At 66.3% G+C, this 112,216-nt stretch carries 103 protein-coding genes, 1 tRNA gene and 1 pseudogene (2 of these 105 only partly in view); 48 read left to right on the top strand and 57 right to left on the bottom strand.

Features of this window, described 5'->3' with window-relative positions:
* From ACLB1G_RS10570 to ACLB1G_RS10695, 26 genes and pseudogenes are all read right to left on the bottom strand, one after another.
* Positions 1 to 143: the beginning of a phosphoribosyl-ATP diphosphatase gene (locus tag ACLB1G_RS10570; RefSeq protein WP_491627151.1), read on the bottom strand. Its footprint begins 232 nt before the window's first position; only the first 143 of its 375 coding nucleotides appear in the window; the start codon lies at positions 141 to 143; its stop codon lies beyond the left edge, outside the window.
* A 4-nt stretch (positions 144 to 147) separates the two neighbouring features.
* A complete protein-coding gene (hisI, locus tag ACLB1G_RS10575; RefSeq protein ID WP_491627152.1) occupies positions 148 to 606 on the bottom strand; it encodes a phosphoribosyl-AMP cyclohydrolase in 459 nt (152 codons plus the stop codon).
* 17 nt (positions 607 to 623) lie between these two features.
* Positions 624 to 1,385, bottom strand: a complete 762-nt coding sequence (hisF, locus tag ACLB1G_RS10580) for an imidazole glycerol phosphate synthase subunit HisF (RefSeq protein ID WP_491627153.1) — start codon at positions 1,383 to 1,385, stop codon at positions 624 to 626.
* Positions 1,386 to 1,427: 42 nt separating this feature from the next.
* Positions 1,428 to 2,219 carry a 1-(5-phosphoribosyl)-5-[(5-phosphoribosylamino)methylideneamino]imidazole-4-carboxamide isomerase gene (gene hisA / locus ACLB1G_RS10585; RefSeq protein WP_491627154.1) on the bottom strand — a complete coding sequence of 264 codons (792 nt, stop codon included), beginning with the start codon at positions 2,217 to 2,219 and terminating at the stop codon, positions 1,428 to 1,430.
* 34 nt (positions 2,220 to 2,253) lie between these two features.
* A complete protein-coding gene (gene hisH / locus ACLB1G_RS10590) occupies positions 2,254 to 2,892 on the bottom strand; it encodes an imidazole glycerol phosphate synthase subunit HisH (protein ID WP_491627155.1) in 639 nt (212 codons plus the stop codon).
* Positions 2,893 to 2,903: 11 nt separating this feature from the next.
* A complete protein-coding gene (gene hisB / locus ACLB1G_RS10595) occupies positions 2,904 to 3,494 on the bottom strand; it encodes an imidazoleglycerol-phosphate dehydratase HisB (protein WP_491627156.1) in 591 nt (196 codons plus the stop codon).
* A 22-nt stretch (positions 3,495 to 3,516) separates the two neighbouring features.
* A complete protein-coding gene (hisC, locus tag ACLB1G_RS10600) occupies positions 3,517 to 4,614 on the bottom strand; it encodes a histidinol-phosphate transaminase (protein ID WP_491627157.1) in 1,098 nt (365 codons plus the stop codon).
* A 313-nt stretch (positions 4,615 to 4,927) separates the two neighbouring features.
* Positions 4,928 to 5,692, bottom strand: a pseudogene (locus ACLB1G_RS10605) (DNA-methyltransferase); the annotation flags it as partial.
* Between the two features lie 4 nt (positions 5,693 to 5,696).
* Complete coding sequence (gene hisD, locus ACLB1G_RS10610; protein WP_491627158.1) at positions 5,697 to 7,016, bottom strand: histidinol dehydrogenase; 1,320 nt, start codon at positions 7,014 to 7,016, stop codon at positions 5,697 to 5,699.
* 11 nt (positions 7,017 to 7,027) lie between these two features.
* Positions 7,028 to 7,687: an ATP phosphoribosyltransferase gene (gene hisG / locus ACLB1G_RS10615; protein WP_491627159.1), complete on the bottom strand. Its 660-nt coding sequence runs from the start codon at positions 7,685 to 7,687 to the stop codon at positions 7,028 to 7,030.
* Between the two features lie 132 nt (positions 7,688 to 7,819).
* Complete coding sequence (gene murA / locus ACLB1G_RS10620; protein WP_491627160.1) at positions 7,820 to 9,070, bottom strand: UDP-N-acetylglucosamine 1-carboxyvinyltransferase; 1,251 nt, start codon at positions 9,068 to 9,070, stop codon at positions 7,820 to 7,822.
* Between the two features lie 2 nt (positions 9,071 to 9,072).
* Complete coding sequence (locus ACLB1G_RS10625) at positions 9,073 to 9,309, bottom strand: BolA family protein (protein ID WP_491627161.1); 237 nt, start codon at positions 9,307 to 9,309, stop codon at positions 9,073 to 9,075.
* Positions 9,310 to 9,326: 17 nt separating this feature from the next.
* Positions 9,327 to 10,094: an ABC transporter permease gene (locus tag ACLB1G_RS10630; protein WP_491627162.1), complete on the bottom strand. Its 768-nt coding sequence runs from the start codon at positions 10,092 to 10,094 to the stop codon at positions 9,327 to 9,329.
* The gene (locus tag ACLB1G_RS10635; protein WP_491627163.1) at positions 10,091 to 11,005 is read right to left on the bottom strand and encodes an ABC transporter ATP-binding protein; all 915 of its coding nucleotides are present in this window, start codon (positions 11,003 to 11,005) and stop codon (positions 10,091 to 10,093) included. Before ACLB1G_RS10635 ends, ACLB1G_RS10630 begins: the two co-directional genes overlap by 4 nt.
* Positions 11,006 to 11,170: 165 nt before the next feature.
* Positions 11,171 to 11,584 (bottom strand): STAS domain-containing protein, encoded by a 414-nt coding sequence (locus tag ACLB1G_RS10640; RefSeq protein WP_491627164.1) that lies wholly within the window; start codon positions 11,582 to 11,584, stop codon positions 11,171 to 11,173.
* Between the two features lie 22 nt (positions 11,585 to 11,606).
* Positions 11,607 to 12,254 (bottom strand): MlaC/ttg2D family ABC transporter substrate-binding protein, encoded by a 648-nt coding sequence (locus ACLB1G_RS10645; RefSeq protein ID WP_491627165.1) that lies wholly within the window; start codon positions 12,252 to 12,254, stop codon positions 11,607 to 11,609.
* 29 nt (positions 12,255 to 12,283) lie between these two features.
* Positions 12,284 to 13,126, bottom strand: a complete 843-nt coding sequence (locus ACLB1G_RS10650) for an MlaA family lipoprotein (protein ID WP_491627166.1) — start codon at positions 13,124 to 13,126, stop codon at positions 12,284 to 12,286.
* Positions 13,123 to 13,593: an outer membrane lipid asymmetry maintenance protein MlaD gene (mlaD, locus tag ACLB1G_RS10655; RefSeq protein ID WP_491627167.1), complete on the bottom strand. Its 471-nt coding sequence runs from the start codon at positions 13,591 to 13,593 to the stop codon at positions 13,123 to 13,125. Before mlaD ends, ACLB1G_RS10650 begins: the two co-directional genes overlap by 4 nt.
* Positions 13,594 to 13,621: 28 nt before the next feature.
* Complete coding sequence (mlaE, locus tag ACLB1G_RS10660) at positions 13,622 to 14,416, bottom strand: lipid asymmetry maintenance ABC transporter permease subunit MlaE (RefSeq protein ID WP_491627168.1); 795 nt, start codon at positions 14,414 to 14,416, stop codon at positions 13,622 to 13,624.
* Positions 14,413 to 15,216 carry an ABC transporter ATP-binding protein gene (locus ACLB1G_RS10665; RefSeq protein ID WP_491627169.1) on the bottom strand — a complete coding sequence of 268 codons (804 nt, stop codon included), beginning with the start codon at positions 15,214 to 15,216 and terminating at the stop codon, positions 14,413 to 14,415. Before ACLB1G_RS10665 ends, mlaE begins: the two co-directional genes overlap by 4 nt.
* A gap of 238 nt (positions 15,217 to 15,454) precedes the next feature.
* Entirely contained in the window at positions 15,455 to 16,918 is a 1,464-nt protein-coding gene (locus ACLB1G_RS10670) for a glutamate synthase subunit beta (RefSeq protein WP_491627170.1), read from the bottom strand.
* 134 nt (positions 16,919 to 17,052) lie between these two features.
* Positions 17,053 to 21,777, bottom strand: a complete 4,725-nt coding sequence (locus tag ACLB1G_RS10675; RefSeq protein WP_491627171.1) for a glutamate synthase-related protein — start codon at positions 21,775 to 21,777, stop codon at positions 17,053 to 17,055.
* A 148-nt stretch (positions 21,778 to 21,925) separates the two neighbouring features.
* Positions 21,926 to 22,627 carry an REP-associated tyrosine transposase gene (locus ACLB1G_RS10680; protein WP_491627172.1) on the bottom strand — a complete coding sequence of 234 codons (702 nt, stop codon included), beginning with the start codon at positions 22,625 to 22,627 and terminating at the stop codon, positions 21,926 to 21,928.
* An 83-nt stretch (positions 22,628 to 22,710) separates the two neighbouring features.
* Entirely contained in the window at positions 22,711 to 23,391 is a 681-nt protein-coding gene (locus tag ACLB1G_RS10685; RefSeq protein WP_491627173.1) for a response regulator transcription factor, read from the bottom strand.
* 51 nt (positions 23,392 to 23,442) lie between these two features.
* Entirely contained in the window at positions 23,443 to 24,582 is a 1,140-nt protein-coding gene (locus tag ACLB1G_RS10690) for a PAS domain-containing sensor histidine kinase (protein ID WP_491627174.1), read from the bottom strand.
* Between the two features lie 41 nt (positions 24,583 to 24,623).
* Positions 24,624 to 27,752 carry a DEAD/DEAH box helicase gene (locus tag ACLB1G_RS10695; protein ID WP_491627175.1) on the bottom strand — a complete coding sequence of 1,043 codons (3,129 nt, stop codon included), beginning with the start codon at positions 27,750 to 27,752 and terminating at the stop codon, positions 24,624 to 24,626.
* A gap of 202 nt (positions 27,753 to 27,954) precedes the next feature.
* Here ACLB1G_RS10695 and ACLB1G_RS10700 point away from each other — a divergent pair, with 202 nt between their 5' ends.
* From ACLB1G_RS10700 to ACLB1G_RS10710, 3 genes are all read left to right on the top strand, one after another.
* A complete protein-coding gene (locus ACLB1G_RS10700) occupies positions 27,955 to 30,303 on the top strand; it encodes a Tex family protein (RefSeq protein WP_491627176.1) in 2,349 nt (782 codons plus the stop codon).
* Between the two features lie 171 nt (positions 30,304 to 30,474).
* Complete coding sequence (gene grxD / locus ACLB1G_RS10705; RefSeq protein WP_491627177.1) at positions 30,475 to 30,789, top strand: Grx4 family monothiol glutaredoxin; 315 nt, start codon at positions 30,475 to 30,477, stop codon at positions 30,787 to 30,789.
* Positions 30,779 to 31,372, top strand: a complete 594-nt coding sequence (locus ACLB1G_RS10710; protein WP_491627178.1) for a UbiX family flavin prenyltransferase — start codon at positions 30,779 to 30,781, stop codon at positions 31,370 to 31,372. The genes grxD and ACLB1G_RS10710 overlap by 11 nt, the downstream gene beginning before the upstream one ends.
* On the opposite strand, the gene ACLB1G_RS10715 is transcribed toward ACLB1G_RS10710, so the two are convergent.
* Positions 31,369 to 31,539, bottom strand: coding sequence for a hypothetical protein (locus ACLB1G_RS10715; RefSeq protein WP_491627179.1), 171 nt, complete (start codon positions 31,537 to 31,539; stop codon positions 31,369 to 31,371). The genes ACLB1G_RS10710 and ACLB1G_RS10715 overlap by 4 nt on opposite strands.
* A 192-nt stretch (positions 31,540 to 31,731) precedes the next feature.
* Entirely contained in the window at positions 31,732 to 32,139 is a 408-nt protein-coding gene (locus ACLB1G_RS10720; protein ID WP_491627180.1) for a hypothetical protein, read from the bottom strand.
* A gap of 402 nt (positions 32,140 to 32,541) precedes the next feature.
* Here ACLB1G_RS10720 and ACLB1G_RS10725 point away from each other — a divergent pair, with 402 nt between their 5' ends.
* The 6 genes from ACLB1G_RS10725 (at position 32,542) to ACLB1G_RS10750 (ending at position 39,037) form a co-directional block, all read left to right on the top strand.
* Positions 32,542 to 32,931, top strand: a complete 390-nt coding sequence (locus ACLB1G_RS10725; protein ID WP_491627181.1) for a MerR family transcriptional regulator — start codon at positions 32,542 to 32,544, stop codon at positions 32,929 to 32,931.
* A gap of 86 nt (positions 32,932 to 33,017) precedes the next feature.
* Positions 33,018 to 34,202: an isovaleryl-CoA dehydrogenase gene (locus ACLB1G_RS10730; protein ID WP_491627182.1), complete on the top strand. Its 1,185-nt coding sequence runs from the start codon at positions 33,018 to 33,020 to the stop codon at positions 34,200 to 34,202.
* Positions 34,203 to 34,212: 10 nt separating this feature from the next.
* Positions 34,213 to 36,042, top strand: a complete 1,830-nt coding sequence (aceK, locus tag ACLB1G_RS10735) for a bifunctional isocitrate dehydrogenase kinase/phosphatase (RefSeq protein ID WP_491627183.1) — start codon at positions 34,213 to 34,215, stop codon at positions 36,040 to 36,042.
* A complete protein-coding gene (locus tag ACLB1G_RS10740; RefSeq protein WP_491627184.1) occupies positions 36,035 to 37,234 on the top strand; it encodes an acetyl-CoA C-acyltransferase in 1,200 nt (399 codons plus the stop codon). Before aceK ends, ACLB1G_RS10740 begins: the two co-directional genes overlap by 8 nt.
* On the top strand, positions 37,234 to 37,902 hold the full coding sequence (locus ACLB1G_RS10745) for an SDR family oxidoreductase (protein WP_491627185.1): 669 nt from the start codon (positions 37,234 to 37,236) through the stop codon (positions 37,900 to 37,902). The genes ACLB1G_RS10740 and ACLB1G_RS10745 overlap by 1 nt, the downstream gene beginning before the upstream one ends.
* 7 nt (positions 37,903 to 37,909) lie before the next feature.
* Positions 37,910 to 39,037: an acyl-CoA dehydrogenase family protein gene (locus ACLB1G_RS10750; RefSeq protein ID WP_491627186.1), complete on the top strand. Its 1,128-nt coding sequence runs from the start codon at positions 37,910 to 37,912 to the stop codon at positions 39,035 to 39,037.
* Positions 39,038 to 39,342: 305 nt separating this feature from the next.
* Here ACLB1G_RS10750 and ACLB1G_RS10755 read toward each other — a convergent pair whose 3' ends face one another.
* A complete protein-coding gene (locus ACLB1G_RS10755; RefSeq protein WP_491627187.1) occupies positions 39,343 to 40,263 on the bottom strand; it encodes a YihY/virulence factor BrkB family protein in 921 nt (306 codons plus the stop codon).
* A gap of 113 nt (positions 40,264 to 40,376) precedes the next feature.
* On the opposite strand from ACLB1G_RS10755, the gene ACLB1G_RS10760 reads away from it, so the two are divergent.
* Both ACLB1G_RS10760 and ACLB1G_RS10765 read left to right on the top strand, forming a co-directional pair.
* Positions 40,377 to 41,615 (top strand): nucleoside recognition domain-containing protein, encoded by a 1,239-nt coding sequence (locus ACLB1G_RS10760; protein WP_491627188.1) that lies wholly within the window; start codon positions 40,377 to 40,379, stop codon positions 41,613 to 41,615.
* Positions 41,616 to 41,626: 11 nt separating this feature from the next.
* A complete protein-coding gene (locus ACLB1G_RS10765; RefSeq protein WP_491627189.1) occupies positions 41,627 to 43,192 on the top strand; it encodes a D-alanyl-D-alanine carboxypeptidase/D-alanyl-D-alanine-endopeptidase in 1,566 nt (521 codons plus the stop codon).
* 105 nt (positions 43,193 to 43,297) lie between these two features.
* Here ACLB1G_RS10765 and ACLB1G_RS10770 read toward each other — a convergent pair whose 3' ends face one another.
* Genes ACLB1G_RS10770 through ACLB1G_RS10785 form a run of 4 tightly spaced genes read right to left on the bottom strand, consistent with a single transcriptional unit; the run spans position 43,298 to position 48,035 of the window.
* Positions 43,298 to 44,137: an N-acetylmuramoyl-L-alanine amidase gene (locus ACLB1G_RS10770; protein WP_491627190.1), complete on the bottom strand. Its 840-nt coding sequence runs from the start codon at positions 44,135 to 44,137 to the stop codon at positions 43,298 to 43,300.
* Positions 44,138 to 44,153: 16 nt separating this feature from the next.
* Positions 44,154 to 45,065, bottom strand: coding sequence for an N-acetylglucosamine kinase (locus ACLB1G_RS10775; RefSeq protein ID WP_491627191.1), 912 nt, complete (start codon positions 45,063 to 45,065; stop codon positions 44,154 to 44,156).
* The gene (locus tag ACLB1G_RS10780; protein ID WP_491627192.1) at positions 45,062 to 46,732 is read right to left on the bottom strand and encodes a glycoside hydrolase family 10-like protein; all 1,671 of its coding nucleotides are present in this window, start codon (positions 46,730 to 46,732) and stop codon (positions 45,062 to 45,064) included. Before ACLB1G_RS10780 ends, ACLB1G_RS10775 begins: the two co-directional genes overlap by 4 nt.
* 34 nt (positions 46,733 to 46,766) lie before the next feature.
* A complete protein-coding gene (locus tag ACLB1G_RS10785; protein WP_491627193.1) occupies positions 46,767 to 48,035 on the bottom strand; it encodes an MFS transporter in 1,269 nt (422 codons plus the stop codon).
* 115 nt (positions 48,036 to 48,150) lie between these two features.
* Here ACLB1G_RS10785 and ACLB1G_RS10790 point away from each other — a divergent pair, with 115 nt between their 5' ends.
* Together ACLB1G_RS10790 and ACLB1G_RS10795 are read left to right on the top strand one after the other, a co-directional pair.
* Positions 48,151 to 48,411: a hypothetical protein gene (locus ACLB1G_RS10790; RefSeq protein ID WP_491627194.1), complete on the top strand. Its 261-nt coding sequence runs from the start codon at positions 48,151 to 48,153 to the stop codon at positions 48,409 to 48,411.
* Positions 48,408 to 48,833 (top strand): PIN domain-containing protein, encoded by a 426-nt coding sequence (locus ACLB1G_RS10795; RefSeq protein WP_491627195.1) that lies wholly within the window; start codon positions 48,408 to 48,410, stop codon positions 48,831 to 48,833. The genes ACLB1G_RS10790 and ACLB1G_RS10795 overlap by 4 nt, the downstream gene beginning before the upstream one ends.
* On the opposite strand, the gene ACLB1G_RS10800 is transcribed toward ACLB1G_RS10795, so the two are convergent.
* Together ACLB1G_RS10800 and ACLB1G_RS10805 are read right to left on the bottom strand one after the other, a co-directional pair.
* A complete protein-coding gene (locus ACLB1G_RS10800; protein WP_491627196.1) occupies positions 48,830 to 49,717 on the bottom strand; it encodes an N-acetylmuramic acid 6-phosphate etherase in 888 nt (295 codons plus the stop codon). The genes ACLB1G_RS10795 and ACLB1G_RS10800 overlap by 4 nt on opposite strands.
* A gap of 124 nt (positions 49,718 to 49,841) precedes the next feature.
* Positions 49,842 to 50,582, bottom strand: a complete 741-nt coding sequence (locus tag ACLB1G_RS10805) for a GntR family transcriptional regulator (protein ID WP_491627197.1) — start codon at positions 50,580 to 50,582, stop codon at positions 49,842 to 49,844.
* A 143-nt stretch (positions 50,583 to 50,725) separates the two neighbouring features.
* On the opposite strand from ACLB1G_RS10805, the gene ACLB1G_RS10810 reads away from it, so the two are divergent.
* From ACLB1G_RS10810 to ACLB1G_RS10860, 11 genes are all read left to right on the top strand, one after another.
* Entirely contained in the window at positions 50,726 to 51,160 is a 435-nt protein-coding gene (locus ACLB1G_RS10810; RefSeq protein ID WP_491627198.1) for a YchJ family protein, read from the top strand.
* Between the two features lie 35 nt (positions 51,161 to 51,195).
* Positions 51,196 to 52,803, top strand: coding sequence for a carboxyl transferase domain-containing protein (locus tag ACLB1G_RS10815; protein WP_491627199.1), 1,608 nt, complete (start codon positions 51,196 to 51,198; stop codon positions 52,801 to 52,803).
* Positions 52,804 to 52,812: 9 nt separating this feature from the next.
* A complete protein-coding gene (locus tag ACLB1G_RS10820; protein WP_491627200.1) occupies positions 52,813 to 53,934 on the top strand; it encodes a dienelactone hydrolase family protein in 1,122 nt (373 codons plus the stop codon).
* A 2-nt stretch (positions 53,935 to 53,936) separates the two neighbouring features.
* The gene (locus tag ACLB1G_RS10825) at positions 53,937 to 54,728 is read left to right on the top strand and encodes an enoyl-CoA hydratase/isomerase family protein (RefSeq protein ID WP_491627201.1); all 792 of its coding nucleotides are present in this window, start codon (positions 53,937 to 53,939) and stop codon (positions 54,726 to 54,728) included.
* A 15-nt stretch (positions 54,729 to 54,743) separates the two neighbouring features.
* Positions 54,744 to 56,069 carry an adenosylmethionine--8-amino-7-oxononanoate transaminase gene (locus ACLB1G_RS10830; RefSeq protein ID WP_491627202.1) on the top strand — a complete coding sequence of 442 codons (1,326 nt, stop codon included), beginning with the start codon at positions 54,744 to 54,746 and terminating at the stop codon, positions 56,067 to 56,069.
* A 2-nt stretch (positions 56,070 to 56,071) separates the two neighbouring features.
* Entirely contained in the window at positions 56,072 to 57,262 is a 1,191-nt protein-coding gene (bioF, locus tag ACLB1G_RS10835; protein ID WP_491627203.1) for an 8-amino-7-oxononanoate synthase, read from the top strand.
* Positions 57,259 to 58,032: a dethiobiotin synthase gene (bioD, locus tag ACLB1G_RS10840; protein WP_491627204.1), complete on the top strand. Its 774-nt coding sequence runs from the start codon at positions 57,259 to 57,261 to the stop codon at positions 58,030 to 58,032. Before bioF ends, bioD begins: the two co-directional genes overlap by 4 nt.
* A 16-nt stretch (positions 58,033 to 58,048) precedes the next feature.
* A complete protein-coding gene (bioB, locus tag ACLB1G_RS10845; RefSeq protein WP_491627205.1) occupies positions 58,049 to 59,092 on the top strand; it encodes a biotin synthase BioB in 1,044 nt (347 codons plus the stop codon).
* A 137-nt stretch (positions 59,093 to 59,229) separates the two neighbouring features.
* Positions 59,230 to 61,212 carry an acetyl/propionyl/methylcrotonyl-CoA carboxylase subunit alpha gene (locus tag ACLB1G_RS10850; RefSeq protein ID WP_491627206.1) on the top strand — a complete coding sequence of 661 codons (1,983 nt, stop codon included), beginning with the start codon at positions 59,230 to 59,232 and terminating at the stop codon, positions 61,210 to 61,212.
* Between the two features lie 10 nt (positions 61,213 to 61,222).
* Entirely contained in the window at positions 61,223 to 62,155 is a 933-nt protein-coding gene (locus tag ACLB1G_RS10855) for a 2-hydroxyacid dehydrogenase (protein WP_491627207.1), read from the top strand.
* A gap of 1 nt (position 62,156) precedes the next feature.
* Positions 62,157 to 63,065, top strand: coding sequence for a hydroxymethylglutaryl-CoA lyase (locus ACLB1G_RS10860; protein ID WP_491627208.1), 909 nt, complete (start codon positions 62,157 to 62,159; stop codon positions 63,063 to 63,065).
* Between the two features lie 49 nt (positions 63,066 to 63,114).
* On the opposite strand, the gene ACLB1G_RS10865 is transcribed toward ACLB1G_RS10860, so the two are convergent.
* Both ACLB1G_RS10865 and rsmI read right to left on the bottom strand, forming a co-directional pair.
* Positions 63,115 to 63,191, bottom strand: a tRNA-Pro gene (locus ACLB1G_RS10865).
* Between the two features lie 42 nt (positions 63,192 to 63,233).
* The gene (gene rsmI, locus ACLB1G_RS10870; RefSeq protein WP_491627209.1) at positions 63,234 to 64,145 is read right to left on the bottom strand and encodes a 16S rRNA (cytidine(1402)-2'-O)-methyltransferase; all 912 of its coding nucleotides are present in this window, start codon (positions 64,143 to 64,145) and stop codon (positions 63,234 to 63,236) included.
* A gap of 11 nt (positions 64,146 to 64,156) precedes the next feature.
* Here rsmI and ACLB1G_RS10875 point away from each other — a divergent pair, with 11 nt between their 5' ends.
* Genes ACLB1G_RS10875 through ACLB1G_RS10895 form a run of 5 tightly spaced genes read left to right on the top strand, consistent with a single transcriptional unit; the run spans position 64,157 to position 67,754 of the window.
* Positions 64,157 to 65,533: a penicillin-binding protein activator gene (locus ACLB1G_RS10875; RefSeq protein ID WP_491627210.1), complete on the top strand. Its 1,377-nt coding sequence runs from the start codon at positions 64,157 to 64,159 to the stop codon at positions 65,531 to 65,533.
* Positions 65,534 to 65,542: 9 nt separating this feature from the next.
* On the top strand, positions 65,543 to 65,890 hold the full coding sequence (locus ACLB1G_RS10880; protein WP_491627211.1) for a YraN family protein: 348 nt from the start codon (positions 65,543 to 65,545) through the stop codon (positions 65,888 to 65,890).
* Positions 65,891 to 65,947: 57 nt separating this feature from the next.
* On the top strand, positions 65,948 to 66,544 hold the full coding sequence (locus tag ACLB1G_RS10885; RefSeq protein WP_491627212.1) for a phosphoheptose isomerase: 597 nt from the start codon (positions 65,948 to 65,950) through the stop codon (positions 66,542 to 66,544).
* Entirely contained in the window at positions 66,537 to 67,184 is a 648-nt protein-coding gene (locus ACLB1G_RS10890; protein ID WP_491627213.1) for a BON domain-containing protein, read from the top strand. The genes ACLB1G_RS10885 and ACLB1G_RS10890 overlap by 8 nt, the downstream gene beginning before the upstream one ends.
* Positions 67,185 to 67,244: 60 nt before the next feature.
* Positions 67,245 to 67,754 carry a TlpA disulfide reductase family protein gene (locus ACLB1G_RS10895; RefSeq protein WP_491627214.1) on the top strand — a complete coding sequence of 170 codons (510 nt, stop codon included), beginning with the start codon at positions 67,245 to 67,247 and terminating at the stop codon, positions 67,752 to 67,754.
* Between the two features lie 6 nt (positions 67,755 to 67,760).
* On the opposite strand, the gene ACLB1G_RS10900 is transcribed toward ACLB1G_RS10895, so the two are convergent.
* The 6 genes from ACLB1G_RS10900 to ACLB1G_RS10925 all read right to left on the bottom strand — a co-directional run bounded on the left by ACLB1G_RS10900 (position 67,761) and on the right by ACLB1G_RS10925 (position 73,125).
* The gene (locus tag ACLB1G_RS10900) at positions 67,761 to 68,639 is read right to left on the bottom strand and encodes a DUF3034 family protein (protein ID WP_491627215.1); all 879 of its coding nucleotides are present in this window, start codon (positions 68,637 to 68,639) and stop codon (positions 67,761 to 67,763) included.
* Positions 68,640 to 68,651: 12 nt separating this feature from the next.
* Entirely contained in the window at positions 68,652 to 69,137 is a 486-nt protein-coding gene (locus ACLB1G_RS10905; protein WP_491627216.1) for a group I truncated hemoglobin, read from the bottom strand.
* A 99-nt stretch (positions 69,138 to 69,236) separates the two neighbouring features.
* Positions 69,237 to 69,899 (bottom strand): uracil-DNA glycosylase, encoded by a 663-nt coding sequence (locus tag ACLB1G_RS10910; protein WP_491627217.1) that lies wholly within the window; start codon positions 69,897 to 69,899, stop codon positions 69,237 to 69,239.
* The gene (locus ACLB1G_RS10915; protein WP_491627218.1) at positions 69,896 to 71,158 is read right to left on the bottom strand and encodes an NUDIX hydrolase; all 1,263 of its coding nucleotides are present in this window, start codon (positions 71,156 to 71,158) and stop codon (positions 69,896 to 69,898) included. The genes ACLB1G_RS10910 and ACLB1G_RS10915 overlap by 4 nt, the downstream gene beginning before the upstream one ends.
* Before the next feature lie 63 nt (positions 71,159 to 71,221).
* On the bottom strand, positions 71,222 to 72,136 hold the full coding sequence (locus tag ACLB1G_RS10920) for an AEC family transporter (protein ID WP_491627219.1): 915 nt from the start codon (positions 72,134 to 72,136) through the stop codon (positions 71,222 to 71,224).
* Between the two features lie 2 nt (positions 72,137 to 72,138).
* Positions 72,139 to 73,125, bottom strand: coding sequence for a TauD/TfdA family dioxygenase (locus ACLB1G_RS10925; protein WP_491627220.1), 987 nt, complete (start codon positions 73,123 to 73,125; stop codon positions 72,139 to 72,141).
* Between the two features lie 240 nt (positions 73,126 to 73,365).
* On the opposite strand from ACLB1G_RS10925, the gene ACLB1G_RS10930 reads away from it, so the two are divergent.
* Positions 73,366 to 75,027: a methyl-accepting chemotaxis protein gene (locus tag ACLB1G_RS10930; RefSeq protein ID WP_491627221.1), complete on the top strand. Its 1,662-nt coding sequence runs from the start codon at positions 73,366 to 73,368 to the stop codon at positions 75,025 to 75,027.
* 134 nt (positions 75,028 to 75,161) lie between these two features.
* On the opposite strand, the gene lipA is transcribed toward ACLB1G_RS10930, so the two are convergent.
* The 4 genes from lipA to yfcF all read right to left on the bottom strand — a co-directional run bounded on the left by lipA (position 75,162) and on the right by yfcF (position 78,318).
* Positions 75,162 to 76,157, bottom strand: a complete 996-nt coding sequence (lipA, locus tag ACLB1G_RS10935) for a lipoyl synthase (protein ID WP_491627222.1) — start codon at positions 76,155 to 76,157, stop codon at positions 75,162 to 75,164.
* Between the two features lie 64 nt (positions 76,158 to 76,221).
* Positions 76,222 to 76,902: a lipoyl(octanoyl) transferase LipB gene (lipB, locus tag ACLB1G_RS10940; RefSeq protein ID WP_491627223.1), complete on the bottom strand. Its 681-nt coding sequence runs from the start codon at positions 76,900 to 76,902 to the stop codon at positions 76,222 to 76,224.
* A gap of 30 nt (positions 76,903 to 76,932) precedes the next feature.
* Positions 76,933 to 77,619 carry a hypothetical protein gene (locus ACLB1G_RS10945; protein ID WP_491627224.1) on the bottom strand — a complete coding sequence of 229 codons (687 nt, stop codon included), beginning with the start codon at positions 77,617 to 77,619 and terminating at the stop codon, positions 76,933 to 76,935.
* A 75-nt stretch (positions 77,620 to 77,694) separates the two neighbouring features.
* Positions 77,695 to 78,318 (bottom strand): glutathione transferase, encoded by a 624-nt coding sequence (yfcF, locus tag ACLB1G_RS10950; RefSeq protein WP_491627273.1) that lies wholly within the window; start codon positions 78,316 to 78,318, stop codon positions 77,695 to 77,697.
* 98 nt (positions 78,319 to 78,416) lie between these two features.
* On the opposite strand from yfcF, the gene gcvA reads away from it, so the two are divergent.
* The gene (gene gcvA / locus ACLB1G_RS10955) at positions 78,417 to 79,301 is read left to right on the top strand and encodes a transcriptional regulator GcvA (RefSeq protein ID WP_491627225.1); all 885 of its coding nucleotides are present in this window, start codon (positions 78,417 to 78,419) and stop codon (positions 79,299 to 79,301) included.
* On the opposite strand, the gene ACLB1G_RS10960 is transcribed toward gcvA, so the two are convergent.
* The 4 genes from ACLB1G_RS10960 to ACLB1G_RS10975 form a co-directional block, all read right to left on the bottom strand.
* Positions 79,285 to 79,560: an HP0495 family protein gene (locus tag ACLB1G_RS10960; protein WP_491627226.1), complete on the bottom strand. Its 276-nt coding sequence runs from the start codon at positions 79,558 to 79,560 to the stop codon at positions 79,285 to 79,287. The two genes, gcvA and ACLB1G_RS10960, sit on opposite strands and share 17 nt — an antisense overlap.
* A gap of 67 nt (positions 79,561 to 79,627) precedes the next feature.
* Positions 79,628 to 80,419, bottom strand: coding sequence for a hypothetical protein (locus ACLB1G_RS10965; RefSeq protein WP_491627227.1), 792 nt, complete (start codon positions 80,417 to 80,419; stop codon positions 79,628 to 79,630).
* A gap of 41 nt (positions 80,420 to 80,460) precedes the next feature.
* A complete protein-coding gene (locus ACLB1G_RS10970; RefSeq protein ID WP_491627228.1) occupies positions 80,461 to 81,246 on the bottom strand; it encodes a DUF2491 family protein in 786 nt (261 codons plus the stop codon).
* A gap of 1 nt (position 81,247) precedes the next feature.
* Complete coding sequence (locus ACLB1G_RS10975; protein ID WP_491627229.1) at positions 81,248 to 82,075, bottom strand: hypothetical protein; 828 nt, start codon at positions 82,073 to 82,075, stop codon at positions 81,248 to 81,250.
* 106 nt (positions 82,076 to 82,181) lie between these two features.
* Here ACLB1G_RS10975 and ACLB1G_RS10980 point away from each other — a divergent pair, with 106 nt between their 5' ends.
* Positions 82,182 to 82,646, top strand: a complete 465-nt coding sequence (locus tag ACLB1G_RS10980; protein WP_491627230.1) for a phage regulatory CII family protein — start codon at positions 82,182 to 82,184, stop codon at positions 82,644 to 82,646.
* A gap of 117 nt (positions 82,647 to 82,763) precedes the next feature.
* Here the strand turns inward: ACLB1G_RS10980 and ACLB1G_RS10985 are convergent, their stop codons facing one another.
* Complete coding sequence (locus tag ACLB1G_RS10985; RefSeq protein ID WP_491627231.1) at positions 82,764 to 84,881, bottom strand: DUF6600 domain-containing protein; 2,118 nt, start codon at positions 84,879 to 84,881, stop codon at positions 82,764 to 82,766.
* Positions 84,882 to 85,010: 129 nt separating this feature from the next.
* A complete protein-coding gene (locus ACLB1G_RS10990) occupies positions 85,011 to 85,655 on the bottom strand; it encodes a LysE family transporter (RefSeq protein WP_491627232.1) in 645 nt (214 codons plus the stop codon).
* 147 nt (positions 85,656 to 85,802) lie between these two features.
* Here ACLB1G_RS10990 and ACLB1G_RS10995 point away from each other — a divergent pair, with 147 nt between their 5' ends.
* The 12 genes from ACLB1G_RS10995 to ACLB1G_RS11050 all read left to right on the top strand — a co-directional run bounded on the left by ACLB1G_RS10995 (position 85,803) and on the right by ACLB1G_RS11050 (position 98,874).
* Positions 85,803 to 86,735, top strand: a complete 933-nt coding sequence (locus tag ACLB1G_RS10995) for a DUF808 domain-containing protein (RefSeq protein ID WP_491627233.1) — start codon at positions 85,803 to 85,805, stop codon at positions 86,733 to 86,735.
* 146 nt (positions 86,736 to 86,881) lie between these two features.
* Entirely contained in the window at positions 86,882 to 88,537 is a 1,656-nt protein-coding gene (locus tag ACLB1G_RS11000; protein ID WP_491627234.1) for a methyl-accepting chemotaxis protein, read from the top strand.
* A gap of 89 nt (positions 88,538 to 88,626) precedes the next feature.
* Positions 88,627 to 90,063 (top strand): oxygen-independent coproporphyrinogen III oxidase, encoded by a 1,437-nt coding sequence (hemN, locus tag ACLB1G_RS11005; RefSeq protein ID WP_491627235.1) that lies wholly within the window; start codon positions 88,627 to 88,629, stop codon positions 90,061 to 90,063.
* 4 nt (positions 90,064 to 90,067) lie between these two features.
* A complete protein-coding gene (locus ACLB1G_RS11010; RefSeq protein ID WP_491627236.1) occupies positions 90,068 to 90,823 on the top strand; it encodes a sulfite exporter TauE/SafE family protein in 756 nt (251 codons plus the stop codon).
* Between the two features lie 59 nt (positions 90,824 to 90,882).
* Positions 90,883 to 93,501, top strand: coding sequence for a heavy metal translocating P-type ATPase (locus tag ACLB1G_RS11015; RefSeq protein ID WP_491627274.1), 2,619 nt, complete (start codon positions 90,883 to 90,885; stop codon positions 93,499 to 93,501).
* Positions 93,502 to 93,510: 9 nt separating this feature from the next.
* The gene (gene ccoS, locus ACLB1G_RS11020; protein ID WP_491627237.1) at positions 93,511 to 93,657 is read left to right on the top strand and encodes a cbb3-type cytochrome oxidase assembly protein CcoS; all 147 of its coding nucleotides are present in this window, start codon (positions 93,511 to 93,513) and stop codon (positions 93,655 to 93,657) included.
* 107 nt (positions 93,658 to 93,764) lie between these two features.
* Complete coding sequence (gene ccoN, locus ACLB1G_RS11025) at positions 93,765 to 95,186, top strand: cytochrome-c oxidase, cbb3-type subunit I (RefSeq protein ID WP_491627238.1); 1,422 nt, start codon at positions 93,765 to 93,767, stop codon at positions 95,184 to 95,186.
* Positions 95,187 to 95,202: 16 nt separating this feature from the next.
* The gene (gene ccoO, locus ACLB1G_RS11030) at positions 95,203 to 95,817 is read left to right on the top strand and encodes a cytochrome-c oxidase, cbb3-type subunit II (protein WP_491627239.1); all 615 of its coding nucleotides are present in this window, start codon (positions 95,203 to 95,205) and stop codon (positions 95,815 to 95,817) included.
* A gap of 1 nt (position 95,818) precedes the next feature.
* Positions 95,819 to 95,983, top strand: a complete 165-nt coding sequence (locus tag ACLB1G_RS11035; RefSeq protein WP_491627240.1) for a cbb3-type cytochrome oxidase subunit 3 — start codon at positions 95,819 to 95,821, stop codon at positions 95,981 to 95,983.
* On the top strand, positions 95,976 to 96,938 hold the full coding sequence (gene ccoP / locus ACLB1G_RS11040; protein WP_491627241.1) for a cytochrome-c oxidase, cbb3-type subunit III: 963 nt from the start codon (positions 95,976 to 95,978) through the stop codon (positions 96,936 to 96,938). Before ACLB1G_RS11035 ends, ccoP begins: the two co-directional genes overlap by 8 nt.
* 18 nt (positions 96,939 to 96,956) lie before the next feature.
* Positions 96,957 to 98,342, top strand: a complete 1,386-nt coding sequence (gene ccoG, locus ACLB1G_RS11045; protein WP_491627242.1) for a cytochrome c oxidase accessory protein CcoG — start codon at positions 96,957 to 96,959, stop codon at positions 98,340 to 98,342.
* Positions 98,343 to 98,352: 10 nt separating this feature from the next.
* Entirely contained in the window at positions 98,353 to 98,874 is a 522-nt protein-coding gene (locus ACLB1G_RS11050; protein WP_491627275.1) for a FixH family protein, read from the top strand.
* 115 nt (positions 98,875 to 98,989) lie between these two features.
* Here the strand turns inward: ACLB1G_RS11050 and fnr are convergent, their stop codons facing one another.
* On the bottom strand, positions 98,990 to 99,748 hold the full coding sequence (gene fnr, locus ACLB1G_RS11055) for a fumarate/nitrate reduction transcriptional regulator Fnr (protein WP_491627243.1): 759 nt from the start codon (positions 99,746 to 99,748) through the stop codon (positions 98,990 to 98,992).
* Positions 99,749 to 99,933: 185 nt separating this feature from the next.
* Between fnr and ACLB1G_RS11060 the strand changes: the two genes are divergently transcribed.
* The 3 genes from ACLB1G_RS11060 (at position 99,934) to ACLB1G_RS11070 (ending at position 106,698) form a co-directional block, all read left to right on the top strand.
* On the top strand, positions 99,934 to 103,383 hold the full coding sequence (locus ACLB1G_RS11060; RefSeq protein WP_491627244.1) for a response regulator: 3,450 nt from the start codon (positions 99,934 to 99,936) through the stop codon (positions 103,381 to 103,383).
* Positions 103,384 to 103,571: 188 nt separating this feature from the next.
* Complete coding sequence (locus ACLB1G_RS11065) at positions 103,572 to 105,851, top strand: catecholate siderophore receptor Fiu (RefSeq protein ID WP_491627245.1); 2,280 nt, start codon at positions 103,572 to 103,574, stop codon at positions 105,849 to 105,851.
* A gap of 169 nt (positions 105,852 to 106,020) precedes the next feature.
* Positions 106,021 to 106,698, top strand: a complete 678-nt coding sequence (locus tag ACLB1G_RS11070; RefSeq protein ID WP_491627246.1) for a Fe2+-dependent dioxygenase — start codon at positions 106,021 to 106,023, stop codon at positions 106,696 to 106,698.
* A gap of 18 nt (positions 106,699 to 106,716) precedes the next feature.
* Here ACLB1G_RS11070 and ACLB1G_RS11075 read toward each other — a convergent pair whose 3' ends face one another.
* The 3 genes from ACLB1G_RS11075 to ACLB1G_RS11085 are packed head-to-tail and all read right to left on the bottom strand — an operon-like array spanning position 106,717 to position 111,136.
* The gene (locus ACLB1G_RS11075; RefSeq protein ID WP_491627247.1) at positions 106,717 to 108,585 is read right to left on the bottom strand and encodes a sensor histidine kinase, YfiR-like protein-associated; all 1,869 of its coding nucleotides are present in this window, start codon (positions 108,583 to 108,585) and stop codon (positions 106,717 to 106,719) included.
* Positions 108,585 to 109,223 carry a TOL_0243 family YfiR-like periplasmic protein gene (locus tag ACLB1G_RS11080; RefSeq protein WP_491627248.1) on the bottom strand — a complete coding sequence of 213 codons (639 nt, stop codon included), beginning with the start codon at positions 109,221 to 109,223 and terminating at the stop codon, positions 108,585 to 108,587. Before ACLB1G_RS11080 ends, ACLB1G_RS11075 begins: the two co-directional genes overlap by 1 nt.
* A gap of 2 nt (positions 109,224 to 109,225) precedes the next feature.
* Positions 109,226 to 111,136, bottom strand: a complete 1,911-nt coding sequence (locus tag ACLB1G_RS11085) for a TOL_0244 family TonB-dependent receptor (RefSeq protein ID WP_491627249.1) — start codon at positions 111,134 to 111,136, stop codon at positions 109,226 to 109,228.
* 168 nt (positions 111,137 to 111,304) lie between these two features.
* On the opposite strand from ACLB1G_RS11085, the gene ACLB1G_RS11090 reads away from it, so the two are divergent.
* A protein-coding gene (locus ACLB1G_RS11090; protein WP_491627250.1) for a 2-hydroxyacid dehydrogenase crosses the window boundary here: on the top strand, positions 111,305 to 112,216 show its 5' portion. Its footprint extends 42 nt past the window's final position; 912 of the gene's 954 nt are visible here — the first part of the coding sequence; the start codon lies at positions 111,305 to 111,307; the stop codon falls past the right edge of the window.

The following is a 112,216-nucleotide window of genomic DNA, read 5'->3' on the forward strand; positions in this document are numbered from 1 at the left end:
GTGGCTTCCTCGCCGACTTTTTTCAGGATGGCGTCGTCGCCCTTGGCAAACAGGCGCGCCACGTAGGAGGCGGCCGGGTCGCCGCCGTTGGCGGGCTTGCGCGATTCAATCAGTTCCGCCAGGCGGTCCAGTACAGTCGTCATGTGCTTACTTCTTGGGTGGGGTGGAGGGCGGCGGCTCGGCCGCGCCATTGTCGGCATAGATGGTGGTGGGGTCTTTCAGGACTGGATCGACGGCATGCCAGTCGCCGTCGGCGGCGCCGCCCTCGAACTTCTGGAAGAAGCAGGAGTGGCGCCCGGTGTGGCAGGCGATGCCGCCGGCCTGCTCGACCTTGAGCAGGACCACGTCCTCGTCGCAGTCGAGGCGGATTTCCAGCACCTTCTGGGTGTGGCCCGATTCCTCGCCCTTGTGCCACAGCTTCTTGCGCGAACGGCTCCAGTACACGGCCTCGCCCAGCTCGACCGTCTTGGCCAGGGCGTCGCGGTTCATCCAGGCGAACATCAGGATATCGTTGCTGCCGGCTTCCTGGGCGATCACCGGCACCAGGCCGTGCTCGTCCCACTGGATCTTCTTCAGCCATTTGGCCTTGCTTGCCGCAGTTTGCATAGTGTGTTCCTGCTGGGTTAGGACAGGCGCATGGGAATGCCCTGGCGCGCCATGAATTGCTTGGCCTCCTGCACCGTGTGCTGGCCGTAGTGGAAGATGCTGGCCGCCAGCACGGCGTCCGCCTTGCCCTGCTGTATGCCGTCGGCCAGGTCCTGCAGGCCGCCCACGCCGCCGGAAGCGATCACCGGGATGCTGACTGCATCCGACACGCCACGGGTCAGGCCCAGGTCGAAGCCGGACTTGGTGCCATCCTTGTCCATGCTGGTCAGCAGGATCTCGCCGGCGCCCAGCTGCTCCATTTTTTTCGCCCACGCTATGGCGTCGAGGCCGGTGGCCTTGCGGCCGCCGTGGGTGAATACTTCCCAGCGCCCGGGCGCGGTCTGCTTGGCGTCGATGGCCACCACGATGCACTGCGAACCGTGCTTCTGCGAGGCCTCGTACACCAGCTGCGGGTTGGACACGGCCGAGGAATTCATGCTGACCTTGTCGGCGCCGGCGTTCAGCAGGCGCCGCACGTCGGCCACCTCGCGCACGCCGCCGCCCACGGTCAGGGGGATGAACACCTGCGAGGCCACGGCTTCGATGATGTGCAGGATCAGGCCGCGGTTGTCGCTGGTGGCGGTGATGTCGAGGAAGGTCAGCTCGTCGGCGCCCTGCTCGTCGTAGCGGCGCGCGATCTCGACCGGATCGCCGGCGTCGCGCAGTTCAGTGAAATTGACGCCCTTGACGACGCGCCCGTCGGTCACGTCCAGGCAGGGGATGATACGTTTTGCAAGCATGGTGGATTCCATGGGCCCGCGCGGGGCCCGTTTTAAAAGGCCTTATTCGGCCTCGTCTTCGTCGATCAGGTCGCCGCTGAGCTCGTCCGCGCGCAGCTGGGCCGAGGCCAGGTCCAGCGTGCCCTCGTAGATGGAACGGCCGCAGATCACGCCTTCTATGCCCTCGTCCTGCACCGCGCACAGGGCTTCCACGTCGGCAATGTTGTGCAGGCCGCCCGAGGCGATCACGGGGATCTTGACGGCCTGCGCCAGCTTGACCGTGGCTTCGATGTTGACGCCGCCCATCATGCCGTCGCGGCCGATGTCGGTGTAGATGATGGATTCCACGCCGTAGGCTTCGAACTTCTGCGCCAGGTCGATCACCTCGTGGCCGGACATCTTGCTCCAGCCATCGGTGGCCACCTTGCCATCCTTGGCGTCCAGGCCGACGATGATGTGGCCGGGGAAGGCGCCGCAGGCGTCGTGCAGGAAGCCCGGCTCCTTGACGGCGGCGGTGCCGATGATGACGTAGCTGATGCCGGCGTCCAGGTAGCGTTCTATGGTGTCCAGGTCGCGGATGCCGCCGCCCAGCTGCACGGGGATTTCATCGAGGTCGTTGTCCTCGGCATAGTCCTGCACCACCTGCAGGATGGACTTGATGGCGGCCTCGTTCTTGGGCTTGCCGGCGAAGGCGCCATTCAGGTCCACCAGGTGCAGCCGGCGCGCGCCCTGCTTGAGCCAATGGAGCGCCATCTCGGCCGGATCTTCGGAAAATACGGTGGCGAGTTCCATATCGCCTTGTTTCAAGCGAACGCAGTGACCGTCTTTGAGGTCGATGGCAGGAATGAGCAGCATGATCTAGGTAATCGGTTAGGAGTGGAGTGGTGGTTCAGGGTTGCCAATGCACGAAATTCTTATACAACTGCAAGCCGGTGGCGGCGCTTTTTTCCGGGTGGAACTGCGTCGCGAATATATTGTCGCGCGCCACCGCGCAGGCGAAGGGCTGGCCGTACACGGTCTGGCCGACGGTATGGGCGGCGTCGGCCGGCTGCGCAAAGTAACTATGCACGAAATAGAAATAACTGTCGTCCGGTATGCCTGCCCACAAGGGATGGGACGCGCTTTGGCGCACTTGGTTCCAGCCCATTTGCGGCACCTTGAAGCGCGAGCCGTCCTCCTGCAGCTGGCCGTCCAGCTGGAAGCGCACCACCTTGCCGGGCAACAGGCCCAGGCCGGCGGCATTGCCTTCCTCGCTGACATCGAACAGCATTTGCTCGCCCACGCACACGCCCATCATGGGCTTGCTGCGCGACGCTTCCAGCAGGGCTTCCTGGACCCCGGACTCGCGCAGGCTGCGCATGCAGTCCGGCATGGCGCCCTGGCCGGGCAGGACGATGCGGTCGGCGCGGGCAATATCGGCCGCCTCGCCGGAAATGAGCACCTCGGCCTCGGGCGCGACGGCGCGCAGGGCTTGCGCGACCGAGCGCAGGTTGCCCATGCCGTAATCAACTACTACGATTTTTTTCATGATATGGAGGCTTACAGGCTGCCCTTGGTCGAGGGGATGGTGCCGGCCGCGCGCTCGTCGCGCTCGGCGGCCATGCGCAGGGCGCGGCCGAAGGCCTTGAACACGGTTTCGCACTGGTGGTGGGCGTTGGTGCCGCGCAGGTTGTCGATGTGCAGGGTCACCAGGGCGTGGTTGACGAAGCCGCGGAAGAATTCCAGGGTCAGGTCGACGTCGAAAGTGCCTATCATGGCGCGCGTGAACGGGATGTGGTACTCGATGCCGGGCCGGCCGGAGAAGTCCAGCACCACGCGCGACAGGGCCTCGTCCAGCGGCACGTAGGCGTGGCCGTAGCGCTTGATGCCTTTCCTGTCGCCGATGGCCTTGGCCACCGCCATGCCCAGGGTGATGCCCACATCCTCCACCGTGTGGTGGTTGTCGATGTGGATGTCGCCGGTGGCCTCGATGTCGAGGTCGATCAAGCCGTGGCGGGCGATCTGGTCCAGCATGTGATCGAGGAAGGGCACGCCGGTGTTCAGCTTTTGCTGGCCGGTGCCGTCCAGGTTGATCGCGACGCGGATTTGCGTCTCGTTGGTGTTGCGCGTGATTTCTGCGGTGCGGTTCATGAAAAGGGCTCTTGCTATGGTCTTAAGCTGCTGCCACCGATGCGGCCAGCGCATCGAGGAAGGCGGAATTCTCTTCCGGGGTGCTGACTGTGATGCGCAGACAATTGGCCAGCACAGTATGCATTTTACTCACATTTTTAATTAACACCTTGTGTGAGAGGAGTTTCGCATAGGTATCATCAGCATCGGCGACCCGGATCAGGATGAAATTGGCGGCCGAGGGGAACACTGCCACCCCGTGGATTTTGCCCAGCGCATCGGCCAGGATGGCGCGTGCGCCGCGCAGCGCCTCGGCCTGGCGGTCCAGCACGTCCAGGTGGTCGAGCGCGAATTCGGCCGCCGCCTGGGTCAGCACGTTGATGTTGTAAGGAGGCCGCACTTTGTCGAATTCAGCCAGCAAGGCCGGGGCCGCCGACATGTAGCCGAGGCGAATTCCGGCCAGGCCCAGCTTGGACACGGTGCGCATCACCACCAGGTTGGGAAACTCCGGCAGGCGGCCCATGAAGCTGTGCTGGGCAAACGGCTCATAGGCTTCGTCCACCACGCAGATGCCGGTCTGGCCCAGGGCGGCGATGATGGCCTCGACGTCGGCAGCCTCGAACAAATTGCCGGTGGGGTTGTTTGGATACGACAGATACACCAGCGTGGGCCGGTGTTCGGCAATGGCGGCCAGCATGGCCTCGCGGTCCAGGGTCAGGTCGGCGCGCAGCGGCACGCCCACGTAATCCATGCCGGCAAACTGGGCCGAGCGCTGGTACATGACGAAGGACGGGGTGGGCGCCAGCACCGTGGCGCGCCGCTCCTGCAGGGCGCAGGCCATGTCCAGGATGGAGATCAGCTCGTCCGAGCCATTGCCCAGGATGACGTCGTAGCCCGGCGGTACGCCCAGCCGTTCGCGGATGCGCTGCTTGAGCGGGCCGTAGCCAGCCGCCGGATAGCGGTTCAGGGCCACGGCCGCCAGGCGCCGGCCCAGCTCCTCCAGCAGGTGGTCCGGCAGCGGATAGGGGTTTTCCATCGCGTCCAGCTTGATGTAGCCGCCGGCGTCCGGCACCTGGTAGCCATGGATGGCGCGCACGTCGGACCGGATGGTGTTGGCGATGAGGGTGGCGAGGGCGGACATCTGGCTGGCTCCTGGGATGCTATGCGGTGGCGGCGGCCGGTTTTCGGGATGCCGTTTTCTTGGCGGCAGCGGGCTTGACGGCCGGTTTCTTGCCAGCCTGCTTGCTGGCGGCCTGCTTGACGTCGGCCTGCTTGGCTGGCTTGGCGGCTTGCTTGACTGCCGGCTGGCTGGTCGGCTTGCCGGGGCTGCCTGGCAGGTAGTCTGGCACATCGCCAGCGGCCACGGGGGGCGCTTCGGCCGCATCGCGCGCCGGCTTGCGGCGCGGCGCCGCTTTTTTCGCGGCCGGCGCCTGCCCCGCCCCGGCGGCCAGGCCGGCGGTCAGGCGCTGCTCGATGATGGCGCAGTAATCGGGATTGAGCTCGAAGCCGACGAAATGGCGGCCGCTGCGGCGCGCCGCGATGGCGGTGGTGCCGCTGCCCATGAACAGGTCCAGCACCACGCCGCCCGGCGGGCAGGAGGCTTTCACCATGCGTTCGATGATTTCCAGCGGCTTCTGGGTCGGGTGGTCGGCGCGCTCCGGGTGCTCGCGGTGCAGGCGCGACACGCTCCACAAATCCTTGGGGTTGTAGCCCACTTCCAGCCACTTGGCGCCGATGAAGATGGAGCGCGAACGGGCCTTCTTGGTCTCGGCGTCGTAGGGGATGCGCACCGCGTCCAGGTCGAAATAATAATCCTTGCGGCGCACGAAAAAGCCTATGGTGTCGTGCACCGAGGAAAAGCTGCGCACGCTGCCGCCCATGGACGGCACCCGGCGGTCCCAGATGATCTCGTTCATCATGGTCATGCGCTGTTTCAGCATGACGAAGATCTCGGGCGAATAGCGCCAGGTCAGGAAGATGTACAGGCTGCCGTTGGGCTTGAGCTTGGGCAGGGCGGCATCCACCCATTGCTCGGTCCAGCGCAGGTAGTCGTCCACGCTTTGCTGGTCCGAGCCGTTGCCGTAATCCTTGCCCAGGTTGTAGGGCGGATCGGTCAGGATCAGGTCGATGGAGCCATCCGGGATGCGCGCCAGTCCGGCCAGCGCATCCTCGCAATAGACCTGGTCCAGCCAGGCGGGCCGCTCCTCGCGCTGTTCCACAGTCTCAGGCCTTCAGGCGCAGTTCGGCGCTGCGGGCGTGCGCCTGCAGGCCTTCGCCGTAGGCCAGTTCGGCCGCCACCTTGCCCAGGGTCTGGGCCCCGGCCTCGCTGACCTGGATCACGGAGGAGCGCTTCTGGAAGTCGTACACGCCCAGCGGCGACGAGAAGCGCGCCGTGCGCGAAGTCGGCAGCACGTGGTTGGGACCGCAGCAATAGTCGCCCAGCGACTCGGACGAGAAACGGCCCAGGAACATGGCGCCCGCGTGGCGGATGCGCTCGGCCCAGTGCTGCGGGTTCTCGGCCGAGATCTCCAGGTGCTCGGCGGCAATGCTGTTGGCGATGGCGCAAGCTTCTTCCATGTGGCGCACCAGCACCAGCGCGCCGCGGTCGGCCAGCGAGGTGCGTATCACGTCCTGGCGCGGCATGGTGGGCAGCAGTTTTTCTATGCTGGCTTCGACCCTGGCGATGTAGTCCGCGTCCGGGCACAGCAGGATGGCCTGGGCCAGCTCGTCGTGCTCGGCCTGCGAGAACAGGTCCATGGCGACCCAGTCCGGATCGGTGGTCCCGTCGCACAGCACCAGGATTTCGGACGGGCCGGCAATCATGTCGATGCCGACGACGCCGAACACGCGGCGCTTGGCGGCGGCCACGAAGGCGTTGCCGGGGCCGACGATCTTGTCCACCGGCTCTATGCTCTCGGTGCCATAGGCCAGCGCGGCCACGGCCTGGGCTCCGCCTATGGTGATCACGCGCGTCACGCCGGCAATGGCGGCGGCGGCCAGCACCATCTGGTTCTTCACCCCATCCGGGGTCGGCACCACCATGGTGATGTGCTGCACCCCGGCCACGTGGGCCGGAATCGCGTTCATCAGCACCGAGGATGGGTAGGCGGCCTTGCCGCCCGGGACATAGATGCCCACGCGGTCCAGCGGCGTGACCTTCTGGCCCAGGATGGTGCCGTCGTTCTCGGTGTAGGTGAAGCCGTTCAGCTCTTGCTTCTGGCGCTCGTGGAACACGCGGATGCGCTGCGCCGCCGTTTCCAGCGCCGTCCTTTGCGCCGCCGGAATCGCCGCCAGCGCGGCCTGCAATTCCTCCTGGGCTATGTCAAAGGCGGCCATGCTGGCGGCGCCGCCGTTGGGGATGCGGTCAAAACGGTTGGTGTATTCCAGCACGGCGGCGTCGCCGCGTTTTTTTACGTCGGCCAGGATGGAGGTGACGGCGCTTTCGATGGCGTCGTCGGTGCTGGCCTCGAAGGCCAGCAGACTGTCCAGGGCTTGCTGGAAGTCGGGCTGGCGGGTATCGAGCTTGGTGATCCGGATGGTCATGATGGCGGCTATTACTGGCTATTGCTCTGTTTGCGGGAGGCGCGTTCGAAGGCGGCGATGATGGGCTGCAGGCGCTCGCGCTTGAGCTTGAGCGCGGCCTGGTTGACGATCAGGCGCGAGGAGATGTCCATGATGGCTTCCACTTCCACCAGGTTGTTGGCGCGCAGGGTGCCGCCGGTGCTGACCACGTCGACGATGGCGTCCGACAGGCCCACCAGCGGCGCCAGCTCCATCGAGCCGTACAGCTTGATCAGGTCCACGTGCACGCCCTTGGCGGCGAAGTGCTCGCGCGCGGTCTGCACGAACTTGGTGGCCACGCGCAGGCGCGCGCCCTGGCGCACGGCGGTCTCGTAATCGAAGCCGGCCTTCACCGCCACCGACATGCGGCATTCGGCGATGTGCAGGTCGACCGGCTGGTACAGGCCCTCGCCGCCGTGCTCCAGCAGCACGTCCTTGCCGGCCACGCCGAAGTCGGCGGCGCCATGCTGGACGTAGGTCGGCACGTCGGTGGCGCGCACGATCAGCACGCGCACATCGGGGTCGTTCGTGTCCAGGATCAGCTTGCGCGAGGTTTCCGGGTTCTCCGACACGGTGATGCCGGCCGCTTCCAGCAGCGGCAGGGTGTCGTCGAAGATGCGGCCCTTGGACAGCGCCAGGATCAGTTGCGTCATGTGAGTTCCAATTTACTGTTATCGCCAGCTCGGTCATTCCCGCGCACGCGGGAATCTATGCTGAGTGTGCCCTCACGCTCAGTATAGGCACCGCATGCGCGGCGGTCCGCCGCTGCGGTGCGACCGCGGCGCTTATTTAATCCGCTTGATGTCGGCGCCCACGGCCGACAGTTTCACTTCCATCTGGTCGTAGCCGCGGTCCAGGTGGTAGATGCGGTCGATCAGGGTCTCGCCGCGCGCGGCCAGGGCGGCGATCACCAGCGAGGCCGAGGCGCGCAGGTCGGTGGCCATCACGGGCGCGCCCACCAGCTGCTCGACGCCCTTGATGAAGGCGGTGTTGCCGTCGGTTTCAATGGCGGCGCCCAGGCGGTTCATCTCCTGCACGTGCATGAAGCGGTTCTCGAAGATGGTCTCGGTGACGCGGCTGGCGCCGTCGGCGATGGTGTTCACCGCCATGAACTGGGCCTGCATGTCGGTCGGGAAGCCCGGGTATTCGGTGGTGCGGAAGCTCACCGGCTTGGGACGCTGGTCCATCCGGGCGCGTATCCAGTCCTCACCCACGGTCAGCTGGACGCCGATCTCGCGCAGCTTGTCCAGCGCGGCGTCCATGATGTCTACCCGGGTATTGCGGATGGTGATGTCGCCACCGGCGGCGGCCACCGCGCACAGGAAGGTGGCGGCTTCGATGCGGTCCGAGATCACGGCGTGGCTGGCGCCATGCAGTTCCGGCACGCCCTGGATCACCAGGCGGCTGCTGCCTATGCCTTCGATCCTGGCGCCCATGGCCACCAGCAGGTGGGCCAGGTCGGTCACTTCCGGTTCGCTGGCGGCGTTTTCCAGGATGGTCTCGCCCTCGGCCAGGGTGGCGGCCATCAGCAGGTTCTCGGTGCCGGTCACGGTGATCATGTCGGTCACGATGCGCGCGCCTTTCAGCTTCGCGCACTTGGCGTGGATGTAGCCGGCCTCGATGGTGATCTCGGCGCCCATGGCCTGCAGGCCCTTGATGTGCTGGTCCACCGGGCGCGAACCGATGGCGCAGCCGCCCGGCAGCGACACCTTGGCCTGGCCGAAGCGCGCCAGCAGGGGACCCAGCACCAGGATGGAGGCGCGCATGGTCTTCACCAGCTCATACGGCGCCTCCAGGGTGGTGATGTCGGAACCGTTGAGCGTGACGCGGTCGCCGTCCTGCTGCACCTTGAGGCCGGTCTTGCCCAGCAATTTCAGCATGGTGGCCACGTCGTGCAGGTGCGGCACGTTGGACAGCTGCACGTCGCCGGCCGTCAGCAGGCCGGCGCACAGGATGGGCAGGGCCGCGTTCTTGGCGCCCGAGATGGCGATGTCGCCCTGCAGGCGGCGGCCGCCCTGGATGAGGAGCTTGTCCATGCTTATCCTTGGTATTCTTCGGGGGTCAGGGTTTTCATCGACAGCGCGTGGATTTCCTCGCGCATGCGGTCGCCCAGGGCCGCGTACACCAGCTGGTGGCGCTGGATGGGACGCTTGCCGGCAAAGGCCGGCGACACGATGACGGCGCTGAAGTGCTGGCCGTCGCCCTCCACTTCGAGGTGGGTGCATTCCAGGCCGGCCGAGATATAGCCGTGTATCAGTTCGGGGGTAGTGGTCACGATGGAGTCCTTACAAATTAATGGCGCAGGCGGTAGCCGCTGCGCAGCAGGCGGATGGCGAGCAGCGCCAGCACCACCAGGAAGGCCGACACGATCAGCAGGCTGGTCCACGGGTTCACATCGGACTGGCCGAAGAAGCCGTGGCGGAAGCCGTCTATCATGTAGAAGAAGGGGTTCAGGTGCGACACCGTGAGCCAGAACGGCGGCAGCGAATGGATGGAATAGAACACGCCGGAGAGGAAGGTCAGCGGCATGATCAGGAAGTTCTGGAACGCGGCCAGCTGGTCGAATTTTTCGGCCCAGATGCCGGCGATCAGGCCCATGGTGCCGAGGATGGCGGCGCCCAGCAGGGCGAACACCAGTATCCACAGCGGCAGGGCAAAGCTCAGGTGGGCGAACCAGGCCGTGATCACGAACACGCCCAAACCAACCACGATGCCGCGCACCATGGCCGCCAGCACGTAGGCGGAAAAGATTTCCCAGTGCGACAGGGGCGTGAGCAGCACGAACACCAGGTTGCCGGTGATCTTGGACTGTATCAGCGAGGACGAGGAATTGGCGAAGGCATTCTGCAGCACGCTCATCATCACCAGGCCGGGGATCAGGAAGGCGGTGTAGCTCACGCCCGGATACACCTGCACCCTGCCCTCCAGCACGTGGCCGAAGATCAGCAGGTACAGCATGGCGGTCAGCACCGGCGCGGCCACGGTCTGGGTGGCCACTTTCCAGAAGCGCAGGGTCTCCTTGTAGACCAGGGTGCGGAAACCGGTCGAGATGAAGTTCATACGGTCCCCTTGTCCATGATCTGGATGAAGATATCCTCCAGATCCGCTTGTTGCAATTGCATTTCGTCGAACACGGCGCCGGCCGCGCGCAAGCGCGCCAATATGCCTTCCACTTCCGCATAGTCGTTGATGCGCAGGCTGTATTTCCTGCCGTGCTCCGAGGTTTCGGGATGGGTGACCAGATGCTGCAAATCCGCCGGCAGCTCGCCCTGGGTCATGTTGACGATCAGCTGCGAGCCGGAGATGCGCCGTATCAGGGCCGCCATGGTGTCCAGCGCCACCACCTGGCCAGCCTTGAGCATGGCCACGCGCTTGCACATGGCCTGGGCTTCTTCCAGGTAGTGGGTGGTCAGCACCACGGTGTGGCCTTCGCGGTTCAGGCGCGAGATGAACTTCCACAGGGTCTGGCGCAGTTCCACGTCCACCCCGGCCGTGGGTTCATCGAGCACGATCACGGGCGGCTTGTGCACCAGGGCCTGGGCCACCAGCACGCGCCGCTTCATGCCGCCGGACAGGGCGCGCATATTGGTGTCGGCCTTGTTGGTCAGGTCGAGGTTGTGCATCACCTCGTCGATCCAGGCGTCGTTGTTGGACAGGCCGAAATAGCCCGATTGCAGGCGCAGGGTCTCGCGCACGGTGAAGAAGGGGTCGAACACCAGTTCCTGCGGCACCACGCCCAGCTTCTTGCGGGCGGCGCGGAAGTCGCTGACCACGTCGTGGCCATGGATGGAAATGCTGCCGGCGTCCGGCCGTATCAGGCCGGCGATGCAGGAAATCAGGGTGGTCTTGCCGGCGCCGTTGGGGCCCAGCAGGCCGAAAAACTCGCCTTCCTCGATGGAGAGCGACACGCCGCCCAGCGCCTGGAGCGACTTGTAGCGCTTTTGGACGTTGCTGATGTGGATTGCTGTCATGCTTGACTTATCGGTTGCGCGGCGGCCGGTGCCACCGCTGGGTGCTGCGTTGTGGGCTGATGCGCTGGCCGCGGCGCTGTGGCGGCGGCAACGTTCAATTATATTGGATTTTGGTCCGGGACTGCCGGACCGGGCCTTACTGCGGACGGGGAGCGGGGGCGGGGGTCAATGATGGTGGGAATGGCCGGCAGCGGCGGCGCTGTCCAGGCTGGCCTTGGCGGCCTTGCCGGGGTCGGCCACCGGGGCGAACTCGGCGTGCGCCGGGTTGGCCGCCAGCGAGGGCGTGGGGTCCAACTGCACCGAGGCCGGGAACACCAGCGAGCACACGCCATACAGCTTGGTCAGGCTTTGCAGGGCCGGCGGCAGGTTTTTCAGCTCCAGCTGGAAACCGGCTTCCTGGGCCGCGCGCTGCCACGACAGCATGACCGACACCGCCACCGAATCCACCGTCAGCACATGGCGCAGGTCGAACTCGCGCTGGCCGGCGCGGATGGCGGCCAGGCCGCGCTCCAGCGCCGCGGTGGCGTTGAGCACGGTCAGTGAGGTCAGGGACTGCATGTTGTCGGCGGCGTCGGACATGGCGGTGTTGTTTTCTTGATGGTTACTTGGAGACCGGAGGCGCTTTCAGCGGCTTGCTGGCCAGCTTCTTGTTCTTCTCGGTCAGGGCCTTGATCAAGCCATCGACGCCGCCCTTGCTGATTTCGGAGGCGAAGGTGCCCTTGTAGGTTTCCACCAGCCAGGCGCCCAGCACGTTGATGTCATAGATCTTCCAGCCGGCCGGGGTCTTTTCCACGCGGTAGTTCAGCGGGATCGGGTCGCCGCGGCTCATGTTGACCTGGGAACGCACTTCCACCTCGGTGTCGCCGGGGTCGGCGCGCAGCGGCTTGAATTCCACGGTCTCGTTCTTGATCTGCGACAGGGCGCCCGAGTAGGTGAAGATCAGCAGGGTGCGGAATTGCTCGGACAGGGCTTTCTGCTGCTCCGGGGTGGCGTCGCGCCAGAAGCGGCCGGCCGCCAGCGAGGTCATGCGCTGGAAGTCCACATAGGGCAGGATCTTGCTTTCCACCAGGTCCATGACCTTTTTCGTGTCGCCGGCCTGGATCGCCTTGTCGTTCTTGGCGGTGTCGATCACTTCCTGGCTGATGCGCTTGACCAGGGCGTCCGGCGCCTCGCTGGCCGGCGCGGCGGCGTAGGCGTTGAAAGCCAGGGACACGGTGGCCAGGGCCAGCAGTTTCTTCATCAGAGTCATAGTTATGCCTTAAAAAGTTGTATTTCGGATCACAGGCTGGCGTTCGCCGCAGCCGGTGCGCCCGAGTTTAACTCTTTTGGCGGCGTTTCGGATGACACGGGTGCGTAACTTTCCAGCGACGCAGTCGGCTTGGCGGCCGGCTTGGCGTCGTCCTCATCCTTGTCCTGCTTGGGCTTGCGGCTCTCGCCGCCGTCATCGATCTGGCTCTGGCGGCGCTGCAGGTAGCCGTCGCGCAGGAATTCGTAGCGGTCCAGGGCGGCGTCTTCCAGCAGGCTGGAAGCGTCCAGAAGCTGGGCGCGGGTATCGATCACGCGGATGCCGGTGCCGATGTTGCGCAGGTAGGTGGGCTCCTTGTAGCGCCAGATGTCGCCGGCGATGTCCACCGGCAGCGCCACCGTGTCGCGCACGGTGGACGGGCCCAGGATGGGCAGCACCAGGTAGGGACCGGAATCCACGCCCCAGTAGCCCAGGGTCTGGCCGAAGTCTTCCTTGTATTTCTTGATGCCGGCTTCCGAGGCAATGTCGATCAGGCCGGCAATGCCCAGGGTGGAGTTCAGCGAGAAGCGCATCAGGTCGCTCATGCCGGCCTCGCCCTTGCCTTGCAGCAGGGCGTTGATGGCGCTCCAGGCGTCGTTCAGGTTGCCGAAGAAGTTGCCCACGCCGGTCTGCACGAAGCCGGGCACGATGTCCTTGTAGGCCGTGGCCACCGGTTTCAGCGCGTATTCGTCGACCGTGTCGTTGAACTTGAAGGCGGCCCGGTTGTAGCTCTCGAACGGGTCGCGCGGGTTGGGACCGGCGCAGCCGCCCAGCAGCAGCGCCGCGCCCAGCGCGGCCGTCATGGCGGAAATACGGCTAGCTTTGTTACGGATCATTTATCGTCCTTTCCTTCGGCTGCCTTGCTGTAGATGAACTGGTTGATCAAGTCTTCCAGCACGGCGGCCGATTGCGTGCGGGCGATCTTGTCGCCGGCCGCCAGATTGTTGGTATCGCCACCGGCTTCGATGCCGATGTACTGTTCGCCCAGCAGGCCGGCCGTGAGGATCTTGGCCGAGCTATCCTTGGGAAATTTATAACCTTCTTCCATGTTCAAGGTTACCAGCGCCTGGTAGCTCTTGTCATCAAACTTGATCTCTCCCACACGGCCTACCACCACGCCGGCCGCCTTGACGGCGGCCTGGGGACGCAGGCTGCCGATATTGTCGAACTTGGCCGTGATGGCGTAGGTCTTGCCGAACGACAGCGAGCTGGTGTTGCCGGCCTTAAGGGCCAGGAAGAACAGGGCGGCCACGCCGACCACAATGAACAGGCCGACCCAGACATCGAGAGATTTACGTTGCATAGCGTATCCTTAAAATTCTTTTTCTTCGTTATTTACTGAACATGAGCGCGGTCAGCATGAAGTCCAGCCACCAGATCATCAGCGAGGAGATCACCACCGTGCGGGTGGTGGCGCGCGCCACGTCTTCCGGGGTGGGCTTGGCCTCGTAGCCCTGGTACAGGGCGATGAAGGTGATGGCAATGCCGAACACCACGCTTTTCACGAAGCCGTTGATGATGTCCTTGTACAGGTCGACGCCGCCCTGCATCTGCGACCAGAAGGCGCCGTCGTCGACGCCGATCAGCTGCACGCCCACCAGCCAGCCGCCCAGCACGCCGACGGCGCTGAACACGGAAGCGAGCAGCGGCACCGACACCACCCCGGCCCAGAAGCGGGGAGCCAGCACGCGCTGGATGGGGTTGACGGCCATCATTTCCATGGCGGACAGCTGCTCGCCGGCCTTCATCAGGCCGATTTCTGCGGTCAGCGAGGTGCCGGCGCGGCCGGCAAACAGCAGGGCCGTGATCACCGGGCCCAGCTCGCGGGTCAGGCCCAGGGCCACCAGCAGGCCCAGCGATTGCTCGGCGCCGTACTTGTTCAGAGTGTAATAGCCCTGCAGCCCCAGCACCATGCCGACAAACAGGCCGGACAGGGTAATGATCAGCATCGAATAATTGCCGATGAAGTGCAGCTGCTCGACGATCAGGCGCGGGCGCTTGAGCAGGCCCGGCGTCAGGCCCAGCAGGGTGACGAAGGTGCGCGCGCCATAGCCTATGCTTTCAACGAAGTCGCGCAGCGGCGCGCCCAGGCGCGACAGCAGGCCGGAGACGATGCCGGCGCTCATGGGTGGACTCCCAGGCCCAGGTCGTCGGCCAGCGACTTGCCCGGATAGTGGAAGGGCACCGGACCGTCGGCCTCGGCGTTGACGAACTGCTTCACATAGGGGTCGGTGGACACCATCATCTCGGCCGGCGTGCCGTGCGCGACGATCTTGCCTTGCGACAGGAAGTACACATAGTCGGCAATCGAGAAGCTTTCCTTGACGTCGTGCGAGACCAGCACCGTGGTCGAGCCCAGCGCCGTGTTCAGGTTGCGTATCAAATTGGCGGTCACGCCCATGGAAATCGGGTCCAGGCCGGCAAACGGTTCGTCGTACATGATCAGTTCCGGGTCCAGGGCGATGGAACGGGCCAGGGCCACGCGGCGCGCCATGCCGCCCGAGATCTCGCCGGGCTTGAGCTTGGCGGCGTTGCGCAGGCCGACCGCGTGCAGCTTCATCAGCACCAGGTTGCGTATCAATTCCTCGGGCAGGTCGGTGTGTTCGCGCAGCGGAAAGGCCACGTTTTCATAGACGGTCAGGTCGGTAAACAGGGCGCCATGCTGGAACAACATGCCCATTTTCCGGCGCAGCAGGTACAGGCCGGCGGTGTTCAGCTTGTGCACCACCTGGCCCTGCACCTTGACCTGGCCCTTTTGCGGGCGGATCTGGCCGCCGATCAGGCGCAACACCGTGGTTTTACCGCTGCCCGAGCCGCCCATGACCGCCACCACCTTCCCCTTGGGGAAGTCCATATGGAGACCGGACAAAATGGCCCGCTTTCCATAACTGAAGTGTAAATCGCGTATTTCGACTAGATTTGGCACGTCGGAGCTCATTGTTTTTAATGCCGTATTGTAGTGCAGAAAGGTCAATCTCTGCTGGAAGCCCCCGGTTTCTCTATTAAATGGAAACAGGTGGGTAGCAGATAGTACAACACTACTGAACCTCAAGTCAGCAATTTACATCAGGCATGTTTTGTTACATACGGCCGTGCCGGATGCAAAAAGGCCGGGGGCGGCGGAGCCTCGCTCCCCCGCCCCCGGCCCCGTGCCAGGCTGGAAATCAGCGCGGCAGGACGGAGGAACCCATCAGGAATTCATCGACGGCGCGCGCGCACTGGCGGCCTTCGCGGATGGCCCAGACCACCAGGGACTGGCCACGGCGCACGTCGCCGGCGGCAAACACCTTGGGCACATTGGTCTTGTAGCAACCATCGCCGTCGGTGGACGCCTTGGCGTTGCCGCGCGCATCTTTATCGATGCCAAAGGCGTCCAGCACATTGGCCACCGGCGACACGAATCCCATGGCCAGCAGCACCAGGTCGGCCTTCATCTCGAATTCCGAGTTCGGCACTTCAGTCATCTTGCCGTCCTTCCATTCGACGCGGCAGGCAACCAGCTTCTCGACCTTGCCGCCTTTGCCTTCCAGGCGCTTGGTGGCCACCGCCCAGTCGCGCTCGCAGCCCTCGTCGTGCGAGGACGAGGTACGCAGCTTGGTCGGCCAGTACGGCCACACCAGCGGCTTGTTTTCCTGCTCGGGCGGACGCGGCATCAGTTCGAACTGGGTCACCGAGGCGGCGCCGTGGCGGTTGGAGGTGCCGACGCAGTCGGAACCGGTGTCGCCGCCGCCGATCACCACCACGTGCTTGCCGGTGGCCTTGATCTGGTCCTTGACCTTGTCGCCGGCGTTGACCTTGTTCTGCTGCGGCAGGAAGTCCATGGCGAAGTGCACGCCCTTCAATTCACGGCCGGGCACCGGCAGGTCGCGCGGCTGTTCCGCGCCGCCGGCCAGGATCACGGCGTCGAATTCCTTTTCCAGGTCTTCCGGGAAGATGGTTTCCTTGGCCCAGTTGTTGACGTTGGCCGGGAAATCCTTGCCGATCAGCACGCTGGTGCGGAATACCACGCCTTCCGCTTCCATCTGCTTGATGCGGCGGTCGATGTGCGACTTTTCCATCTTGAAGTCGGGGATGCCGTAGCGCAGCAGGCCGCCCGGGCGGTCCGATTTTTCGAACACGGTCACGGCGTGGCCGGCGCGCGCCAGCTGCTGGGCGGCGGCCAGGCCGGCCGGGCCGGAACCGACCACGGCCACTTTCTTGCCGGTCTGGACGGCGGCCGGCCGCGGCACCACCCAGCCGTGCTCCCAGCCTTCATCGATGATCTTGTGCTCGATCGACTTGATGCCGACCGGATCTTCGCTGATGCCCAGGGTGCAGGCGGACTCGCACGGGGCCGGGCAGATGCGGCCGGTGAACTCGGGGAAGTTGTTGGTCGAGTGCAGGGTGTCCAGCGCTTCGCGGTAGTTGCCGCGATACACCAGGTCATTCCAGTCCGGGATGATGTTGTTGACCGGGCAGCCGTTGTTGCAGAACGGGATGCCGCAGTCCATGCAGCGCGCGCCCTGGATCTTGGCCTGGTTGTTGTCCAGCTTGATAACGAATTCCTGGTAGTTCTTCAGGCGCGCGGCGGGCTCCAGATAGCCCTCGTCCTGCCGCTGGAATTCCATGAAACCGGTGATTTTACCCACGATGTAATCCTCAATATTGTGTATACAGACCCGGGACCGTTGCGCCGTCAGGCCCGCGCACGCGGGCATCCATGCTGAGCTGAGCCGGGATGCTCAGCATGGGTTCCCGCCTGCGCGGGAACGACGCCTGGCGATCAGGCGGCGATCGGCTGCACGGCGGCCGCTTCGTTGGCCTTGTCTTCTGCCATGGCGGCCAGGGCGCGTTTGTATTCGTTCGGGAACACCTTGACGAACTTGCTACGCGCCTCGGCCCAGGTATCGAGCAGCAGGCGGGCGCGGGTCGAGCCGGTGTGCTTGAAGTGACGCTCGATCAGGCGCTTCAGGATGACCTCGTCGGCCTCGGTCTCGCCGCCGCGCGCCAGGCTGTGCCAGGTGGCGCGGTGGGCTTGCTGGTCGGCCGCGCTCAGCACCGGCTCCAGGCTCACCATGGACGTGTTGCACTTCGATTCGAAGTCGCCGTCCGGGTCGTACACATAGGCCACGCCGCCCGACATGCCGGCTGCGAAGTTGCGGCCGGTGGCGCCTAGCACCACCACGGTGCCGCCGGTCATGTATTCGCAGCCGTGGTCGCCGGTGCCCTCGACGATGGCGGTGGCGCCCGAGTTGCGCACGGCGAAGCGCTCGCCGGCCACGCCGTTGAAGAAGGCTTCGCCGCTGACGGCGCCGTACAGCACGGTGTTGCCGATGATGATGTTGTTGACAGCCCAGCCACGGAACTCGGTATTGGGGCGCACGATGATGCGGCCGCCCGACAAGCCCTTGCCCACGTAGTCGTTACCCTCGCCCACCAGGTCGATGGTGATGCCGTGCGCCAGGAAGGCGCAGGCCGACTGGCCGGCCGTGCCCTGCAGCTGGATGTGGATGGTGTCGTCCGGCAGGCCGGCGTGGCCGTAGCGCTTGGCCACTTCGCCCGACAGCATGGTGCCCACGGTGCGGTTCAGGTTTTTCACCGGCGAGATGAAGGATACGCGTTCACCTTTTTCCAGCGCCGCCTTGGCCTGTGCGATCAGCTTGTGGTCGAGCGCCTTGTCCAGGCCGTGGTCCTGGTCCATGGTGTGGTAGATCGGGTCGTTGTTCTGCACTTCCGGCTGATGGAAGATGTTGCTGAAGTCCAGGCCCTTGGCCTTCCAGTGCGAAATCGCCTTGGACTTGTCCAGCAGGTCGACCCGGCCGATCAGCTCGTCGTAGGTGCGGATGCCCAGTTGCGCCATCAGCTGGCGGGCTTCCTCGGCCACGAAGAAGAAGTAGTTGACCACGTATTCCGGCTTGCCCTGGAACTTGGCGCGCAGCACCGGATCCTGGGTGGCCACGCCCACCGGGCAGGTGTTCAGGTGGCATTTGCGCATCATGATGCAGCCTTCCACCACCAGCGGGGCGGTGGCGAAGCCGATTTCGTCGGCGCCCAGCATGGCGGCAATGACGACGTCGCGGCCGGTACGCATCTGGCCGTCGGCCTGCACGCGGATACGCGAACGCAGGCCGTTCAGCACCAGGGTCTGCTGGGTTTCCGCCAGGCCCAGCTCCCACGGGGTGCCGGCGTGCTTGACCGACGACAGCGGCGAGGCGCCGGTGCCGCCGTCATGGCCGGCCACCACCACGTGATCGGCCTTGGCCTTGGTGACGCCGGCCGCCACGGTGCCGATACCGACTTCGGACACCAGCTTGACCGAGATCGAGGCGCGCGGGTTGGCGTTCTTCAGGTCGTGGATCAGCTGGGCCAGGTCTTCGATGGAATAAATGTCGTGGTGCGGCGGCGGCGAAATCAGGCCCACGCCCGGCACCGAGAAGCGCAGGGTGGCGATGTATTCCGACACTTTATGGCCGGGCAGTTGGCCGCCCTCGCCGGGCTTGGCGCCCTGGGCCATCTTGATCTGGATCTGGTCGGCCGAGTTCAGGTAGGCGGCCGTCACACCGAAGCGGCCGGAAGCCACCTGCTTGATGCGCGAACGCAGCGAGTCGCCATCCTGCAGCGGGATGTCGACCACCATTTGCTCGGAGCCCATGACGGTGGCCATGGTGTCGCCCTGCTTGATCTTGATGCCCTTGAATTCCTGCATGTAGCGCGACGGGTCCTCGCCGCCTTCGCCCGTGTTGGACTTGCCGCCGATGCGGTTCATGGCCACCGCCAGGGTGGCGTGGGCTTCGGTCGAGATCGAACCCATGGACATGGCGCCGGTGGCAAAGCGCTTGACGATTTCCTTGGCCGGTTCGACTTGGTCCAGCGGGATCGCCTTGGAGGGATCGAGCTTGAACTCGAACAGGCCGCGCAGGGTCAGGTGGCGGCGGCTCTGGTCGTTGATGATCTGGGCGTACTCTTTATAGGTCGAGTAGTTGTTGGCGCGGGTCGAGTGCTGCAGCTTGGCGATCGCGTCCGGGGTCCACAGGTGGTCCTCGCCGCGCACGCGGAAGGCGTATTCGCCGCCGGCGTCCAGGTTGTCGGCCAGCACGGGGTCGTTGCCGAAGGCCAGGTTATGCAGGCGCAGCGCTTCCTCGGCCACTTCGAAGATGCCTATGCCTTCCACGTTGGAGGCGGTGCCGCGGAAGTATTTGTCCACCAGCGACTTGTTCAGGCCGATGGCCTCGAAGATCTGGGCGCCGCAGTAGGACATATAGGTCGAGATGCCCATCTTGGACATGACCTTCATCAGGCCCTTGCCGACCGCCTTGGTGAAGTTGTAGATGGCTTTTTCGCCGGACAGCTCGCCCGGCAGGCCGGCCGCCATCTCGACCAGGGTTTCCATGGCCAGGTAGGGGTGCACGGCTTCGGCGCCATAGCCGCCCAGCAGGGCGAAATGGTGGGTTTCGCGGGCCGAGCCGGTTTCCACCACCAGGCCGGTGGAGGCGCGCAGGCCCTTGCTGACCAGGTGCTGGTGGATGGTGGAGGTGGCCAGCAGGGCCGGAATGGCCACGCGGTCGGGGCCGACCGAGCGGTCCGACACGATCAGGATGTTGTGGCCGGATTTCACCGCGTCCACGGCTTCCGCGCACAGCGAGGCCAGGCAGGCTTCCACGCCCTCCTTGCCCCAGGCCAGCGGGTAGCAGATGCTCAGCTCATAGGACTTGAACTTGCCGCCGGTGTGCTGGCTGATGTTGCGCAGGCGCGCCATGTCGTCGAAGCCCAGCACCGGCTGCGATACTTCCAGGCGCATCGGCGGGTTGACGTTGTTGGTGTCCAGCAGGTTGGGCTTGGGACCGATGAAGGACACCAGCGACATCACCATGGCTTCGCGGATCGGGTCGATGGGCGGGTTGGTGACCTGGGCGAACAGCTGCTTGAAGTAGGAATACAGCGGCTTGAGCTTGTTGGACATGACGGCCAGCGGCGAGTCATTGCCCATGGAGCCGGTGGCTTCCTCGCCGGCCACGGCCATCGGGGCCATCAGGAATTTCAGGTCTTCCTGGGTGTAGCCGAAGGCTTGCTGGCGGTCCAGCAGGGACGGCACGGCTTTCTCGCCGGGGGCCGCTGTGTACTTGCTACGGTTGTGGGCCAGCTGGCTTTCGCTCAGCTTGATTTCGTTGAGCTTGATGCGCACCGCGTTGATCCAGGCCTTGTAGGGCTTGGCGTTGGCGTAGGTGTCTTTCAGCTCCTTGTCGTCAATGATGCGGCCGGCTTCCAGGTCGATCAGGAACATCTTGCCGGGCTGCAGACGCCATTTCTGGATGATTTTCGACTCGGGTATCGGCAGCACGCCCGATTCCGAGGCCATCACCACCAGGTCGTCGTCGGTCACGATGTAGCGGGCAGGCCGCAAGCCGTTCCTGTCCAGGGTGCCGCCGATGTAGCGGCCGTCGGTGAAGGCCATGGCGGCCGGGCCGTCCCACGGTTCCATCATGGCGGCGTGGTATTCATAGAAGGCGCGGCGGTTGTCGTCCATGGTGCTGTGGTTTTCCCAGGCTTCCGGGATCATCATCATCATGGCCTGGGCAATCGGGTAGCCCGCCATCAGCAGCAGTTCCAGCGCATTGTCGAAGCAGGCCGTGTCGGACTGGCCTTCGTAGATCAGGGGGAACAGTTTCTGCAGGTCGTCGCCCAGCACGGCCGACTTCATCACGCCTTCGCGCGCACGCATCCAGTTGAAATTGCCCTTGACGGTGTTGATCTCGCCGTTGTGGGCCAGCAGGCGGTAGGGGTGGGCCAGCGGCCACTCGGGGAAGGTATTGGTCGAGAAACGCTGGTGCACCAGGGCCAGGGCCGAGATGCAGCGCGGGTCCTGCAAGTCCTTGTAGTACACGCCCACCTGGTCGGCCAGCAGCAGGCCCTTGTAGACCACGGTGCGGGCCGACAGCGAGGCCACGAAGAATTCCTTGCCGTGGATCAGTTTCAGGGCCTGGATGGCGTGGCCCGACGACTTGCGTATCACGTACAGCTTGCGCTCCAGGGCGTCTGTCACCATGATGTCGGCGCCGCGGCCGATGAAGATCTGGCGTATCACAGGCTCCTTGGCGCGCACGGTGGGCGACATGGGCATGTCGACGTCCACCGGCACATTGCGCCAGCCCAGCACGACCTGGCCTTCGGCCCGCACGGCGCGTTCGATTTCCTGTTCGCAAGCGATGCGCGAGGCATTTTCCTTGGGCAGGAACACCATGCCGACGCCGTATTCCCCGGGCGGCGGCAGTTCCACGCCCTGCTTGGCCATTTCGTCACGGTAGTACTGGTCCGGAATCTGTATCAGGATGCCGGCGCCGTCGCCCATCAGCGGATCCGCGCCCACTGCGCCACGGTGATCCAGGTTCTTCAGGATCAACAGGCCTTGTTCCACGATGGCATGACTCTTGTTGCCCTTGATATGGGCGACAAAACCGACGCCGCAGGCGTCGTGTTCATTTGAGGGGTCGTACAGACCTTGGGCTTTCATGGCTTCTCCGCTGCATATAGAAAATCGAAAAAGTAGAGTAGTGCAACGCAGCAGAAAATTCAATAACAACAATTAGGGTCGGAGTCACATTAATTTTTCTCATAACCTCAGAAAAATTAAATAGGGACATAGTAAAAACAAAATAAGTTCATGCTTCAGGCGGCTTGGCCTTGAACGGCCGGCCGCGCTTGGCGGGCAGCACCTGGCGCTGCACCCGCGCCTGCAGCGCGGCCTTGAATTGCTCCGAACCGAGCGGCCAGCCCTTGAGCAGGGCCTTGCCGATCAGCTCCAGCTCGGACGCCGTCAGCGGTGGTTCGGCCAGGGCCATGTAGGCCGCTTCGCGCTGGAACGGGGTATTGCCCAAGGCCCAATATTGCGCGTGATCGGTCACCAGGGGGTCCTGGCTCAGGCCGGCATGGTGCGGATAGCTGGACCAGGGATAGTCGGCCGCGCGCGCCACCATGCCATTGCGCACCGGGTTGAGCTCGATGTAGCGGCAGCACTGCATGAAATACTGCTCGGCATCGATCAGCGAGGTTTTGTAGCGTCCATTCCACAAAGTCCCACTACGGGAATACTTTTGGTTAAACCAGGGAACGTAGTAGCGCCCTATCCATTGCATCATGCCGCCCAGGCCGGCCTCGTCCGAGGGCGTGACCAGCAGGTGCAGGTGGTCCGGCATCAGCACATAGGCGTGGATGGCCACCTTGTATTGTTTGGCGGCGGCGCGCAGCCAAACCAGGAAAGCCTGGTAGTCGTCGGTGTCGTGGAAAATGGGCTGGCCGTTGGCGCCGGTCTGGATGACGTGGTGCGGCTGGCCGGGAACGATGAGGCGGGGAAGGCGGGCCATGGTGCGGAATCGGAGTCAAAACCCGATTCTACCGGCCCGGCGTCAGCGCGGGAGCACTCTGTCCCTGATTATTTTTAGGCGGCTCAGGACAGGTTGAAGCTGGCCGACAGGCTGTAGCCTTCGCCATAGGCGCTGCGCAGCGGCAAGTCCTGGCCCAGGCCGGTGCGGGCCTTCTTGCGCAGGCGGTAGACCAGCATGTCCACCCGGCGCCCGGCGTCCGGATCGTCGCCGCCTATGCCGGCCACGATGACCTGGCGCGGCACCGGACGGGTATTGATCGTGAGCAAGTGCAGGAAATTGCACTCTTTTTCCGTCAGCGTGATGGACATGCCCTGCAGTTCCAGCTGGCGGGCCGCCACTTTCAGGGTCCACTTGCTGGGCACTGGTATCGTTTCCTGCGGGCCGACACGCCGGTCCAGGGCCTCGATGTGCGCCGCCAGCTCTGGGAACTTGATGGGCTTGGTGAGGTAGTGGTCGGCGCCCAGGCGCAGGCCGAGGATGCGGTTGTCGAACGCCACGCGGCCGGTCAACACCAGCAGGCCGATCTGCGGATACAGCTGGCGCATGCGCGGGATGACATTGAAGCCGTCTTCGTCGGGCAGGCCCAGGTCCAGCACCACCACCCCGACATTGCCCTGGCTAAGGGCGGTCCACATATCGCTGGCGTTGTTGGTGATGTGCACTTCGTGTTCAAGCTCAGTCAGGAATTCCGCCATTTCCTCGGCGTAGTCCAGATTGTCTTCCACGATCAGTATTTGCGTCATTGATGCGCCATTCGTTCAATTGTTGAGCCCTGAGCCCAAGACTTGGGACTATCAGCTTGCTTCCCGGGGATTATCACTGCTGCCAACAGAGGGCGCAAGAGCTTTCCCGGCGCCGGAGCCGATCGGCAGCCAAATCCGAAATTCCGTGCCGCTTTCGTGAACATTCCGGGCGCTGAGCGTGCCGCCGTGCACGTCGATCACGGAGCGCGCCATGTACAGGCCCAGGCCGCTGCCAGGCACCTCGCCGGCCGTGCTGCCCCGGTAACCGCGTTCGAACACCTTGGCCAGCTCGGCCTCGGGGATGGCGGGACCGTGGTCGCGCACCAGCAGCTCGACGCCGCCCTCGCTGGCTATTCTGCCTATCAATTCTATCGCTGTGTCGGGATTTGTGTATTTAATTGCATTGTCCAGCAGGATTTCCAGGCACAGCCGCATGCCGGCGGGGTCGCAGCGCATCCACACCGGCAGCCCGGCCGTGCGCACCAGCACCTCGCGGCCACGGGTCCGGCCCTGTGCGGCCACCTCCTCCAGCAGGGCGGCCGGCGCGATTTCGTTGGGCTGGCGCGCCCGCCCTATGCTTTCCATGCGCTCCGGCGACAGGTACTCGTCCAGCATGGCCAGCAGGCGGTCGACCGCGCTCTGGATCTTGGTGTAGCGCTTGCGGGTGGCCTCGTCGTGGTGGGCGCCCGTCATTTCCAGGCGCTGGATGGCGCCGTCTATGGTGGACAGCGGCGTGCGGAATTCATGCGACAGCATGGAGGCGAACTTCTTTTGCTGGTAGATGAATTCGCGCCGCTCGCTGATGTCGCGCACCACGCCCACCAGCTGCGCCGGCTGCCCGTCCTGGTCCGGGACCAGGGTGGAGCTGATTTCCACCGGCACCAGGCGCCCGTCGCGGTGCGGCAGGTCGGCTTCGCGCAGCACCCGCAGCCGGCCGTGGTCGCCGCCCGCGTAGCGCTTCAGGCGGGCCGGCAGATCGTGCGCCAGCACGGCCGCCAGGGCCGGCGTTTCGGGCATGTCCAGGGTGTAGCCGAACTGGCGCTCGGCGGCCGGACTCAGGTAGACCAGCCGGAGGCTGGCGCTATCGATGATCCAGCTGGCCTCCTCGCTGTGCTGCAGCAGCAGGCGGTAGCGGGCTAGTTCCTCGCTGGCGGCGGCCAGCGCGGCCTCGAGTTCGGCAACAGTTTGCATGGCAGGCATCTCTCACGGATGATCCCGCCAGTATAGCGGTCCTACTCGACCAGCGGCGCGAAGATCTGCTGCAAGTCTTCCTGGGTCAGTGTCATCTTCTGCGATTCGCCTTCGGCCAGCACGGATTGCGCCAGGTCGGCCTTTTTCTGCTGCAGCAGCTGGATTTTCTCTTCCAGCGTGCCCTTGGCGATCAGCTTGTAGACGAACACCGGCTTGTCCTGGCCGATGCGCCAGGCGCGGTCGGTGGCCTGGTTCTCGGCGGCCGGGTTCCACCACGGGTCGTAGTGGATCACGGTGTCGGCGGCGGTCAGGTTGAGGCCGACGCCGCCCGCCTTCAAGCTGATCAGGAATACCGGCACCGCGCCCTGCTGGAAGGCGGCCACCTGGGCGCTGCGGTCCTTGGTGTCGCCGGTCAGGATGGCGTAGGGAATGTCGCGCTCTTCCAGCTCCTGCTCGATCAGTTCCAGCATGCTGGTGAATTGCGAGAACACCAGGATCTTGCGTTTTTCCTCCAGCAAGTCCTCTATCATCTGCATCAGGTCGGACAGCTTGGCCGAACCGGCGGTCTGCTTCCTGGACGGCAGCGACTTCACCAGGCGCGGGTCGCAGCACACCTGGCGCAGCTTGAGCAGGGCTTCCAGGATCACGATCTGGCTGCGCGCCACGCCCTTGCGGTCGATTTCATCGCGCACCTTCTGGTCCATGGCCAGGCGCACGGTCTCGTACAGGTCGCGCTGGGCGCCGGTCAGCTCGACCTTGCGCACCACCTCGGTCTTGGGCGGCAGTTCCTTGGCCACGCTATCCTTGGTACGGCGCAGCAGGAAGGGCTTGATGCGGCGGTTCAGCAGGGTGCGCCGCAGCGGGTCGTCCTGCCGCTCGATGGGGTGGCGGAACACGCTGTTGAAGTTCTTTTCGTCGCCCAGCAGGCCGGGCAGCAGGAAGTTGAACTGCGACCACAGCTCGCCCAGGTGGTTTTCCAGCGGCGTGCCGGACAGGCACAAGCGGTGGCGGGCGCGCAGCAGGCTGGCGCTCTGGGCCGCCTTGGAGCGGGTATTCTTGATGTAGTGCGACTCGTCCAGGATGACCAGGTGGAAATCGTGCTCGCGCAGCTTTTCCTCGTCGCGCGGCAGCAGGGCGTAGGTGGTCAGCACCAGGTCGGCTGAGGCTATCTGGTCGAACTGGGCCATGCGGTCCTTGCCCTGCAGCAGCAGCACTTTCAGGCCGGGGGCGAAGTGGGCCGCTTCCTCCTGCCAGTTGCCCATCAGGCTGGTGGGGGCGATCACCAGGGCCGGCGCGGTCAGGCGGCCGGCTTCCTTCTCGACCAGGATGTGGGCCAGGGTTTGCACCGTCTTGCCCAGGCCCATGTCGTCGGCCAGTATGCCGGCCAGGCCGTATTCGCGCAGGAATTGCATCCATGACAAGCCGTCGGTCTGGTAGTCGCGCAGGGTGGCCTGCAGGCCGGCCGGGGTGGCGATGCGCTTGACCGAGCCGAACTGGTTGAGGCGGGCGCCCATGGCGCGCAATTCCTCGCCGCCAGTCCATTCCAGCTCCACATTGCGGGCCAGCTCGTCCAGGCGGGCCGCGTCCAGGCTGGCCATGCGCAGGGCCGGCTTGATCTTGTCGCTGAAATACAGCTCACCCAGGGTGGCCAGGATGGGCTTGACCCGGCCCCAGGGCAGGGCCACGCGGGCCCCGTCCGGCAGGCTGGCCAGCATCTGGTCCTCATCGCCATGGGCCGCGATCACTTTGGGGCTGAAATCATTGGGCGCATTACGGATCAGCTGCACCAGCACCGGCAGCAGCGGCACTTTTTCCTGGTTGACCACGATGCCCAGTTCCAGCTCGAACCAGGCATGGCCGTTGTCGGCCGTGTCTTCCTCGACTTCGGCATACCAGCCTTCGACCTCGGTGACGTCGTAGCGGTACTTGGGGCTCTTGTCGACGCGCCAGCCGGCCTGCTGCAAGGCCGGGATGCCGTCGCGCGCAAAGCGTATCCATTCGGCCTGGCTGGGCAGCAGCAGGCCGCCCTTGACGCTGCTCAGCGGCAGGGTGCTGGGGGCGCGGAAATGGCGTTCGTTCAGGACCGCCAGGGCGGCCGCCTCGGCTTCGGCGTCGCGCTGGATGATTTCCGTGACCTCGCCGCGCTGGCGCACCACGCGCTGGGACGGATCGAAGGACACCCGTTCGCCATCGTAGTCGAAGGACAGCACGGCAAAGTCGTGCCAGCGCTGCAGGCTGCCGTCAGCCAGCATGGCGGCGTCCAGCAGCAGCACGGGACGCGGCTTGACGTCCTCGCGCAGGCGCTGCGGCAGCGGCTGCGGCAGCGGCATCAGCTGCTGCAGGCCATGCGCCAGCAGCAGCTGGGACACCCGCATCTTGTCGCTGTTGGTCAGCAGCGGGGCCTGGGCCACCAGGGCTTGCAGGTCGGCCAGCGGGATCTGGGCGCCGCCCTGGTTGAGCTGCAGCACCCCGCAGGACAGGTTGTCGATATACCACGGCGGATCGGTGGGCAGCATGTAGTCGATCTGGTCGGCGCCATGGTGGCGTGCGCCGTCGGGCGGCTCGACCTGCCAGCCCAGGCGCAGGCCCTTGCCTTCCTCGCGCCAGGCCAGGTTGGCTTCGCGCAGCTTGCCGGCTTTCAAGGGATAGACCAGCCCATTGCCGACATCGGACCATGAATTAGCCCACAGCAACTTTTCCTGGTCGGACAGCATTTGCAGCAGGGCCGCGCCTATCTTGCCGCGCGGCTCGGTGGCGCTGCCGGTTTGCGAGGCGGCGCCGCTGCGCATGGCCACGAAGAAACGTATCAAGTCCTCGTCGCCGGGTAGCAGGAAGCTGGGCGGGGCCGACAGCAGCGAGAAGATTTCGCTGACCGGGCTGGCCGCCGCCACGTCGCCGCTGGGACGCAACCTGGCCTTGTACAGGCATAGCGCCACGTGGCGGCCGCCGCTGGTGGGCGCCATCACATAGATCAATTTGTATTGCGTCTGCTTGGGATCGGCGTCGGCCGGCTCTACGGTCAACTTCGCCTTGGGGTGCGCCGCGGCGTCCACGCGCTGTAGCCAGGTTGCCACAGCGTACGACAATTGATTTGCGGGCGGCGCGTGGCGCACAGGGGCAGCCGGGGCCGCTGCCGGGGTAGCGGGGGCGTCGTCGCGGGTAAAATCCATAGCTCGCATTAGTTTCAAATATGGTTCAAAAACGGCAACAGGCAATATTATCCGCGATCCACGTTTTCGTGTAGCCGGAATCTGCATGCGGCCGCCAACTATTTCTTGCTTTTTTTCACAGCATGGTGCGCCGTCACACAGTCCGTTTGCGCTGGCGCGCCACTTTTGCGTATGATCCCGGCCTTAACCCTGAGGATCCACCATGTTGCCTTCCATCGAACAACGTCTCGCCGTCGAGCTGGCCGCCAAGCCGGTCCAGGTCGCCGCCGCCATCGCCCTGCTGGACGAGGGCGCCACCGTGCCCTTCATCGCCCGCTACCGCAAGGAAGCCACCGGCGGGCTGGACGACACCCAGCTGCGCACCCTGGAAGACCGCCTGCGCTACCTGCGCGAGCTGGAAGAGCGCCGCGCCAGCATCATCGCCTCCATCACCGAGCAAGGGAAGATGACGCCAGCACTGCTAGATGCTGTCACGCACGCGGAAGACAAGACCCGGCTGGAAGACTTGTATCTCCCTTACAAGCAAAAACGCCGCACCAAGGCCCAGATCGCCATTGAAGCCGGCCTGGCGCCGCTGGCCGACAGCCTGCTGGCCGACCCCGCCCTCAACCCGGAACAGGAAGCCGCCAAGTTCCTGCGCGAGGCCTTCACCACGGCCGACGGCAACAACCCCGGCGTGGCCGACGCCAAGGCGGCCCTGGACGGCGCCCGCCAAATCCTCATGGAACGTTTTGCGGAGGACGCCACACTGCTGCAATCCTTGCGCGAATATGTACAAGATCATGGCGTGGTGGAATCGAAAATCATTGACGGAAAGCAAGAAGAAGGCGAGAAATTCGCCGATTACTTCGATTATTCCGAGCCGCTGGCCAACGTGCCCTCGCACCGCGCCCTGGCCCTGATGCGCGGGCGCCGCGAGGGCATCCTGGAAGTGTCGCTGCGGCTGGACAGCGAACCGGAAAAACCCAAGTGGGATGCGCCCCACAACCCCTGCGAAAACCGGATCGCGGCCCGCTTCGGCATCAAGCCGTCCGGCCGCCCGGCCGACAAGTGGCTGGCCGACACGGTGCGCTGGACCTGGCGCGTGAAAAGCTTCATGCACCTGGAAACCGAGCTGATGGGCGCCTTGCGCGAACGGGCCGACCTCGACGCCATCGGCGTGTTCGCCACCAACCTGAAAGCCCTGCTGCTGGCGGCCCCGGCCGGCCAGCGCGCCACCATGGGCCTGGATCCCGGCCTGCGCACCGGCGTGAAGGTGGCCGTGGTGGACGCCACCGGCAAGGTGGTCGATACCGCCACCGTCTACCCGCACCAGCCGCGCAACGACTGGGAAGGCAGCCTGCACACCCTGGGCAAGCTGGCCGCCAAGCATAACGTGTCGCTGATCTCGATCGGCAACGGCACCGCCTCGCGTGAGACCGACAAGCTGGCGCAGGACTTGCTCAAGCGCCATCCCGAGCTGAAGATGACCAAGATCGTCGTGTCGGAGGCGGGCGCCTCGGTGTACTCGGCCTCGGAATTCGCCTCGCGCGAGCTGCCGGAGCTGGACGTGTCGCTGCGCGGCGCCGTCTCCATCGCGCGCCGCCTGCAGGATCCGCTGGCCGAGCTGGTGAAAATCGATCCCAAGTCCATCGGCGTCGGCCAGTACCAGCACGATGTGTCGCAGACGCAGCTGGCGCGCAGCCTGGACGCCGTGGTCGAGGATTGCGTCAACGCCGTGGGGGTGGATGTCAACACGGCTTCGGCGCCGCTGCTGGCGCGCGTGTCCGGGCTGTCGGCGTCGGTGGCCCAGGCCATCGTCAGCTACCGCGACGTCAAGGGCGCCTTCACTTCGCGCGCCGGCCTGAAAGCCGTGCCGCGCCTGGGCGACAAGACCTTCGAGCAGGCTGCCGGCTTCCTGCGCATCACCAATGGCGAGAACCCGCTGGACGCTTCTGCCGTGCACCCGGAATCGTATCCGGTGGTGGAAAAAATCCTGGCCGACATCCAGAAGGATATCAAGGGCGTGATAGGCGACGCGGCCCTGCTCAAGCGCCTCAACCCGGCCAAGTATGCGGACGAGAAATTCGGCGTGCCCACCGTGAGCGACATCCTCAAGGAACTGGAAAAGCCGGGCCGCGATCCGCGTCCGGAGTTCACCACCGCCACCTTCAAGGAAGGCGTGGAGGAGATCCGCGACCTGCGCCCGGACATGATACTGGAAGGCGTGGTGACCAACGTGGCCGCGTTTGGCGCCTTTGTCGACATCGGCGTGCACCAGGACGGCCTGGTGCACATTTCCGCCCTGTCGAACACCTTCGTCAAGGATCCGCACACGGTGGTCAAGGCCGGGCAGGTGGTCAAGGTCAAGGTGCTGGAAGTGGACGAGAAGCGCAAGCGCATCGCCCTGACCATGCGCCTGTCCGACAGCGCGCCGCAGGCCGGCGCCCAGCCCCAGCAGCGCGCCGACCGCAACGACCGCCGCAGCCTGGGCCAGCAGCAAAAGAACAACAGCCGCGCCGAACCGCTGGGCGGCAGCATGGCGGCAGCCTTCGCCAAGCTGCGCAGCTGAGCCGGTTAAACATGGCCATGGCGTCGTTGCCGCTCCTCGCCGTGCAGTCGCACTGTCTTCGTCACGGCGCCTAGCCCTGTCCATGTTGAACCGGCTCTTAGTCCTGGCAGCACCCCCACCGGCATTTTCTTATAAAATGCCGGTATCTAACCCATTCCATCAGAGGCAGCCATGAGCGACGTACAAACCTGGATCAAAGAAACCGTGACCAACACCCCGGTGGTGCTGTTCATGAAGGGCACCGCCCAGTTCCCGCAATGCGGCTTTTCCGGCCGCGCCATCCAGATCCTGAAAGCCTGCGGCGTGCAGAACATCGCCACCGTGAACGTGCTGGACGATGCGGAAGTGCGCCAGGGCATCAAGGAATACTCGAACTGGCCGACCATTCCCCAGCTGTACGTGAAGGGCGAGTTCATCGGCGGTTCCGACATCATGAGCGAGATGTACGAGTCGGGCGAGCTCAAGGCCCTGCTGGATGCCGCCTGACCGTCCGACACGGCTGATCATCGCCATCACCGGCGCCACCGGCGCCGTGTATGGCGTGCGGTTGCTGCAAGTCCTGCAGCATCAGCCAAGTGTGGAAACCCACCTGGTCATTTCGGATGCCGCCGTCCTCACCCTGCACCAGGAAACCGGGCTGCAGCGGCGCGAGGTGGAAGCCCTGGCCCACGTGGTGCACAAGGTGCGCGACGTCGGCGCCTCCATCGCCAGCGGCTCCTTCCTCAGCGACGGCATGGTGATCGCCCCCTGTTCCATGAAGACCCTGGCCTCGGTGGCCCATGGCCTGTCCGACAACCTGATCGCGCGCGCGGCCGACGTGGTGCTCAAGGAAAGGCGCCGCCTGGTGCTGATGGTGCGGGAAACCCCGTTCAACCTGGCGCACCTGCGCAATATGACGGCCGTGACGGAAATGGGCGGCATCGTGTTCCCGCCCCTGCCCAGCTTCTACCACAATCCCCGCACCATAGACGAGATGGTGGACCAGACCGTGGCGCGCGTGCTGGACCTGTTTGGCCTGCCCAACACCCTGGCGCCGCGCTGGGGCGGCATGAAGGCCGACGCGCCCTAGCGCAGATCGTAAGCCTGGGCGCTGGCCCGTTTCAACTCCTTGGCTTCCTCCACCATGCGCCGCTGGGCATTGCGTTTGCGCATGACCTCGGCGTGCTGGGCCGCCGTCATGGGCGGCGCGGTCATCAGTTCTTTGAGCTGGGCTGCGTTGCTGTAGTTGCTTCTCATCGGCTGGCTCAAGGGCGATACTCCATCGTCAGTGCTGCGCTGCAGCGGGCTATCCCATTGTGCCTCAAATCCGTGTCTGTGCCATGACATATCTGTCATGCTTGCGTATGTTGCCGAACTTTATAGACAACTGCAGCGACGCGCCAGGCCCAGCCGAATACCGCCTCTCACCAGCTAAGCCGTGAAGCAATGTTACTTCTGGTAATTAACGCGCACTAGCATGCGGATGAACTCGCGCGCAATTTGCTTGTGATGCTCATCCAGACGTTGCAAATCAGCAATAAGCTTGACGTCGGCCGATTCGAAACGCGACAGCCCGTTGCCACCTTCGGCAGCCGGCGCGCCCTCCTCAGGACCGCCAAAGCGCAGCCATTCGGCGGGCACGCCCAGCCACTGGGCGATCATGCGCAGCTTTTCCTGGGTCGGTATGGCCTCGCCCACCAGCCATTTGCGCGCAGCGTGCACGGTGATCGGGCGGCCTTCGAAACGAATGTTAAATTCGCGCGCCAGGCGGGTCGGACTATCGGGTGAGTAATGGGCATTCTTGAGCGCTTGTTGCAGGCGCTGGCTGAAGCTTTCGCGTTCATTGGAAGAATTCATATTGGCACTATTTCACGTTGCGTCATGAAAGTCAGTCTCTTGCTATCCGCGAGCAATTGTGACGATTCGTGATTTTAAATTTAACATTCTATCCTCTGGATAAGCGCATTACAGCCTACTGTGGCGCAGAATTTTATTTGGAAAGCACCACAAAGCAGAGTTGTCCAGGACACGCAAGGCATACAACTGGAGTAAGGTTATTAGAATAACATTCTAATCGTCTTGTGAGGGAAATTCCCGCATGCTGCGTGGTTGCGACATAGATGAAATTTGTCAAATCCAGCGCTTGCCCATGATGACGCCGCCCCCCGTTTGGCGTCGCACGATACCTCCAGGCTATGGCGTAACTGCTACAATGTTTTTTGACGTTGACGTAAACGGAATCAGCGCTAGCACATCATCATGTCCACTACCTATACCATCACCGAACTGGCGCGCGAATTCGACATCACGCCGCGCGCCATCCGCTTCTACGAAGACCAGGGCCTGATCAGCCCTTCGCGCGAGGGCGCCGGCGGCCGCAACCGGGTGTACGCTCCGCGTGACCGCACCCGCCTCAAGCTGACCCTGCGCGGCAAGCGCCTGGGCCTGTCGCTGGCCGAGATCAAGAGCCTGGTCGACATGTATGAAAGTCCCAAGGACACGCAAGCCCAGATGCACCGATTCCTGGCCGTGCTGGCCCAGCACCGGGAAACGCTGGAGCAGCAGCGCGAAGACATAGAGATGTCGCTGGCCGAACTGGCCGCCCACGAGGAAGAATGCAAGCGCTTGCTGGCGGCCAGCGCGGCGTGACAGGCGCCGGCCTGAGGCTCACTTTACGTTTACGTTAACGTCATATCCGCGTATCATGGCGGCATACCTACCACAGCGAGGATGACATGTTCCACCTGCCCGGCCTGACCTTTGACCACGGAGAGGATATCGCCGCCCTGCGCGCCGCCGTCCAGCAATTCGCCGCCGCCGAGATCGCCCCGCGCGCGGCCGACATAGACCGCAGCGACCAGTTCCCCATGGACTTGTGGCGCAAGCTGGGCGACCTGGGCGTGCTGGGCATCACGGTGGGCGAGGAATACGGCGGCGCCGGCATGGGCTACCTGGCCCACATCGTCGCCATGGAAGAGATTTCGCGGGCCTCGGCCTCGGTGGGGCTGTCGTATGGCGCCCATTCCAACCTGTGCGTGAACCAGATCAAGCGCAACGGCAACGAGCAGCAAAAGCAGAAATACCTGCCCAAGCTGATTTCCGGCAAGTACATCGGCGCGCTGGCCATGTCCGAGCCCAACGCCGGTTCCGACGTGGTCAGCATGAAGCTGCGCGCCGACCTCAAGGGCGACCGCTACGTGCTGAACGGCACCAAGATGTGGATCACCAACGGTCCGGACGCCGACGTGCTGGTGGTGTACGCCAAGACCGACCTGGAAGCCGGCCCGCGCGGCATGACGGCCTTCCTGATCGAGAAAAACTTCCCCGGCTTCTCGGTGGCGCAAAAGCTGGACAAGCTGGGCATGCGCGGCTCGCACACGGGCGAACTGGTGTTCGACAACTGCGAGGTGCCGCTGGAGAACGTGCTGGGCGGCGTGGGCAAGGGCGTCAACGTGCTGATGTCGGGCCTGGACTTCGAGCGCGCCGTGCTGTCAGGCGGCCCGCTGGGCATCATGCAGGCCTGCATGGACGTGGTGGTGCCCTATGTGCACGACCGCAGGCAGTTTGGCCAGGCCATAGGCGAATTCCAGCTCATGCAGGGCAAGCTGGCCGATATGTACTCGACCATGATGGCCTGCAAGGCCTATGTCTACGCCGTGGGCCAGGCCTGCGACCGCGCCGCCGCCCCGGAAGCGGTGCGCCAGCTGCGCAAGGATGCCGCCGGCGCCATCCTGTACAGCGCCGAGAAAGCCACCTGGATGGCCGGCGAGGCGATCCAGGCCCTGGGCGGCAATGGCTACATCAACGAGTATCCGGTAGGCCGTTTGTGGCGCGACGCCAAGCTGTACGAGATCGGCGCCGGCACCAGCGAAATCCGCCGCATGCTGATCGGCCGCGAACTGTTTGCCGAAACCGCATAGCGCCATCCCCATGGCCAGGGTACCCGCCGCCTATCCCAAGCTGCTGCGTTCGCAGATTGCTTTCGATATCGCGCGCGCCATCCTGGATGGCTTCGACAAGCACTACCGTCTGTTCCGCCAGGCCAGCCAGCAGGCGCGCCAGTATTTCGAGCGCGGCGCCTGGCAGGAGCAGCAGCGCGCCGCGCGCGAACGCATCGATTACTACGACCAGCGCGTCCAGGAATGTGTGCAGCTGCTCGAGGATGAATACGAGCCGGAGGAACTGAGCGACGAAGTGTGGCGCGAGCTCAAGCTGCACTACATCGGCATGCTGTCCGGCCACAAGCAGCCGGAGCTGGCCGAAACCTTCTTCAACTCCGTGTGCTGCAACATCCTGCACCGGCGCTACTTCAACAACGAGTTCATTTTCGTGCGGCCCATGGTGTCCACCGACTACCTGGAGGGCGAGGAAGCGGCGCCCACCTACCGCGTCTACTATCCCGGCGCCGATGGCCTGCAGGCCACGCTCAAGCGCATCATCACCGGCTTCGGGCTGCAGGGACGCTACGCCAACCTGGACCAGGACGTGGAGCAGGTGCGCAAGCGCATGGACCAGCTGATGGAGGGACAGAAGGCGGAACCCAACCAGCAGATACAGGTGCTGTCCAGCCTATTCTTCCGCAACAAGGGCGCCTACGTGGTGGGCAAGGGCGTCAACGGCAACCGCGTGTACCCCTTCGTGGTGCCCATCCTGCACAACAACCAGGGCGAACTGATACTGGACACCGTGCTGTTCGACCAGGAGCAGATCGCGCTGCTGTTCTCCTTCACGCGCGCCTATTTTTTGGTGGACATGGAAGTGCCGTCGGCCTATGTGCAGTTCCTGCGCAGCCTGATGCCGCGCAAGCCGCGCAGCGAGATCTACACCCTCCTCGGCCTGCAAAAGCAGGGCAAGACCCTGTTCTACCGCGACTACCTGCAGCACCTGCGGCACTCGTCCGACCAGTTCCAGATTGCGCCCGGCATCCGCGGCCTGGTGATGCTGGTGTTCACGCTGCCGTCCTTCCCCTATGTGTTCAAGGTGATCAAGGATTTCTATCCGCCGCCCAAGGAGACCACGCCGGAACTGGTGCGCGAGAAGTACCTGCTGGTCAAGCACCACGACCGCGTGGGCCGCATGGCCGACACGCTGGAATACTCCAACGTGGCCTTCCCGCGCAGCCGCTTCAGCGACGAGCTGCTGGCCGAGCTGCAGCGCCATGCACCCTCGCTGCTGGAACAGGACGGCGAGCAGCTCATCATCCGCCACCTGTACATCGAGCGCCGCATGGTGCCGCTCAATCTATGGCTGGACCAGGCCGAAAAGGATGGCGACGCGCTGGCGCTGGAGCATGGCGTGGTCGAATACGGCAACGCCATCAAGGAACTGGTGGCGGCCAACATCTTCCCCGGCGATATGCTGTACAAGAACTTCGGCGTCACCCGCCACCAGCGCGTGGTGTTCTACGACTACGACGAAATCGAATACATCAGCGACTGCAACTTCCGCGCCATCCCCCCGCCGCGCAACGAGGAAGACGAGATGGCGGCCGAGCCCTGGTACCACGTGGGCAGGCACGACGTCTTCCCCGAGCAGTTCGGCGCCTTCCTGCTGGGGAACCCGAAGATACGCCACTACTTCATGCAGCACCACGCCGACCTGCTCACGCCCGAGTACTGGCAGGCGCGCAAACAGCACATCCTGGATGGCTATGTGGAGGACGTATTCCCCTATCCGCAGCACATCCGCTTTTATCACCAGCACCTGGCCCCGCCCCTGGTGGCGGCGCCGCCGTTTATGGAGACTCTAGAAAATGAATGATCCCATTGTCATCGTGGGCGCCGCGCGCACCCCCATGGGCGCCTTCCAGGGCGATTTCGCCGCATTGAGCGCGCACGACCTGGGCGCGGTGGCCATACGCGCCGCCGTGGAACGGGCCGGCATGGGGCCCGACGCCGTCGAGCACGTCTACTTCGGCAACTGCCTGATGGCCGGCCAGGGCCAGGCCCCGGCGCGCCAGGCCCTGCTGAAAGCCGGCCTGTCCGCCTCCACCGCCGCCGTCACCCTGTCCAAGATGTGCGGCTCGGCCATGCAGGCCGCCATTTACGCGCACGACGCCCTGGTAGCCGGCAGCGCCGACGTGATCGTGGCGGGCGGCATGGAATCCATGACCAACGCGCCCTACCTGGTGCCCAAGGCGCGCGGCGGCTATCGCATCGGCCACGGCATGCTGTTCGACCACATGATGTATGACGGCCTGGAGGACGCCTATTCGCGCAACGAGAAAACCGGCGAGGGCCGCTCCATGGGCACCTTTGCCGAGGAATGCGCGGCCAAATACGCGTTCACGCGCGAGGCGCAGGACGCCTACGCCATCGCCTCGGTCGAGCGCGCCCAGGCCGCCACCCGCGAAGGCTGGTTCGGCTGGGAGATCGCGCCCGTCACCGTGAGCGGCCGCGCGGGCGACACCGTCATCGCCCAGGATGAAGGCCCGCTCAAGGCCAAACCGGAGAAAATCCCGGCCCTGCGCGCCGCCTTCAAGAAGGATGGCACCATCACGGCCGCCTCGTCGTCGTCCATCAACGATGGCGCCGCCGCGCTGGTGATGATGCGCGAGTCCACTGCCGCCAAACTGGGCCTGGCGCCCATCGCCCGCATCCACGGCCATGCCACCCATGCGCGCGAGCCGGACTGGTTCACCACCGCGCCCATAGGCGCCATGCAGAAGCTGTTCGCCAAAACCGGCTGGACGGCGGCCGAGGTCGACCTGTTCGAAATCAACGAAGCCTTCGCGGCGGTGCCGATGGCGGCCATGCGCGAGCTCGACATCCCGCACAGCAAGGTCAACATCCACGGCGGCGCCTGCGCGCTGGGGCATCCCATAGGCGCGTCCGGCGCGCGCATCATCGTCACGCTGCTGGGCGCCCTGAAGCGCACCGGCGGCAAACGCGGCGTGGCCTCGCTGTGCATAGGCGGCGGCGAAGCGACCGCCATGGCCGTGGAGCTCATCTGATGGCGGCGGCACTGATCATAGGCGCCTCGCGCGGCATCGGCCACGAACTGGCGCGGCAATACCTGGCGGCCGGCTGGCGCGTGATCGCCACCGCGCGCAAGCAGGAGGATTGCGAGATGCTGGCGGCGCTGGGCGCGGAGGCGCACCAGCTGGACGTCACCAACGTGGAGGCGGTGGCCGGCATGGGCTGGAAGCTCGATGGCGAGGAGCTCGACGTCGCCATCCTGAATGCGGGCGTGTACGGTCCGCACCACGACGGCTTTCCGCTGCAGGCCGACTTCGACAGCGTGATGCACACCAACGTGCTGGCCGCCATGCGGCTGCTGCCCATCCTGGCGCCGCTGGTGGCCGAGGCAGGCGGCAGGCTGGCCGTGCTGTCCTCCCGGATGGGTTCACTGGGCGAGCGCGCCAGCCCGTCGGGATCGCTGTACCGCGCCAGCAAGGCGGCCCTGAATTCGGTGCTGATCGACACCGCGCTGCTGTGGGGCCCCAAGGGCGTCACTTGCGTGGCCCTGCATCCGGGCTGGGTGCAGACCGACATGGGCGGCGCCGGTGCCGACATCACGGTGGAGCAAAGCGCCTCCGGCATCCGCGCCACCCTGGCCGCGCTGCCAGCGTCCGAGCGCGCGGTCTACCGCAACTACGACGGCACGCCCATCGCCTGGTGAGGACCCCATGATACTGAGCGAACAGCACGAGATGATACGCGACGCCCTGCGCAGCTTTGCGCGGGAAAAGCTGGCGCCCAACGCGGCGCGCTGGGACCGCGACCACCACTTCCCGCGCGAGGAATTGAAGGAGCTGGCGGCGCTGGGCGCCTTCGGCGTGGCGGTGCCGGAACAATGGGGCGGCGCCGGCATGGATTATTTATCGTTGGCCTTGGTGCTGGAGGAAATCGCGGCCGGCGACGGCGGCACCTCGACCATCATCTCGGTCAACAACTGCCCGGTGTGCAGCATCGCCATGGCCTATGCCAGTGACCGGCAGAAGGAGCAGTGGCTGCGGCCACTGGCGCAGGGCGCGATGCTGGGCGCCTTCTGCCTGACCGAGCCGCACACGGGCAGCGACGCCGCCGCCCTGCGCACCACCGCCACCCTCGATGGCGACAGCTATGTGCTCAACGGCGCCAAGCAGTTCATCACCAGCGGCAAGCATGCCGATGTGGCCATCGTGCTGGCGGTGACGGACAAGGCGGCCGGCAAGAAAGGCATTAGCGCGTTCTGGGTGCCGACTTCCACGCCAGGCTACGTGGTGGCGGGGCTGGAGCAGAAGATGGGCCAGCACTCGTCGGACACGGCGCAAATCGTGTTCGAGAACTGCCGCATCCCGGCCGCCAACCTGATCGGCGTCGAAGGCCAGGGCTACAAGATCGCCCTGTCCGGCCTGGAGGGCGGGCGGATAGGCATCGCGGCGCAGGCGGTCGGCATGGCGCGCGCCGCGTACGAGGCGGCGCTGGCGTATGCGAAGGAGCGCGAGAGCTTCGGCCAGCCCATCTTCGGGCACCAGGCAGTGCAGTTCCGGCTGGCGGACATGGCGACCCGGATCGAGGCGGCGCGGCAGCTGATCTGGCATGCGGCATCCATGAAGGATGCGGGCCAGCCCTGCCTGAAAGAAGCCGCCATGGCCAAGCTGTTTGCCTCCGAAATGGCGGAACGGGTCTGCTCGGACGCGATCCAGGTGCACGGCGGCTACGGCTACGTGTCCGACTTCCCGGTCGAACGCATCTACCGCGACGTGCGCGTGTGCCAGATCTACGAGGGCACCAGCGACATCCAGAAGCTGCTGATCGCACGGGGGCTGTAAGCGAAAAAAAAGCCTGCATCGCTGCAGGCTTCGTTCCAATGTATTACCTATGCTTTAATCGCTGCCGGGATGTCCAGGGCTATCTGCCAAGTGACTCCGGAGTCTCGACGCCCATGCTATCTGCGTGGTGCCTCGACGTGTAAATCGACCAACGTATTCGGAATTACAAACTCCGGCTGTCTGCGTCGGCTGCGCTCCGGTCTTACACATATCGGAACGCGGCGCATTTGCCGGATGTGGGACTGTCCGCAAGCGGACCTCAACCACAGAACGCAGTATAACACGGCTTTTGTGCGCCGCACAAATTATTTTTCCACCGGTACCGGATCGGTGCGCAGGCCGGGATGCGACTCGCTGGCCGGATTGCGGCCCACCCGCTCGAATTCGGAAATCACCTGGGCCCCGAACAGCAGCAGGGTGGCGCCTATCTCCAGGCTGAACATCACCACGATGGCCGTGGTCAGCGAGCCATACACCACGTTCACGTGCGACAGGGTGCTGAAGTACCACACCAGCACCCGGCGCGCGATTTCCCACAGCAGCGCGGCCGTCACGCCGCCGATCAGCGCATGCGATACCGACAGCCGCCCCACCGGCATCACCAGGTAGATGGAACTGAGCACCAGCACCTCGCCGGCAAAGCCCAGCAAATACAGCAGCACGCCCGAAACCCCGTCCAGCGACCAGGTATGGCCGAGGAACTGTATGCTCTCCTCGCCCAGCACCTGCAAGCCGCCCGCCACCAGGGTCACCAGCAGCATGCCCACGCCCAGCGACAGGATGTAGCAGTAGGGCAGGATGGCCGAGGTCAGGTAATGGCGGCGCTGTATCGCCACCCGGTGCATGAAGATCACGCACATGGCGTTTTCCAGCACGCCAAAGGCCAGGGAGCTGAAGAACAGCATGGTCAGCACCATCATGCCGCCCACCAGGTCGCGGTGCGCCAGGAAGTGGCCGACCTCGGTGACGATGGCGCCCGACTGTCCCGGCACCAGCCACTCCAGGTAGCGCCCCAGGGTATCGAGCAGCTCCTGCTGGTCGATCACGTGCGACAGCGCCACCACCACCAGCATCACCAGCGGCACGATGGACAGCAGCGAGTAATAGGCCACCGCGCCGGCCAGCAGCAAGCCCTGGTTGGCGCGAAATCCCTTGATGGTCTGCAGCAGGAAGCCCAGCGGGTGCGACGCCACGTGGGACAGCGCCCTGCGGGTGAACAGCTTCATTGCCGGCTCCGTCGTATGAGTATGCTGGCATTCTACGCAAGGCGCCGAAATCGCGGCGTACCGGTCGGTGTGCGGCACGTTATACTCTGCCATCCTCCTTCTTTGTCCGTGATATGTCGCTCAATTACATCTGGTCCGGCTTCTTCCTGGTGGGCTTCGGCGCCGCCCTGGCCCAATTCCTGTTTTTAGGCGACACCGAGATCTTCAAGCGCATCATCGACGGCACCTTCGATTCCGCCAAGGCGGCGGTGATGGACATCGCCCTGCCGCTGGCCGGCGTGATGACGCTGTGGCTGGGCATCATGAACATCGGCGAGAAAGCCGGCGCGGTGGATCTGCTGGCGCGCGTGATCTCGCCCTTCTTCTCGCGCATCTTCCCCGACGTGCCGAAAAACCACCCGGCCACCGGCCACATGGTGATGAACTTCTCGGCCAACCTGCTGGGCCTGGACAACGCCGCCACCCCGTTCGGCCTGAAGGCCATGGAGAGCCTGCAAACCCTGAACCCCAACAAGGACGAGGCCAGCAACGCGCAGATCATGTTCCTGGTGCTGCACACCTCGGGCCTGACCCTGATCCCGGTGGCCATCATGGCACAGCGCGCCATCCTGGGCGCGGCCGATCCGTCCGACATCTTCATCCCCTGCATGATCGCGACCTATGTGGCGACGGTGGCCGGCATCATCGCGGTTTCCATCCGCCAGCGCATCAACCTGCTCAACGGCGTGGTGCTGGGATGGCTGGGCGGCATGACGGCCGCCATCGCGGCGCTGATCTGGACCTTCACGCAATACCTGGACAAGGCGCAGATCGAAGTGGTGTCCAAGGTCGCCAGCAATGTGCTGCTGATGGCGGTGATCGGCGGCTTCATCATCGGCGCCCTGCGCAAGAAAGTGAATGTGTACGAGGCCTTCATCGAGGGCGCCAAGGGGGGCATCCAGACTTCGCTGACCGTGATTCCCTACCTGGTCGGCATGCTGGTGGCCATCGGCGTGTTCCGCAACGCGGGCGTGTTCACCTTCGTGGTGGATGGCTTCAGCTGGCTGTTCGGCGCCCTCGGCTTCAACACCGATTTCGTGCCAGCCCTGCCGACCGCGCTGATGAAGCCACTGAGCGGCAGCGGCGCCAAGGCCATGATGATAGACACCATGCGCACCTACGGCCCGGATTCCTTCGTCGGACGCCTGGCCTGCATCTTCCAGGGTTCGGCCGACACCACTTTCTACATCGTGGCGCTGTATTTCGGTTCGGTGGGCATACGCAGGACGCGCTACGCGATCTCCTGCGGCCTGCTGGCCGACCTGGCCGGCGTGATTGCCGCCATCTGCGTTGCCTACGTGTTCTTCCATTGACAGGATCTTCCATGCTACGCCGCCTCATCCTTGCCGCGCTGTTCGCTTGCGGCGCCGCCCATGCCGAACTGCCGGAACCGGTCGCGGCCCTGCTGCAAAAGGCGCACATTCCGCAGGACGCCATCGGCCTGGTGGTGCTGCGCGGCGATGCGCCGCTGGTGTCGCACAATGCGCAGCAAAGCATGCAACCAGCGTCCACCATGAAGCTGTTCACCACCCTGGTGGCGCTGGAGCAGCTGGGCCCCGTGTTCCGCGGCCGCACCGAGCTGCGTTCCAGCGCGCCCGTGGTGAACGGCGTGCTGCAGGGCGACCTGTATCTGCGCGGCGGCGCCGACGCGGATTTCAACGAGGATGCGCTATTCCATATGCTGCAGGCGCTGCGCAGCCAGGGCATACAGCACATCGCGGGCGACGTGGTGCTGGACCGGCTGCTGTTCCAGCCGGCGCGGCTGGATGTGGGCGTGGCGCCCTTCGATGAATATCCCTGGGCCTACTACAACGTGATTCCGGATGCGCTGCTGCTCAACACCAACCTGCTCAAGCTGGAACTGCGCGCAAGCGCCAGCGGGCTGTCGGTGGCGATGCTGCCCGAGATGGACAAGGTCAGCGTGCAGGCCGACCTGAAGCTGACCGACGCGCCTTGCGCCAAGTGGGAAGAGGGCTGGAAGACGCCGGACACCACGCGCGACGGCGAACAGATCAAGGTGGTCTTGCATGGCAGCTTTCCGAAGAATTGCGTGCGCTCGACCAGCGTGAATGTGCTGGACCGGCACGACTACCTGGCGCGCCTGCTGCGCGCGCAATGGAGCCGTTTGGGCGGCAGCCTGGCGGGTACGGTGCGCGAGGCCGTGCCGGCGGCATCGGACCTGGCGCCAGCGGCGGCGTCGCAAGCCTCGGCTGCTGGCGCGCCAGCACCGTCCGGCGCGGCGCCTGCGCTGGCGGGCCAGCCCGATCCGGCCGCGCGCGACATGGCGCCGGGCGCGGCGCGCCTGCTGGCCGAACACGTTTCGCGCGCGCTGCCGGAAGTCCTGCGCGACACCAATAAACTGTCCGACAACACGCTGGCGCGCACCATTTTCCTCAGCCTGGGCAGCCTGGAAGCCGACCCCGTGCTGGGCAGCCGTCCCATCGTGGCCGATCCCGCGATGAGCACCACGGCGCGCGCCGACCTGGCCCTCCGCGCCTGGCTGCTGCGCCACCAGATCGACGACCGTGGCCTGGTACTGGACAATGGCTCGGGCCTGTCGCGCAGCGAACGCGCCACGGCGGCCCAATTGGCAGGCGTGCTGCAGGCTGGCCAGCAAAGCGCATGGATGCCGGAATTCCTCTCCAGCCTGCCGATCGCAGCGCTGGACGGCACCATGAAGCGCCGCCTGAAAGACAGCCCGGCCGCCGCCCGCGCCCGCCTCAAGACGGGCAGCCTGAACGGCGTGATCGCCATCGCCGGCTACGTGCCGGACGACGGCGGCCACCCATGCATCGTGGTGGCCATCATCAACCACCCCAACACCGCCAACGGCGCAGGCCGCACGGTCCTGGACGGCATCGTGGACTGGGTTGCACAGGGCGCACGCTAGCCGAGAAGCCGCTTCAGGATGTCCAGAGCACCGCTGCGGCGCCTTGTCGGGCGGACCTGCCGTCTTGGCTGCCGCGCCTGGCCACGCGTATTTGGAAACCGGCTCTTATTGCGGCTCCGCCGGCGGAGGAGCCGATGGCGCGGCGGGCGCCGGCGTGGTCAGCACGTCCAGGATGGCTGCCGTTTCCGGGTCGAGGGCGCCGTCGAATTTGGTTGGGCGGAACTTGGATTGGAAGGCCGACAGCACGTTGCGCGAGGCTTCGTCCCAGACGCCGGTCTGCGGCACCGTATAGCCATGCTGCGCCAGCTTTTTCTGGAACCAGAAATTGTCCGGTAACTGCGCCTGGTAGAGCGCCAGCTGCGCCGCCACCCGGCCCTGGTCGGGCCAGGCCACCAGGCCGGCATCGGCCAGCTGCTTCCAGGGGAACATCGGTCCCGGATCCTGCTTGCGCTGCGGCGCGATCTCGTTGTGGCCCAGGATGTTCTCCGGCTTGATGCGGTAGCGCGCCGCGATGTCCTTCACCAGCAGTATCACCTGGTCGATCTGGTTCTGCTTGAACGGCGTCCAGACCCGGCCCTGCGGCGTGTCGCGGAAGCCGGGGTTGACGATCTCGATGCCGATCGACGCCGAATTGAGCTGGTTGTAGATGCGCCAGTTGCTGTAGCCCGCGTGGTTGGACTGGCGCGCCTCGTCCACCAGTCCATAGATCACCGGCGGATCGCCGTCCGTCACCAGGTAATGCGCGCTGACGTCGGTGGTGGTCAGGGTGCGGATGGAGCGCGGCGTGTCGCTCACCGTGTAGTGCAGGATGATGTACTTGATGCGCTCACTCTGGCCGCGCGCGGACAGGCTGCGGTCGATCACCGGGCCGGATGGCGGCACGGTGGCGCAGCCGGCCAGCAGAGCCAGCGCGGCGGAAAGGACGGTCAGCTTGACGGTGTTCATGGGTAGTCCGAAAAAATCAATTTCCGCAGTGTAGTGCAAGACGGGCCGCCGCATGGTGCGGCCTCACGCTTATTTCGCGCAGTTCCAGCCCGGGCGGCAGCGCGGCGCGCATCGATGAGGCGATCAAGGGATGCAGGGTGGCGGCGCGTCCGGCCAGCGCCACCGGCCTGGCGCCGTAACGGGACACCAGCGCCAGCGCGATGCGCGCCAGTTCGCGGCCGGCCTGTTCCAGGATGGCGACGGCGGCCGTATCGTCGTCCGCGCTGGCGGCGACGGCCAGCGCCAGCTTGCCCATGTCGCCGCGCGCGGCGCCGTACACGAATTCGCGCGAGCGGGCCCAGTCACTGCCGCCCACCATGTCGAACAGGGCGCGCGCCATGGCCGATTGCCGCCAGGCGCCCGGCTGTTCATCTTCCAGGCGCCACACGTGGCGCAGGGCCTCGCGCCCGATCCAGTAGCCGCCGCCGCCATCGTCCAGCGCGACGCCACGGCCACCGGCGCGGTGCAGCTGCCCGTCGGCGTCGATGAAGGCGGCGATGGAGCCGGTCCCGGCGTACACCAGGTAGCCCTCGCCCGGCCCGTGGCAAGCCAGGCAGGCGATTTCGATATCGCTGCGCAGGCCTATGCGTTCGGTCGGCAGCGCCAGGTCCGCCGCCAGCCAGGCCGACAGCTGCGCGCCATTGCTGTCATTACCGCCAAAGCCGGTCAAGCCGGCGCAAACAGCCAGCGGCCGGCCGCGGGCCAGCACCTGGCGCGCCAGGTCGCCCAGCGTGGCGCGCAGGGCTGCCCGCCCCTCCTCGCTGGCCATCTGGTTGACCGACAGGCCGGCGGCCTCGCCCTCGGCCACGATGGCGCCATCGGCGCCGGCCAGCGCCCAGCGGGTGGCGCTGCCGCCCGCGTCCAGACCAAGCGCCAGCGCCAGGGTCATCGCAGCACGGTGACGCGTTCGCTCTCGTTGCCGAGGCGGTCGACCGCGCTCACCACCACTGCGTTGGCGGCGCCGCCCGAGGCATCATCCTGCAGCAGCAGCACCGGCCGCGCTGCTGGGGCGACGGCAAAGCGCCACTCGCTGCCGTAGCGGGTCCAGATGGCGTACTGCGCCACCGGCTTGCCGCCACCCGGATTGAGCTCCACCGCCAGCCCGCCCTGGGCGCGCTTGCAGGAAGCCTTGGGCGCGCCCGGCGCCTCGCTGCCCAGCCAGGGCGTGGGCGGCACCAGGGCCGCGCTCTGGTAGGCGCGCGCACGCAGCTGGTCGCTGATGCCCTTGCGGTTTTCCATCAGCGGGGCGATGGAGAAGTGCAGGTGGCCGGCGCCACGTCCGCGGCTGCGGGTGACGGCTATCTGCTTGACGATTTCCTCCGGCGCGTAGGCCTTGGTGGCGGCGTCGATGCGGCTGGTGTACAGGCCCGGCCACACGTGGCGCGCATGGCTGTTCTGCGCCAGCCAGTAGTCGAGCAGCACATCAAAGGCTTGCGGCGTCTGCGACACCGGCCAGTACAGCTGCGGCGCCAGGTAATCGAGCCAGCCTTTGGACAACCACAGCTCCGCATCCGCATACAGCTTGTCGTACTGGCTGAAGCCGACGATGCCGGGTGGGCGCTTGTCCGGCCGTCCGATGCCGAACGGGCTGACCCCGAAGCGCACCCAGCTCTTTTCCTTGCGGATGCCCAGGTACAGCTGTTCTATCATGTTGTTGACGTTCTGGCGCCGCCACGAGGCGCGGTCCAGTTGTCCTCCGCCCAGCAGGTAGCGCTGCCAGGACGGCTGGTCGGGGAATTCCAGCTCCGGCTTCTGGGCGCCGGACACGCCGCCATCCAGCGCCACGCCTTCCGGCCCGGCCGCGTTGGGCGCGTCGATCGGATAGGGATAGAAGTAATCGTCGATGTGGACGCCGTCGATATCGTAGCGCCGCACCACGTCCAGCACTACGTCCAGCGTGTGCTGCGAGGCGGCCGGTTCGCCCGGGTCCATCCACAGGTAGCGGCCATAGGTCTTGACCGTCTCCGGTTTGGTCTTGGCGATATGGCCGGGCGCCAGCGGGGTCCTGGCGGTGGCGTGGCGCGCGCGGTAGGGATTGAACCAGGCGTGCAGCTCCAGCCCGCGCAAATGGGCCTGCTCGATCCAGAACTGCAGCGGGTCCCAGGCCGTCTTGGGCGGCCGGCCCTGGGCGCCGGTGAGGAATTCCGACCACGGTTCCAATTGCGAGGGATAGATGGCGTCGGCGCTGGGCCGCACCTGCAGCACGATGGCGTTCAGGTTCAGCAAACGGGCCCGTTCCAGGATGGCCAGGGCCTCGGCCTGCTGCTTTTCCATGCTCAGGTTGTTGCGGCTGGGCCAGTCGATATTGGCCACTGTGGACACCCAGGCGGCGCGGAATTCGCGCGGCGCCGGCGGCGGCATGAAACCGTCGGCCGGGCTGCTTGCCGGTGCGGGCGTGGGCGCTGCCCCGGGCAGGCCAGCCGGCGGCGGCATGGCGCCGGCAACCGGCGCCGGGACCGTGGGCGTACTGGAACAACCATCCAGCAGCATGGCCAGCGCACCGCTGCCAGCGGCGGCCAGCGTCATCCGCCTTTTCGCATTAAAAACCAAAACCATTCCCCGTATCAGTTGAAGCAGCGTATTGTAATGCTCAGCCGTTTTTTTTCAGGCCGAATCCGGCAACGATCTCCACCCTGGCAACAGCAATGAAGGCAGGCAAGGTGCACAAACAGCTCCACAGGAAAAAATTGCGGTAGCCCAGCAAGGATTGCAGCTCGCCGCTGAGCATGCCTGGCAGCATCATCCCGAGCGCCATGAAGCCGGTGCAGATGGCGTAATGGGCGGTCTTGTGCTCGCCATCGGCCACCATGATCATGTACAGCATGAAGGCGGCAAAGCCGAAGCCGTAGCCGAATTGCTCAACCGCAATGCAAAGCGTCACCAGGGGCAGGCTGGAGGGCTGCATGGCGGCCAGGTAGACAAACACCAGGTCCGGCAGGTGCATGACCAGCACCATGGGCCACAGTGCCCGCTTCAGCCCGAAGCGGGCAATGGCCACGCCGCCCGCCAGCCCGCCCAGCACCAGCGCGATCACGCCTATGGTGCCGTACACCACGCCATACTGGGCGGTGCTGAGGCCCAGGCCGCCTTTTTCCAGCGGATCGAGCATGAAGGGACCCGCCATCTTCAAGAGCTGGGCCTCGCCCAGACGGTACAGCAGCAAAAAACACAGGATGCGGGCGATGCCGGGCTTGGCAAAAAAGCTGCGGAAAGTGGCCACAAAGTCGCGCCACAGGCCGCCCGAAGCATGCGCCCGGTCCTGGGCGGGACGCGGCAGGACCAGCTGGTGGTAAACGCCCAGGGCCAGGAACAGCACGGCCACCAGGCCGAACACAGCCGACCAGCCCAGCGCCGGATCGCCGCTGCGCTCGCTGAGGGCGCCGGCCAGGTAGACCAGTCCGCCCTGTCCCGCCACCATGCCGAATTTATAAAAGGTGCTGCGCACGCCGACAAAGGCGGCCTGATGGTGCTGGGGCAGGGCCAGCATGTAGTAGCCGTCGCCGGCAATATCGTGGGTGGCCGAGCTGAACGCCATCAGCCACAGCAGGGCCAGGCTGAGCTGGAAGAATTGCGGCAGGTGCAGGGTCAGCGGCACCAGCGCCAGCGCGGCGCCGATCAGCAGCTGCAGCGCGACGATCCAGCGGCGCTTGGTGCCCAGCATCTCCACCAGCGGCGACCACAGCGGCTTGATCACCCACGGCAGGTACAGCCAGCCCGTGTACAGCGCCAGCTCGGCGTTGGACACGCCCAGGTTCTTGTACATCACGGTGGACAGCATCATCACCGTCACATAGGGTATGGCCTGCCCGAAGCACAGCGAGGGGATCCAGGACCAGGGGCTGGGTGGTGCTGCGGCCATACGTCCTTGAGCTGTCTGTCAAATCAGCAAGGATACAGGACATTGGTGCAGCACAAGCGTCCTCACGCCGCCATGGACTACACTGGGATGTCATTCGTCCTTGCAGGAGAAGCCCATGCCAGATTACAAATGGTCAAATGCCCATGTCGTCCGGATGATGGCGGGCGCGAATCGGGCCATTGAACGGGTACCTGGTGTGCCTGCAGTCGTGCAGCCGGAGGTGATCGCCGCACTGTCAAAGGTGGAGGCCGCGTACCAGGAAGAAGCCCGGCGAAGGCGCAGGCAGGCAGCGATGCTTACCTTCGGCGCCTGGAAAGGCAGAACCGACATTCCCCTGGATGGGGTGGAGTATCAAGAACTCATGCGCTCGGAATGATAAGCGTACTCTTTGATACCAATATTCTGATCGACCACTACGCTGGCCACGCGGCAGCGACGGACGAGATAGCCTACTATTCCGACGCTGCCATCAGTGCTATCTCATGGTTGGAAGTGGCTTGCCGCATGTCCCGCTCAGAAGAGATACGTTTTCAGCAATGGCTGAACCAGCTCGAAATCCGTGTGATACAAACCACCGTCTCCATCATACGCACAGCGGCAACGATACGGGGCGCCAGCTTCGTGTTGCCACCGAAAATAAAGCTTGCCGACGCCATCATAGGCGGCACCGCCTGGGCCAGCGGGCGCCTGCTGATCACCCGCAATCCGCGCGACTTCGGGGGAGAAAGCGCCAAGGTGCGGGTGCCTTACGACATCGTGAACGGCGTAGCCGTCAACATCAGGCCGCCAGCCGGTTAATTGTCGGCTGCCAGCGCGCCACGGATGCTGCCTTCGGTACGGGCCAGGCGGGCCTGGGCGGTGGCGGCGTCTTCCTGGCGCAGCAGGGCCACGATGGCGACCTTGACCTGGTAGCCGCACTGTTCCAGCATGATGCGCGCCGTGGCCTCGTCCACCTGGGCCGCCGCCATGGTCAGGCGCACGGCGCGCCGCACCAGCTTGGCATTGGTGGCTTTCAGGTCCACCATCAGATTGCCGTACACCTTGTTCAGCTTGACCATCAGCGCGCTCGACAGCGTGTTGAGCACGATTTTCTGCGCCGTTCCCGCCTTCAGCCTGGTGCTGCCGGAAATGATTTCCGGGCCGGTAGCGACAGTGATGCCGATCTCGGCGCCACGCGCCAGCGGTGCGTCCGGATTGTTGGCAATGCCCACCGTCAGCGCCCGGGCCGCCCGCGCGGCCTGCAAGGCGCCCAGCACATAGGGCGTGGCTCCGGAGGCGGCCAGCAGCAGCACCACGTCGTTCGGCTGCGGCGCCAGCGCGGCGAGGTCGGCCGCGCCCTGCGCCTCGTCATCCTCGGCGCCCTCCACTGCTTCGAACATGGCGCCGCGCCCGCCGGCCAGCACGGCCACGGCCCGTTCGCGCGGCCAGGAGAAAGTGGGATGAAGTTCGACGCTGTCCAGCACGCCGAGGCGGCCCGAGGTGCCGGCGCCGACATAGATCAGCCGTCCACCGGCCGCGATGCGCGGCGCCATGGCCTCGACGGCGGCGGCAATGCTGGAGGCCGCCGCCTGCACCGCCAGCGCGGCCTGGGACTGGTCCGCCAGCAGGGCGTCCACCAGCGTCCCGGCCGGATATTGATCCAGCTGGGAATGTTCCGGGTGAGGCGTTTCTGTGTTCAGCATCGCATCCCCCCGCACTCCTCTCCAGAGGTTGGTTCAAAATGAGCGTGGCTAGGCGCCGCGCCGAAGGCAGTGCGCCTGCACGGCGAGGCGCTGCAACAACGCCACGGTCATTTTGAGCCGGCCTCTAAGTGGCGCGCCGCATTTCCGCCACAAAATCGTAATGCTCGCTGTGGCAATAGGAATGGGTCAGCTCCATCGCCTCGCCCGATTCCAGGTAGGCGACACGGGTAATGTACAGCAAAGCCTGCCCTTCCGGCACACCCAACTGCCGCGCCAGCTCGGGCGAGGCGTTCATGGCGCGGATGTGCTGCAGGGCGCGCGCCGGCGCCTTGCCTATGGCTTCCAGGTACTGGTACAGCGAATTGCCGACCTCGTTGGGATCGTTCAGGATGGTCTGCGGCAGCACGCTGACCTCGTAGGCCATCACCACGTCGTCGGCCAGGCGCAAGCGCTCCAGGCGCGCCACCTTGGAATAGGGCGACAGGCCCAGGCTGAGCTGCTCGTCCGGCGTGGGCGCCACGATGGCGCGCTTGAGCCAGCGCGAGGCCGGCACATGGCCGCGCTGCTGCAATTGTTCCGAAAAACTGGTCAGGTTGGACAGCGGCTGCTCGATGCGCGGGGCGATGTAGTTGCCCGAACCACGGCGGCGCACCACCAGGCCCTGGTCCACCAGCTGGTCGATGGCCTTGCGCGCCGTCACCCGCGACACGTTGAGCAATTCCGACAGGGCGCGCTCGGACGGCAGCGCCTGGTCCACCTGGTAGCGGCCGTTATGGACGTCGTCGCTCAGCTTGCGCGCGATTTGCATATATAAGGGCGAGCTATCGTTAGCGTCGGCCTTGAATTCGAAACTGGTCTGGCTCATTTCTTTCTCCTAATGGCCATAGTGTAATAGCGATGGTCGAATCTTGTGCGGCCAAGGCAACGTAAATACAAATTTTTATACATGTAACCGCGATCCGGGAATTGTCGGATAATGCGGCATTGCTCAGTTGCCTACCGTATTCCATGTCCAAGAAGTCCACCGCCCCAGCGGCCTGCCCCTGCGGCGGTCCCAGCCTGGCATCCTGTTGCGGCCCCTACCTGGCCGGCCAAGCGATCCCGCCCAGCGCCGAAACGCTGATGCGCTCCCGCTACACGGCCTACACCCTGGGCGACGAACCCTATTTGCTGGCGACCTGGCACGCCAGCACCCGCCCGCATGATCAAATCATCCACCCCGGGGAAAAACTGCAATGGCTGGGACTTGAGGTAAAATCTGCTTTACGTTTACGTCAACGTAAAGCAGAACTGGACGATCCCGACCGCGACACGGTGGAATTCGTGGCCCGCTTCCGCAGCCAGGGCCGGGCCCACCGGCTGCACGAGATCAGCAATTTCGTGCGCGAAGCGGCCGAGGGCGGCCCGCGCTGGTTTTACGTGGACGGTAGCTTCCCTGAATAAAGCGTTGGAGACACGCTAAGCAAAAGGAAATCGCCATGCCGCACATCGACAGCAAACTCAATCCCCGCAGCCAGGACAGCCAGGCCAACGCCGCCGCCATGCAGGCGCTGGTGGACGACCTACACGCCAAGGTGGCGGCCATCGCGGCCGGCGGCGGCGCGGCGGCCGCCGCCAAACACGTGGCGCGCGGCAAGCTGCTGCCGCGCGACCGGGTCCAGATGCTGCTCGATCCCGGCACGCCCTTCCTGGAATTGTCGCAGATGGCGGCCTACGGCATGTACGAGGACGCGGCCCCGGCGGCCGGCATCATCACCGGCATCGGCCGCGTGGCGGGCCAGGAATGCGTGATCGTCTGTAACGACGCCACCGTCAAGGGCGGCACCTATTACCCGGTCACGGTGAAAAAGCATTTGCGCGCGCAGGAAATCGCCGGCCAGAACAAGCTGCCCTGCATCTACCTGGTCGATTCCGGCGGCGCCAACCTGCCCAACCAGGACGAGGTCTTCCCCGACCGCGATCACTTCGGCCGCATCTTCTACAACCAGGCGAACCTGTCGGCCCAGGGCATCCCGCAGATCGCGGTGGTGATGGGTTCCTGCACGGCCGGCGGCGCCTATGTGCCGGCCATGAGCGACGAATCCATCATCGTCAAGGAGCAGGGCACCATCTTCCTGGGCGGCCCGCCGCTGGTGAAGGCGGCCACCGGCGAAGTGGTGACGGCCGAGGACCTGGGCGGCGGCGACGTCCACACCCGCCTGTCCGGCGTGGCCGACCACCTGGCGCAGAACGACATCCACGCGCTGTCGCTGGCGCGCACCATCGTCTCCAACCTGAACCGCGTCAAGCCGCAGCAGGGCGCGCGGCGCCCGGTGCAGGAACCGCGCTACGACGCGCGCGAACTGTACAGCGTGATCCCAACCGACACCCGCAAGCCCTTCGATGTGCGCGAGGTGATCGCCCGCATCGTGGACGGCAGCGAGTTCGATGAATTCAAGGCGCGCTACGGCGCCACCCTGGTGTGCGGCTTTGCCCACATCCACGGCATGCAAGTGGGCATCGTGGCCAACAACGGCATCCTGTTTTCCGAGTCCGCGCTCAAGGGTGCGCACTTCATCGAACTGTGCGCGCAGCGCAAGGTGCCGCTGGTGTTCCTGCAAAATATCACCGGCTTCATGGTGGGCCGCAAATACGAGAACGAAGGCATCGCCCGCAACGGCGCCAAGATGGTGACGGCGGTGGCCACCGCCGCCGTGCCCAAGTTCACCGTCATCATCGGCGGCAGCTTTGGCGCCGGCAACTACGGCATGTGCGGCCGCGCCTTCTCGCCGCGCTTCCTGTGGATGTGGCCCAATGCGCGCATCTCGGTGATGGGCGGCGACCAGGCCGCCTCGGTGCTGGCCACCGTCAAGCGCGACGGCATCGAAGGCAAGGGCGGGCAGTGGAGCGCCGACGAGGAAGCCGATTTCCGCCAGCCCATCAAGGAACAGTACGAGCAGCAGGGCCATCCCTACTACGCCACCGCGCGCCTGTGGGACGATGGCGTGATCGATCCGGCCGACACCCGCACGGTGCTGGCCCTGGGCTTGTCCGCAGCCATGAATGCGGAGATAGAGGACACCCGTTTTGGCGTGTTCCGCATGTAAGGAATGACCATGAGCGTGAGACTGAAGGCGGCGCTGCTGTGCGCCCTGGCCTGGAGCGGCGCCGCGCTGGCCGATGCGCTGCCCGGCGTGGACACCAAAATGAACGAACAGGTGATCACCATTCCGGCCACCATAGACGGCAGCGCAGTCGGCCTGCAGACCACCATCTTCAAGCCGCCCGGCGATGGCCCCTTCCCCGTGCTGTTCATGAACCACGGTAAATCGCCGGGCAACGCCCATGAGCAGAACCGCGCCCGCTACCTCTACATCAGCCGCGAGTTCGTCAAGCGCGGCTACGCCGTGGTGATCCCCATGCGCATGGGCTTTGCCGAATCCGGCGGCGACTACGTTGACCGCGAATGCAACCTGGAACACAACGGGGAGGCCCAGGTGCGCTCGCTGGCGGCCGCCATGATGTATGTGCTCAAGCAACCGTGGGCAGACCAGGCCCATATGCTGATTGGCGGCCAGTCGCACGGCGGGCTGACCGCGATCGCGGCCGGCAGCCACGACATCCCCGGCGTGCGCGGCGTGATCAATTTCGCCGGCGGCCTGCGCAAGGACAATCCGCGCTGCGACTGGCAAAGCTCGCTGGTCGACGCCTTTGCCGACTTCGGCCGCCACAGCCACATCCCCAGCATCTGGTTCTATGGCGAGAACGACCAACTGTTCGGTCCCAAGCTGGCGGCCGATATGTACCAGGCCTACACCAAGGCCGGCGGCCAGGCGCGCCTGGTGGCTTACGGCCCGTTCAAGAACAATGCGCACGGCATGAGCGCCAGCCGCGACGGCGTGGCGATCTGGCTGCCGGAAGTTGAACAGTTCCTTAAATCCATCGACATGCCCACCGAGGTCAAATACACGGTGGCCTCGGTGGAAACGGCGCCGCGCACCGACTGGGCGCCGCTCAACCGCCAGCCGCCCTACCTGAAGGAAAAGGGCCTGGATGGTTATGTCACCTTCCTCAACAAACCGATACCGCGGGCCTTCGCCATATCGCCCAGCGGTTCCTGGGGCTGGGCCGAGGATGGCGACGATCCCACCGCGCGCGCCGTGGCCAACTGCCAGAAGAACAGCCGCACCCAATGCAAGCTGTACGCCATCGACGACTACGTGGTGTGGAAGGAATGAGCATGACTTTGACCCCGGCCCTGGCGATCAGCCGCGACGGCGCGGTCGCCACCGTGACCCTGAACCGCCCGCAAGTGCGCAACGCCTTCAACGAAGAGGCCATTGCCGAACTGGCGCAGGCCTTCGATGAACTGGGCCGTGACGACAGCCTGCGCGCCATCATCCTGGCCGCCAACGGCGCCGCCTTCTGCGCCGGCGGGGACCTGAACTGGATGAAGAAAATGGCGGCCTACACGGACGCCGAGAACCAGGCCGACGCCATGCAGCTGGCCGCCATGCTGCGCACCATCTACCTCTGTCCCAAGCCGGTGGTGGCGCGCGTGCACGGCGATTGCTACGCCGGCGGCATGGGCCTGGTGGCCGCATGCGATATCATCCTGGCCGCCGAGGGCGCGCACTTCTGCCTGAGCGAGGTGAAACTGGGCCTGATCCCGGCCACCATCGCCCCCTATGTGATCAAGGCCATGGGCGAGCAGGCCGCGCGCCGCTACTTCCTGACCGCCGAGCGTTTCACGGCGCAGGAAGCGCATCGCATCGGCTTCGTGCACGAGGTGGCCGGCGCCGAGGCGCTGGACACCAGGGTGGCGGAGGTCGTGCAGGCGCTGGCCGCCAACAGCCCGCACGCCGTGCGCCAGGCCAAGGTGCTGGTGCGCGACATGGCGGGCAAGACCATCGACGATGCGCTGGTGGCGGACACCGCCGCGCGCATCGCGCAAATCCGCGCTTCGGAACAGGGCCGCGAAGGCGTGCGCTCCTTCCTGGAGAAGCGCAAGCCGGACTGGCTAAGCAAGTAATAGTGAGAGTACACGTTGGAACATAAACACAATCCCTGGGTGGAGCGCAGCCTGCGCAGCGTATGGCATCCCTGCACCCAGATGCAGCATCACGAAACCGTGCCCCTGATTCCGGTCCAGCGCGGCCAGGGCGCCTGGCTGTACGGCCACGATGGGCGCCGCTACCTGGACGCCATCAGCTCCTGGTGGGTCAACCTGTTCGGCCACGCCAACCCGCGCATCAACGCCGCGCTCAAGGACCAGCTGGACACGCTGGAACACGCCATGCTGGCCGGCTTCACGCATGAACCTGTCATCGAACTGTCGGAACAGCTGTCGGCCCTGACCGGCCACCAGCTGGGCCACGCGTTCTACGCCAGCGATGGCGCCTCGGCGGTGGAAATCGCCCTGAAGATGAGCTTCCACGCCTGGCGCAACAGCGGCCAGGCCGGCAAGCAGGAATTCGTCTGCCTGGAAGGCAGCTACCACGGCGAGACCATAGGCGCGCTGGCCGTCACCGACGTGGCCCTGTTCAAGGATGCCTACGGCCCGCTGCTGCGCGCCGCCCGCACCGTGGCCTCGCCCGACGCCCGCCAGGCGCGCGACGGCGAATCGGCCCAGGACGTGGCGCGCCGCGCCGCCGCCGACGTCCAGCGCCTGTTCGAGGAACGCGCCGACCGCATTGCCGCCATCATCATCGAGCCGCTGGTGCAGTGCGCCACCGGCATGGCCATGCACGATCCGCTCTACCTCAAGCTGGTGCGCGAGCTGTGCGACCGCCACCAGGTGCACCTGGTACTGGACGAGATCGCGGTCGGCTGCGGCCGCACCGGCACCTTCTTCGCCTGCGAGCAGGCCGGCGTGTGGCCGGATTTCCTGTGCCTGTCCAAGGGTATCAGCGGCGGCTACCTGCCGCTGTCGCTGGTGCTGACCCGCGACGATATCTATCAAGCCTTCTACAGCAGCGACGTGAAGCGCGGCTTCCTGCACTCGCACTCCTACACCGGCAATCCGCTGGCCTGCCGCGCCGCCCTGGCCACGCTGGAGATCTTCGAGCAGGACGATGTGCTGAACGGCAACCGCGCCCTGGCCGAACGGCTGACGGCCGCGCTGGCGCCGCTGGCAGAGCATGAGCGCGTGCGCCACTTCCGCCAGCGCGGCATGATCTGGGCCTTCGACGCCGTGGACGCGGCGCCGGACTTCTCGCGCCGCTTCTTCGCCGCCGCCACCGAACACGAACTGCTGATGCGCCCCATCGGCGCCACCGTCTACCTGATGCCACCCTACATCCTCAGCGAGGAAGAGGTACGGCACCTGGCCGGCAACACGCTGGCCGTGTTCAACCAGGTAGTGGCGGGCTGACCATGGAACTGTTGAACCGCCTGCAAGCCCGGCTGGACACGCTGGAAGCGGACAGCCTGCTGCGCCGACGCCGCACGGTGGATACGCCCTGCGGCCCGCGCGTGACGGTGGAGGGCCGCGAACTGCTGGCTTTCTGCAGCAACGACTACCTGGGCCTGGCCAACCATCCCCGCATCACGGCCGCGCTGCAGGAAGGCGCCCGGCTGTATGGCGCCGGCAGCGGCGCCTCGCACATGATCAGCGGCCATGGCCGCGCCCACGTGGAGCTGGAGCAGCGCCTGGCCGGCTTCGTGGCGGACCACCTGGAAGCGCCGCGCGCCCTGTACTTCTGCACCGGCTACATGGCCAACCTGGCCGCCATCACCGGCCTGGCGGCGGGCGACAAGGATGCCGACATCTTTTCGGAGGAACTGAACCACGCCTCGCTGATCGACGGCGCCCGCCTGTCGCGCAGCAAGGTCCACGTCTATCCGCATGCCGGCCTGGAGGCCCTGGAGCGCCTGCTGGCCGCCAGCCGCGCCGCCACCAAGCTGGTGGTGACGGACAGCGTGTTCAGCATGGACGGCGACCTGGCGCCGCTGCCGGAACTACTCGCGCTGTGCGAACGCCACGGCGCCTGGCTGGTGGTGGACGACGCCCACGGCTTCGGCACGCTGGGTGCGCGCGGCCACGGCGCGCTCGAGCATTTCCAGCTGCGCTCGCCATGCCTGGTCTACATCGGCACCCTGGGCAAGGCGGCCGGCGTGGGCGGCGCCTTTGTCGCGGCCCATGACACCGTGATCGAAACGCTGATACAAAAAGCGCGCCCCTACATCTACACCACGGCGGCCCCGCCGGCCCTGGCGCACGCCCTGCTGGCAAGCCTGGACTTGATCGAAGGCGAAGAGGGCGCCCAGCGCCGCGCACAGCTGGCGGCATTGGTGGCACAATTGGAGGCTGGCCTGCGCCTGACGCGCTGGCAGCGTCTTCCTTCCTCCACTGCAATCCAGCCCATTTTGATCGGCGACAATGCCGACACCATGCGGGCCGGCGCCGCCCTGTACCAGCGCGGCCTGTGGGTGGGAGCGATACGGCCGCCCACCGTGGCGCCCGGCACCGCGCGCCTGCGCGTGACGCTGTCCGCCGGCCACACGGGCGAGGACGTGGCGCAGCTGGTCTCCGCCCTCAACGCATTGGAAAAGGACGTGACATGAGCCTGGACGAACCCCTGATTGCCGCTGAAGCGGTACCACAAACCCGGCCGGCCGCCGCCGCCAGCGGCCTGCCCTCGCGCTTCGCCTGCTTCGTGACCGGCACCGACACCGAAATCGGCAAGACCCTGGTATCCTCGGCCCTGCTGCACGCGCTGGTGCAGCGCGGCGTGCGCGCCTGCGGCATGAAGCCGGTGGCGGCCGGCGCCGAACTGCGCGACGGCGAATGGCGCAATGAAGACTGCGAGCAGCTGCGCGCCGCCGGCAACGTCAGCCTGCCGCAAAACATCACCACCCCCTTCCTGCTGCGCGAACCGGCCGCGCCGCACGTGGCGGCCGCGCTGGAAGGCGTGACCATTTCGCCGGTGCCCATCCTGGCCGCCTACATCGAAGTGGGCGCCGCCTCGGATGCGGTGGTGGTGGAAGGCGTGGGCGGCTTCCGCGTGCCGCTCAACGACGATTACGACACCGCCGACCTGGCCGAGGAACTGGACTTGCCGGTGGTACTGGTGGTCGGCCTGCGGCTGGGCTGCATCAGCCATGCGCTGCTGACGGTGGAAGCCATCGCCGCGCGCAACCTGGTGCTGGCCGGCTGGGTCGCCAACGAAACCCTGGACGACATGCCCTTCGCCGATGAAAACGTGGCCGCGCTGGAGCAGCGCATCCCGGCGCCGCTGCTGGGCCGCATCCCGCGCCTGAGCGAGCCTACGGCCGCCGCCGCCGCCAGCTATCTCGATTTCTCCGTGCTGCCCTCATGGCCGGCACACCCCTGACACATAAGGAAACCCGATGTCCCTGACCCAAGAATCCAAGACCGTCGCGCTGCACCGTCCCGTCCCCGCCATCGGCCTGCCGCCGGCCGCCACCTGGCCGCGCGAGGAAGTGTTGGCGCTGTTCGAGCTGCCCTTTAACGACCTGCTGTTCAAGGCCCAGCAAGTGCACCGCACGCACTTCCCGGACGGCGACGTGGAACTGGCCACCCTGCTGTCGATCAAGACCGGCGGCTGCGAGGAAGACTGCGGCTACTGCCCGCAGGCCGCGCGCTACGACACCGGCGTCGAAGCCAAGAAAATCCTCGACATAGACACCGTGCTGGACGCGGCCCGCGCCGCCAAGGACAACGGCGCCACCCGCTTCTGCATGGGCGCCGCCTGGCGCAGCCCCAAGGAGCGCGACATGGACAAGGTCGAGCAGATGGTAAGGGAGGTAAAAGCTTTAGGCTTGGAAACCTGCGCCACCCTGGGCATGCTGGAAGAGCACCAGGCCCAGCGCCTCAAGGACGCCGGCCTCGATTACTACAACCACAACCTGGACACCGCGCCCGAGTTCTACGACAACGTGATCTCCACCCGCGAATACCAGGACCGCCTGGACACCCTGGGCCATGTGCGCGAAGCGGGCCTCAAGGTCTGCTGCGGCGGCATCGTCGGCATGGGCGAGACGCGCGAGCAGCGCGCCGGCCTGATCGCCCAGCTGGCCAACCTGAATCCGTATCCGGAATCGGTGCCGGTCAACCATCTGGTGCAGGTGGAAGGCACGCCGCTGTACGGCCTCGATCCGCTCGATCCGTTCGAATTCGTGCGCACCATCGCCGTGGCGCGCATCACCATGCCCAAGGCGCGCGTGCGCCTGTCGGCCGGCCGCCGCCAGCTGGGCGAGGCGGTGCAAGCCATGTGCTTCCTGGCCGGCGCCAACTCCATCTTCTACGGCGACAAGCTGCTGACCACCGAGAACCCGGAAGCCGAGGACGACCGCATGCTGCTGGCCAAGCTGGGCCTGCGCACCCGCGGCGCGGTGCTGGAATCGGCGCCCAAGGAGAAGTGCGGCTGCTGACCAAGGTCACCCCCGCGAAGGCGGGGGTCCATGCCGAAGACGAGCCGCCGATGACATACACTCAGCATGCATTCCCGCTTTCGCGGGTATGACGGCAAGAAAAAAACTTCCAGCCACGAGCTGCCAAGAGAGAGACAATGTTCACCAAAATATTGATCGCCAACCGGGGCGAAATCGCCTGCCGTGTGGCCGCCACCGCGCGCCGCATGGGCATCCGGACCGTCGCCGTGTATTCCGAAGCCGACGCCCATGCCGCCCACGTCGCCGCCTGCGACGAGGCGCTGGCCATCGGCCCGGCCGCCGCCAAGGACAGCTACCTGCGCGGCGACAAGATCATCGCCGCCGCATTGGCCACTGGCGCGCAGGCCATCCATCCCGGCTACGGGTTTTTGTCCGAAAACGCCGACTTCGCCGACGCCTGCGCGGCGGCCGGCCTGGTGTTCATCGGCCCGCCGGCATCCGCCATGCGCGCCATGGGGTCCAAGTCGGCCGCCAAGCAGCTGATGGAACAGGCCGGCGTGCCGCTGGTGCCCGGCTACCACGGCGATAACCAGGACCCGGACTACCTGCACCGGCAGGCCGACCGCATCGGCTATCCGGTGCTGCTCAAGGCCTCGGCCGGCGGCGGCGGCAAGGGCATGCGCGTGGTGGCGAGTTCGGACGAGTTCCCGGCCGCGCTGGCGTCCTGCCAGCGCGAGGCCATCAATTCCTTTGGCGACGACAAGGTGCTGGCCGAGAAATACCTGCAGCGCCCGCGCCACATCGAAATCCAGGTGTTTGCCGACACCCTGGGCAATTATGTCTACCTGCACGAGCGCGATTGCTCGGTGCAGCGGCGCCACCAGAAAGTGCTGGAGGAAGCGCCCGCGCCGGGCATGACGCCGGAGCGCCGCGCCGCCATGGGCGAGGCCGCCGTGGCGGCCGCGCGCGCGGTCGGCTACGTGGGCGCCGGCACGGTGGAATTCATCGCCAACCAGGATGGCAGCTTTTATTTCATGGAGATGAATACCCGGCTGCAGGTCGAGCACCCGGTGACGGAACTCATCACCGGCACTGACCTGGTGGAGTGGCAGCTGCGCGTGGCGGCCGGGCAGCCGCTGCCGAAACAGCAGCATGAACTAGAGATAGACGGCCACGCCATCGAGGCCCGCATCTATGCCGAGAATCCGGAAAAAGGTTTCCTGCCCTCGATAGGCACGCTGCGCCACCTGCGCACGCCGGCCGCCGTGGGCTTCCAGCGCGGCGAGGTGCGCATCGATTCCGGGGTGCGCGAGGGCGACGCCATCTCACCCCATTACGATCCCATGATCGCCAAGCTGATCGTGCACGGCGCCGACCGCAAGCAAGCCCTGGCCCGCATGGCGCAGGCGCTGGAGCAGTACCGCGTGGTGGGCCTGGCGACCAACATCGCCTTCCTGCGCCGCCTGGTGCACAGCCGCGCCTTTGCCGGGGCGGAGCTGGACACCGGCCTGATCGAACGCAACCAGGAAGAACTGTTCCCGGCGGCGCATCCGGCGCCGGACGCCGCGCTGGCCCTGGCCGCGGTGGCGCTGCTGGCCTCCGAACGCCAGGATGACAGCGACCCGTGGGCGCAGACCAGCGGCTGGCGCATGAACCAGGCCTATGTGCGCACGCTGTCGTTCGCGGACGAAGCGCAGGACTACCGGGTCGCCATCACCTACGGCGGCAAGGACTGGCGCTGCAGCGTGGACGGCGGCGAGCAGCGTACCCTCAGCCTGGCGGCGCGCGACGGCGACAACTACGGCATCCAACTGGGCGGCCACGCCGTGCACGGCGCCGTGCTGCGCGATCTGGACACCTTCCACGTCTGGAGCAACGGTGTCCACCACGCGCTGGCCTACAATGATCCCATGGCCCATGCAGGCGTAGCGGAAGCGGAAGGCGGCCGCCTGACCGCGCCCATGCCGGGCAAGGTGGTGGCGGTCCTGGCCAGCAAGGGCCAGCAGGTGGGCAAGGGCACGCCGCTGGTCATCATGGAAGCCATGAAAATGGAACACACCATCGCCGCCCCGCACGACGGGCTGGTGGAGGACATACTGTACAGCGTCGGCGACCAGGTGGCCGACGGCGCACCGCTGCTGGCGTTCAAGGCGGCGTAAGGAGAACGAGATGCGTATTCTGCTGCACCGCGCGGACGGCAAGACCGAGCCATGGATCAAGGACTTCGCCAAGTTCCTGCCCGAGGCCGAGGTCGAGCTGTGGCACGCCGGCGAGAAAACCCCGCCGTGCGACTACGCCGTGGTGTGGTCGCCGCCCGAGACCATGGTGCCGGAACTGGCCCAGGTCAAGGCCATTTTCAACACAGGCGCCGGGGTGGACGCCCTGCTCAGGTTTGGCGCCGCCATTCCGCACGACGTGCCCATCATCCGCCTGGAAGATGCCGGCATGGGGGTGCAAATGGCCGAATACGTCACCCATGCGGTGCTGCGCTACTTCCGCCGCTTCGACGAGTACGAGGCCCAGGCCAGGGCCGGTACCTGGGCCCCGCTGCCCCAGCATGCGCGCGAGGATTTCGCCATCGGCATCCTGGGGCTGGGGGTGCTGGGCAGCCGCGTGCTGGAGGCGCTCTCGCCGTTCGGCTTCCCGCTGCGGGCCTGGAGCCGCACGCCCAAGTCCGTGCCCGGGGTGCAGTGCTTCCACGGCGCCGACGGCCTGGACACCTTCCTGCGCGGCAGCCGGGTGCTGGTCTGCATGCTGCCGCTGACGCCCGAGACCGCCAACCTGATCGACCGCAGCAACATGAACAAGCTGCCGGCCGGCGCCTACATCATCAACGTGGCGCGCGGGGCCCTGCTGGCCGAGCCGGATTTGCTCAACCTGGTCAAGTCCGGCCACATCGCGGCCGCCACCCTGGACGTGTTCCGCAACGAGCCGCTGCCGGCCCAGCATCCGTTCTGGCAGGAGCCGCGCATCACCATCACGCCGCACATCTCGGCGCTCACGCTGCGGCGCGACAGCGTGCAGCAGATCACCGACAAGATCCGCCTGCTGGAAAGCGGCCAGCCGGTGGGCGGCATCATAGACCGCAACTTAGGATACTGACATGAGCATGCCTTCCAGGGTGAAGATCGTCGAAGTGGGGCCGCGCGACGGCCTGCAGAATGAAAAGGAAAGCGTCCCGGCCGAGGTCAAGATCGAACTGGTCGACCGCCTGTCCAGCGCCGGTTTCGCCAACATCGAGGCGGCCGCCTTTGTCTCGCCCAAGTGGGTGCCGCAGATGGCCACCAGCAAGGAGGTCATGGCCGGCATCACGCGCCGCCCCGGCATCCTCTACTCGGCGCTGACGCCCAACCAGCAAGGCTTCGAGGCCGCGCTGGCGGCCGGCGCGGACGAAGTGGTGATCTTCGGTTCGGCCTCCGAAGCCTTCTCGCAAAAAAACATCAACTGTTCGATCGCCGAGTCGATTGCCCGCTTCGAGAGCGTGGCGCGGGCCGCGCGCGAGCACCGGGTGCGCCTGCGCGGCAGCATCAGCTGCGCCTTCGGCTGCCCCTACCAGGGCGAGGTGCCGCTGGACGCGGTGGAAGACGTGGTGGCCCGCATGCGCGACCTGGGCTGCGACGAGATCGACATTGCCGACACCATAGGCGTGGCCACGCCGCGCAAGACCCAGGCCGTGATGGAGCGCGCCATGCGCGCCTTCCGGGTGGATGGGCTGTCCGGTCACTTCCATGACACCTACGGCCAGGCCCTGGCCAACATCTACGCCAGCCTGGAGCTGGGCATCGCCATCTACCACTCGTCGGTGGCGGGCCTGGGCGGCTGTCCCTATGCCAAGGGCGCCACCGGCAACGTCGCCACCGAGGACGTGCTGTATCTGATGCAGGGGCTGGGCATAGACACCGGAGTGGACCTGGACATCGTGGTCGATGCCGGCCAGTTCATCTCGCAATTCCTGGGCCGCAAGAGCGCCAGCCGGGCCGGCAACGCCATTGCCGCCAAGCGCGCCGGCTGAAAAGCAAAAACCCCGTCCGGCATCGCTGCTGAACGGGGTTTTACTATTCTGGTCGGAGTACAAGGATTCGAACCTTGGACCCCCTGGTCCCAAACCAGGTGCGCTACCGGGCTGCGCTACACTCCGAGGCCGAGCATTATACCTGCATGCCGCCCGCGCCGTCAAAATTTAATTGTTTGTCACATCCTTCAGCTTCAGGGCCAGGTCGTACAGGGCGTTTTTCTTCTGTCCCGTGATCTGGGCCGCCAGCCCGGCGGCCTGCTTGAGCGGCAATTCGGCCAGGAGGACTTTCAGGATACGCTCGGCCTCCAGGTCCTGGCCTTCGGCGGCCTCGGGCGCGCCTTCCAGCAGCACCACGAATTCGCCTTTCTCGCGGTGGGCGTCGGCCTTGATCCAGGCCACGGCCTCGGACAGCGGACAGCGGTGGATTTCCTCGAACAGCTTGGTCAGCTCGCGCGCGAACACCACTTGCCGCTGCGGCTCGAACACCTCGGCCAGCGCGCTGGCGCAATCGAGGATGCGGTGCGGCGCCTCGTAGAACACCAGGGTGGCGGTCACCGGCAGCAGGCTGCGCAGCACGGATTCGCGCTGCCTGGCCTTGGCCGGCAGGAAGCCGACGAAATAGAACTGGTCGTTCACCAGCCCGCTGGCCGACAGCGCCGTCACCGCCGCCGAGGCGCCCGGCAGCGGCAGCACGCGCAGCCCGGCGGCGCGCACCGCATCGACGATGCGCGCGCCCGGATCGGACACGGCCGGCGTGCCGGCATCCGACACCAGCGCGATGCGCTCGCCAGCCTGCAAACGCGCGATCAGGGTCTCGGCCACTTCGCGCTCGTTGTGCTGGTGGGCCGCGATCAGGGGCTGGTGCAGGCCGAAGCGGTGCATCAATTGGGCCGTGTTGCGGGTGTCCTCGCAAGCCACGGCATTGACCAGGCTCAAAACGTGCAGCGCGCGCAGGCTGATATCGGTGATGTTGCCGATAGGCGTCGCCACCACGTACAAGGTTGCGCTAGGATAGATCTGGTGCGCCGTTTCGCCCAGCACGGGCAGGGCGGCGATGGTGGAGTCTGCTACTGTCATCGGGGATGGGTATGCTAGCTAAGAGTATGGGATGGTTGCTGTCCGGCCTGGCCGCCGCGTCGCTGGCGGCCTGCAGCACGCCGTGCGGGACGCCGGGCGCGGCCTGTGCGCCGGTATCGTCCGCTTCATTTTCTTCCATTATAAGCGCGCCGCTTCCACCGCCGCCGCCGCCCCTGCCACCGCGCGCGCCGGAACCCGAGATCGTCCCGGCCGAGACCTTTGCCGTCTCGATGCCCGGCAGCGCGGCAGCCCAAGCGGCACGGGAGGCCCCGCCGGATCCGGCCATGAGTCCGCAGGAAGCGGCCATGATGCCGGAACCGGATGCGCGCCCGTCCAACCAGGTGGTCCGCATCGCCCTGCTGCTGCCGCTGCGTTCCGAGACCCTGGGCCCGGCTGCGGCCTCGCTGCGCGACGGCTTCATGGCGGCCTGGGAGCGCGACAAGTCGAATATCGAGGTGGACGTGATAGAGACCGGCGATCCTGCGCGCGAAGCCCTGGACGCCTACGCCAGGGCCAGCGAACGCGACATCGTGGTCGGGCCGCTGGCGCGCGGCGCCGTGATGGCGGTGGCCGGCAGCAAGCTGGTGCGCAAGCCCACCATCGCCCTCAACATGCCGGAGCCGGGCGGGCCGCGTTTGCCACCCCAGATGCTGGCCATGGGCTTGTCCATCGAGGAGGAAGCGCGCCAGGTGGCGCAGTGGGCCGCCGCCGAACAGCCCGGCGCCAGCGCGCTGGTGGTCACCACGGCCACGCCCTGGCAACGGCGGGTGGCGGCCGCTTTCTCGGCCCAGTGGCAGCGCCTCAGCCTGAAGTCGCAGACGCTGGAGCTGGGCGCGCCCAACGGCTATCTGAGCGACCCGGAACTGACCGCCCTGCGCGCGCGCCTGCACAGCCAGCCGCCCGGCCTGCTGTTCCTGGCCCTGGGCGCGGACCAGGCGCGCCAGCTGCGCGCCGCCCTCAGCAACGCACCGCTGGAAGGCTACGCGCCGCCGCCCGGCGCCGACACGGCGGCCATCCCGGCGCTGCCGCTGTACGGCACCTCGTCCCTCAACGCCGGCGCCGGCAGCAACTTCGCCACCCAGGACCTGGACGGCGTGCGCCTGCTGGACCTGCCCTGGCAAGTGCAGCGCGACCATCCGGCCGTGATGGTCTATCCGCGGCCGCTCTCCAGCGCCAGCGGCGGCGCCGACATGGACCGCCTGTACGCCCTGGGCATAGACGCCTTTCGCGTGGCGAGGGAGGTGGCGCGCCAGCCCGGCGGGCGCTTCCACCTGGACGGGGTGACCGGCAAGATCACAGTGGACTTCGGCGCCGACGGCGCCAGCTTCGAGCGCATCGAGCAGGCCGCCGTGTACCGCAACGGCAACCCGGTGCCAGTCCAGCCGTGAGCCGGGGCCATGGCGCGCACCGCGCAGCAGGAACTGGGCCGGGCCGCCGAGGACGCGGCCCTGGCGCACTTGTGCGCCCACGGCCTGGTGCTGGTGGAGCGTAACTTCCTGTGCCGGGGCGGCGAGATCGACCTCATCATGCGGGATGGCCAGCAGCTAGTGTTTGTCGAGGTGCGGCGGCGCGCCAGCCGCGCCTTTGGCGGGGCGGCCGCCAGCGTCACCCCGGCCAAGCAGCGCCGCCTTTTGCTGGCGGCCCAGGTTTATCTGTTACGCTACAGCACCTTGCCGCCGTGCCGCTTCGACCTGGTCGCCTTTGATGCCCAGCAACTGACGTGGCTGCGGAACCTGGACATGTAAGCATTTTTTACAGCGCTGGACTGAGGCAGGGGGGCGCTGCACTATAATCTGCACACTATGACCAATCAACGCATCCTGGCGCACTTCCACGAAAGTGCCGAACTCAAAATCCAGTCGGCCACCGTCCTCGCCCCGCACATCGCGCAGTCGATCGAGCTGATGTTTTCCGCATTGTCGAACGGCAATAAGATTCTCGTGTGCGGCAACGGCGGTTCGGCTGCCGACGCCCAGCACTTCGCGGCCGAGCTGGTCGGACGCTTCGAGCGCGAGCGCTTCCCGCTGCCCGCCATCGCCCTGACCACGGACACCTCCATCCTGACCGCCGTCGCCAACGACTACAGCTACCGCGAGATCTTCTCCAAGCAGGTGCAGGCCTTCGGCCAGGCCGGCGACATCCTGCTGGCGTTCTCGACCTCGGGCAACTCGGCCAACGTCATGGCCGCCATCGAAGCGGCCCTGGAGCGCGAAATGCGCGTGGTGGCCCTGACCGGCAAGGGCGGCGGCGCCATCGGCAAGATGCTGACCGACGCCGATGTCCACATCTGCGTGCCGCATGACCGTACCGCCCGTATCCAGGAAGTCCACCTGGTTTGCATCCACAGCATTTGCGACGGCATCGACGTCGCCCTATTCGGAGGAGATGTGCATGAATAAAACCGGCCCAGCCCTGACCTGGAAACGTCTGCAGCGCCCGCTGGCCCTCGGCCTGATCAGCGCCGCACTGGTGGGTTCATTGTCGGGCTGTGTCGCGCTGGTGGCGGGCACCGCCGTCACCGGCACCCTGGCCGCCACCGACCGCCGCACATTCGGCGCCCAGACCGAGGACACGGCCATCGAAGTCAAGTCGCGCGCCCGCATCAACAACGTGGGCGGCAGCGCGGCCAACGTGGGCGTGACCAGCTTCAACCGCCGCGTGCTGCTCACCGGCCAGGTGCGCGATGAAGCCATGCGCGCCGCCATCGAGCGCGAAGTCAAGGGCGTGGAAGGCGTGGTCTCGGTCACCAACGAGACCGAAGTGTCCGGCCTGGCCAGCTACACCTCGCGCTCCAACGACGCCCTGATCACCACCAAGGTCAAGGCCAGCCTGGTGGACCGCAAGGATATCTCGGCCAATACCTACAAGGTGGTGACCGAGCAGGGCGTGGTCTACCTGATGGGCCGCGTCACCCCGCGCGAAGGCGACATCGGGGCCGAGGTTGCACGCGGCGTGAGCGGCGTGACCAAGGTGGTCAAGGTGTTCGAGTACATCACCGACGAGGAATGGAAGTCCTTCCAGCCGCGCCCGGCGCAGTAATCCACGTCCACTGCGGTATCGTTCTATAATGGACCGGACCAACGTTTCCACGAGACCGACATGAGTTCCTCCCCCGCCTGGATCAAGCCGGCCATCGCCGCCGTGGCGCTGGCCGCCGCCGGCCTGGCTGCCTATGCCTACCTGAACCAGCGCCCGGCGGCCCCGCCGGTCACCTTCGTCAGCATACAGGGCGAGAAAATCGCGCCCCGCGACCTGCAGGGCAAGGTGGTGATGGTCAATTTCTGGGCCACGTCCTGCGCCACCTGCGTGGCCGAGATGCCGCGCATGGTAGAGACCTACAACAAGTTCAAGTCGCAAGGCCTGGAATTCGTGGCCGTGGCCATGAGCTACGACCCGCCCAACTACGTGCTCAACTATGCCCAGACCCGCGCCCTGCCGTTCAAGGTGGCGCTGGATACCTCCGGCGAGGCCGCCAGGGCCTACGGCAACGTGGCCATGACCCCGACCACCTTCGTGATCGGCAAGGATGGCAAGATCCTCAAGCGCTACGTGGGCGAGCCGGAATTCCCGGCCCTGCACAAGCTGCTGGAAGAAGCGCTGCACGGCTGAGGCTGATCAGAAGCCGGTCTGCAGCGACAGGTACAGCCCATGCTGTCTTTTCTTGTTGAAGATGGTGATGTCGCCCAGCGCGGCATAGGCCGCCGTCACTGACAGGTTTTTGCTGGGGAACCAGGCAACAAAGGCGTCGTAGTAATCCTTTTCCTCGTCCACGCCCAGGTTGTGCGGCTTCCTGCGGTATTCCAGCCCCGCCACCAGCTTGCGGTTGAGCAGATAGGCCACGGACGCTTCCGGCATCAGCCGGGTGCTGTCGTTCCTGTCGCCGCCAAAGCCCAGGATGCCCATCTGGTTGGCGCGGGTGGCGCGCAAGGTGCCGTTCAGCAGCAGACTGTATTCCAGCAGCACCTTGGTGGCCGACACATAGTAGTCGTAGCCGCTGTCATCTTTCGCGCCCAGCTGCTTCACATTGGTCACGCCCAGCGCGCCCAGCCCGCCTATGCCCTGGTTTTTCTTGTACATCAGGCCAATGGCGACCTGCGGCACCCAGCTATCCTGCTCGTAGACCGCATCGCCCAGCACTTTCAGCTTGAGGCCGACGATGTCCTGCTGGATGCGCAGCTGGTCCAGCGGCGCCAGGCTGCCCTGGAAATCCTGGCGCGCCAGCGACACTTCCAGGCGGTCGGCCATGCCCACCGCCACCCCATACGTGCCCAGCTGGTAATCCTGGGTGGCCACGCGGGTGACATGGGCGTTGGCGCCCCAGCTGTCGCGGGTGCCGTAGCCGGTGATCAGGGCCCAGGGCGTCAGGCCGCCGCCGCCCGCACCCTCCAGCTGGCTGACGCCGCCGGTGGCCAGCAGCTTGCCCATGTCCGGCGCGGCCTGGGCCTGGGCGGCGCACAGCAGCGCCAGCGCGCTCATGGCGAGGTAGCGATTCATCCTTTGCTCCGCTTATTGAGTCACTATCTGGCGCTGCATGGGAGCCAGCTTGGCCACCAGCTTGTTCGATACGCTGCTGGGGATGTTGTGCTGCTCCATGGCGATCTGCAAGTCCTCGGTCAGCGCGTTGAACATGGCGTTGGTGATTTTCAGGTCCTGGTGCACGGTCGCCATGTCGCGCACGGTGCCGACCCCGTCCATGGTCTTGTCCCGGTATTTGCCGGTGTACCTGCAGGGCCCGCCCGCGTACTCGCAAAACTGCTCCTGCAGGCGCTCGTTGAGCTGCTGCATGTCGAAGTCGGCGAAGCTGTCCTTGATGCGCGGGTCGGCCAGCACCAGCACCAGGAAGCTGTCGACGATCTTCCTGATGCCTTCCTTGCCGCCCAGGCCGCGATAGGTGGAATCCTCCGTGTATGGCGTTTGCGCCACCGCAAGCGGAGACGCCAGCGCGCAAGCCAAAAGCCAGCCTGTGGCGGCCAGCCGTCGTAATGTCTTCATGGTGCTCCCGCGAATAGCGATGCCTTACGTCAATCTATCAGAAGCAGGCGGGAGACAACAGCAGCTTGTGCCGGACAACAACGCCAGCGGCAGCGGGTCTCAGCCCCAGATCACAGGGAGCTGGCCGCGCGCCGCCAGGTAATCGTTGGCGCGCGAGAAGGGTTTGCTGCCAAAGAAACCCTTGTGCGCAGAGAAGGGCGAGGGGTGGGGCGAGGTGATGACCAGGTGCTTGCGGCTGTCGATCAGCGCGCGCTTGGCGATGGCGTAGCTGCCCCACAGCATGAATACCAGGTTGTCGCGCTGCTGCGACAGCTGGCGGATGGCGCTGTCCGTGAAGCGCTCCCAGCCCTTGCCGGCGTGCGAACCGGCTTCGCGGGCGCGCACCGTCAGCACGCTGTTGAGCAGGAACACGCCCTGGGCGGCCCAGTCCGACAAATCGGTCTGGCTGCGCTGTATGCCGAGGTCGTCGTACAGTTCCTGGAAGATGTTCTGCAGGCTGGGCTGCGGCCGGTTGCCATCCGGGACCGAGAAACAGAAGCCCATGGCGGCGCCCGGCGTGTGGTAGGGGTCCTGGCCCAGTATCACCACCTTCACATCATTGAACGGGGTCAGGTCGAAGGCGCGGAAGATGTGCTTGCCGGCCGGGAAGCAGGGGCCGGCCGCGTACTCGGCCCGCACGAAGGACGTCAGTTGCTCCCAGTAGGGCTGCTCGAATTCGGCTTGCAGCTGCTGTTTCCAGGATGCCTCGATGCGTACCGTCATGGCGCCACCATCGCGCACAGGGCGGCCAGGTTGGGCGGGAAGACCAACTCCGTGGTGTCGCGCAGCTCGTCCATGGACCACCAGCGATGCTCGGTCATGATCTGCTTTTCCAGATCGGTCCAGTGCTCGGTGGACAATACCTGGCTGTCCACGCGCACGGCGAAAAAGCGTTCCTGGGCCAATACCATCTCGCCGTCCAGCATTTGCATCACGAATTCCCGCTCGATGCCGGCCAGCTCGGTGATGGGCGCGACGATGCCGGTTTCCTCGTACAGCTCGCGCCTGGCGGCGTCGGCAAAGGTTTCCCCCTCATCCAGCCCGCCGCCGGGGGTGGCCCAGTAGTCGGAGGTGGCCGGTATGCCGCCGGGATGGGCAAAGCGGAACAGCAGCACACGCCCGGCCGGGTCCAGCACCAGCAGGCGCGCCGCTGGCCGGCGGCGCAGCGCCAGCTGTTGCTCAATGTCATACAAATAAGCGAGGGCAGCCTGCTCGGCCTGCGGCGTGCCGTAGGCCGGGCCGCGCAAGGCGGCGCGCAACGCGCGGTACAAGGCAGCGGCCGCGCGCAGGCCGCGTATGCAGTCGGGCGCATCGCAGCTCACCACGGTCGATTTCAGCTGCTCCAGCCACGAGGGCGGCAGCACGGTTTCGACCCGCCGCACGCCATGGGGCGGCGCGCCGTGCAGGCTCAGGGCCAGCGGTCCCAGCACCGTGGTGCGCAGGAAGGACAGGAAATCCAGCGTTTCGAACAACTCACCGCGGCCTATCCTGGCGGCGCCATAGTGTACCCAGGTCCAGAAACGCGCCTCTATCCAGTCCAGGTCGGGCCCGGCAACGGCGGACGGGGCCTGGCCCGGCAGCGGCGCCGCAGCGCCCTCGCGCCACCACAGCACGGCGGCGCCGCCCTGCGCAACCTCGTCCGGCGTGACGAACTTCAGGTCCACATGCAGCAGCGGCTGCTGGTACAGACAAATCAGCAGGCGCGGCTCGCCCACATGTTCCCCGCTGAAGGCGCCCAGCAGCGCACCGGCCGACGCGGCGATCGCGCGCCGGTCCCCGGCGCTCAGGACAGCCGACGGCGCAATGGCCAGCACCAGGTCCAAGTCGCTGTAGCCATCCATGCGGTCCGACAGGAAGGACCCGGCCGCCGCCACGCCGACGATGCGCTCATCGGCAGCCAGGCACTGCAGCAGGTGCAGGAGAAATTGCCGGTGGCCGTCGGGCAGCGACACCGGCCAAGCGCGGGAACAAGCGTCGGCCATACACGTTCTTTCTTGTTTGAAAAGAAAGTATAGCCGATTGCGGGCGAATGGCGCTTTCCCGCGTCAGGACATCCACGCCAGGAACTGGCTGCTCAGCGGCAGCGTCAGGGCCGCCAGCAGGGTTTGCACCGTGATGAGGGCCGCCATCAACCGGGTGTCGCCGCCCATCTGCCTGGCCATGATGTAGGCGTTGGGCGCGGTCGGCAAGGCGCAATAAAAACAGGCCGCCAGCGCCACCGGCGCCGACACCCCGCACATCAGGCTGACCTTGGCGGCCAGCAAGGGCAGCAGCAGCAGCTTGAGCGCCGAGGTCAGGCTCAGCGCCAGCGGCCGCAGGCCCTGCAGCGAGAACACCAGCCCACTGCCGACGCAGATCAGCCCCAGGCACAGCGCCGCCCGGCCCAGTATGTCCAGCGTGTTGAACAAGGGCGCCGGTAGCGGCAGGCCGGCCACGCTCCACACCACGCCGGCCAGCGTGGACAGGATGATGGGATTGCTGGCCAGGTTGCGGACTATGCGGCCGGGATGGACCGGCTGGCCGCTCCACCACGACAGCGCCAGCACCGAAATCACATTCACCGCCGGCAGGCACAGCGCCAGCGACAGCATGACCAGCGCCGCCGTCTGCGGCGGGAACAGCAGGGCCGACACGGCAATGCCGAAATAGGTGTTGGGCCGCACGGCGCCCTGCACCACCGACGAGCGCGCGGCATCCGGCAAGGCGCGCGCCGGCAGCAGCATGAGCAACGCCGCCAGCGTCACCAGCAGGGTCGGCACCAGTGTCGCCAGGGCCAGTTCGCCCACCTCCGCCGAGGCAAAGCTCAACCTGGCCGTGCCGCTGAACAGCAGCGCCGGAAAGCAGATCCGGTAAGAGAACTTTTCAACCGACGGAAAAAACGCCTCGGGCAGCCAGCGGTAATGGCTGATCGCCACCCCCAGCAGGATGGTCAGCAGGACGGGCACGATCGCATTCAACATGCTCAATCCTGTACCACGCCGGAAGGGCCGATGCGCTCGGCGTTGGGCGTGTCGGCGATACGGATGCGTATCAGGTGGCGCTCTGGATCGATGTAGGTGTCGCGGCCATGCAGGGTGCGGCGGTTGTCCGCCCACAGCAGCGTATCGTCCGCCAACTGCTGGTGGAAGCGCGGCACATGCTGCTCGATCACCTCATTGAGCAGCTCCAGCGCGGCGCGCAGGGCAGGCGTATCGAGCGCCGGCCGCGCCGCCAGTCCCTTGAGGATGGCGTCGTAACGCCAGCGCATCGCCAGTGTCTGGCCCAGCCGCTCGAACACCGGCGCCAGCTCCACCTCGACCTGCTCTTCGCTGGCAGCATACACCGATGGCACCCGGAACGGCACCGGCGCCTCGCTCAGCAGGGCAAAAGCGGCGCGGCCGGCCCCGGTGCGCTGCAATTCGGCATGGATATCGTCGACATCGATCAGCAGGGACGCGCCGCCGCCGCATCGGGCGGCGCGCACCACGTACAGCAGGAACTGCTCCTCCGGCATCGGATAAAACGACGAGTCGGTATGCATGTCGGCATTGCCGACCCGTTCGGAAAACGTCACAAAGCGGTGTTGCCCGGCGCTGCCGGGGCGGGCGCGGATGTCCCACGCCACGCGCCGGGTACGCTGGTCGGTCGAGGTCGGAAAACCCAGGCTCAGCGCGATCGCATACAGCACCGCATTGCGCCGCGCCTCGGGCTGGCCGGCCAGGCCCAGGCCGGTGATGGCCAGGCCACGGGCGCCGGTATAACGCAGATGGCGCTGAAGATGCTGCAATGCGGGAACCGTACGTAGCTCGCGCTGCAACAACACCTCGTCGGGGTGTGGATAAAACCCATTGCCATTGTAGTCGGCGAAATAGCGGCTGACGATGGCGACGATAGCGTTCTGGTCACTTCCCCAGTCAAAGTCGCGTTCCGCGACAAAAATCTGCGCCGATTGCTTGAGTGATGCACCCATTTTCAACCTCCCAAAAAAAAATTCCATGTGGAAATATTCGTTGGATAGTAAGCCACGTCCTGTTGCGTTGCAACATGCGGAAACTACGTAGTCCCTGCTGTGCCGCAGAAGTGATGCAAATCAATTCTCTGTGGTACTATTAGTTTCATGGGAGAAATATCACACTTTCTCACAATCTTTCCACACCACGGGGGCGCCGCCGAGAATCCGCGTCGCCCCGCGCATCTGAAGGAGCGCCTTATGACTTTTTTACGTGATCTCAAGCTGGCGACCAAGCTGGGGCTGGCGTTTGCGCTGGTCCTGGCATTGTCAGCTGCGGTAGATGTGTTTGCCATCATCAAGCTAGCCCAAATCAACGAGGCGTCCACTGAACTGTCCGAGCGCTGGATGCCGGCCATGCGTGTGGTGCAAGACCTGAAAGCGCAGATCGCCCGCGTGCGCACCCGCGAGTTCCAGTACATCATCTCCACCGATCCCAAGCAGATGGATCAGTACGACAAAGTCATCGCCAACGACCTGGTCGATCTGGGCCAGATGCAGGACACCTACGTGAAGCTGATCGCCACGCCCGAGGAACGGACGCTGTACAACGACTTTGTGGCCATGTGGGCGCGCTATATGGCCGAAGACGCGAAGATCCGCGCCGCCGTGCGCCAGGGCGACGATACTGCCGCGCGGGAGCTGATCCGCGGCGAATCGAACAAACTGATCGTGTCGCTGCGCGGCCAGATCGACAAGCTGGTCAAGCTGTATGGCGACGGCGGTGACGCCGCGTCCGAGCGCGGCGACAAGCTGTATGCGTCGGCGCGCTTGTGGATCATCACCCTGCTGGTCGGCTCGATCGTGCTGGGCGCACTGTGCGCCTCGCTGATCACCCGCTGGCTGGTGCGGCGCCTTGGCGGCGAACCCGACTATGCGGTGGCGATTGCCGGCAGGATCGCGGCCGGCGACCTGACGGTGGACATCGCCACCCGCGCCGGCGATGACAACAGCCTGCTGTTCGCGATGAAATCCATGCGCGACAGCCTGGCCGGCCTGGTCGAGCGCGTGCGGGCCGGCACCGACACCATCGCCAGCGCCTCGCAGCAAATTGCTGCCGGCAACGTGGACCTGTCGGCCCGCACCGAACAGCAGGCGGCGTCGCTGGAGGAAACCGCCGCCTCGATGGAAGAACTGACCAGCACCGTGAAGCAGAATTCGGCCAGCGCCAGTGAGGCCAACCAGCTGGCGCTGAACGCGTCGTCCGTGGCCCAGCAAGGCGGGGCGGTGGTGTCGCAAGTGGTGCAGACCATGGGTTCGATCAACCAGTCCTCGCGCAAGATTGTGGACATCATCGGCGTGATCGACGGCATCGCCTTCCAGACCAACATCCTGGCGCTGAACGCAGCAGTGGAAGCGGCGCGCGCCGGCGAACAGGGACGTGGCTTCGCGGTGGTGGCCACCGAGGTGCGCAACCTGGCGCAGCGCTCGGCGGCGGCGGCCAAGGAGATCAAGGAATTGATCAGCGACTCGGTGCAACAGGTGGAAAACGGCAGCAAGCTGGTCGAACAGGCCGGCGCTACCATGGAAGACGTGGTGGCCAGCGTGCGCCGCGTGACCGACATCATGAGTGAAATCAGCGCCGCCGGCGAGGAGCAGCGCGCCGGCATCGAGCAGGTGAACACCGCCATCGCCGGCATGGACACCGTGACCCAGCAAAACGCCGCGCTGGTCGAAGAAGCCACCGCCGCCTCGCACAGCCTGCAGGAGCAGGCCAGCGCGCTGAGCGAACTGGTGGCCGTGTTCCAACTGGCGCAAGCGCCGGCGGCTCGCGCCGCCAGCCGCCACGAACTGCAGCTGGTCAAGGCGCCAGCACGCCGCCCGGCGCCGGTAGCGATGCTGGCGGAACGCCGCCGCGCCTGAGGCTTACGGCCGGGCCGGCCGGGCCGGACAGCCATGTGTTGCGCCGGCCCTGACAGCAGCGCGCCAGGCCAGGCAGGCCATGTTCCCTGCGATTGGAAACGGCCGCGCCCTCGCGGGCGCAGCCGCGCTAACTGTTAGACCCCGACAGCCTCGGCCAGCACGTTATGGGCCTGCACGTCCGCATGGTATGACGAACGCACCATGGCGCCCACGGCGGCGTGCTTGAAGCCCATCTTGTAGGCTTCTTCCTCGAACATCTTGAACACGTCCGGGTGCACGTAGCGGCGCACCGGCAGGTGGCTGTTGGACGGCGCCAAGTACTGGCCTATGGTCAGCATGTCGATATCGTGCTCACGCATGTCGCGCATCACCTGCAGGATTTCCTCGTCGGTCTCGCCCAGGCCGACCATCAGGCCGGACTTGGTCTTGACGTCCGGGTACATGGCCTTGAAGTCCTTGAGCAGCTTGAGCGAGTGCAGGTAGTCGGAGCCGGGACGGGCTTCCTTGTACAGGCGCGGCACGGTTTCCAGGTTGTGGTTCATCACGTCCGGCAAGCCGCCGGCAAAGATGTCCAGCGCCTTTTGCAGGCGGCCGCGGAAGTCCGGCACCAGCACCTCGATCTGGGTGTTGGGCGACAGTTCCTTGGTCTTCTGGATGCACTCGACAAAGTGGCCGGCGCCGCCGTCGCGCAGGTCGTCGCGGTCCACCGAGGTGATCACCACGTAGCTCAGGCGCAGCTTGGCAATGGTTTTCGACAGGTTGGCCGGCTCGTCCTGGTCCAGCGGATCGGGACGGCCGTGGCCGACGTCGCAGAAGGGGCAGCGGCGCGTGCACTTGTCGCCCATGATCATGAAGGTGGCCGTGCCCTTGCCGAAGCACTCGCCGATGTTGGGGCAGCTGGCTTCCTCGCACACGGTGACCAGCTTGTTCTCGCGCAGGATGTCCTTGATTTCGTAGAAGCGGCTGGAGGCCGAGGCGCCCTTGACGCGTATCCAGTCCGGCTTCTTGAGGCGCTCCACCTGCTCGATCGGCGTGATCTTGATCGGGATGCGCGCCGTCTTACTGGCGCCTTTTTGCTTCTCGCTCGGGTTGTAGGCGGGGGCGGTGCTGGAGGTGGTCTCGGAAGTCATAGGCTGCGTGCCCTCAGGGCGAAGTTAGTTTGTTGTTGCTGCTGATCCTGTTGCTGATCCGGCATCATTGCGCGGCGGCCGGCGCCTCGTCCAGCACCCGCACCAGTTCCTCGGCCAGCGCGCGCTGCACGTCGGCCAGCCGGGCCGAGGCGGCGCCCACACTGCGCATGTCCACCGTTTCCAGGCCCGCGTAGCCGCAAGGGTTAATCCAGGAAAACGGCGCCAGGTCCATCGCCACGTTCAGCGACAGGCCGTGGTAGGTGCAGCCGCTGCCGCGCACTTTCAGTCCCAGCGCGGCGATCTTGGCGCCCTTCTTGGGGCCATCCGCCATGTAGATGCCGGGCGCGCCTTCGACGCGCTCACCGGCAAGATTATACGCCGCCAGCACGTTGATGATCGCTTGTTCAATTTTATGCACGAATTGACGGGCATAGAGCTTGCCGCCCGGCTTGTTGCGGCGCAGATCCATCAAGAGGTAAATCACAACCTGGCCGGGGCCATGGTAGGTGACTTCACCGCCCCGGTCGGTCTGTACTATGGGTATGGAATCGGCGCCGGCCAGCAGGTGGCCACGGTCGGCGCCCAGGCCCAGGGTGAATACCGGCGGGTGCTCGACTATCCACAGCTCGTCGCGTGTTTCCGGCGTGCGGGCGTCGGTGAAGGCGCGCATGGCGGCAAAGGTGGTCTCGTAGTCGGCGTTGCCGAGATGGCGTATCAGCGCCGGTTCGGCGCGGCTGTTGGACATGGTCGGTCGGGGAATGGGGATACCCCGGCATTATAAGGCAGGTGGCGGGCGCGGCGCTGAGGGCGGTGCGGGGCCAGGACCTGGGCGCACGGCTTCGGCCCTGGGTGGCGTGGCCGGGGTCGCTGGGGTGCGCGGCAGGGCGTTGTTGATGAGGAAGGCCATCATGGTGATGGTGAGTGTCATGAACGCGAGGAAGATGCCTATCATCCACTTCAGCATGGTTTCCGTTTGCTGCCGTATTTCAAGCCGAAACTCCGCGCCCTGCTGCCTGATCAAGGCGTTGGTTTCCGCAAAGCGGACGGACATTTCTTCATGCATGGCGGCGAAGCGCTGATCCACAGCGGCGAAGCGGCCATGCATCTCTTCGCGCAAGTCGGCAAAGCGCTCGATCATTTCCTCGCGCAAGGCGGCAAAGCGCTGGATCATTTCCTCGCGCAGGGCGGCAAAGCGCTCTATCATTTCCTCGCGCAGGGCGGCAAAGCGCTCTATCATTTCCTCGCGCAGGGCGGCAAGGCGCTCATCCACAACCGCAAAGCGCTTGTTCATTTCCTCGTGCAAGGCGTCAAAGCGCCTGTTCATCTCCATCTGCAACGCGCTGAACCGGGTAGTGATGTCTTCGCGGAGTATGGCGAACTGCGTGTCCGAGCGCGCATCCGACGCCTCAATGCGGGCGTCCACGTAGTCCTTCAAGTAGTTTTTGTCTTCGGGGCTGTTCATGGAGCCATGATCTGCCCCTGTGTCGCGGTCTGTCAAACTGAGCCGTCGAGTTATTTTCGACGGTTCTGATCCATATCAAGCCGGCTGGTGGAAGGCCAGCCAGCGCTGTACCGGGGGGCGCGACCATTGGCCGGCGGCGTAGTCCCGCAGGCGCTGCGGGACGGCGTCGCCATTCAGGATCAGGCGGTTCAGCATGATGGCCAGGTCGAGGTCGGCGATGCTCCAGGCGCCGAACAGGTGATCCCCTTCCAGCAAGCGTTCGGCCGCCTGCAGCAGGCGCGCGGCCGCCGCCTGGCCTGCTTCCGTCAGCGGCTGGCAGGGCTTGCCGAAGAAGACGGTCTCGGTATCGCGCTCGGCCCGCAGCGCGGCCAGGTCGCTGCGCAGCCAGGATTGCATCTGGCGCGCGCGGGCGCGGCTGCGGCGGTCGGCGGGATACAGCAATGGATAGTCGAGGGCCGGGAATTGCTCGTCCAGGTATTCGCAGATGGCGGTGGACTCGGTCAGCACGAAATCGCCATGCACCAGGGCCGGCACCCGCATGGTCAGCGCCAGGTCGCGGTAGGCCGGCAGCAGGTTGGCGCCGCTTTCCAGGTCCACCGTGTGCAGGGTGAAAGGCAGGCCTTTCTCGTTGAGGGCGACAAATACCGACATGGCCCAGGGACTGGCATACAGGCTGTCTACATAGAGGGCAAGACTCATCATGGCTCCTTGTTTAAATTGATTCACATGGTAATTCTTGCGTACACAGCCTCATAACGATATATTTTTGCGATTCCTGTTAATTTTATTCACAGATCATGCGACCACCCAACTTCGCCGCCCTGCGCGCCTTCGAGGCGGCGGCCCGCCACGAGAATTTCTCGCGCGCGGCCGAGGAATTGCACCTGACCCACGGCGCCATCAGCCACCAGGTACGCGCGCTGGAGGAAGACCTGGGCCGGCCGCTGTTCACACGCCAGGGCCGTAACGTGAAAGTGACGCCGGACGCGCTCAAGTTCGCCCAATTCCTGGGCAAGGCCTTTGCCGAGATCGGCCTGGCGGCCGACGCCCTGCGCCCTGACCGCTCAGCGCGGCGATTGACCGTCACCTCCATCCCCTCGTTCGCGGCGCGCTGGCTGGCGCCCCGCCTGGGCGGCTTCATCGAGCGGCATCCCGATATCGAAGTGGTGCTGCAATCGAGCGGCGCCCTGCAGGACCTGGCGCGCGAGGGCGTGGACGTCGGCCTGCGCTTCGGCCGCGGCCACTATCCGGGCATGGCGGTGCAGCGTCTGATGGGCGATGTCTATTATCCGGTGGTGAGTCCTCACTATCGCGGCGGACGGCTGCCAGCCACCCCGGAGGACTTGAAATCGGCCACCCTGCTGCGCTCGATAGAGCCGTGGTCGCCATGGTTGCACGCGGCTGGCGTGGACCTGGCCGAACCCACGGGCGGGGTGATGTTCGAGGATTTGTCGATGCTGATACGCTCGGCCGTGGACGGCAACGGCGTGGCCCTGGTGCGCCATGTGGTGGCGCTGCAGGAAATCGCGTCCGGCCAGCTGGTGCGGCTGTTCGATATTGCCGCGCCCTGTCCGGACGAGTACTACCTGGTCAGCCCGCCCGGCGCGGCGGGCAAGCCACAAGTGCTGGCCTTCCGCGACTGGCTGCTGGAGGAAATCGCGCGCTTTACAGCACGATCTTGACCATGGGATGGCCGGACAGCTCGGTGTACAGGGCGTCCAGCTGCTCGCGGCTGGTAGCGCGCACGGTCACGGTCAGGCTGATGTAATTGCCCTTGCCGGACGGGCGCACTTCCATGCGGCCTTCGTGGAATTCCGGATCATGCTTGAGCACCACCTGGTGGATGGTGCCGGCGAATTCCTCATGGGTGGCTCCCATCACCTTGATCGGGAAATCGCTCGGATACTCGATGAGGGACTCTGCGGGTGGGGTAGCGGCCATAATCATTCCAATCAAAAAGAAACCGGCGGCGCCAACGCAGCGCCGCCAGGTTCTATTGTAGCGGAGGTCAGGACTTGCTATACGAAAGGGCAGCCGTGTCCGGCGCCGGCTGGCAGGACAGGCGCTGCAGGCGCGCCAGGGCCGACTCGCCGCCGGTACCGCTCTGTACCGAGCGGCGGATGGCGTCTATCTCGGCCGCCTGGTCCTGCGGACGCTGGCCGATGTCGGCGACAATGCGCAGGCCGGCGGCGTCGTTGCTGATGGCCTGGGCGCGGCGCGTCAGCGCATTCAGGGCGCTGGAATTGCCGCGCAGCCCGGACAAGCCCGACAGCTCGGCCTGGCGCTCCACCCGCAGCCGCTGCAAGTCCTGCTGGGCCTTGGCGCTGGCCAGGGCTTGCATGGCCTTTTTGGCGGCGGCGTCGAACTCGCTCAGCTGTTTGGACAGGGTATCGACGATGGATTGCAGCTCGTCCATATACTGTTTGGCGTCGGCCTGCTCCTGTTCCTCCTGCGGCATGCGCGCCTTGTTGGCTTCCAGCTCGTCGCAGAACAGGGTCACGGTCGCTTCCGAGATCTTGCCGGCCGCCAGGCGCTCGGCCAGGGTGCCGGCAGCCTGCTCGTCGGTGGCGATCAGCTGGCGCAGCTTGACCACGTCGTCCTGCTCCTTGGCGAAGGAAGCGCGGGCGGCGGCCAGCTTTTGCGCGGCCTGGCGCAGGTTATCGGCCAGGCGGTCGCGGTCGGCCTCGGTGGCCGTTTCCGGATCGAAGTTGGCGATCGCTTCGGACACCTTGTCCCCCAGCGCGCCAAAGTGTTTCGAGATCAGGCGCGCGGTCAAACCCCAGCCATTCGTGTTGCTCATGTCAGCTTCCTTTCGGTTAAAAGTTGAACTACCCGGACCACTTACTGAACAGTGATCCGTTCCTGCTCTATTGGTATCCCAATCACGAAGTCCACATGGATACCGCGTTTCGATGTATCGCCGTTCACGCTGTTCAATATCTCGGTCGTGATCAGCAGATATTCCTTGCCGCCGCCCCGCAGTTCGCGGGCATAGGGCGTGAAAAACATTTCCTGGCGCAAGCCGTTGCGGCCGTCGGCGTCGTCCAGCCGGGTTTCGCTGCCGGTGTAGGGCGGCACGAACACGGCCTGCGGGTCGCCGGCGTCGCGCCAGTATTCCAGGCCTTCTTCGGCGCCGAACACCAGGTCCAGGCCGGCTTCATCCAGGCCATAGTCGCCCAGCTGGTTGCGCCACAGGGTGTAGCTGCGGTCACCCAGGCCGTAGCCGGCTTCGCCCGTGTAGGCTTCCTGGTCCTCGCGGGTTTCCGGTATCACCCGGGCCAGCTGGGTGCAGTACAGGATCTCGGCCACCTCGCCCTGCGGGCTCTGGTACACCTGCAGGAAGCGTTCGCGGGCGTCGGCGTCGCCAGTGGCCAGGTAGTAGCGGTACAAGCCGCCCGCCTGGCGCAGCTTGAGCTGGGACACGGCCAGGATGCGGCCATCCGGGGCTTCCGGCAGGCGCAGCAGCGAACCGGCGCCGGCCGCCCGTATCAGCGGCGACTGCTGCACCGTGACCACGCTGCCGATGCGCGCGCCCAGCGGCAGGCCGGCGTCGGCAGGGCCTTGCTCCACCAGTCCACGCCTGGCGGTGCCGGCGCGCAAGTAATTGATTGCATCGGTCCAGGCCATCTCAATTCCTTTCGAAAGAATAATTCCGCCCACTTGCCGCAAGCCCGCCCCTGAGACGGCGGTATTTGCGCACGCTGTAGTACAGCAGCCAAGCGACCAGGCTCAGCAGCACCAGCCAGAGGAAGGTACGCAGCACGCTGGCGCCCAGCGAGGAGTGCGGCTGCTGCGCCACCGGCGCCTGGGCCGCCTGGGCCGCCTGCAGGGACGGCATGCCATCCACCGTGCTGCCGACCGTACCGCTGCCGCTCTCGCCCTGCGGCGCGGCAGGCTGGCTGGCGCCGGTGGACTGCGGCTGCGGCGGCTGGGCATGGGCCGGCTGCGACATCGAACGGCCCAGCATGAAGCCCATCAAGCCGTACATCAGGCCGTTGTTCTGCTGCGGCGCCGGGGCCGGGTAGTAGCCCGGCTGCGGATAAGCGCGCTGCTGGCCGTAAGCCGGCTGGGGCTGCGCCGGCTGCGGCTGGCGCGGCGTGGCCAGGGTGTCGTTCAGCGGCGGCAGCGGGCGCGGCGGATTGGCCTCGGCGCGGCGCTGCTCCAGCGTGCGGCGCGCGTTGTCCTGGGCCGCGCTTTGCTCCATGTCGCGCGACAGAGCCGACTTGCCACGCGAGGCGGGCGGCGGCGCTGGCGGCGGCGTGGCGCCGCGTCCGAAGGCGCCCGGACTGCTGCGCGGCGTGGACGGCGCACGGCTGGCGGAGTTGCTCTTTTGCGAAGAAAATCCGCTCTTGTACGACGACGATGTGCCAGAATGGGAGGCTGGACGCGCTACCGCCAGGGCAGCGCCGTCCAGCGACAGCAGCAGGCAAAGCGTCAGTACCGTGTATAACTTCATGATGTCTTTTCGCCATGAGTTGAATGAAAGTCAGCATAGCGTCCAGTGCGGACCGTTGCATCGGTAATAAAAGGCCAGCTTCACCATGACACGCAAATACTTAGACATGAATCAACACGACGCCTTGTATAAGGTGGCGCGTGCTTATCCGGGAGGAATCGAGGCGCTGGCGCAGACCATGGGCATTTCCCCCAACGTGCTGCGCAACAAGCTGGCGCCCACCATAGCGTCGCACTATCCATCGTTCGAGGAAGTTTCGGCCATCGTCGATTTGTGCCACCGGGCCGGGGTGGCGGAAGCGCACCTGCCGCTGCATGCCCTGCTGGTGCGGCACGGCATGGCGGCCTTCATCGTCCCCACGCCGGAAACCATCGGCGAGGACGACCTGTCGCAAACCGTGTGCAAGGTGATGAGCCAGGTGGGAGCGGTGGCGGAGGCGGTGTCCAGCGCGCTCATGGACGGCAAGGTGACGGCCGCCGAGGCCGACCTGATCGAACGTGAATTCCAGGGCGCCCTGTCGGCGCTGGGAGAATGGCGCGCGCGGCTGCGGCTCAAGGCGGAACAGCGATAGAGTAGCGCCGGGGAGCACTGCCTCGGGCGGGATGGGCGTACCCGATTACTGCCTGCCCGAGCGCGGCGATGCGCAGGACGGCACGGTGCGCATCACGCGCACCTGCCATCAGGACGCTCAGCGCTCCTGCTCGCGGCGCTTGTCGTTGGGGTCCTTGCGGTTGTCGTTGTTATTGTTGCGGGGTTGCTCGCGCGGCTGTTGTTGCTGTTGCTGGCGCTGCGCCTGTTCGCGTTGGGCTTGTTGAGCCTGCTGGGCTTGCTGGGCGCGCATTTGCTGCTCGCGCTGGGCCTGTTCCCGCTGGGCTTGCTGCATCTGCTGCTCGCGCATGGCCTGTTCACGCTGGCCTTGTTCCCGCTGCGCGCGCATCTGCTGCTCGCGCTGTTGCTGTTCGCGTTGCGCCTGCTCGCGCTGACCCTGCTCACGTTGGGATTGCTCACGCTGCGCTTGTTCGCGCTGGCCCTGCTCGCGTTGCGCTTGTTCGCGTTGCGCCTGCTCCCGCTGCCCTTGTTCGCGCTGGGCCTGCTCCCGCTGGAAGCGTTCGCGTTGGCCTTGCTCACGCTGCGCCTGGTCGCGTTGCCATTGCTCACGCTGCCCTTGTTCACGCTGCGCCTGATCGCGCTGTGCTTGGTCACGTTGTGCCTGCTCGCGCTGGCCTTGCTCACGCTGCAGTTGCTCCCGCTGCGTCTGTTCCAGCTGGGTCTGGGTGCGCTGCCCCTGCTCGCGCTGCGCCTGGCCACGCAGGGCCTGTTCCCGCTGGGCCTGGGCGCGCTCGTTCTGTTCCTGCTCGCGGGTGCTGAAGCGGCGGCGGCCATTGTCCTCGAACATCTGGCCGCGGTTGTCGCCGCGTTCCGTGGACAGCGTATTCTGCCCCGGACGGCCCGGCTGCTGCTGGGGGTTGGCCTGGGCCGGATTCTGCGTCTGCACCACGCCCTGGCCGGCATTGGGACGGCCATTACGGTCGCGCCAGTCGCCCCGGCCCGGCGGCACCTGGGGCGCGGGCGGCCTCACCAGCGGCGCATTCGCCAGCTCGGTAGGGGAGACCGTCACACGCGGCGTATTGCGCCCCACCGGCACGTAGCGGTGATTGTCGAACTGCTCGCGCGGCAACACGGTGACGCCGTCGCGGTAGCCGCGGTCGCGGCGCTCCTCGCGCAGGGGCAGCGGCTTGCCGTTGTGGGTCCAGGTCAGGCGCCGTTCGCGGTCCACCGAGACCTTGTAGGGCGGCACATAGCGCTCGCGCGGCGACAACGGGAACCAGCCCAGGCCCGGGCCCGGACGGCCGCCGTGATTCACGCGCAGATGGTCGCCGCCGACCCAGCCCACCAGCGCCGGCGCCCACACCGGGCGTCCGACCACGCGGCCCGGGGCCCAGCACCAGCGGCTGTTGACCTGCACCCAGCGGCCATAGTGCGAGGGCGCATAACCCCAGGGCGCGTTGTCGATCCAGGTCCAGCCCCACGGGGCCAGCCAGATCCAGCGGCCGTCGCGGTAGGGCGCCCAGTCGGACGCCACATTGCGCGGTATCCACAGGGTGCCGTATTCCTGGCTGTCCTGCCAGGTGCCGTACTCATCCAGGGTTTCGTAGCCGGTGACCTCGGCCGGGATGTAGCGGGTGGCCACGGCCGCGTCGTCGCGCTGGTCGCGCACGGCGGCCCAGCTGTCGAAGCCGTCGCGGGTGGCCAGGCCGGTGCGCACGTCCTCGGGGGTGATGTCGACCCGGCGGCCGGCGTTCACGGTCAGCGAGGAACCGGCGCCATCGACGCGGGCGGCGCCCGACTGCACGCTGACCTGGCTGGTGTCCGGAATGCGGTCGGCGTCGATGCGCACCACGCCCGGCTGCAGCAGGGTGACGCGCGCCTGCGGCGTGGAGAGTTCGAAGCCACGCAGGAAATCGGGATTCTTGATGCGCACGATGGCGCTGCCATAGTTCAGGCGCAGGCGCAGGTAGTCCTCGTCCAGCTGGGTGATTTCCAGGTCCGTGTCGCCATCCAGGCGCACGGCGGTGGAGCCGACCCGGAATTCGGCGCGGCTGCCCACGGCGGTGCTGATGTGGTTGGAAGTGGTCACCGGCCAGTTCAGCAGCGGACCGTCGGGATCGCCGTCGCCATCCAGGGTGACCCGGCCCTCCACGGCCGAGATGCGGCCCACCACGGCGGGCGGCTCATCCTGCGCCCACGCCTGAGAGACGGCCAAGGCCGCCAGCAATACAGTCATCCCTGCGATCGTGCGGCCCATGGCTGCGCTCCTCCCCTGTTTTTTTATATGGCAGCCGCATCCCTGCGGCCGTGTAGCATTTAACGCCGCACGGTCGTTTCCGACGACAGCGGTTACAAATCATTGCAATTTGTCATCTCGTCCATGTTGTCAGGTCGCGGCGTTGGCGCCGCGCTTGACAAAGAACAGCGCCGCGCCGACCGCCATCAGCAGGCCGCCAAAGAAGCGGTTCTGCTTCCTGACGGCGCGCGCGTCGCGGAAGTAGCGCTGCATGGACGAGGCCAGGAAGGCGTAGCTGTGCATGACGATCAGGTCGATGGTGCACATGGTCACGGCCAGGATCAGCAGTTGCGGCAGCACGGGGCTGCCCTTGGTGATGAACTGGGGCAGCACCGCCACCATGAAGATGATGCCCTTGGGATTGGTGGCGTTGGTCAGGAAGCCGGTCAGGAAGCGGCGCCGCAGCGAGGGTACGGCCAGCTCGGCGTGGCGCTGCTCGTGATTGACGTGCACTTTGGCGCGCCACTGGGACAGGCCCAGGTAGATCAGGTACAGCGCGCCCACCGTTTTGACGATGTTGAAGGCGATCTCGGACGCCATCAGCAGCGATCCGACCCCGGCCCCGGCAATGAACAGCACCAGCAGCAGGCCGGCCTGCAGGCCGAGGATGGTGGTGCTGGCTTTTTTCACCCCATATGACAGCCCGTGCGACATGGACAGCACGGCGCCCGAACCGGGCGAGACGGCAATGATGCTGGCGGCGATGACAAAGGTGATCCAGGTGGCGAAGCTCATGCTGATTCCTAGTTGGCTGTTGCGTCGGATCACTATTGTAGCCCGCCTGCCGGCGCGCCTGCGCGATCGCGGCGGTGCTTGGGGTAAGATAGCTTATCCCTAACTTTTTCCTTCTTGCACCATGACCTTACGCCCGGAGTATTGCTGATGGCCGGTACCAATCTGCTGGCCCTGATCGACGACATCGCCACCATCCTGGATGACGTCGCCCTGATGAGCAAGATGGCGGCCAAGAAGACGGCCGGCGTGCTGGGTGACGACCTGGCCCTGAACGCCCAGCAGGTGGCCGGCGTGCGCGCCGAGCGCGAGCTGCCGGTGGTGTGGGCTGTGGCGGTCGGTTCGCTCCGTAACAAGGCCATCCTGGTCCCGGCGGCATTGGCCATCAGCGCCTTGGCGCCCTGGGCCATCACGCCGCTGCTGATGGTGGGCGGCGCCTACCTGTGCTTCGAAGGCTTCGAGAAAGTGTTCCACGGCCTGGTGCACGGCAAGGACGACCACGCCCATGAGGAAGAACTGGCGGCCGCGCTGGCCAGCCCGGAGGTCGACCTGGTGGCGCTGGAAAAAGACAAGATCAAGGGCGCCATCCGCACCGACTTCATCCTGTCCGCGGAAATCATCGTGATCGCCCTCGGCACGGTGGCGGAAGCCGCCTTCGGCCAGCAGGTGGCGGTGGTGGCAGGCATTGCCGTGCTGATGACGGTGGGCGTGTATGGCATCGTGGCCGGCATCGTCAAGATGGACGACGCCGGGCTGTACCTGAGCAAGCGCGGCGGCGCCGCCGTGCAGGCCGTGGGCCGGCTGCTGCTGGCGGCAGCGCCCAGGCTGATGAAGCTGCTGTCGGTGGTGGGCACGGTGGCCATGTTCATGGTCGGCGGCGGCATCCTGACCCACGGCCTGCCCGGCGCCCACGAGGTGGTGCATCACGCCATGGAAGCGGCGGCGGCCGTACCTGTCGCCGGCCCGCTGCTGGGCGCCGTGGTTCCGTCCGTGCTCGACGCAGTAGCTGGTGTGATTGCCGGCGGCATCGTGCTGGCTGTTGTAACTGTGGTAACGAAGTTGTGGAAGGTGGTGAAACAATAGGCGAGAGTGCGCCGGAGGGGGCCGGCTTTAGCAGTTCCAATGCGGGGTATTTTGATCTATATCAATAAATTTGCCCGGCTGACTCCTTACACTGAGTACACTCTCTTGCGATACAGCAATAGAACCTCTAGTAGTGGAGCCCCAATATGCGCAATAATCAGCCGGTAACAAATCGCGAAATCGAGGTACTGGACGACCAGGCCATCGTGTCCAAGACCGACCTGGACGGCAACATCAGCTACGTCAATCCCTATTTCACCCAGATCAGCGGCTTTACGGAGCAGGAGCTGCTGGGAGCGCCGCAGAACATCGTGCGCCATCCGGACATGCCGCCGGAAGCCTTCGCCGACCTGTGGTCCTCGATCAAGTCCGGCACGCCATGGACCGGCATCGTCAAGAACCGCTGCAAGAACGGCGACTACTACTGGGTCAAGGCCAACGTCACCCCGATCCGCGAGGCCGGCCGCACGGTGGGCTACATGTCGGTGCGCACCCGGCCCGAACGCCACCAGATCGAACGCGCCGAACAAGCCTACCGCGCCATCCGCGAAGGCGGCGCGCACGGCATCCGCATCAAGAACGGCCAGATCATCCGCCCCGGCGCCGGCAGCCTGCTGGCGCGCCTCAGCCATGTGTCGCTGGCCATGCGCATCTGGCTGGCCACCAGCGTGGTCAATGTGCTGCAGACCATTGTCTGCATTGCCGCCCTGACCGGCCATGAAGGCCCCATCACCGCCACCAGCTACGCCATCTTCGGCGCCACCTTCATCGGCCTGCTGATCAATGTGTTCCTGTGGTGGACCCTGCGCACCGGCGTGCTGCAGCCGCTGGAACGCGCCCTGCAAGGCGCACGCTCGATCGCGGCCGGTGATCTGTCGGGCAGCTTCGAGACCGAGGCCACCGACGAGGTGGGCCAGTTGATGCGCGCCCTGCAGCAGATGAACAACAACCTGATCGCCACCATCCGCGACGTGCGCGTCAACGTCGAAACCATGGCGGTGGCCACTCGCCAGATCGCGGCCGGTAACAACGACCTGTCCGGCCGTACCGAATCGCAGGCCGCCAGCCTGGAGGAAACCGCCTCCAGCGTGGAGCAATTCTCGTCCACCGTGAAGCAGAACGCCGACAACTCGGCCCAGGCCAACGACCTGGCCGTGAACGCCTCCAAGGTGGCGGTGGAAGGCGGCCAGATCGTGGCCGAGGTGATCGCCACCATGGACGACATCAACAATTCCTCGCGCAAGATCGTGGACATCATCGGCCTGATCGAGGGCATCGCCTTCCAGACCAATATCCTGGCCCTGAACGCGGCCGTGGAAGCGGCCCGCGCCGGTGAACAGGGCCGCGGTTTCGCCGTGGTGGCCGGCGAGGTGCGCAACCTGGCCCAGCGCAGCGCCACCGCCGCCAAGGACATCAAGAACCTGATCGACGTCTCGGTCGGCAAGGTCAGCGCCGGCATGAACCAGGTGCACCGCGCCGGCGACACCATGAAACAGGTGGTGGAATCGGTCCAGCAGGTGACCGCCATCATGCACGAGATCTCGGTCGCCTCGCGCGAACAAAGCATAGGCGTGGACCAGGTCAATTCGGCCATCGCCCACATGGACCAGGTGACGCAGCAGAACGCCGCCCTGGTCGAGGAAGCGGCGGCCGCCGCCAACAGCCTGGCGCTGGAGGCCAACGGCCTGACGCAAGCGGTCAGCCTGTTCAAGTTCGGCAAGGTAGCCACGCCGCGCCGTCCGCAGCAGCCACAGCCGCCACGCCCGGCCCGTCCGGCGCAGCAGCGCCGCCTGGCGGCCTGACCCGGCCCAGCACGGGAGGCGGCGCGCCGCCTTCCCGTTCCCGCATCAAGACAGCGCATTCCAGAGCGCGCATCACAGACTGAACCATCATGCCCAGCACCCACAGCAGCAACGGCGCTGCTTTCCCAGCCGTCCAGTTCGACGCCGCCCTGATCACCAAACTGTCGCAATCAGGTCCGCGCTACACTTCCTATCCGACGGCCGACCGCTTCCAGCCCGGATTCGGCTACGCCAACTACCTGGAAGCGGTGGCCGCGCTGCGCATGCGCCCGGCGCGCCGGCCCGCTTCGCTGTACATCCACATCCCGTTCTGCGACACGGTGTGCTACTACTGCGGCTGCAACAAGATCGTCACCAAGGACCGCAGCAAGGCGGCCACCTACCTGAGCTACCTCAAGCGCGAGATCGCCATGCAAGCCGGCCTGTTCTCGGGCATGAACCAGATCGAGCAGCTGCACTTCGGCGGCGGCACCCCGACCTACCTGAGCGACCGCCAGATGGGCGAGCTGATGGCCTTCCTGCACAGCCACTTCAGCTTCGCCCCCGACAGCGAGGGCGAATATTCGATCGAGATCGACCCGCGCACGGTCAGCGTGGAGCGCGTGCATTCGCTGCGCGCGCAGGGCTTCAACCGCATCAGCCTGGGGGTGCAGGACTTCGATCCCGAGGTGCAGAAAGCCGTCAACCGCATCCAGCCCGAAGCGGAAACAGTGGCCGTGATGCAGGCCGCGCGCGACGCCGGCTTCCGCTCCATCAGCATCGACCTGATCTACGGCCTGCCCAAGCAGAGCATGATCACCATGGAACAGACCCTGGACAAGGTGATCAAGGCCAGCCCGGACCGCATCGCCCTGTACAACTATGCCCACCTGCCGCACATCTTCAAGCCGCAGCGCCGCATCAGCGAGGACGAGCTGCCGGCTCCCGACGTCAAGCTGGACATGCTGGGCCTGTGCATACGGCGCCTGGGCGAAGCCGGCTATGTCTACATCGGCATGGACCATTTCGCCAAGCCGGACGACGAGCTGGCAGTGGCCCAGCGCCAGGGCCGGCTGCAACGCAACTTCCAGGGCTATTCCACCCGTGCCGAGGCCGACCTGATCTCGTGCGGCGTGTCGGCCATCAGCGCGGTGGGCGCCACCTACTGCCAGAACGAAAAAACCCTGGAGGCCTACTACCAGCGCCTGGACGAAGGCCAGCTGCCGATCACGCGCGGCATCAAGCTCGATACCGACGACCTGCTGCGCCGTATCATCATCCAGAAGCTGATGTGCAATTTCGAGCTGTCCATCGCCTCGATCGAGATGGCCTATCCGGTCCGCTTCCGCGACTACTTCGCCGCCGAACTGCGGCAACTGCAGGCGCTGGAAGAAGACGGCCTGCTGACCCTCGACGATGAATGGATCAGCGTCACGCCCAAGGGCCGCCTGCTGATACGCAATATCTGCATGGTCTTCGACCGCCACCTGGCCGCCGCGCGCGCCCAGCCTGTGGCGCAGCCGCTGCGCTACTCCAAGACCATCTGACATCATGAATGGCTTGCAGCTGCTGCCGGTGTTCCTGGTCGGCCTGGCCGGGAGCGTGCATTGCGTGGGCATGTGCGGCGGTATCGTGGGCGCGCTGTCGGCCACGGCGCCGGCCCGGCCCGTGATCCGCATCGCGCGCACCCACGCGGCCGACAGCGCACTGCGCGTGCTGGCCTACAACGGCGGACGGCTGAGCAGCTACATGCTGGCCGGCGCCCTGGCGGGCGGCCTGGCCAACGGCGCGCAGGCGCTGGTCAAGCTGGCCGGCTGGCAGCTGGGCTTCTACTGGATGGCCAACCTGATGCTGGTGGCGCTGGGCCTGTACCTGATGGATGCCTGGCGCGGGCTGGCGCAGCTGGAGGCGGGCGGCCAGCTGCTGTGGCGCCGTGCACAGTCGGCCATCGCCCCCATGATGCGCAGCGTGATGCCGGTGGACCGGCCGCTGAAGGCCTATGCGCTGGGCGCGCTGTGGGGCTGGGTGCCGTGCGGGATGGTGTACAGCGTGCTGCTGACCGCCATGCTGAGCGGCTCGGCCGCCAGCGGCGCGGCGGTGATGCTGGCCTTCGGCCTGGGCACCTTGCCCATGCTGGGCGCGCTGGGATTGGCCGGCGCCCGCGTGCGCGCCGCGCTGCAGCGCCCGCGCGTGCGCATTGCCAGCGGCTTGCTGGTGCTGTCCTTCGGCTTGCTGGGCCTGGCGCGCGCCGCCCACGGCCTGTCCCTGGGCTGGCTGGACAGCCTGTGCCTGACCGCGCATCCATGAACGCGGCCACGCGCAGCATCACGCCGGTCACGGCCGACGAGGGCCAGGGTGGGGCCGCCATGGCCTACGGCGCCAGTGCAGCTCCGGTCGCGGCGGGCGGCGGCCAGGCCAGATCCACACCGGCGTCCGGCGCCAGCGATGCCGGCGCCGCCGGCTGCTACCACTGCGGCCTGCCGCTGCCGGCCAGCGCCAGCTGGCGCGTGCGCATAGACGGCAGGGAACGCGCGATGTGCTGCCCTGGCTGCGCCGCCGTGGCGCAGACCATTGTCGACCTGGGCCAGGAACACTACTACCGCGAGCGCAGCGGCTATGCCCAGCAGGCCGACGGCGCCGACCTGGTGCCGCCCGAACTGCGCCTGTACAGCAATGACGACCCGCGCTTCGCACTCGACGCCGACAGCCGGGAGACCACCTTCGCGGTCGAAGGCATACGCTGCGCCGCCTGCGTGTGGCTGATCGAGCAGCGCCTGGCGCGCCTGCCCGGCGTGGCCAGCGCCCAGCTCAACGTCGCCACCGAGCGCCTGTACGTGCGCTGGCGCGCCGACGCCTGCCAGCCGGGCGACATCCTGGCCGCCCTGCACGCCATCGGCTACGCCGCCTATCCCTACGACGCCCTGCGCCATGGCGAACAGCTGCGGCGCGCTGCGCGTACCCTGGGCCGCCAGCTGTTCGTGGCCGGGCTGTCCATGATGCAGGTGATGATGTACGTGGCCCCGGCCTACCTGTCGGACGGCGACGGCACCCTGGACGAGTCCATGGCGGGCCTGATGCGCTGGGCCAGCCTGCTGCTGACGCTGCCCACGATCTGCTACTCGGCGCTGCCGTTCTGGCGCGGCGCCCTGGCCAGCCTGCGGACACGCACGCTCGGCATGGACGTGCCGGTGGCGCTGGGCATCGCGGCCGCCTTCGGCGCCAGCGTGATCGCCACCTGGCGCGGCGAGGGCGAGGTGTATTTCGATTCCGTCACCATGTTCGTGTTCCTGCTGCTGTGCAGCCGCTACCTGGAACTGCTGGCGCGGCGCAAGGCGGCCGGCGCCATGGAGCGGCTGCAGCACGCGCTGCCCGCCTCGGCCCACAAAGTGGCCGCTTATCCGGAACGGCGCGACAGCGAACTGGTGCCGGCCGCCGCCCTGGCCGCCGGCGACGTCATCCTGGTCAAGCCGGGCGAAGCGGTGCCGGCCGACAGCGTGGTGCTGGATGGGGCCACCGCGCTCGACCTGTCGCTGCTGACCGGCGAGAGCGCGCCGCAGCCGCGCGCCACCGGCGACGCCCTGCCCGGCGGCGCCATCGTGTGCGCCGATGCAGTGCTGGCGCGCGTGACACGCAGCGCCGGCGACTCCACCCTGGCCGACCTGGTGCGCCTGATCGACCGCGCCGGCCAGGGCAAGCCCGGTATCGCGCAGTGGGCCGACCGGGTGGCGGCGTATTTCGTGGCGGCGCTGCTGCTGTTCGCCGGCGCCAGCTTCGCCTGGTGGTACTGGCACGATGGCCACCAGCCGGCGCGTGCGTGGCATATCGCCATCGCGGTGCTGGTGGTGTCCTGCCCCTGCGCGCTGTCGCTGGCCACGCCCAGCGCGCTGGCCGCCAGCATCGACCGCCTGCTGCGCCGCGGCGTGCTGGTGGTGGCGCCGCACGCGCTGGAAACCCTGCAGCGCGCCACCCACGTGGTGTTCGACAAGACCGGCACCCTGACCGAAGGCCGCCCCGCGCTGCACAGCATAGCCGCGCTGGACGGCGGCGACCCGGCCCGCTGGCTGGCAGTAGCCGCAGCGCTGGAAGCCGGCAGCGCCCACCCGCTGGCGCGCGCCATTACGGCCGGCGCCATCCCCGGCGCAGCCGGCAGCTTAGGCGCAGGCGGCAACCCCGGCGCGGGCAGCATGGTCGGCGCCGCCCAGCCGCGGGCGCAAACACTCGCGGATGCAACGACACCACGCGCGCAGGCGGCGGGACTGCACGCCAGCGCGCTGCAGGAAATTCCTGGCAAGGGCCTGGAAGGCACGCTGGACGGCCAGCGCTACCGCCTGGGCAGCGCCGCTTACGTGGCGGAACTGGCGGGCAGCGCGCCGCCGGTGATGCACCGCCTGGAAGACGCCGACGCCACCATCATCTACCTTGGCATGCAGGACCGCTGGCTGGCGCGCCTGCTGCTGCGCGACACCCTGCGCGCCGACGCCCAGGCTACCGTGGACCACTTCCACGCGCTGGGAAAAACCGTGGTGCTGCTGAGCGGCGACGATGACCAGCTGACCAGGCGCCTGGCCGCGCAGCTGGGCATCCTGCACGCCAGCGGCGGCAACCTGCCGCAGCACAAGCTGGACTACGTGCGCGCCCTGCAGGCACAAGGCGCGGTGGTGGCGATGGCCGGCGACGGCATCAACGACGCCGCCGTGCTGAGCGCAGCCGATGTGTCCTTCGCCATGGGCAGCGGCGCCGCACTGGCCCAAGCCCATGCCGACGCGGTGCTGCTGTCCGGCCGCATAGGCTCGCTGGCCGACGCCTCGCAGGCAGCGCGCGCCACCATGCGCGTGATACGCCAGAACCTGGCCTGGGCCACCGTCTACAACCTCGCCGCCATCCCGGCCGCCGCCATGGGCTATCTGAACCCGTGGTGGTCCGGGGTCGGCATGGCGCTCAGTTCCGCCGTCGTGGTGCTCAACGCGCTGCGCCTGCGGCGATAAGGATCACACATGGAAGCCCTGTATTTGCTGGTGCCGCTCAGCGTGCTGCTGGTGTTTGGCGCAATCTGGCTTTTTTTTAAAGCCTCCGACGGCGGCCAGTTCGAGGACCTGGAAGGCCCCGCGCTGCGCGTGCTGCAGGACGACGACAAACCCTGATTTGTTCAATACCTGTTCTACCTGTTTTGATCCATATCAAAGTTTTTTGAGGTTCAAACCCGTAACCTTTGATGTACATCATCAAAGAGTTCTAGGGAGAACATCAAGTGGATCAAGCAACGCACTACAACTACAAGATCGTGAAGCAATTCGCGATCGCGACCGTAGTCTGGGGCATAGTCGGGATGCTGGTGGGCGTGATCATCGCCGCCCAGCTGGCCTGGCCGGCGCTGAACCTGGACATACCCTGGCTGACCTATGGCCGTTTGCGCCCGCTGCACACCAACGCGGTGATTTTCGCGTTCGGCATCTGCGGCCTGTTCGCCACCTCCTACTACGTGGTGCAGCGCACCTGCCAGGTGCGGCTGTTTTCCGACAAGCTGGCCGCCTTCACCTTCTGGGGCTGGCAGGCCGTGATCCTGTCGGCCGTGGTGACCCTGCCCATGGGCCTCACGCGCGGCAAGGAATACGCGGAACTGGAATGGCCCATCACCATCCTGATCGCGGTGGTGTGGATCGCCTACGCCATCGTGTTCTTCGGCACCATCATCAAGCGCAAGGTGCAGCACATCTACGTGGCCAACTGGTTCTTCGGCGGCTACATCCTGGCCGTGACCCTGCTGCACGTGGTGAACGGCGCCAGCATGCCGGTCAGCGCCTTCAAGTCCTACTCGGCCTATTCGGGCGTGCAGGACGCCATGATCCAGTGGTGGTACGGCCATAACGCGGTGGGCTTCATCCTGACCGCCGGCTACCTGGGCATGGTGTACTACTTCATCCCGAAACAGGCCGAGCGCCCGGTGTATTCCTACCGCTTGTCCATCGTGCACTTCTGGGCCCTGATCTTCACCTACATGTGGGCCGGCCCGCACCACCTGCACTACACCGCGCTGCCCGACTGGACCCAGTCGCTGGGCATGGTGTTCTCCCTGATCCTGCTGGCGCCGTCCTGGGGCGGCATGATCAACGGCATCATGACCCTGTCCGGCGCCTGGCACAAGCTGCGCACCGATCCGATCCTGAAGTTCATGATCGTCTCGCTGTCGTTCTACGGCATGGCCACTTTCGAGGGCCCGATGATGTCGATCAAGACCGTCAACTCGCTGTCGCACTACACCGACTGGGGCATCGCCCACGTGCACGGTGGCGCCCTGGGCTGGGTCGGCTTCATCACCATGGGTTCCATCTACTACCTGCTGCCGCGCCTGGTCGGCCGCAAGGACATGTACAGCTCGCGCCTGGTCGACCTGCACTTCTGGGTGGCCACCATCGGCATCGTGCTGTACATCGCCGCCATGTGGATCGCCGGCGTCATGCAGGGCCTGATGTGGCGCGCCGTGAACCCGGACGGCACCCTGACCTACACCTTCGTGGAATCGGTCAAGGCCACCTATCCCTACTACGTGGTGCGCTTCGGCGGCGGCCTGCTGTACCTGAGCGGCATGTGCCTGATGGGCTACAACGCCTGGATGACCCTGCGTAACCGCGAGACCGCCACGGCCGCCATCCCGGCCCTGGTACACGCCTGAACCTACGGAGCTAGCAATGAAGTTTTCACATGCCTGGATCGAGAAAAACCCCTGGCTGCTGATCGCCCTGGTGACCCTGGTGGTCAGCGTGGGCGGCGCGGTCGAGATCATCCCGCTGTTCTTCCAGAAGTCGACCACCGAGCCGGTGGCCGGCCTCAAGCCCTACAGCCCGCTGCGCCTGGCGGGACGCGACATCTACATCCGCGAGGGCTGCTACAACTGCCACTCGCAGATGATACGGCCGTTCCGCGCCGAGACCGAGCGCTATGGCCACTACTCGGTGGCAGGCGAATTCGTCTACGACCGCCCGTTCCAGTGGGGCTCCAAGCGCACCGGTCCCGACCTGGCGCGCGTGGGCGGCCGCTACTCCGACGAGTGGCACCGCACCCACCTGCACAACCCGCGCGACGTGGTGCCGGAATCGAACATGCCGTCCTATCCGTGGCTGGCCAAGACCAGCCTCAAGCCGGAGGAGATCGCGCCCAAGATGCGCGCCCTGCGCACCCTGGGCCATCCCTACACGGATGCCGAGATAGCGGCCGCCCCGGCCGAACTCAAGGACAAGACGGAAGAAGACGCCCTGGTGGCCTACCTGCAAGGCCTGGGCACCCTGATCAAAGCGAGGAACTGAGATGGCTATCGAGAATGTGTTTGACCAGGCCAGCAGCGTGATGACGGTGATCTCGTTCATCACGTTCGCCGGCATCCTGTGGTGGACCTGGACGCGGCGCGAGGCCGACCTGGCCACCGCCGCCCAGCTGCCGTTTGCCGACGATGAGGAGGACCGCCATGTCTGACTTCACCAGCGGCTTCTGGAATATCTACATCCTGGTGCTGACCCTGCTGGGCGTGTTCGGCTGCGCCATCCTGCTGTACACCCAGTCGAAGACCAAGCTTGCTCCCGGCCAGCCCAGCGACGGCACCACCGGCCACGTGTGGGACGAGGACCTGAAGGAACTGAACACCCCCATGCCGCGCTGGTGGATGTGGCTGTTCTACATCACCATCGTGTTCGGCCTGGCCTATCTGTTCCTGTACCCCGGCCTGGGCGACTACGCCGGCAAGCTGGGCTGGAAGTCCTCGGGCCAGTACCAGGCCGAGCTGAAACAGGCCGAGGCCGACTACGGCCCGCTGTTCGCCCAGTACCAGAAGCAGGACTTGCGCGCCGTGGCAGCCGATCCCAAGGCCCACGCCATGGGCGAACGCCTGTTTCTGACCTATTGCGCGCAGTGCCACGGCTCTGATGCGCGCGGCAACAAGGGCTTCCCCAACCTGACCGACAAGGACTGGCTGTATGGCGGCGATCCGGAAACCATCAAGACCACCATCCTGCACGGCCGCAACGGCGTGATGCCGTCCATGGCCGCCGCCCTGGGTTCCGACCAGGACGTGGAAAACGTGGCCAACTACGTGCTCAGCCTGTCGGGCTCGACCGCCGATCCCATCAAGGCCGTATTCGGCAAGGGCAAGTTCGGCGCCTGCATGGCCTGCCATGGCGCCGACGCGCATGGCAACCAGGCCCTGGGCGCGCCCAACCTGACCGACAAGATCTGGCTGTATGGCGGCAGCGCCGAGACCATCATGGAAACCATCCGCAAGGGCCGCAACAACACCATGCCCGCCTTCCAGGACTTCCTGGGTGATGGCAAGGTGCACGTGCTGGCCGCCTACGTGTGGAGCCTGTCGAACGACCCGGCCAAGGCAGTTGCACCGGCCGCACCGGCCGCCGCCCCGGCCACCACCCAGCAGTAACAGCAGGAAGGCAAGACCATGAACGCCCCGCAAGTCATCCACATGTACGCCGCGCGCGAGGAAATCTACCCGCGCGAGGTCAGCGGCCGCTACGCGCGACTGCGCTGGGTGTTCGTCTGGCTCACCCAGCTGGCCTTCTACGGCACGCCCTGGCTGATGTGGAACCAGCGCCAGGCCATGCTGTTCGACCTCGGCACGCGCAAGTTCTACCTGTTCGGACTGGTGCTGTGGCCGCAGGACTTCATCTACCTGGCGGCCCTGCTCATCATCTGCGCCTACCTGCTGTTCATGGCCACCGCCATCGCCGGCAGGGTATGGTGCGGGTTTGCCTGCCCGCAGACGGTGTACACCGAGATCTTCCTCTGGATAGAGCGCAAGATCGAAGGCAAGCGCAGCGCCCGCATGGCGCTGGACCGGCAGGGGCCCTCGCTCAACAAATATGCCCGCAAGAGCGCCAAGCACCTGGCCTGGGGCGCGCTGGCGCTGTGGACCGGCTTCACCTTTGTTGGCTACTTCACCCCCATCCACAAGCTGGCGCAGCAAGCCATGACCCTGGACTTCGGTCCCTGGGAATGGTTCTGGGTGCTGTTCTACGGCTTCGCCACCTACGGCAACGCGGGCTGGATGCGCGAGCAGGTGTGCAAGTACATGTGCCCCTACGCGCGCTTCCAGAGCTCGATGTTCGACCAGGACACCCTGATCATCAGCTACGACGCCGCCCGTGGCGAACCGCGCGGCAAGCTGTCGAAAACCGCCAACGGCAACGGCGGCTCCTGCATCGATTGCACCATGTGCGTACAGGTGTGCCCGACCGGGATCGACATCCGCAACGGCCTGCAGTACGAATGCATAGGCTGCGCCGCCTGCGTCGACGCCTGCGACAGCGTGATGGACAAGATCGCCCAGCCGCGCGGCCTGATACGCTACAGCACCGACCGCGCCCTGGCCGAGCACGACGGCGGCACGGCGGCCCAGCTGCGCGCCCACCTGCTGCGCCCGCGCGTGTTGATCTATGGCGGCATCCTGCTGGCCCTGGTGGCCACGGTGGGCACCACGCTGGCGCTGCGCACCCCGCTCAAGCTGGACGTGCTGCGCGACCGCGGCACCCTGGGCCGCGAAGTCGAGGACGGCATGATAGAGAACGTGTACAGGCTGCAGATCATGAACACCAGCGAGCAGGCCCACACCTACCGCATCCGCGTCAGCGGCGTGCCCACCCTGGCCCAGGTGACGGCCGACACCGTGACCGTGGGCGCCACCGAAACCCTGGCCCATCCGATCCGCCTGCGCACCGCGCACGGCGCCGGCCAGCCGGGGTCCAACAAGATCGATATCGAACTGACCGCCGTGGACGATCCATCCCTGCATGTGAAGGAACATGCGGTGTTCATGGTGCCGCGCTGAAGGAGTGATGATGCAAGCCGCAATCCCGAGTCCGAATCCTGCGCCCTGGTGGCGCCACCGCTGGCCCTGGCTGCTGATGGCCGGCCCCTTCATCGTGGCCGTGGCCGCCAGCTACACGGGCTGGCTGGCCTACCAGGGCCAGGATGCGCTGGTGGTGGGCGACTACTACAAGCAGGGCAAGGCCATCAACCAGGACCTGCGGCGCGACCGCGCGGCAGCCGGCCTGGGACTGGCCATGGAAGTGGAATACGATCCCTCGACCAGCGAGCTGCGCGGGCGCATCAGCAGCCGCAGCCAGGCCACCCGGCCGGCCGCCGTGCTGCTGCACCTGTCGCACGCGACCCTGCCGGAAAAGGATATCCGCCTCATGCTCAAGCCCGACGCGGACGGCGCCTTCCACGTGGCGCTGCCCATGCTGGAGCGCAGCCGCTGGGTGGTGCTGGCGGAAGGAGAACAGCGCGACTGGCGCCTGGCCGGCGCCTGGCAGTGGCCGGCGCAGCGTTCGGTGACGCTAAGGGCCGACGCGGAGTAGGTTTTGAACCTGTTTCAAAATCAGGGCCAGGCGCTGGCCAAGGCCGGGGCGGCGAAGACAGTGCGCCTGCACGGCGAGGAGCTGCAACGACGCCATGTTCGGTTTGAAACAGGTTCTATGCGCAGGTCTCGGTGCCGGCCGTGATGGCCTTGAGGGTAGGCAGGTTGAGCAGCTCGATCTCGCGGTTGCTGACCCGCACCAAGCCCTCTTTCTTGAACCTGGACAGCAAACGGCTGATGCTCTCTATGGTCAAGCCCAGGTAGTTGCCGATTTCCTCGCGCGACATGCGCAGCTGGAAGGTGTGCGGCGAATAGCCGCGCGCCTCGTAGCGCGAGGACAGGTTGACCAGGAAGGCGGCAAAGCGCTGGGTGGCCTGCATATTCCCCAGCAACAGCATGACACTTTGCTCGCGCGTGATTTCCTGGCTCATCATGCGATGGAAATGGCGCAGCAGGGTGGGCATGTCGGCCAGCAGCTGCTGCAGACTGCCGAACGGGATTTCGCACACCTCGCTGTCCTCCAGCGCAATGGCGTTGCATAAATGGCGGTCGGCGCTGATGGCGTCCATGCCCAGCAGCTCGCCGGCCATCTGGAAGCCGGTGATCTGCTCCAGCCCCTCCTGGTTGACCTGGTAGGTCTTGAAATGTCCCAGCCGCACCGCATACAGGTTGGCGAAGCCGTCGCCGATACGGAACAGGGTGCCGCCGCGCGCCACCTTGCGGCGGCGGCCGATGATCTGGTCCAGGCGGTCCATGTCGGCCGTGTCCAGGCCCATGGGCAGGCACAGCTGGTGCATGCTGCAGGTGGCGCAGCGCGCGCGCAGCGCATCGATCGAGGTGGCGGGCAGGGTCAGGGGGGGAAGTTCGCGTATCATCCAGGCAGTGTAGCGCATCCGCCCCCATTTGGTGCGATTTCGCACTGAACCATTCAGGTATCCGAGGCTGTGCGACAACGCCCACAGTGCAGTGCCTGCTCCTTGCCAATCCCGCCCATTGCGGGGAAAATCCCTAGCAATATGGCAATTCCTCCGATCGCCCCGACCCCGCTTGCAAGGAAGACATGAAGCCTCTCGGCATCAAAGCCAAGGTCGCGCTGGCCACCAGCATTACCTCCATCCTGATGATCGCCCTCGTTACCGTGGTGCAAATGCAACGGATGCAGGACGACTTCACGCGGGTGCTGTTCGCCCAGCAGACGGCGCTGATCAACCGCACTGCCGAGGAGCTGGACGACAAGCTGCTGATGCTGCTCGACATCATCGCGGTCTCGGCCCGCAACCAGCCGCTGGCCATCGCTGCCGATCCCGAGCGCCTGCGCGACTACTACCGCGACCGCGCCGTGCTGGCCCTGTTCGACGACCTGCTGGTGCTCAACCCGGCCGGCGACGTGATCGCCGATCTGCCGGTGGTGCCGGGCCGCACCCAGGTCAACGCGTCCGACCGCGCCTATTTCAAGAAGGTCATGCAAACCCGCAAGCCCATGATCACCGAACCGGTGATCGGCAAGACCAACAAGCAGCCCATCGTGCAGATGATCGCACCGGTGCTGGACGACAACGGCGAAGTGCGCTGCCTGCTGATGGGCGTACTGCGCCTCTACAAGGACAACCTGCTGGGCCATTTGCGCACCGCCAAGGTGGGCCGCAGCGGCTACTACTTCGCCCTGACCCGCGGCCAGCCCTCGCTGTACGTGCTGCATCCGGACACCAGCCGCCTGCTGCAGCCGCGCCAGCCCAACGCCAATCCGGCCACCACGCGCGCCCTGGATGACGGCTTCGAGGGTTCCATGCTGGGCACCACCAGCAACGGCACCCGCGCCCTGAACAGCTACAAGCAGCTGCAAGCGGTGGACTGGCTGCTGGCCGCCTCGCTGCCCATGGAGGAAGCGTTCGAGCCCTTCAACGGCGTGCTGTACCGCCTGCTGGCCTGGAGCGCCGCGGCCTCGCTGCTGTCGGCCGCCGTGATCGGCTGGCTGACGCTGCGCCTGATGGCGCCGCTGGTGCGCCTGCGCGACGCCATTGCCGTGCTGCGCAGCGACGCCCGCCGCTTCACGCCGCTGCCAGTGCGGACCGAGGACGAGGTCGGCCAGCTGACGGCCGCCTTCAACAGCCTGATGCACGAGCGCCTGTCGGCCGACGCCCGCCTGCAAAGCCTGATCGAGTTCGCCCCCAACGCCATCGTGGTGGTGGGCGTGGACGGCCGCATCGAAACCTTCAACCGCCAGGCCGAGCGCTATTTCGGCTATCAACGCGAGGAAGTGCTGGGCCAGCCGCTGGAAGTACTGGTGCCGGAGCGCCTGCGCAGCCTGCACCAGCGCCACCGCACCCAGTTCTTCGCCGAGCGCCTCAGCGCCGAACCGTCGCGCATGGGGCCGGGCCAGGATTTATATGGCCTGCGGCGCGACGGCAGCGAATTCCCGATCGAGGTCAACCTCAGCGCGGTGCGCACCGACCAGGGCACCAAGGTACTGGCCGTGGTGTCCGACATCACCGAACGGCACCGCCTGCGGCTGGAGCTGGAGGCGCGCGCCGTCGAGCTGGAGCAGGAGCGCGACCGCGCCGAGGCCGCCAACCGCGCCAAGAGCGAGTTCGTGGCCAACATGAGCCACGAAATCCGCACGCCCATGAACGCCGTGCTGGGCATGGTCTACCTGCTGGGCAATACCGACCTCAGCGCGCAGCAACGCAAGTACCTGAGCATGGTGCGGGTCTCGGGCCAGTCGCTGCTGGGCATCCTCAACGACGTGCTGGACTTCTCCAAGATCGAGGCGCGCCACATGGAACTGTCGCCGGTGGAGTTCGCGCTGGAGGAAGTGATGAACTCGCTGGCCACCACCATGACCATGAACGCCGGCGACAAGGAACTGGAATTGGCCATCGCGGTCGACGCCGGGGTGCCGCGCATGCTGCGCGGCGACTCGCTGCGGCTGCAGCAAATCCTGGTCAACCTGGCCGGCAACGCCATCAAGTTCACCGAGCAGGGCGAGGTGGTGGTCAGCGTGTCGCTGGCGCGCCAGGACGGCGATCGCGCCTTGCTGCGCTTCGAGGTGCGCGACACCGGCATCGGCATCACCGAGCAGCAACAGGCCCAGCTGTTCAACGCCTTCTCCCAGGGCGACCAGAGCATCACGCGGCGCTTCGGCGGCACCGGCCTGGGCCTGGCCATCACCAAGCGCCTGATCGAGCTGATGGGCGGCCAGATCGCGGTCGACAGCCGTGCCGGGCAAGGCACCACCTTCTGGTTCAGCCTGCCATTCGAGGTGCTGCCCGAGCCAGCCGGCGAGAAACGCAAGCCCGACCTGGGCGCGCTGCGCCTGCTGGTGGCCGACGACAACCGCACCAGCCGCGAGCTGATCAGCAAGCTGATACGGGCCTGGGGCTGGCAGGCTGACGAGGTCGATTCCGGCGCCGCCGCCCTGCAGCGCTACCGCCAGAGCCGCCACGGCGGCCAGCCCTACGATGTCGTGCTGGCCGACTGGCACATGCCGGGCATGAACGGGCTGGCCACGGCCAAGGGCATACGCGAGGAGGCCGAGGGCCAGAAACAGCCCATCGTGGTGATGGTCAACGCCTTCGCGCGCGACCGCCTGGAGGAGATTTCCAGCGCACCCGAGGCCGACGTGGTGCTGGTCAAGCCGATCACCAGCTCCAGCCTGTTCGACGCCCTGCACCAGGCCCTGGCGGCCCAGGCCGACGGCGAACCGGCGCCACTGGAGCAGGGCATTGCCGGCCGCCTGGACGGCGTGCATGTGCTGCTGGTGGAAGACAACCTGCTGAACCAGGCGGTGGCGCGCGGCATCCTGGAGCACGCCGGCGCCACGCTGGAGGTGGCCGGCGACGGCCAGCAGGCGGTGGACATGATGCGCGCCGGCGCCGGGCGCTACGACCTGGTGCTGATGGACATGCAGATGCCGGTCATGGACGGCTTCACCGCCACCCGCATCCTGCGCCAGGAGTTGGGCCTGGCGCTGCCCATCATCGCCATGACGGCCGGGGTGCTGGATTCCGAGCGCAGCCGCAGCATGGAGGCCGGCATCAGCGATTTCATCCCCAAGCCCATCGAGGTCGAGCACATGCTGGCAGTGATCGCGCGCCACCTGCCGCCCCGGCCCGCCGCCACCACGGAGGCAACCGAGGCCGCGCCGGCGCCCGATCCCGGAGCGTTCAGCATGGACAGCCTGATAAAGGTCATGGGCCGCGATCCCAAGGGCCGCGGCGTGATGGTGAAAATGGTGCGCGCCGCGCTGGAAGCCGGCATGGCGCCGGTGGAACAGGCCGGCCAAGCCCTGCGCGAAGGGCGCCTGCACGACGCGGCCAAGCTGTTCCACGGCCTGCGCGGTGCGGTCGGCGTGCTGGGCGCCAAGCGCCTGATCCAGGCCACCATCGCCGCCGAAGCCGCCATCAACGAAGGCCGCGAAGAGGAAGCCGGGCAGCACTACCTGGACGTCAAGGCCGAGCTGGAACTCACCCTGGCCCAGGCCGCAGCCTGGCTGCGCCAGCAAGGTGAGTGAGCCGGGTGCCGTTTACACGACATCATCCTCTCTGCGATATTTCACTTCTAAATCAAAAACTTAGCCTGCCTGCGTCCTGATTGCGACTGATATTGATAACTATTCTCATTTACAATGAGAATAGTTCTCGTTACAATCTCTCACATTCTTTAAATGCATCGTTCCATCAGGAAAGTGAGAACAGGTAAATGATCAAGAGCCGCAAGCACGCCCCCACCCGTTTCAACCAGAGCATGAGCGCCGCCCTGGCCGCCATGCTGCTGCCGGTGGCGGCCCAGGCCGCGCCGGACGCGCAGCCACAGGCCCCCGCCGCCGCCCCGCAGACCCTGCAAGAAGTGCAGGTCCAGGCCAGCCGCGAAAATGAGTTCAAGGCCGAGCGCGCCTCTTCGCCGAAATACACGGAAAAACTGGTGGACACGGCCCAGACCCTGACCGTCATCAAGAAAGACCTGTTCGAGCAGCAGGGCGCCACCACCCTGACCGAAGCGCTGCGCAACACCCCCGGCGTGGGCGCCTTCTTCCTGGGCGAGAATGGCAGCACCAACACCGGCGACGCCATCTACATGCGCGGCTTCGACGCCTCGTCCTCGATCTATGTGGACGGCGTGCGCGACGTCGGCTCGATCTCGCGCGACACCTTCAACATCGAACAAATCGATGTGCTCAAAGGCCCGGCCGGCACCGACAACGGCCGCAGCTCGCCGACCGGCTCGATCAACCTGGTGTCCAAGCAAGCCAACCTGGAAGAAGCCTATACCGGCAACCTGACCTTCGGCAGCGGCAAGCAGAAGCGCGCCACCGCCGACATCAACCACGTCATCAATCCGGAAACCGGCACCGCCTTCCGCCTCAATCTGCTGGAGCAGGACAGCGGCAACCCGGCGCGCGACGTGGTCACCAACAAGCGCTGGGGCGTGGCGCCCTCGCTGGCGTTCGGCCTGAACAGCCCGACCCGCGTCTACCTGAACTACCTGCACGTCGACCAGGACAATATTCCGGACGGCGGCGTGCCCACCGTCGGCCTGCCCGGCTACAGCGCGCCGGCCTCGACCGCGACCAACAACGTGGCCGCCATCGGCAGCGCGCCCAAGGTTGATCCGAGCAACTTCTACGGCACCACGCAGGACCATGACAAGGTCAAGGCCGACATGGCCACCGTGCGCGTCGAGCACGACTTCGCCGGCGGCGCGCGCCTGGTCAACACCAGCCGCTATGGCAAGACCAAGGAAGACTACCTGCTGACCTCCTTCATGGTCACCGCCGCCAACCTGATCAACATCAGCAACGCCGACCGTTCCACCTGGCAGCTGCGCCGCAGCACCCCGACCTACAAGGACCAGCTGAACGAAATCCTGACCAACCAGACCACCATGAGCGCCGACTTCATCACCGGCGCCGTCAAGCACACCGTGGTCGGCGGCGTGGAACTGACCAGCGAGAAGCAGACCAACTACAGCCTGGGCCTGACCGGCGGCACCCTGCTGCCGATCGCTAACTTCTACCACCCGAACTACAACGATACGGTCAACATCACCTATGCCCGCACCGGCGCCCGCACCCAGGGCGAGATGAATACCCAGAGCGCCTATGTGTTCGACACCGTCAAGGTGGGCGAGCAGTGGATCTTCAACGGCGGCGTGCGCCTGGACCACTACAACCTGGACTATACCGCCATCGCCGCCACCACCAACGTGGCCACCAACCTGACCAACAGCGACAACCTGTGGACCGGCAAGATCTCGGCCCTGTACAAGCCGACCCCGAACAGCAGCGTGTACGCCCTGGTGGGCAACTCGAAAGCGCCGCCGGGCGGCACCAACTTCACCCTGAGCGCCAGCGCCAACAGCGCCGCCAATCCCAAGTTCGATCCGCAGGAAACCACCAATTACGAGCTGGGCACCAAGTGGGACTTGCTGGATCAGAAACTGTCGCTGACCGCCACCGTGTTCCGCACCGTGGTCAAGAATGAGATCGAGCAGGACCCGGTCGATGCGCTGTACTACCAGACCGGCAAGAAGCGCGTGCAGGGCGTGGAACTGGGCGTGACCGGCGAAGTGGCGCGCGGCTGGCTGGTCAGCGCTGGCTACACCCGCCAGTCCACCAGCGTGGAATCGGGCAAGGTGGTGACCGCCAACGGCCAGAACCAGCTGACCTACACCCCGAAACAATCGTTCACCGCGTGGACCTCGTACAAGCTGCCCATGGGCCTGACCATAGGCGGTGGCGCCCGCTTCGTCGACAAGCTGCTGCGCGGCACCGACGGCGCCATCGGCACCCCGGCTTATGCCGATTCCTACTGGGTGTTCGACGCCATGGCCGGCTACGCCGTCAGCAAGAACATCGACCTGCGCCTGAACGTGTACAACCTGGCCGACAAGGAATACGTCCAGGCCATCAACAAGTCCGGCTACCGCTATACTCCGGGTACGCCGCGTGCGGCCAGCGTCACCGCCAACTTCAAGTTCTGAGTTTCGGAGGGCGTATCAACATGAGCATGGCGTCGTTGCAGCTCCTCGCCGTGCAGCCGCACTGTCTTCGTCGCAGCGCCTAGCCACGCTCATGTTGAAACGCCCTCTTAGCTTGAGCTGACCGCCCCGCCCTCGCCGGCGGGGCTTTTGCATTCAAGGAAACATCATCATGATGCTGCACATACCCGAAGTCCTGACGCGCGACCAAGTGGCCGCCATGCGCCGCCGCCTGGATGAGACCGACTGGGTCGACGGCCGCGCCACCGTGGGCGGCCAGGGCGCCCAGGTCAAGCAGAACCGCCAGCTGGCGGAAGGCTCGCCGGCCGCGCTGGAGCTGGGCCAGCTGGTGCTGGACGCGCTGGCGCGCAATCCGCTGTTCTTCGCGGCGGCCCTGCCCAGGCGCACCTGTCCGCCGCTGTTCAACTGCTATGCCGGCGGCGAGCACTACGGCAACCACGTGGACGGCTCCATGCGCCGCCTGCCGGACGGCGGCTGGCTGCGCACCGACGTGTCGTCCACCCTGTTCCTGTGCGATCCGGAGGACTACGACGGCGGCGAACTGATCGTGGAGGACGCCTACGGCGAGCACGAGGTCAAGCTGCCTGCCGGCGACCTGATCGTGTATCCCTCGACCAGCATCCACCGGGTGCAGCCGGTCACGCGCGGGGCGCGCATCTGCAGCTTCTTCTGGACCCAGAGCATGGTGCGCGACGACGCCCGCCGCGCCATGCTGCTGGACCTGGACCGCAACATCCAGGCCCTGCGCGCCAGGCTGGGCGACTGCCCGGAACTGGTGGGGCTCACCGGCCATTACCACAACCTGCTGCGCCAGTGGAGCGAAGTCTGAGGGTGTCCGGCGCAGTCGTCAGCCCCTCAGGATGGCGTCGATCTGCTCGAAGCTGACCGGTTTCACCAGGTGCACCGCGAAGCCGGCTTCGGCCGCCAGTTCGCGGTCCTTTTGCTGGCCCCAGCCGGTCACCGCCACCAGCACGGCGCGCTCCAGGCCCGGCAGGCGGCGGATGCCGCGCGCCAGGTCGTAGCCGTTCAGGCGCGGCAGGCCGATGTCGAGGAAGCAGTAGTCGGGGAAGAAGCTGGCGGCCTGGGCCAGCGCCTCGGCGCCGTCGTAGGCGATGGACACGGTGTGGCCCTGCGAGCCCAGCAAGGCGCCTATGCTGTTGACGAAATCGATGTTGTCGTCGGCCAGCAGGATGCGGTGGCCGCGCCCGGCAGGCCGCGCCGTGTCGGCCTCGGCGGCCAGCGGGCCGCCCAGCGACAGCAGCGGCAGGGTCAGCACGAATTCGCTGCCTTGGCCCACGCCGTCGCTGTAGGCCTCGATGGTGCCGCCGTGCAGGGCCGCCAGGTGGCGCGCCAGCGACAGTCCTACCCCCAGGCCGGCGTTGCTGCGCTCCAGCGAAGAATCGGCCTGCACGAACATGCCGAAGATCTGGCCCAGCATCTCGGGCGCGATGCCGATGCCGTTGTCGCGCACCCGCACCTGGACCCGCGCCCCGCGCATGTCCGCCACCAGTTCGATCAGCCCGCCCCGGTTGGTGTACTTGGCGGCGTTGTTGAGCAGGTTGGCCAGAATTTGCGCCAGCCGGGTCGGGTCGCCCTCCACCATCAGGCCAGGCGGCGGCGGCGTCACCTGCAGCGCGTGATCCTGGGCCTCGATCAGGGGCCGCACGCTTTCCAGCGCATCGTTCAGCACGGTGGCGAACTCGACCGGCTCGCGCTTGATGGCCAGCTTGCCGGTATTGATGCGCGAGACGTCCAGCAAGTCGTCCACCAGCCGCACCATCTGCTTGAGCTGGCGCTCCATGATGGCGCGCGCGCGCTGGCCGGCCACGGCGTCGTTGGGGTTGATGCGCAGGATGTCCAGCCCGGTGCGGATCGGCGCCAGCGGGTTGCGCAGCTCGTGCGCCAGGGTGGCCAGGAACTCGTCCTTGCGGCGGTCGGCCAGCAACAGGGCGCGCTCGGCGCCCTTGCGCTCGGCCATTTCGTGCTGCAGGGTAAGGTTGGCTTCCTGCAGTTCGCTGGCGCTGCGTTCGACCTCGCCCAGCATGGCGTTGAAGGCCGCCACCAGGGTGCCGATCTCGCCGTGGCCGCTGGCCGGCACCCGCAGGCTGAAGTCGCGCTGCTGCATCACGCCGCGCGCCACCCCGGTCACGGCCGCCAGCGGCTCGGTGATACCGCGCTGCAGCCGGGTCGCCACCAGGGCCGCCGCCGCCAGGCTGCACAGCATCACGGCGCCCAGGATCAGGCCGTACGATTGCAGGCGCTCCATCAGCGGGTAGCGCGCCACCAGGTAGACCGCGCCCACCGTTTCGCCATGGTCGCTGATGGCGCGCGCCACCAGCAGGCGATCGCCCTCGATGCGGTAGCCGATATTGCCGGGGCTGGCCGGCAGGGCCGGCGCCTGCGCGGACTGGGCATAGGAGGCAAACAGGCGGCCGTCGGCGCCGTAGATGGCGCCGGCGAGGATTTGCGGGCGCAGCTGCAGCAGGGCCAGGTTCTGGCGCGCCGCCGCCACATCGTTGAAGCTGAGCGCGGGCGCGCTGACCATGGCCACGATGTCGGCCTGGGTGGTCACGTCGTCTATCCAGCCCTGCTGGAAGGTGTTGAGCTCATACACCACCATGGCGGCCGAGGTCAGCAGCAGGGCCGCCAGGGTGGTGGCCAGGGCCATCAGGATCAGCCTGGCCCTGACCGTGGCCCGGCGCCACTGGCGCCGCATCAGAGGCCGCCCTTCTGCACCGCGTAGGCCACCGACAGCAGGCGCGAGCTCAGCTTCAGGTTGCTTTTCTCGGCCGCCTCCAGCGACACCTCGAAGCGCACGCGCTGGTCGATCAGTCGAAAATTGATCACGCTGCCCGTAGCCAGCCCCAGGTCCGACTCGGTCACGGTCAGCACGCTGGCCTGCTGGGCGCTGCGCAGCAGCGGCGCGGCGCGCGCCGTCATGGTGGCGCCCACGAACAGCAGGTGCACCCCGGCCAGGCTGTCGCCCTCGCGCAGCACGCGCACCTGCACCGGACGCTGGTTGATGCTGCGCCCGGCCGTGATGCGCACCAGCTCGCCGGCCAGGCTGTCGGCCTCCATCACGCCGATTACGAATGGCGCCGTGGCGGCGTCGGCGGCCGGCGGGAATTCCACGTAGCCAAGGAATTTATACAGGAAGGCGGCTTTCACGCCGCGCTCCACGGCCTGTGTGTCCTGGGCCAGGGCCGGCGCGGGCGCCAGCGCGGCGCAGGCGCCCGCACCCAGCAGCACGCACAGCAGCGCGGAGCGCAGCGACGACAGCAGAGGAGACGGCAGGGCGCCCAGGCGCGAGCGCAGCGCGCACCATGCGGATCGTGGGGGCAGGGATCGCATCATGGTCAGAACCGCTGGCTCAGGCGCAGCAGCAGGCTGCGCGTCATGACGTTGCGTCCGGTGTCCACCCCGAATTCGGCATGGTCGCGGTGCAGCAGGTTCTGGCCCTGCAGCGACAAGTCCAGCGTCGGGCTGAGCTTGTAGCGCCATTGCAGGTCCAGCTCGGTATAGGCAGGCAGGGCCGGATCGGGCAGGCTGCTGGTGTGGCGCAGGTGCAGGTCCCAGCTGCTGCGTTCCGACCAGTCGTGGCTGACGCGCAGCAGCCAGTGGTTGGCCGGATCGTCGGTGTACAGGCCACGGGTACGGCTGGTGTCGCGGCTGCCCGGCAGCAGCGTGGTCTCGACCCGCTGCGCCACCAGGCCGGCATCCAGGCGCCAGGCCGGTGCCGGCTGCCACTGGGCCCACAGTTCGACGCCGTTGGAGCGGCCCTGGCCCATGTTCTGGATCAACGCGCCGCCGGTGCGCTGCTGCTCGATGGTGCGCAGGCGGTCGAAGTCGCTGAAGTACAGCGTGGCCGAATACGACAGCCCGGGTAGCGGCTGGGCCCGGTAGCCAATCTCGGCCACCTTGGCCAGCTCGGATTTCATGTCCTCGCCGCCAGCCAGGAAATACACGGGCTTGCCAGCGATGATCAACGGCCGCGCCGGGGCGTACCAGTCATGGTCGATGCGGGCCGGGGCCCGCACCGAGCGGGTCAGGCTGCCCCACAGCAGGCCGCCGCCGTCGCGGTTCCAGGCCAGGCGCAGGCTGGGCAGGGTTTCGCCGCCGGTGTAGCGGTTGTGCTCGGTCTTGATCCCGGCGGTCAGCTTCAGGCTGGGCAGCAGGCTGATCTCGTCCTGCAGGAACAGGTTACTCCAGTGCAGGTTGATGTGCTCGGGCAGGAAGGCGGTTGAGCCGCGGTTGACCACCCGGTCGCGGCTGTAGCGGTAGCCGCCGCCCCACACCAGCTGATGGCGTTCGCCTAGGCGCAGGCTGTGCTGCAGCTCCAGGTCCACGGTGTGCACCATGTCGTCATAGGCGTTCGGCTGGGCCCGTTCGGTATGGTCCAGGATGGCCTGCAGGCGCACGCTGCCATAGCTGCCGAAGTCGCGCGTCACCCGGCCCAGCAGGTTGACGCCGCTGATGCGCACGGGACCCTCGATCAGCTTGTTGACCAGGCCCTGGTAGGCGTCGCTGGAAACGGTGACGGCGCCGTCCGGCCGCTGCCAGTCGGCGCGGAAGCCGGCCTGGGACCGGTGCCACGAAGTCTGGGAGGGCGCGCCGTTGACATCCTCGCTGGGGTCGTGCTGGCCATACTTGCCGTAAACGCGGTAGTGGCCGTCGCCCACGGCGCCGCCGTAGCGCAGCGCGCCAGCGTTCTGGTCGTTGCCGGCCACCCCGACCAGCAGGCCGCCCTGGGTCTCGGACGCCTTGCGCGTGATCACGTTGATGACGCCGTTGACGGCGTTGGCGCCCCAGATGGTGGCGCCCGGGCCGCTGATCACCTCGATGCGCTCGACGTCCTCCAGCATGACATCCTGGGCGTCCCAGAACACGCCGGAAAACAGCGGCGTATAGATGCTGCGCCCATCTATCATGACCAGCAGCTTGTTGGCGAAAGTGCTGTTGTAGCCGCGCGCCGAAATGGCGTAGCCGCTGGCGTCGACCCGGGCCACGTTCAGGTTGGGCGCCAGCCGCAGCGCCTCGGGCAGGGTCTGGGCGCCGCTGCGGCGGATGTCGGCATTGCTGATGATGAAGATGGAGGCCGCCGCATCGGACAGCTTTTCCTCCTGGCGCGTGACCGAGGTGACCACCACGTCGCTGAGCTGTTCCAGCGACAGGTCGGCCAGTTCCGGAGGGAGCTCCTCGGCAGCGGCAGGCGCGGCCAGCCCGGCCAGCAAGGGCAGGGCAAGTAAGCGGACGACAAAACGCTGCATGGTAGGGTGCTTTCTCCTGGTGCTTGCGCGATTATAGTCGCATAACTTAACAATCAGGCATGCTGAATTGATACTATTTTACAATGTTGCGTGGATTCCACCATTTTCGCTTCGGTAAGAATACGGTAAACGGCGCATAATCGGCTTTCCTTAGCTAAAGCGAGCCTCATGAAACCGGAAATACTCGTGTTCGCGGCCAGTCCCTCGGCGGCCGTCATGGACCAGCTGGAGCAGCATTTCATTTGCCACCACGTGTGGCGGTGCCCGGCGCCGCAGCAGGACGCCCTGATCGACAGCGTGGCGCTGCGGGTGCGCGCCGTGATGACGGTCGGCTCCATCGGCATGCCGGCGGCGCTGGCGGCGCGCCTGCCCAGGCTGGAGCTGGTGGCCCTGAACAGCGTCGGCTACGACCAGGTCGACCTGGCGGCGCTGCGGGCGCGCGGCATTGCCGTCACCAACACGCCCGGAGTGCTGACCGACGACGTGGCCGACCTGGCCGTGCTGCTGCTGCTGGCGGCCGCGCGCCGCCTGCCGGCCATGGACCGCTACGTGCGCGACGGCGGCTGGGCCGCGCGCCAGCCCCTCCAGCCGGCGCGCGCCGTGCGCGGCAAGGTGGCCGGCATCTACGGCTACGGCCGCATCGGCCAGGCCATCGCAGCCCGCTTGCGCCCGATGGGACTGGAGATACGCTATTTCCAGCCGCGCGCCATCGAAGGCGCGGACGCCCCGCGCGCCGGCTCGCTGCTGGAACTGGCCGCACAAAGCGACTACCTGATCCTGGCCGCGCCGGCCACGGCCGCCACCCGCCACGCGGTTGATGCCGGGGTGCTGGACGCGCTCGGTCCGCAGGGTACGCTGGTGAACATCGCGCGCGGTTCGCTGGTCGATGAGCCGGCCCTGGTCGCGGCCCTGCAGTCGGGCCGCCTGGGCGCCGCCGCGCTGGACGTGTTCGAGCACGAGCCGCAGGTGCCCGAGGCCCTGCGCGCGCTGGACCAGGTGGTGCTGACGCCGCACATCGGCAGCCTGACCGAGGAAACCCGCCACGCCATGGGCCAGCTCACGGTGGACAACCTGCTGGCC

The organism is Duganella kummerowiae, from assembly GCF_053572355.1.

Coding starts and splice junctions, on each gene's coding strand:
- ACLB1G_RS10770 (WP_491627190.1), bottom strand. CDS start 44,137: ATGAACACCGTCAAGCTGACCGTCCTTTCCGCCGCGCTGGCTCTGCTG.
- ACLB1G_RS10650 (WP_491627166.1), bottom strand. CDS start 13,126: ATGATCCGTAACAAAGCTAGCCGTATTTCCGCCATGACGGCCGCGCTG.
- ACLB1G_RS10875 (WP_491627210.1), top strand. CDS start 64,157: ATGCTAGCTAAGAGTATGGGATGGTTGCTGTCCGGCCTGGCCGCCGCG.
- ACLB1G_RS10795 (WP_491627195.1), top strand. CDS start 48,408: ATGATAAGCGTACTCTTTGATACCAATATTCTGATCGACCACTACGCT.
- ACLB1G_RS10710 (WP_491627178.1), top strand. CDS start 30,779: ATGCCGCCTGACCGTCCGACACGGCTGATCATCGCCATCACCGGCGCC.
- bioB (WP_491627205.1), top strand. CDS start 58,049: ATGTCCCTGACCCAAGAATCCAAGACCGTCGCGCTGCACCGTCCCGTC.
- ACLB1G_RS11085 (WP_491627249.1), bottom strand. CDS start 111,136: ATGCAGCGTTTTGTCGTCCGCTTACTTGCCCTGCCCTTGCTGGCCGGG.
- ccoP (WP_491627241.1), top strand. CDS start 95,976: ATGTCTGACTTCACCAGCGGCTTCTGGAATATCTACATCCTGGTGCTG.
- ACLB1G_RS10635 (WP_491627163.1), bottom strand. CDS start 11,005: ATGACAGCAATCCACATCAGCAACGTCCAAAAGCGCTACAAGTCGCTC.
- ACLB1G_RS10805 (WP_491627197.1), bottom strand. CDS start 50,582: ATGAGCCAGACCAGTTTCGAATTCAAGGCCGACGCTAACGATAGCTCG.
- ACLB1G_RS10695 (WP_491627175.1), bottom strand. CDS start 27,752: ATGGATTTTACCCGCGACGACGCCCCCGCTACCCCGGCAGCGGCCCCG.
- bioF (WP_491627203.1), top strand. CDS start 56,072: ATGGAACTGTTGAACCGCCTGCAAGCCCGGCTGGACACGCTGGAAGCG.
- ACLB1G_RS10800 (WP_491627196.1), bottom strand. CDS start 49,717: ATGCTGAACACAGAAACGCCTCACCCGGAACATTCCCAGCTGGATCAA.
- hisC (WP_491627157.1), bottom strand. CDS start 4,614: ATGTCCGCCCTCGCCACCCTCATCGCCAACACCATCCGGTCCGACGTG.
- ACLB1G_RS11035 (WP_491627240.1), top strand. CDS start 95,819: ATGGCTATCGAGAATGTGTTTGACCAGGCCAGCAGCGTGATGACGGTG.
- ACLB1G_RS10755 (WP_491627187.1), bottom strand. CDS start 40,263: ATGAAGCTGTTCACCCGCAGGGCGCTGTCCCACGTGGCGTCGCACCCG.
- ACLB1G_RS10780 (WP_491627192.1), bottom strand. CDS start 46,732: ATGGTTTTGGTTTTTAATGCGAAAAGGCGGATGACGCTGGCCGCCGCT.
- rsmI (WP_491627209.1), bottom strand. CDS start 64,145: ATGACAGTAGCAGACTCCACCATCGCCGCCCTGCCCGTGCTGGGCGAA.
- ACLB1G_RS10995 (WP_491627233.1), top strand. CDS start 85,803: ATGGCCGGTACCAATCTGCTGGCCCTGATCGACGACATCGCCACCATC.
- ACLB1G_RS10740 (WP_491627184.1), top strand. CDS start 36,035: ATGAATGATCCCATTGTCATCGTGGGCGCCGCGCGCACCCCCATGGGC.
- ACLB1G_RS10825 (WP_491627201.1), top strand. CDS start 53,937: ATGACTTTGACCCCGGCCCTGGCGATCAGCCGCGACGGCGCGGTCGCC.
- ACLB1G_RS10915 (WP_491627218.1), bottom strand. CDS start 71,158: ATGGCCGACGCTTGTTCCCGCGCTTGGCCGGTGTCGCTGCCCGACGGC.
- lipA (WP_491627222.1), bottom strand. CDS start 76,157: ATGACTTCCGAGACCACCTCCAGCACCGCCCCCGCCTACAACCCGAGC.
- ACLB1G_RS10985 (WP_491627231.1), bottom strand. CDS start 84,881: ATGGGCCGCACGATCGCAGGGATGACTGTATTGCTGGCGGCCTTGGCC.
- ACLB1G_RS10765 (WP_491627189.1), top strand. CDS start 41,627: ATGCTACGCCGCCTCATCCTTGCCGCGCTGTTCGCTTGCGGCGCCGCC.
- ACLB1G_RS10850 (WP_491627206.1), top strand. CDS start 59,230: ATGTTCACCAAAATATTGATCGCCAACCGGGGCGAAATCGCCTGCCGT.
- hisG (WP_491627159.1), bottom strand. CDS start 7,687: ATGACGCAACTGATCCTGGCGCTGTCCAAGGGCCGCATCTTCGACGAC.
- ACLB1G_RS10910 (WP_491627217.1), bottom strand. CDS start 69,899: ATGACGGTACGCATCGAGGCATCCTGGAAACAGCAGCTGCAAGCCGAA.
- ACLB1G_RS10775 (WP_491627191.1), bottom strand. CDS start 45,065: ATGACCCTGGCGCTGGCGCTTGGTCTGGACGCGGGCGGCAGCGCCACC.
- ACLB1G_RS10680 (WP_491627172.1), bottom strand. CDS start 22,627: ATGGCCCGCCTTCCCCGCCTCATCGTTCCCGGCCAGCCGCACCACGTC.
- ACLB1G_RS11050 (WP_491627275.1), top strand. CDS start 98,353: ATGCAAGCCGCAATCCCGAGTCCGAATCCTGCGCCCTGGTGGCGCCAC.
- ACLB1G_RS10640 (WP_491627164.1), bottom strand. CDS start 11,584: ATGTCCGACGCCGCCGACAACATGCAGTCCCTGACCTCACTGACCGTG.
- ACLB1G_RS10960 (WP_491627226.1), bottom strand. CDS start 79,560: ATGGCCGCTACCCCACCCGCAGAGTCCCTCATCGAGTATCCGAGCGAT.
- ACLB1G_RS11060 (WP_491627244.1), top strand. CDS start 99,934: ATGAAGCCTCTCGGCATCAAAGCCAAGGTCGCGCTGGCCACCAGCATT.
- grxD (WP_491627177.1), top strand. CDS start 30,475: ATGAGCGACGTACAAACCTGGATCAAAGAAACCGTGACCAACACCCCG.
- ACLB1G_RS10930 (WP_491627221.1), top strand. CDS start 73,366: ATGACTTTTTTACGTGATCTCAAGCTGGCGACCAAGCTGGGGCTGGCG.
- ACLB1G_RS10700 (WP_491627176.1), top strand. CDS start 27,955: ATGTTGCCTTCCATCGAACAACGTCTCGCCGTCGAGCTGGCCGCCAAG.
- murA (WP_491627160.1), bottom strand. CDS start 9,070: ATGGACAAGCTCCTCATCCAGGGCGGCCGCCGCCTGCAGGGCGACATC.
- ACLB1G_RS10925 (WP_491627220.1), bottom strand. CDS start 73,125: ATGGGTGCATCACTCAAGCAATCGGCGCAGATTTTTGTCGCGGAACGC.
- ACLB1G_RS11070 (WP_491627246.1), top strand. CDS start 106,021: ATGATGCTGCACATACCCGAAGTCCTGACGCGCGACCAAGTGGCCGCC.
- mlaE (WP_491627168.1), bottom strand. CDS start 14,416: ATGAGCGCCGGCATCGTCTCCGGCCTGCTGTCGCGCCTGGGCGCGCCG.
- ACLB1G_RS10745 (WP_491627185.1), top strand. CDS start 37,234: ATGGCGGCGGCACTGATCATAGGCGCCTCGCGCGGCATCGGCCACGAA.
- ACLB1G_RS10810 (WP_491627198.1), top strand. CDS start 50,726: ATGTCCAAGAAGTCCACCGCCCCAGCGGCCTGCCCCTGCGGCGGTCCC.
- ACLB1G_RS10970 (WP_491627228.1), bottom strand. CDS start 81,246: ATGGCCTGGACCGATGCAATCAATTACTTGCGCGCCGGCACCGCCAGG.
- ccoG (WP_491627242.1), top strand. CDS start 96,957: ATGAACGCCCCGCAAGTCATCCACATGTACGCCGCGCGCGAGGAAATC.
- ACLB1G_RS10725 (WP_491627181.1), top strand. CDS start 32,542: ATGTCCACTACCTATACCATCACCGAACTGGCGCGCGAATTCGACATC.
- ACLB1G_RS10885 (WP_491627212.1), top strand. CDS start 65,948: ATGACCAATCAACGCATCCTGGCGCACTTCCACGAAAGTGCCGAACTC.
- ACLB1G_RS10815 (WP_491627199.1), top strand. CDS start 51,196: ATGCCGCACATCGACAGCAAACTCAATCCCCGCAGCCAGGACAGCCAG.
- ACLB1G_RS10980 (WP_491627230.1), top strand. CDS start 82,182: ATGAATCAACACGACGCCTTGTATAAGGTGGCGCGTGCTTATCCGGGA.
- ACLB1G_RS10860 (WP_491627208.1), top strand. CDS start 62,157: ATGAGCATGCCTTCCAGGGTGAAGATCGTCGAAGTGGGGCCGCGCGAC.
- ACLB1G_RS10630 (WP_491627162.1), bottom strand. CDS start 10,094: ATGAACTTCATCTCGACCGGTTTCCGCACCCTGGTCTACAAGGAGACC.
- ccoO (WP_491627239.1), top strand. CDS start 95,203: ATGAAGTTTTCACATGCCTGGATCGAGAAAAACCCCTGGCTGCTGATC.
- ACLB1G_RS10690 (WP_491627174.1), bottom strand. CDS start 24,582: ATGCAAACTGTTGCCGAACTCGAGGCCGCGCTGGCCGCCGCCAGCGAG.
- lipB (WP_491627223.1), bottom strand. CDS start 76,902: ATGTCCAACAGCCGCGCCGAACCGGCGCTGATACGCCATCTCGGCAAC.
- ACLB1G_RS10945 (WP_491627224.1), bottom strand. CDS start 77,619: ATGAACAGCCCCGAAGACAAAAACTACTTGAAGGACTACGTGGACGCC.
- gcvA (WP_491627225.1), top strand. CDS start 78,417: ATGCGACCACCCAACTTCGCCGCCCTGCGCGCCTTCGAGGCGGCGGCC.
- ACLB1G_RS10730 (WP_491627182.1), top strand. CDS start 33,018: ATGTTCCACCTGCCCGGCCTGACCTTTGACCACGGAGAGGATATCGCC.
- aceK (WP_491627183.1), top strand. CDS start 34,213: ATGGCCAGGGTACCCGCCGCCTATCCCAAGCTGCTGCGTTCGCAGATT.
- hisI (WP_491627152.1), bottom strand. CDS start 606: ATGCAAACTGCGGCAAGCAAGGCCAAATGGCTGAAGAAGATCCAGTGG.
- yfcF (WP_491627273.1), bottom strand. CDS start 78,318: ATGAGTCTTGCCCTCTATGTAGACAGCCTGTATGCCAGTCCCTGGGCC.
- ACLB1G_RS10675 (WP_491627171.1), bottom strand. CDS start 21,777: ATGAAAGCCCAAGGTCTGTACGACCCCTCAAATGAACACGACGCCTGC.
- ACLB1G_RS10720 (WP_491627180.1), bottom strand. CDS start 32,139: ATGAATTCTTCCAATGAACGCGAAAGCTTCAGCCAGCGCCTGCAACAA.
- ACLB1G_RS10965 (WP_491627227.1), bottom strand. CDS start 80,419: ATGAGCAACACGAATGGCTGGGGTTTGACCGCGCGCCTGATCTCGAAA.
- ACLB1G_RS10975 (WP_491627229.1), bottom strand. CDS start 82,075: ATGAAGTTATACACGGTACTGACGCTTTGCCTGCTGCTGTCGCTGGAC.
- hisA (WP_491627154.1), bottom strand. CDS start 2,219: ATGCTGCTCATTCCTGCCATCGACCTCAAAGACGGTCACTGCGTTCGC.
- ACLB1G_RS10750 (WP_491627186.1), top strand. CDS start 37,910: ATGATACTGAGCGAACAGCACGAGATGATACGCGACGCCCTGCGCAGC.
- hemN (WP_491627235.1), top strand. CDS start 88,627: ATGCCCAGCACCCACAGCAGCAACGGCGCTGCTTTCCCAGCCGTCCAG.
- ACLB1G_RS11015 (WP_491627274.1), top strand. CDS start 90,883: ATGGCCTACGGCGCCAGTGCAGCTCCGGTCGCGGCGGGCGGCGGCCAG.
- ACLB1G_RS11010 (WP_491627236.1), top strand. CDS start 90,068: ATGAATGGCTTGCAGCTGCTGCCGGTGTTCCTGGTCGGCCTGGCCGGG.
- ACLB1G_RS10685 (WP_491627173.1), bottom strand. CDS start 23,391: ATGACGCAAATACTGATCGTGGAAGACAATCTGGACTACGCCGAGGAA.
- ACLB1G_RS10880 (WP_491627211.1), top strand. CDS start 65,543: ATGGCGCGCACCGCGCAGCAGGAACTGGGCCGGGCCGCCGAGGACGCG.
- ACLB1G_RS10760 (WP_491627188.1), top strand. CDS start 40,377: ATGTCGCTCAATTACATCTGGTCCGGCTTCTTCCTGGTGGGCTTCGGC.
- ACLB1G_RS10895 (WP_491627214.1), top strand. CDS start 67,245: ATGAGTTCCTCCCCCGCCTGGATCAAGCCGGCCATCGCCGCCGTGGCG.
- mlaD (WP_491627167.1), bottom strand. CDS start 13,593: ATGCAACGTAAATCTCTCGATGTCTGGGTCGGCCTGTTCATTGTGGTC.
- ACLB1G_RS11075 (WP_491627247.1), bottom strand. CDS start 108,585: ATGCGGCGCCAGTGGCGCCGGGCCACGGTCAGGGCCAGGCTGATCCTG.
- ACLB1G_RS10715 (WP_491627179.1), bottom strand. CDS start 31,539: ATGAGAAGCAACTACAGCAACGCAGCCCAGCTCAAAGAACTGATGACC.
- ACLB1G_RS10990 (WP_491627232.1), bottom strand. CDS start 85,655: ATGAGCTTCGCCACCTGGATCACCTTTGTCATCGCCGCCAGCATCATT.
- ACLB1G_RS11080 (WP_491627248.1), bottom strand. CDS start 109,223: ATGATGCGATCCCTGCCCCCACGATCCGCATGGTGCGCGCTGCGCTCG.
- fnr (WP_491627243.1), bottom strand. CDS start 99,748: ATGATACGCGAACTTCCCCCCCTGACCCTGCCCGCCACCTCGATCGAT.
- ACLB1G_RS10920 (WP_491627219.1), bottom strand. CDS start 72,136: ATGTTGAATGCGATCGTGCCCGTCCTGCTGACCATCCTGCTGGGGGTG.
- ACLB1G_RS10820 (WP_491627200.1), top strand. CDS start 52,813: ATGAGCGTGAGACTGAAGGCGGCGCTGCTGTGCGCCCTGGCCTGGAGC.
- ACLB1G_RS10855 (WP_491627207.1), top strand. CDS start 61,223: ATGCGTATTCTGCTGCACCGCGCGGACGGCAAGACCGAGCCATGGATC.
- ACLB1G_RS10890 (WP_491627213.1), top strand. CDS start 66,537: ATGAATAAAACCGGCCCAGCCCTGACCTGGAAACGTCTGCAGCGCCCG.
- ACLB1G_RS10785 (WP_491627193.1), bottom strand. CDS start 48,035: ATGGCCGCAGCACCACCCAGCCCCTGGTCCTGGATCCCCTCGCTGTGC.
- ACLB1G_RS10790 (WP_491627194.1), top strand. CDS start 48,151: ATGCCAGATTACAAATGGTCAAATGCCCATGTCGTCCGGATGATGGCG.
- ACLB1G_RS10900 (WP_491627215.1), bottom strand. CDS start 68,639: ATGAATCGCTACCTCGCCATGAGCGCGCTGGCGCTGCTGTGCGCCGCC.
- hisB (WP_491627156.1), bottom strand. CDS start 3,494: ATGAACCGCACCGCAGAAATCACGCGCAACACCAACGAGACGCAAATC.
- hisH (WP_491627155.1), bottom strand. CDS start 2,892: ATGAAAAAAATCGTAGTAGTTGATTACGGCATGGGCAACCTGCGCTCG.
- bioD (WP_491627204.1), top strand. CDS start 57,259: ATGAGCCTGGACGAACCCCTGATTGCCGCTGAAGCGGTACCACAAACC.
- hisF (WP_491627153.1), bottom strand. CDS start 1,385: ATGCTTGCAAAACGTATCATCCCCTGCCTGGACGTGACCGACGGGCGC.
- ACLB1G_RS11065 (WP_491627245.1), top strand. CDS start 103,572: ATGATCAAGAGCCGCAAGCACGCCCCCACCCGTTTCAACCAGAGCATG.
- hisD (WP_491627158.1), bottom strand. CDS start 7,016: ATGACCATCCGGATCACCAAGCTCGATACCCGCCAGCCCGACTTCCAG.
- ACLB1G_RS11000 (WP_491627234.1), top strand. CDS start 86,882: ATGCGCAATAATCAGCCGGTAACAAATCGCGAAATCGAGGTACTGGAC.
- ccoS (WP_491627237.1), top strand. CDS start 93,511: ATGGAAGCCCTGTATTTGCTGGTGCCGCTCAGCGTGCTGCTGGTGTTT.
- ACLB1G_RS10645 (WP_491627165.1), bottom strand. CDS start 12,254: ATGACTCTGATGAAGAAACTGCTGGCCCTGGCCACCGTGTCCCTGGCT.
- ACLB1G_RS10905 (WP_491627216.1), bottom strand. CDS start 69,137: ATGAAGACATTACGACGGCTGGCCGCCACAGGCTGGCTTTTGGCTTGC.